The organism is Streptomyces sp. NBC_01622 (assembly GCF_045209635.1).
Lineage (GTDB): Bacteria > Actinomycetota > Actinomycetes > Streptomycetales > Streptomycetaceae > Streptomyces.
Window position 1 is genome coordinate 6,168,846 of record NZ_CP109293.1, and the last position, 112,039, is coordinate 6,280,884.

At 69.6% G+C, this 112,039-nt stretch carries 110 protein-coding genes, 1 tRNA gene and 3 pseudogenes (2 of these 114 only partly in view); 64 read left to right on the forward strand and 50 right to left on the reverse strand.

The genetic code is table 11. The features are described 5' to 3' along the window. Positions 1–92, forward strand: the 3' end of a protein-coding gene (locus OH768_RS28365) for a hypothetical protein (RefSeq protein ID WP_406458212.1). Its footprint begins 406 nt before the window's first position; only the last 92 of its 498 coding nucleotides appear in the window; its start codon lies off the left edge, out of view; the stop codon is at positions 90–92. A gap of 247 nt (positions 93–339) precedes the next feature. Here the strand turns inward: OH768_RS28365 and OH768_RS28370 are convergent, their stop codons facing one another. The 4 genes from OH768_RS28370 to OH768_RS28385 form a co-directional block, all read right to left on the reverse strand. Further along, positions 340–1,056: a TIGR02391 family protein gene (locus OH768_RS28370; protein WP_406458214.1), complete on the reverse strand. Its 717-nt coding sequence runs from the start codon at positions 1,054–1,056 to the stop codon at positions 340–342. A gap of 185 nt (positions 1,057–1,241) precedes the next feature. Continuing rightward, on the reverse strand, positions 1,242–1,394 hold the full coding sequence (locus OH768_RS28375) for a hypothetical protein (protein ID WP_406458216.1): 153 nt from the start codon (positions 1,392–1,394) through the stop codon (positions 1,242–1,244). 158 nt (positions 1,395–1,552) lie between these two features. Next, complete coding sequence (locus OH768_RS28380; RefSeq protein ID WP_406458217.1) at positions 1,553–1,843, reverse strand: hypothetical protein; 291 nt, start codon at positions 1,841–1,843, stop codon at positions 1,553–1,555. 62 nt (positions 1,844–1,905) lie between these two features. Beyond that, positions 1,906–2,313 carry an ATP-binding protein gene (locus OH768_RS28385; protein ID WP_406458219.1) on the reverse strand — a complete coding sequence of 136 codons (408 nt, stop codon included), beginning with the start codon at positions 2,311–2,313 and terminating at the stop codon, positions 1,906–1,908. A 224-nt stretch (positions 2,314–2,537) separates the two neighbouring features. On the opposite strand from OH768_RS28385, the gene OH768_RS28390 reads away from it, so the two are divergent. Then, positions 2,538–3,392 (forward strand): helix-turn-helix domain-containing protein, encoded by an 855-nt coding sequence (locus tag OH768_RS28390; RefSeq protein WP_406458221.1) that lies wholly within the window; start codon positions 2,538–2,540, stop codon positions 3,390–3,392. Then, the gene (locus OH768_RS28395) at positions 3,389–3,607 is read left to right on the forward strand and encodes a DUF397 domain-containing protein (RefSeq protein ID WP_406458223.1); all 219 of its coding nucleotides are present in this window, start codon (positions 3,389–3,391) and stop codon (positions 3,605–3,607) included. The genes OH768_RS28390 and OH768_RS28395 overlap by 4 nt, the downstream gene beginning before the upstream one ends. A gap of 166 nt (positions 3,608–3,773) precedes the next feature. Here the strand turns inward: OH768_RS28395 and OH768_RS28400 are convergent. Then, a pseudogene (locus tag OH768_RS28400) lies at positions 3,774–4,066 on the reverse strand (IS481 family transposase); the annotation flags it as partial. Positions 4,067–4,137: 71 nt separating this feature from the next. Further along, positions 4,138–4,506, reverse strand: coding sequence for a VOC family protein (locus OH768_RS28405; protein WP_406458225.1), 369 nt, complete (start codon positions 4,504–4,506; stop codon positions 4,138–4,140). 100 nt (positions 4,507–4,606) lie between these two features. Between OH768_RS28405 and OH768_RS28410 the strand changes: the two genes are divergently transcribed. Together OH768_RS28410 and OH768_RS28415 are read left to right on the forward strand one after the other, a co-directional pair. After that, positions 4,607–5,584 carry a helix-turn-helix transcriptional regulator gene (locus OH768_RS28410; RefSeq protein ID WP_406458227.1) on the forward strand — a complete coding sequence of 326 codons (978 nt, stop codon included), beginning with the start codon at positions 4,607–4,609 and terminating at the stop codon, positions 5,582–5,584. 214 nt (positions 5,585–5,798) lie between these two features. Then, entirely contained in the window at positions 5,799–7,001 is a 1,203-nt protein-coding gene (locus OH768_RS28415; RefSeq protein WP_406458229.1) for a cytochrome P450, read from the forward strand. Positions 7,002–7,013: 12 nt separating this feature from the next. On the opposite strand, the gene OH768_RS28420 is transcribed toward OH768_RS28415, so the two are convergent. Beyond that, the gene (locus OH768_RS28420; protein ID WP_406458231.1) at positions 7,014–7,568 is read right to left on the reverse strand and encodes a MarR family winged helix-turn-helix transcriptional regulator; all 555 of its coding nucleotides are present in this window, start codon (positions 7,566–7,568) and stop codon (positions 7,014–7,016) included. 86 nt (positions 7,569–7,654) lie between these two features. Between OH768_RS28420 and OH768_RS28425 the strand changes: the two genes are divergently transcribed. Together OH768_RS28425 and OH768_RS28430 are read left to right on the forward strand one after the other, a co-directional pair. Next, a complete protein-coding gene (locus OH768_RS28425; protein WP_406458233.1) occupies positions 7,655–9,127 on the forward strand; it encodes an MFS transporter in 1,473 nt (490 codons plus the stop codon). A 72-nt stretch (positions 9,128–9,199) separates the two neighbouring features. Further along, positions 9,200–9,628, forward strand: coding sequence for a hypothetical protein (locus tag OH768_RS28430; RefSeq protein ID WP_406458235.1), 429 nt, complete (start codon positions 9,200–9,202; stop codon positions 9,626–9,628). Between the two features lie 32 nt (positions 9,629–9,660). Here the strand turns inward: OH768_RS28430 and OH768_RS28435 are convergent, their stop codons facing one another. From OH768_RS28435 to OH768_RS28445, 3 genes are read right to left on the reverse strand one after another with little or no spacing between them, the layout of a single operon-like run. Then, the gene (locus OH768_RS28435) at positions 9,661–9,876 is read right to left on the reverse strand and encodes a hypothetical protein (RefSeq protein WP_406458237.1); all 216 of its coding nucleotides are present in this window, start codon (positions 9,874–9,876) and stop codon (positions 9,661–9,663) included. A gap of 50 nt (positions 9,877–9,926) precedes the next feature. Beyond that, positions 9,927–11,543, reverse strand: coding sequence for an ABC transporter permease (locus OH768_RS28440; RefSeq protein WP_406458239.1), 1,617 nt, complete (start codon positions 11,541–11,543; stop codon positions 9,927–9,929). After that, positions 11,540–12,427 carry an ATP-binding cassette domain-containing protein gene (locus OH768_RS28445; protein ID WP_406458241.1) on the reverse strand — a complete coding sequence of 296 codons (888 nt, stop codon included), beginning with the start codon at positions 12,425–12,427 and terminating at the stop codon, positions 11,540–11,542. Before OH768_RS28445 ends, OH768_RS28440 begins: the two co-directional genes overlap by 4 nt. Before the next feature lie 73 nt (positions 12,428–12,500). Between OH768_RS28445 and OH768_RS28450 the strand changes: the two genes are divergently transcribed. Then, positions 12,501–12,998, forward strand: a complete 498-nt coding sequence (locus tag OH768_RS28450) for a GbsR/MarR family transcriptional regulator (protein WP_406458243.1) — start codon at positions 12,501–12,503, stop codon at positions 12,996–12,998. 131 nt (positions 12,999–13,129) lie between these two features. On the opposite strand, the gene OH768_RS28455 is transcribed toward OH768_RS28450, so the two are convergent. Then, a complete protein-coding gene (locus OH768_RS28455; RefSeq protein ID WP_406458245.1) occupies positions 13,130–14,641 on the reverse strand; it encodes an APC family permease in 1,512 nt (503 codons plus the stop codon). Positions 14,642–14,801: 160 nt separating this feature from the next. Here OH768_RS28455 and OH768_RS28460 point away from each other — a divergent pair, with 160 nt between their 5' ends. Genes OH768_RS28460 through OH768_RS28470 form a run of 3 tightly spaced genes read left to right on the forward strand, consistent with a single transcriptional unit; the run spans position 14,802 to position 17,616 of the window. Further along, complete coding sequence (locus OH768_RS28460) at positions 14,802–16,190, forward strand: ethanolamine ammonia-lyase subunit EutB (RefSeq protein WP_406458247.1); 1,389 nt, start codon at positions 14,802–14,804, stop codon at positions 16,188–16,190. Next, positions 16,187–16,954 carry an ethanolamine ammonia-lyase subunit EutC gene (eutC, locus tag OH768_RS28465; protein WP_406458249.1) on the forward strand — a complete coding sequence of 256 codons (768 nt, stop codon included), beginning with the start codon at positions 16,187–16,189 and terminating at the stop codon, positions 16,952–16,954. The genes OH768_RS28460 and eutC overlap by 4 nt, the downstream gene beginning before the upstream one ends. Before the next feature lie 35 nt (positions 16,955–16,989). Next, positions 16,990–17,616 (forward strand): Uma2 family endonuclease, encoded by a 627-nt coding sequence (locus OH768_RS28470; RefSeq protein ID WP_406458251.1) that lies wholly within the window; start codon positions 16,990–16,992, stop codon positions 17,614–17,616. Here OH768_RS28470 and OH768_RS28475 read toward each other — a convergent pair. Beyond that, entirely contained in the window at positions 17,594–18,463 is an 870-nt protein-coding gene (locus tag OH768_RS28475; protein WP_406458253.1) for a diacylglycerol kinase, read from the reverse strand. The two genes, OH768_RS28470 and OH768_RS28475, sit on opposite strands and share 23 nt — an antisense overlap. A gap of 187 nt (positions 18,464–18,650) precedes the next feature. Between OH768_RS28475 and OH768_RS28480 the strand changes: the two genes are divergently transcribed. The 3 genes from OH768_RS28480 (at position 18,651) to OH768_RS28490 (ending at position 22,254) form a co-directional block, all read left to right on the forward strand. Next, complete coding sequence (locus OH768_RS28480) at positions 18,651–19,934, forward strand: adenylosuccinate synthase (RefSeq protein WP_406458255.1); 1,284 nt, start codon at positions 18,651–18,653, stop codon at positions 19,932–19,934. 163 nt (positions 19,935–20,097) lie between these two features. After that, positions 20,098–21,918, forward strand: coding sequence for a bifunctional metallophosphatase/5'-nucleotidase (locus OH768_RS28485; RefSeq protein ID WP_406458257.1), 1,821 nt, complete (start codon positions 20,098–20,100; stop codon positions 21,916–21,918). 45 nt (positions 21,919–21,963) lie between these two features. Beyond that, positions 21,964–22,254 carry a hypothetical protein gene (locus tag OH768_RS28490; RefSeq protein WP_406458259.1) on the forward strand — a complete coding sequence of 97 codons (291 nt, stop codon included), beginning with the start codon at positions 21,964–21,966 and terminating at the stop codon, positions 22,252–22,254. 1 nt (position 22,255) lies between these two features. Here OH768_RS28490 and OH768_RS28495 read toward each other — a convergent pair whose 3' ends face one another. From OH768_RS28495 to OH768_RS28505, 3 genes are all read right to left on the reverse strand, one after another. Beyond that, entirely contained in the window at positions 22,256–22,858 is a 603-nt protein-coding gene (locus OH768_RS28495; protein WP_406458261.1) for a hypothetical protein, read from the reverse strand. A gap of 66 nt (positions 22,859–22,924) precedes the next feature. Then, on the reverse strand, positions 22,925–23,182 hold the full coding sequence (locus OH768_RS28500; protein ID WP_406458263.1) for a DUF397 domain-containing protein: 258 nt from the start codon (positions 23,180–23,182) through the stop codon (positions 22,925–22,927). Further along, the gene (locus OH768_RS28505; RefSeq protein ID WP_406465478.1) at positions 23,179–24,015 is read right to left on the reverse strand and encodes a helix-turn-helix transcriptional regulator; all 837 of its coding nucleotides are present in this window, start codon (positions 24,013–24,015) and stop codon (positions 23,179–23,181) included. The genes OH768_RS28500 and OH768_RS28505 overlap by 4 nt, the downstream gene beginning before the upstream one ends. 125 nt (positions 24,016–24,140) lie before the next feature. Here OH768_RS28505 and OH768_RS28510 point away from each other — a divergent pair, with 125 nt between their 5' ends. The 6 genes from OH768_RS28510 to OH768_RS28535 all read left to right on the forward strand — a co-directional run bounded on the left by OH768_RS28510 (position 24,141) and on the right by OH768_RS28535 (position 26,619). Next, positions 24,141–24,536 (forward strand): hypothetical protein, encoded by a 396-nt coding sequence (locus OH768_RS28510; RefSeq protein ID WP_406458265.1) that lies wholly within the window; start codon positions 24,141–24,143, stop codon positions 24,534–24,536. A 139-nt stretch (positions 24,537–24,675) separates the two neighbouring features. Next, positions 24,676–24,960 (forward strand): hypothetical protein, encoded by a 285-nt coding sequence (locus OH768_RS28515; protein WP_406458267.1) that lies wholly within the window; start codon positions 24,676–24,678, stop codon positions 24,958–24,960. A 94-nt stretch (positions 24,961–25,054) separates the two neighbouring features. Next, positions 25,055–25,393: a hypothetical protein gene (locus tag OH768_RS28520; RefSeq protein WP_406458269.1), complete on the forward strand. Its 339-nt coding sequence runs from the start codon at positions 25,055–25,057 to the stop codon at positions 25,391–25,393. Positions 25,394–25,513: 120 nt separating this feature from the next. Further along, positions 25,514–25,780, forward strand: a complete 267-nt coding sequence (locus OH768_RS28525) for a hypothetical protein (RefSeq protein WP_399118558.1) — start codon at positions 25,514–25,516, stop codon at positions 25,778–25,780. Then, entirely contained in the window at positions 25,777–26,229 is a 453-nt protein-coding gene (locus tag OH768_RS28530) for a hypothetical protein (RefSeq protein WP_406458271.1), read from the forward strand. Before OH768_RS28525 ends, OH768_RS28530 begins: the two co-directional genes overlap by 4 nt. A 99-nt stretch (positions 26,230–26,328) precedes the next feature. Further along, on the forward strand, positions 26,329–26,619 hold the full coding sequence (locus OH768_RS28535; protein ID WP_406458273.1) for a hypothetical protein: 291 nt from the start codon (positions 26,329–26,331) through the stop codon (positions 26,617–26,619). A gap of 4 nt (positions 26,620–26,623) precedes the next feature. Here the strand turns inward: OH768_RS28535 and OH768_RS28540 are convergent, their stop codons facing one another. Beyond that, positions 26,624–26,839, reverse strand: a complete 216-nt coding sequence (locus OH768_RS28540; RefSeq protein WP_019070350.1) for a 4-oxalocrotonate tautomerase family protein — start codon at positions 26,837–26,839, stop codon at positions 26,624–26,626. Positions 26,840–26,982: 143 nt separating this feature from the next. Here OH768_RS28540 and OH768_RS28545 point away from each other — a divergent pair, with 143 nt between their 5' ends. Further along, positions 26,983–27,855, forward strand: a complete 873-nt coding sequence (locus tag OH768_RS28545; RefSeq protein WP_406458275.1) for a helix-turn-helix transcriptional regulator — start codon at positions 26,983–26,985, stop codon at positions 27,853–27,855. Here OH768_RS28545 and OH768_RS28550 read toward each other — a convergent pair. The 4 genes from OH768_RS28550 to OH768_RS28565 all read right to left on the reverse strand — a co-directional run bounded on the left by OH768_RS28550 (position 27,852) and on the right by OH768_RS28565 (position 33,257). Beyond that, positions 27,852–28,502, reverse strand: coding sequence for a hypothetical protein (locus tag OH768_RS28550; RefSeq protein WP_406458277.1), 651 nt, complete (start codon positions 28,500–28,502; stop codon positions 27,852–27,854). The genes OH768_RS28545 and OH768_RS28550 overlap by 4 nt on opposite strands. An 89-nt stretch (positions 28,503–28,591) precedes the next feature. Beyond that, positions 28,592–31,018: a dolichyl-phosphate beta-glucosyltransferase gene (locus OH768_RS28555; RefSeq protein ID WP_406458279.1), complete on the reverse strand. Its 2,427-nt coding sequence runs from the start codon at positions 31,016–31,018 to the stop codon at positions 28,592–28,594. A 26-nt stretch (positions 31,019–31,044) separates the two neighbouring features. Further along, positions 31,045–31,746: a GntR family transcriptional regulator gene (locus OH768_RS28560; RefSeq protein WP_406465479.1), complete on the reverse strand. Its 702-nt coding sequence runs from the start codon at positions 31,744–31,746 to the stop codon at positions 31,045–31,047. A 155-nt stretch (positions 31,747–31,901) separates the two neighbouring features. Then, positions 31,902–33,257 (reverse strand): aspartate aminotransferase family protein, encoded by a 1,356-nt coding sequence (locus OH768_RS28565; RefSeq protein ID WP_406458281.1) that lies wholly within the window; start codon positions 33,255–33,257, stop codon positions 31,902–31,904. 240 nt (positions 33,258–33,497) lie between these two features. Here OH768_RS28565 and OH768_RS28570 point away from each other — a divergent pair, with 240 nt between their 5' ends. Together OH768_RS28570 and OH768_RS28575 are read left to right on the forward strand one after the other, a co-directional pair. Further along, positions 33,498–35,654, forward strand: a complete 2,157-nt coding sequence (locus OH768_RS28570) for a serine/threonine-protein kinase (RefSeq protein ID WP_406465481.1) — start codon at positions 33,498–33,500, stop codon at positions 35,652–35,654. 119 nt (positions 35,655–35,773) lie between these two features. Further along, positions 35,774–37,300, forward strand: a complete 1,527-nt coding sequence (locus OH768_RS28575) for a substrate-binding domain-containing protein (protein WP_406458283.1) — start codon at positions 35,774–35,776, stop codon at positions 37,298–37,300. A 6-nt stretch (positions 37,301–37,306) separates the two neighbouring features. On the opposite strand, the gene OH768_RS28580 is transcribed toward OH768_RS28575, so the two are convergent. Beyond that, entirely contained in the window at positions 37,307–38,026 is a 720-nt protein-coding gene (locus tag OH768_RS28580; protein WP_406458285.1) for an SLATT domain-containing protein, read from the reverse strand. A gap of 275 nt (positions 38,027–38,301) precedes the next feature. On the opposite strand from OH768_RS28580, the gene OH768_RS28585 reads away from it, so the two are divergent. The 5 genes from OH768_RS28585 to OH768_RS28605 all read left to right on the forward strand — a co-directional run bounded on the left by OH768_RS28585 (position 38,302) and on the right by OH768_RS28605 (position 43,324). Beyond that, positions 38,302–38,646, forward strand: coding sequence for a YbaB/EbfC family nucleoid-associated protein (locus OH768_RS28585; RefSeq protein ID WP_026178802.1), 345 nt, complete (start codon positions 38,302–38,304; stop codon positions 38,644–38,646). Positions 38,647–38,714: 68 nt separating this feature from the next. After that, positions 38,715–39,314, forward strand: a complete 600-nt coding sequence (recR, locus tag OH768_RS28590) for a recombination mediator RecR (RefSeq protein WP_019070339.1) — start codon at positions 38,715–38,717, stop codon at positions 39,312–39,314. Beyond that, positions 39,307–39,969, forward strand: a complete 663-nt coding sequence (locus OH768_RS28595; RefSeq protein WP_406458288.1) for a DUF5063 domain-containing protein — start codon at positions 39,307–39,309, stop codon at positions 39,967–39,969. The genes recR and OH768_RS28595 overlap by 8 nt, the downstream gene beginning before the upstream one ends. An 88-nt stretch (positions 39,970–40,057) precedes the next feature. Beyond that, entirely contained in the window at positions 40,058–40,369 is a 312-nt protein-coding gene (locus OH768_RS28600; protein ID WP_236584930.1) for a trypco2 family protein, read from the forward strand. Between the two features lie 24 nt (positions 40,370–40,393). Beyond that, on the forward strand, positions 40,394–43,324 hold the full coding sequence (locus OH768_RS28605) for a tetratricopeptide repeat protein (RefSeq protein ID WP_406458290.1): 2,931 nt from the start codon (positions 40,394–40,396) through the stop codon (positions 43,322–43,324). A 1-nt stretch (position 43,325) separates the two neighbouring features. On the opposite strand, the gene OH768_RS28610 is transcribed toward OH768_RS28605, so the two are convergent. Next, a complete protein-coding gene (locus tag OH768_RS28610; RefSeq protein WP_406458292.1) occupies positions 43,326–43,733 on the reverse strand; it encodes a hypothetical protein in 408 nt (135 codons plus the stop codon). A 78-nt stretch (positions 43,734–43,811) separates the two neighbouring features. Here OH768_RS28610 and OH768_RS28615 point away from each other — a divergent pair, with 78 nt between their 5' ends. The 4 genes from OH768_RS28615 to OH768_RS28630 all read left to right on the forward strand — a co-directional run bounded on the left by OH768_RS28615 (position 43,812) and on the right by OH768_RS28630 (position 46,811). Further along, positions 43,812–44,627: a helix-turn-helix domain-containing protein gene (locus tag OH768_RS28615; protein ID WP_406458294.1), complete on the forward strand. Its 816-nt coding sequence runs from the start codon at positions 43,812–43,814 to the stop codon at positions 44,625–44,627. Beyond that, a complete protein-coding gene (locus OH768_RS28620) occupies positions 44,624–44,815 on the forward strand; it encodes a DUF397 domain-containing protein (RefSeq protein ID WP_406458296.1) in 192 nt (63 codons plus the stop codon). The genes OH768_RS28615 and OH768_RS28620 overlap by 4 nt, the downstream gene beginning before the upstream one ends. 285 nt (positions 44,816–45,100) lie before the next feature. Further along, positions 45,101–46,141: a hypothetical protein gene (locus OH768_RS28625; protein WP_406465482.1), complete on the forward strand. Its 1,041-nt coding sequence runs from the start codon at positions 45,101–45,103 to the stop codon at positions 46,139–46,141. A 91-nt stretch (positions 46,142–46,232) separates the two neighbouring features. After that, positions 46,233–46,811 (forward strand): Uma2 family endonuclease, encoded by a 579-nt coding sequence (locus OH768_RS28630; RefSeq protein ID WP_406465483.1) that lies wholly within the window; start codon positions 46,233–46,235, stop codon positions 46,809–46,811. Between the two features lie 26 nt (positions 46,812–46,837). Here OH768_RS28630 and OH768_RS28635 read toward each other — a convergent pair whose 3' ends face one another. Then, a complete protein-coding gene (locus OH768_RS28635) occupies positions 46,838–47,557 on the reverse strand; it encodes a TSUP family transporter (protein WP_406458298.1) in 720 nt (239 codons plus the stop codon). A 99-nt stretch (positions 47,558–47,656) separates the two neighbouring features. On the opposite strand from OH768_RS28635, the gene OH768_RS28640 reads away from it, so the two are divergent. Beyond that, a complete protein-coding gene (locus OH768_RS28640) occupies positions 47,657–47,848 on the forward strand; it encodes a hypothetical protein (RefSeq protein WP_043667796.1) in 192 nt (63 codons plus the stop codon). A 105-nt stretch (positions 47,849–47,953) separates the two neighbouring features. After that, entirely contained in the window at positions 47,954–48,454 is a 501-nt protein-coding gene (locus tag OH768_RS28645; RefSeq protein ID WP_406458301.1) for an SgcJ/EcaC family oxidoreductase, read from the forward strand. Here OH768_RS28645 and OH768_RS28650 read toward each other — a convergent pair. Both OH768_RS28650 and OH768_RS28655 read right to left on the reverse strand, forming a co-directional pair. Beyond that, the gene (locus OH768_RS28650) at positions 48,420–49,709 is read right to left on the reverse strand and encodes an ATP-binding protein (protein ID WP_406458303.1); all 1,290 of its coding nucleotides are present in this window, start codon (positions 49,707–49,709) and stop codon (positions 48,420–48,422) included. The genes OH768_RS28645 and OH768_RS28650 overlap by 35 nt on opposite strands. Continuing rightward, on the reverse strand, positions 49,706–50,392 hold the full coding sequence (locus tag OH768_RS28655; protein ID WP_406458305.1) for a response regulator transcription factor: 687 nt from the start codon (positions 50,390–50,392) through the stop codon (positions 49,706–49,708). Before OH768_RS28655 ends, OH768_RS28650 begins: the two co-directional genes overlap by 4 nt. Positions 50,393–50,579: 187 nt before the next feature. Between OH768_RS28655 and OH768_RS28660 the strand changes: the two genes are divergently transcribed. The 4 genes from OH768_RS28660 (at position 50,580) to OH768_RS28675 (ending at position 55,303) form a co-directional block, all read left to right on the forward strand. Next, complete coding sequence (locus OH768_RS28660) at positions 50,580–51,851, forward strand: aspartate kinase (RefSeq protein WP_328680818.1); 1,272 nt, start codon at positions 50,580–50,582, stop codon at positions 51,849–51,851. Continuing rightward, complete coding sequence (locus OH768_RS28665; protein ID WP_406458307.1) at positions 51,851–52,918, forward strand: aspartate-semialdehyde dehydrogenase; 1,068 nt, start codon at positions 51,851–51,853, stop codon at positions 52,916–52,918. Before OH768_RS28660 ends, OH768_RS28665 begins: the two co-directional genes overlap by 1 nt. A gap of 478 nt (positions 52,919–53,396) precedes the next feature. Next, on the forward strand, positions 53,397–53,972 hold the full coding sequence (locus OH768_RS28670) for a SigE family RNA polymerase sigma factor (protein ID WP_359611819.1): 576 nt from the start codon (positions 53,397–53,399) through the stop codon (positions 53,970–53,972). Next, positions 53,969–55,303 (forward strand): hypothetical protein, encoded by a 1,335-nt coding sequence (locus tag OH768_RS28675; protein WP_406458309.1) that lies wholly within the window; start codon positions 53,969–53,971, stop codon positions 55,301–55,303. The genes OH768_RS28670 and OH768_RS28675 overlap by 4 nt, the downstream gene beginning before the upstream one ends. A 54-nt stretch (positions 55,304–55,357) precedes the next feature. On the opposite strand, the gene OH768_RS28680 is transcribed toward OH768_RS28675, so the two are convergent. After that, positions 55,358–56,152, reverse strand: a complete 795-nt coding sequence (locus OH768_RS28680; RefSeq protein WP_406458311.1) for an SURF1 family protein — start codon at positions 56,150–56,152, stop codon at positions 55,358–55,360. Between the two features lie 159 nt (positions 56,153–56,311). Here OH768_RS28680 and OH768_RS28685 point away from each other — a divergent pair, with 159 nt between their 5' ends. Further along, entirely contained in the window at positions 56,312–58,129 is a 1,818-nt protein-coding gene (locus tag OH768_RS28685; RefSeq protein WP_406458313.1) for a prolyl oligopeptidase family serine peptidase, read from the forward strand. Positions 58,130–58,233: 104 nt separating this feature from the next. Here the strand turns inward: OH768_RS28685 and OH768_RS28690 are convergent, their stop codons facing one another. Beyond that, positions 58,234–60,129 carry an NAD-binding protein gene (locus tag OH768_RS28690; RefSeq protein WP_406465485.1) on the reverse strand — a complete coding sequence of 632 codons (1,896 nt, stop codon included), beginning with the start codon at positions 60,127–60,129 and terminating at the stop codon, positions 58,234–58,236. 180 nt (positions 60,130–60,309) lie between these two features. Here OH768_RS28690 and OH768_RS28695 point away from each other — a divergent pair, with 180 nt between their 5' ends. From OH768_RS28695 to OH768_RS28720, 6 genes are all read left to right on the forward strand, one after another. Continuing rightward, a complete protein-coding gene (locus tag OH768_RS28695) occupies positions 60,310–61,374 on the forward strand; it encodes a permease (RefSeq protein ID WP_406458315.1) in 1,065 nt (354 codons plus the stop codon). Continuing rightward, the gene (locus tag OH768_RS28700; RefSeq protein WP_406458317.1) at positions 61,371–62,135 is read left to right on the forward strand and encodes a TIGR03943 family putative permease subunit; all 765 of its coding nucleotides are present in this window, start codon (positions 61,371–61,373) and stop codon (positions 62,133–62,135) included. Before OH768_RS28695 ends, OH768_RS28700 begins: the two co-directional genes overlap by 4 nt. Before the next feature lie 189 nt (positions 62,136–62,324). Then, positions 62,325–63,020 (forward strand): hypothetical protein, encoded by a 696-nt coding sequence (locus tag OH768_RS28705; protein ID WP_406458319.1) that lies wholly within the window; start codon positions 62,325–62,327, stop codon positions 63,018–63,020. 145 nt (positions 63,021–63,165) lie between these two features. After that, positions 63,166–63,492, forward strand: a complete 327-nt coding sequence (locus tag OH768_RS28710) for a MerR family transcriptional regulator (protein WP_406458321.1) — start codon at positions 63,166–63,168, stop codon at positions 63,490–63,492. Between the two features lie 211 nt (positions 63,493–63,703). After that, a complete protein-coding gene (locus tag OH768_RS28715; protein ID WP_019063123.1) occupies positions 63,704–63,907 on the forward strand; it encodes a cold-shock protein in 204 nt (67 codons plus the stop codon). 189 nt (positions 63,908–64,096) lie between these two features. Beyond that, positions 64,097–64,426: an SCO5918 family protein gene (locus OH768_RS28720; RefSeq protein WP_262061246.1), complete on the forward strand. Its 330-nt coding sequence runs from the start codon at positions 64,097–64,099 to the stop codon at positions 64,424–64,426. A gap of 112 nt (positions 64,427–64,538) precedes the next feature. Here OH768_RS28720 and OH768_RS28725 read toward each other — a convergent pair whose 3' ends face one another. Then, the gene (locus OH768_RS28725) at positions 64,539–65,597 is read right to left on the reverse strand and encodes a PucR family transcriptional regulator (protein ID WP_406458324.1); all 1,059 of its coding nucleotides are present in this window, start codon (positions 65,595–65,597) and stop codon (positions 64,539–64,541) included. 242 nt (positions 65,598–65,839) lie between these two features. On the opposite strand from OH768_RS28725, the gene OH768_RS28730 reads away from it, so the two are divergent. The 3 genes from OH768_RS28730 (at position 65,840) to OH768_RS28740 (ending at position 73,834) form a co-directional block, all read left to right on the forward strand. After that, the gene (locus tag OH768_RS28730) at positions 65,840–66,502 is read left to right on the forward strand and encodes a hypothetical protein (protein WP_406458326.1); all 663 of its coding nucleotides are present in this window, start codon (positions 65,840–65,842) and stop codon (positions 66,500–66,502) included. A 310-nt stretch (positions 66,503–66,812) separates the two neighbouring features. Further along, on the forward strand, positions 66,813–68,960 hold the full coding sequence (locus OH768_RS28735) for a flotillin family protein (protein ID WP_406458328.1): 2,148 nt from the start codon (positions 66,813–66,815) through the stop codon (positions 68,958–68,960). A 167-nt stretch (positions 68,961–69,127) separates the two neighbouring features. After that, positions 69,128–73,834, forward strand: coding sequence for a DNA repair ATPase (locus OH768_RS28740; protein WP_406458330.1), 4,707 nt, complete (start codon positions 69,128–69,130; stop codon positions 73,832–73,834). Here OH768_RS28740 and OH768_RS28745 read toward each other — a convergent pair. Next, positions 73,831–74,211 (reverse strand): hypothetical protein, encoded by a 381-nt coding sequence (locus OH768_RS28745; RefSeq protein WP_406458332.1) that lies wholly within the window; start codon positions 74,209–74,211, stop codon positions 73,831–73,833. The two genes, OH768_RS28740 and OH768_RS28745, sit on opposite strands and share 4 nt — an antisense overlap. A 196-nt stretch (positions 74,212–74,407) precedes the next feature. Beyond that, positions 74,408–75,748, reverse strand: coding sequence for a helix-turn-helix domain-containing protein (locus tag OH768_RS28750; protein ID WP_406458334.1), 1,341 nt, complete (start codon positions 75,746–75,748; stop codon positions 74,408–74,410). Between the two features lie 203 nt (positions 75,749–75,951). Between OH768_RS28750 and OH768_RS28755 the strand changes: the two genes are divergently transcribed. Beyond that, positions 75,952–76,698, forward strand: a complete 747-nt coding sequence (locus tag OH768_RS28755) for a DUF4232 domain-containing protein (protein WP_406458336.1) — start codon at positions 75,952–75,954, stop codon at positions 76,696–76,698. An 892-nt stretch (positions 76,699–77,590) separates the two neighbouring features. On the opposite strand, the gene OH768_RS28760 is transcribed toward OH768_RS28755, so the two are convergent. The 3 genes and pseudogenes from OH768_RS28760 to OH768_RS28770 all read right to left on the reverse strand — a co-directional run. Then, complete coding sequence (locus tag OH768_RS28760) at positions 77,591–77,878, reverse strand: hypothetical protein (protein WP_406458338.1); 288 nt, start codon at positions 77,876–77,878, stop codon at positions 77,591–77,593. Between the two features lie 686 nt (positions 77,879–78,564). After that, complete coding sequence (locus OH768_RS28765) at positions 78,565–78,795, reverse strand: hypothetical protein (RefSeq protein WP_406458340.1); 231 nt, start codon at positions 78,793–78,795, stop codon at positions 78,565–78,567. Continuing rightward, positions 78,792–79,535: pseudogene (locus OH768_RS28770) on the reverse strand (DUF1152 domain-containing protein); the annotation flags it as partial. The gene OH768_RS28765 and the pseudogene OH768_RS28770, both read right to left, overlap by 4 nt. On the opposite strand from OH768_RS28770, the gene OH768_RS28775 reads away from it, so the two are divergent. The 3 genes from OH768_RS28775 to xerC are packed head-to-tail and all read left to right on the forward strand — an operon-like array spanning position 79,457 to position 82,143. After that, the gene (locus OH768_RS28775) at positions 79,457–80,800 is read left to right on the forward strand and encodes a replication initiator (protein WP_406458342.1); all 1,344 of its coding nucleotides are present in this window, start codon (positions 79,457–79,459) and stop codon (positions 80,798–80,800) included. The pseudogene OH768_RS28770 and the gene OH768_RS28775 overlap by 79 nt on opposite strands. 27 nt (positions 80,801–80,827) lie before the next feature. After that, positions 80,828–80,974, forward strand: a complete 147-nt coding sequence (locus OH768_RS28780; RefSeq protein ID WP_406458344.1) for a helix-turn-helix domain-containing protein — start codon at positions 80,828–80,830, stop codon at positions 80,972–80,974. After that, positions 80,974–82,143 carry a tyrosine recombinase XerC gene (gene xerC, locus OH768_RS28785; protein WP_406458346.1) on the forward strand — a complete coding sequence of 390 codons (1,170 nt, stop codon included), beginning with the start codon at positions 80,974–80,976 and terminating at the stop codon, positions 82,141–82,143. Before OH768_RS28780 ends, xerC begins: the two co-directional genes overlap by 1 nt. A gap of 103 nt (positions 82,144–82,246) precedes the next feature. On the opposite strand, the gene OH768_RS28790 is transcribed toward xerC, so the two are convergent. From OH768_RS28790 to OH768_RS28800, 3 genes are all read right to left on the reverse strand, one after another. Then, positions 82,247–82,320: transfer RNA gene (locus OH768_RS28790), tRNA-Pro, on the reverse strand. A 54-nt stretch (positions 82,321–82,374) separates the two neighbouring features. Beyond that, the gene (locus OH768_RS28795) at positions 82,375–83,154 is read right to left on the reverse strand and encodes a Pr6Pr family membrane protein (protein WP_406458348.1); all 780 of its coding nucleotides are present in this window, start codon (positions 83,152–83,154) and stop codon (positions 82,375–82,377) included. A gap of 90 nt (positions 83,155–83,244) precedes the next feature. Continuing rightward, positions 83,245–84,171: a metallophosphoesterase gene (locus tag OH768_RS28800; protein ID WP_406458350.1), complete on the reverse strand. Its 927-nt coding sequence runs from the start codon at positions 84,169–84,171 to the stop codon at positions 83,245–83,247. Between the two features lie 103 nt (positions 84,172–84,274). On the opposite strand from OH768_RS28800, the gene OH768_RS28805 reads away from it, so the two are divergent. Further along, on the forward strand, positions 84,275–84,742 hold the full coding sequence (locus OH768_RS28805) for a GatB/YqeY domain-containing protein (protein ID WP_019070304.1): 468 nt from the start codon (positions 84,275–84,277) through the stop codon (positions 84,740–84,742). Between the two features lie 100 nt (positions 84,743–84,842). On the opposite strand, the gene OH768_RS28810 is transcribed toward OH768_RS28805, so the two are convergent. After that, complete coding sequence (locus tag OH768_RS28810) at positions 84,843–87,092, reverse strand: transglycosylase domain-containing protein (protein WP_406458352.1); 2,250 nt, start codon at positions 87,090–87,092, stop codon at positions 84,843–84,845. A gap of 584 nt (positions 87,093–87,676) precedes the next feature. On the opposite strand from OH768_RS28810, the gene wblA reads away from it, so the two are divergent. Then, positions 87,677–88,015, forward strand: a complete 339-nt coding sequence (gene wblA / locus OH768_RS28815; protein WP_019063745.1) for a transcriptional regulator WblA — start codon at positions 87,677–87,679, stop codon at positions 88,013–88,015. 70 nt (positions 88,016–88,085) lie between these two features. On the opposite strand, the gene OH768_RS28820 is transcribed toward wblA, so the two are convergent. Beyond that, complete coding sequence (locus OH768_RS28820; RefSeq protein WP_406458354.1) at positions 88,086–89,459, reverse strand: ArsA family ATPase; 1,374 nt, start codon at positions 89,457–89,459, stop codon at positions 88,086–88,088. After that, positions 89,456–90,433, reverse strand: coding sequence for an ArsA family ATPase (locus OH768_RS28825; protein WP_406458356.1), 978 nt, complete (start codon positions 90,431–90,433; stop codon positions 89,456–89,458). The genes OH768_RS28820 and OH768_RS28825 overlap by 4 nt, the downstream gene beginning before the upstream one ends. 95 nt (positions 90,434–90,528) lie before the next feature. Between OH768_RS28825 and OH768_RS28830 the strand changes: the two genes are divergently transcribed. The 4 genes from OH768_RS28830 to OH768_RS28845 all read left to right on the forward strand — a co-directional run bounded on the left by OH768_RS28830 (position 90,529) and on the right by OH768_RS28845 (position 92,931). Further along, positions 90,529–90,684 carry a DUF4177 domain-containing protein gene (locus tag OH768_RS28830; RefSeq protein WP_345038500.1) on the forward strand — a complete coding sequence of 52 codons (156 nt, stop codon included), beginning with the start codon at positions 90,529–90,531 and terminating at the stop codon, positions 90,682–90,684. Continuing rightward, complete coding sequence (locus tag OH768_RS28835; RefSeq protein WP_406458358.1) at positions 90,681–91,148, forward strand: RidA family protein; 468 nt, start codon at positions 90,681–90,683, stop codon at positions 91,146–91,148. Before OH768_RS28830 ends, OH768_RS28835 begins: the two co-directional genes overlap by 4 nt. 74 nt (positions 91,149–91,222) lie before the next feature. Continuing rightward, positions 91,223–92,104, forward strand: a complete 882-nt coding sequence (locus OH768_RS28840; protein ID WP_406458360.1) for an NUDIX hydrolase — start codon at positions 91,223–91,225, stop codon at positions 92,102–92,104. Further along, positions 92,101–92,931 carry an MBL fold metallo-hydrolase gene (locus OH768_RS28845; RefSeq protein WP_406458362.1) on the forward strand — a complete coding sequence of 277 codons (831 nt, stop codon included), beginning with the start codon at positions 92,101–92,103 and terminating at the stop codon, positions 92,929–92,931. The genes OH768_RS28840 and OH768_RS28845 overlap by 4 nt, the downstream gene beginning before the upstream one ends. Here the strand turns inward: OH768_RS28845 and OH768_RS28850 are convergent. The 3 genes and pseudogenes from OH768_RS28850 to OH768_RS28860 all read right to left on the reverse strand — a co-directional run. Then, a pseudogene (locus OH768_RS28850) lies at positions 92,928–93,083 on the reverse strand (nucleotidyltransferase); the annotation flags it as partial. The gene OH768_RS28845 and the pseudogene OH768_RS28850 sit on opposite strands and share 4 nt — an antisense overlap. Before the next feature lie 238 nt (positions 93,084–93,321). Next, entirely contained in the window at positions 93,322–94,092 is a 771-nt protein-coding gene (locus OH768_RS28855; RefSeq protein ID WP_406458364.1) for a transposase, read from the reverse strand. 115 nt (positions 94,093–94,207) lie between these two features. Continuing rightward, the gene (locus OH768_RS28860; RefSeq protein ID WP_019063754.1) at positions 94,208–94,882 is read right to left on the reverse strand and encodes a Crp/Fnr family transcriptional regulator; all 675 of its coding nucleotides are present in this window, start codon (positions 94,880–94,882) and stop codon (positions 94,208–94,210) included. A 252-nt stretch (positions 94,883–95,134) separates the two neighbouring features. On the opposite strand from OH768_RS28860, the gene nth reads away from it, so the two are divergent. The 3 genes from nth (at position 95,135) to OH768_RS28875 (ending at position 97,988) form a co-directional block, all read left to right on the forward strand. Then, complete coding sequence (nth, locus tag OH768_RS28865) at positions 95,135–96,010, forward strand: endonuclease III (protein ID WP_406458367.1); 876 nt, start codon at positions 95,135–95,137, stop codon at positions 96,008–96,010. 75 nt (positions 96,011–96,085) lie between these two features. Then, positions 96,086–96,775 carry an NUDIX hydrolase gene (locus tag OH768_RS28870; RefSeq protein ID WP_406458369.1) on the forward strand — a complete coding sequence of 230 codons (690 nt, stop codon included), beginning with the start codon at positions 96,086–96,088 and terminating at the stop codon, positions 96,773–96,775. Between the two features lie 13 nt (positions 96,776–96,788). After that, positions 96,789–97,988: a MarP family serine protease gene (locus OH768_RS28875; protein ID WP_406458371.1), complete on the forward strand. Its 1,200-nt coding sequence runs from the start codon at positions 96,789–96,791 to the stop codon at positions 97,986–97,988. A gap of 24 nt (positions 97,989–98,012) precedes the next feature. Here OH768_RS28875 and OH768_RS28880 read toward each other — a convergent pair whose 3' ends face one another. The 6 genes from OH768_RS28880 to OH768_RS28905 all read right to left on the reverse strand — a co-directional run bounded on the left by OH768_RS28880 (position 98,013) and on the right by OH768_RS28905 (position 105,836). Beyond that, positions 98,013–98,192, reverse strand: a complete 180-nt coding sequence (locus OH768_RS28880) for a hypothetical protein (protein ID WP_078623198.1) — start codon at positions 98,190–98,192, stop codon at positions 98,013–98,015. A gap of 127 nt (positions 98,193–98,319) precedes the next feature. Further along, positions 98,320–99,270 (reverse strand): alpha/beta fold hydrolase, encoded by a 951-nt coding sequence (locus OH768_RS28885; protein WP_406458373.1) that lies wholly within the window; start codon positions 99,268–99,270, stop codon positions 98,320–98,322. Next, the gene (locus OH768_RS28890; protein WP_406458375.1) at positions 99,267–99,752 is read right to left on the reverse strand and encodes a phage holin family protein; all 486 of its coding nucleotides are present in this window, start codon (positions 99,750–99,752) and stop codon (positions 99,267–99,269) included. Before OH768_RS28890 ends, OH768_RS28885 begins: the two co-directional genes overlap by 4 nt. Positions 99,753–99,795: 43 nt before the next feature. Next, entirely contained in the window at positions 99,796–101,235 is a 1,440-nt protein-coding gene (gene nhaA / locus OH768_RS28895; protein ID WP_406458377.1) for a Na+/H+ antiporter NhaA, read from the reverse strand. Positions 101,236–101,394: 159 nt separating this feature from the next. Further along, positions 101,395–103,353 carry an acetate--CoA ligase gene (gene acs, locus OH768_RS28900; RefSeq protein ID WP_406458379.1) on the reverse strand — a complete coding sequence of 653 codons (1,959 nt, stop codon included), beginning with the start codon at positions 103,351–103,353 and terminating at the stop codon, positions 101,395–101,397. A gap of 167 nt (positions 103,354–103,520) precedes the next feature. After that, complete coding sequence (locus OH768_RS28905; protein ID WP_406458381.1) at positions 103,521–105,836, reverse strand: bifunctional SulP family inorganic anion transporter/carbonic anhydrase; 2,316 nt, start codon at positions 105,834–105,836, stop codon at positions 103,521–103,523. A 335-nt stretch (positions 105,837–106,171) separates the two neighbouring features. Between OH768_RS28905 and OH768_RS28910 the strand changes: the two genes are divergently transcribed. Beyond that, positions 106,172–107,443, forward strand: a complete 1,272-nt coding sequence (locus OH768_RS28910; protein WP_406458383.1) for a hypothetical protein — start codon at positions 106,172–106,174, stop codon at positions 107,441–107,443. Between the two features lie 21 nt (positions 107,444–107,464). Here the strand turns inward: OH768_RS28910 and OH768_RS28915 are convergent, their stop codons facing one another. Continuing rightward, entirely contained in the window at positions 107,465–108,445 is a 981-nt protein-coding gene (locus OH768_RS28915; protein WP_406458385.1) for an ATP-binding protein, read from the reverse strand. A 101-nt stretch (positions 108,446–108,546) separates the two neighbouring features. Between OH768_RS28915 and OH768_RS28920 the strand changes: the two genes are divergently transcribed. Then, entirely contained in the window at positions 108,547–109,371 is an 825-nt protein-coding gene (locus tag OH768_RS28920; RefSeq protein ID WP_406458387.1) for an oxidoreductase, read from the forward strand. Between the two features lie 340 nt (positions 109,372–109,711). Here the strand turns inward: OH768_RS28920 and OH768_RS28925 are convergent, their stop codons facing one another. After that, positions 109,712–110,554 (reverse strand): HAD family hydrolase, encoded by an 843-nt coding sequence (locus OH768_RS28925; RefSeq protein ID WP_406458389.1) that lies wholly within the window; start codon positions 110,552–110,554, stop codon positions 109,712–109,714. Positions 110,555–111,138: 584 nt separating this feature from the next. Between OH768_RS28925 and ssd the strand changes: the two genes are divergently transcribed. Further along, a protein-coding gene (gene ssd, locus OH768_RS28930; RefSeq protein WP_406458391.1) for a septum site-determining protein Ssd crosses the window boundary here: on the forward strand, positions 111,139–112,039 show its 5' portion. Its footprint extends 203 nt past the window's final position; 901 of the gene's 1,104 nt are visible here — the first part of the coding sequence; its start codon is at positions 111,139–111,141; the stop codon falls past the right edge of the window.

Below are 112,039 nucleotides of genomic sequence, written 5' to 3' on the forward strand. Positions count from 1 at the left end.
ACGTGCATGGGACGGTGCTGGTGCGGGTGTCGCACTACCTGACACCGACTCAAGCCGCCGGGTACAAGGACGCACTTGACAAGCTTAACTAGCGATCGACGCGCGGGACGGCTGTCGCCCGCGCATGCCCAGCGCCGCCACGACCAAGCGGCAAGAGCCACGCCCGAGGGCGCTCTCCCGGACGCCGGCTCGACTGCGATGGGAATGGACCCGTCCCCACGATCTCTTCCGCGTGGATTCAGGCCATGGAAGCAGAGCGCGAGGCACAGACTGTCTACGAAGCGGCCCGGGATGCCTACTACGAGGCCGCGAAGGCCGAGTAACGCCAAGATGCCCGGGTCAGCTCCGGCTTGCCTCGATCTTGTCGAGCAGCCGCATCAGCAGGTCGGCAAGGAGCACGGCCTCGGCCGCCTCGGTGGGGTCGGTGTAGTCAACTCGTCGGTGGCTGGCCGGGTTCTTGAAGAGCCCGATGGCGCCCTTGAAGAGCTCCATTAGAGCGACAGCTTCGCCGCTCTCTGCCTCTGGGTCTGAGAGCGGACCGCCCTCCTGTCCTTCCTTTCCCGGCCGGAATGCTTCTTGCATCAGCGGCCTCCCCACCAATCCGGTGGACAGGCCCGAGATCTCGCGGACCCGGACCTCGACCTCCTTCATCGCCATGAGGGCGGCAGCCTCGAAGTCGCCGCGCAGGTACTGAGGGCGAGCCGCACCTTCAAGAACCGGGACCATTTGAACGTCGAGTCGTTGGACGGCGCGGATCCACGGAAGCCCACGGGTAAGAGCTTCGTGTCCCTGCCGACTGATGAAGAAGGCGCCGATGCTGTTCTGATCGACGTCTGGGACAACGAGCCCGCGGTTCACGAGCCAGGCCCATGCCTCGCCGAGTGCTGCTACCGCGTCCTTGCGAGTGACGTAGCCGTGGTGAGAGGCGGCGAGCAGCCAGTTTCGGTAGTTCCACTCATTGCTCTGCAGGGCGTCTCTCAGTACCCGTAGTGCGAGATCGTCGATGGGAAGAGCAACGACGTCGTCGGCCTCAAGGGTCCAGCCAGCGGTGGGCATGTCTCTCCAGTCGGATGAGCGTGAGCGGCAGAATACGTGTAGCGATCCGTAGCGGATCCCTGCCCGCTGCCCCTGAAGCGCGCGGAACGGCGGCGACCGCTAGGTGCGCGCCAACCTCGCAACCCCGCCGAGGATCGCGATGTTCTTGGTGCCGTTGGCGATGATGAGCGCGAGTCGCCGCTCGTTCAGAACTCGTTGCCCCCACCGGCGAAACGTACGGGTGACACCAGGGCGATGCGGATCAGGCCGGGTTCGGGAGGAGGGGCGTCGTAGACGTAGGTGACGGTGAGTGTGGGGCGGAGGCCCGTGCCTTCGATGCGCGTCGTGTAGATCTTCATGCCACCGACGGCGCTTTGTGCTCTCCGACCGAGTGCCGGGTTCTTCTCCAGCTCGGCTCGCAAGGTCTCGACAGCCTCAAGTGCTCCGTCGCCGATGGCGAGGCAGCGAGCGTGGGCCTCACGGGTGATCTCGGCGACGGTCGGCTACTGGTCGTCGTTCACCGATCGTTTTCCCGAGCCGAGCGGATTTCGGCGACGGCCGCGGCGACGGCTGAGTCGAAGGAGGGGTCCTGGCGCGCGATGACTCGGCCGCGGAACTCCTCGACGAGGCGGACGACGCCGGAGAGGTCGGCCGGGTCGGCATGGTTGATCTCGCGGGCCAGCTCGGCCTCGAAGTCGTCTGCGTCGCCGGGGAAGCCGTAGCCCATGGTGAGGGCGGCACGGAGCTCCCCAATGGTGCGCATGGAGGGGAGGTGGGGCTGGCCGGTCTCTGCCGGTCGGGTGGTCATGGCGACGGCTCCCTTTCGCGGTGTCGCTTTCACGGTACCCGGGCGATTCCGTACGGTGCCTCTCACGCTGCGCCCAGTTCGCACCAGACGTACTTGCCGCGGTTGCCGTTCCTGGACTGCGGTTGCCAGCCACATTGGTCGGCGCAGGCCCGGACCAGTGCGAGGCCGCGGCCGTCCTCGGCGGTGGTGAGCTGGTCCCACGCCTGGGGTGGCTCGGGTGGTTCGGGGTTCGCGTCCCATGCGCCGATGCGTAGTACGCCGGCGGAACAGCGGACGCGTAGGGCGGCGGGGCCGTCGGTGTGCCGTACGGCGTTGGCGATCAGCTCCGTGGCGAGGAGCTCGGCGGTGTCGACGAGGGTGATCAGGCCGTGCATCGTGAGGATCAGACGGAGGGTGCGGCGACTGATCGTGACGGCGCGGGGGTCGTTGGGGATCTGGAGTGTGTACTCCCAGGCGGCACTTTCGGGCATGGGTGAACTCCGTTTGTGGGGTGGGGAGTTGGCGTTCGGGGCCGGTGGCAGTGCCGCAGCCGTCGTGGCAGGGCGGAGCGGTGCGCTTCCGGTGCCCCGGGGTTTCGCAGGGTGTGCGTCGCGTCACTGACGGTACGGCAGAAATTTATTACGGTGCAACCCGTTGCCGTAATCTGGCACCCGAACGTGGTACGCCGACAAGGGCGTTGGGGACAGGGGAACGTATGCCGCCGAGGAGTAATCCCACCGCTCGACAAGTGCGGCTGGGGGTCGAGCTGCGCAAACTGCGCGAGGCGTCAGGACTGAAGGCGCGCGAGGTGGCCGCCTTCCTGAACTCGACCTCGGGGCAGATGAGCCAGATGGAGGCGGGCATCGCCGGGGTGAGCGCGGAGCGCGTCCGTCGGCTTGCGGCTCATTACGCTTGTGCGGACGGGGAGTTCATCGACGCCTTGGCGGCTATGGCAACTGAGCGCGCACATGGTTGGTGGGACGATTACCGAGGAGTCCTGCCCCAGGTGAACCTGGACGTGGCCGAGGCGGAACATCACGCGACGTTCCTCCGTGAAGTCGTGATCACTTACGTACCCGGGCTTCTTCAGACACCGGACTACGCGCGCGCGGTCTTCGGATTCATGCGTCCGGAGTTGCCCGTGAGTGAAGTGGTGCCTCGCGTGGAGCATCGGATGAGGCGGCGCGCCATTTTCGAGGGCGACACGCCAACCCCCTACGAGACGGTCATTCATGAGACGGCCCTCCGTGTCCACGTGGCCGATCTCGGGACCTCGCGGGCTCAACTCCGCTTCATCCTGGACAGAATCGAAGAGGGCTGTGCCAGCGTTCGGGTCGTCCCCTTCGGCAGGGAAGGTTTCGCCGGTGCCGGAGCTTCGCTGATGTACCTGGGGGGTTCGGTGCTCCAGTTGGACACGGGGCTGCGTGACTCGCCAACCGGAGTTGAGTTCTGCGATGCGGAGGCACAGTTGAGGCACCTCCGGACGTTGTTCCATAAGGTTGAGGAAGCGTCGCTGGACACCTCGGCGTCTCGGGACTTCATCCACCAACTGGCTAAGGAACTGCAATGAACTGGCGTAAGTCGACGTACTCCAGCGGCGGAGAGGGCGACACCTGCGTCGAGATAGCCACGCTCCCCACCCGCACAGCCGTCCGCGACTCCAAGTTGCCCAACCGCGCCACCCTCTCCTTCCCCACCCCCGCCTTCACTGCCCTCGTAGAGCACATCAAGGGTGGCCGGCACAGTGATCGTCTCTGCGGTGAATCGACCCCGCCGGTCGGGTGAACGACCGTCCCCGCGGCTGTCGTTGAGGTATGCGGTCCCGCAGTACTTCCAGATCGCCACACTTGAGCGGTGCGGCTCTTTGCCAGTGCCCCCAGAGGGAAACCTCCCCGCAGAAGTGTGACACTTCAGCCCCGGGTGTCACACTTCCGCGCCTCCTCCCCCATTGCCCGGGCCGGCGGGCGATGATCTTCCCCGGACTTCGGTTGTTCTCACCGCCTGGGTCGATGAAGCGGCGTTCGCCGAGGCCGAGCAGCCGGGGCAGGTGTCGGCTGACGGTTCGCCGGTTGATCACAGAACCGATACTCACAAGTTCGTCGGTGATCCGTTGCGCGGACACTTGCCGGCGCATGCGCGGGAGATGCCCGTCTCAGCGGCGACGTGGGCGAGGGGACGTGTCCGGCACCGCTTCACGAGCCGCCTGCGGCCCTCGACGCTCAGGGGCGTATTCGCGTGGGGCACTCGTCGTCCTCTCGAAGTTGGACGACGGCAGGCGCGACACCTGTCGTGCGCGCCTGCCGCATTGCGGCCTTTCAGTCCTTTGGTGCGACGCGGATACGGTTCCCGTCAGGATCGGCTGCGAGGAAGGTCAGCCCGAACCCCGCGTCATGAGGCTCGCGCAGGATTGTGACCCCCTTGGAATTCCACTGCTCAAAGGTCGCGTTGAGCTCGTCGGGTCCACCGTCGATGGCCAGGCACACCTCACTGGTGCGCGGGACGTCCGGTGACAGATCTTCGAACTGGCCGGACCACAGACCGAGGTCAGCGCCTGGCCCGAGGCCGAAGGTGATGTATCCCGACGTCTCGAACGAGGGGCTCATGCCGAGGAGGTCGCCGTAGAAACGAGCTGCGGCGGGAGCGTCGTTCACGTAGACGATGGACACGACGGATGTGGTGGTCATGGTTGTTCCTTCTCGCAGGCTCGCAGGTGGTGGGTACGCATCCGCCAGCCTGACCGGGATATGCGCCGCATCCTGTCGCAATTCCTGAAAAAATCGGTGGGTGACCCCGGACCGCTTCTTCTCCCTGATGCTGCTCCTCGAATCGAGGGCTGCCGTGACCACACAGGAACTCGCCTCGGCGCTCGGGGTATCCCTTCGCACCATCACCCGAGACCTGAACTGGCTCCGCGAGGCCGGTCTGCCGGTGACCGCCCACCGGGGGCGCCTAGGAGGCGTGACCATGCTGCCCGGGTCCGGTCTCGACCTCACGCGACTCACACCGGGCGAGCGTGATCATCTGTCGCTCACCGGGCTGGACGAGAAGCAGCGTGCGGAGCTCGACGCATCGGTCGAGAGCCGGCGCGCGCTCTCCAAGATCGCCGCCGCCCAGCCACGTCGGGTTCATGAGCTCCTGCCGCTCACCGACGTCGTGCACGTGGACAGCCGTCCCTGGCGTCAGGCACGAGCTTCCGGCACGACTCCGGCCTCGCTGATCGGCGCGGTGCGGCGAGGCCGCCGGCTACGGATCGAGTACGACAGCCCACGCGAGTCAGGCCCACGCGACCTGGTCGTGGATCCCTACGGGCTGTTCGCCAAGGCCGGCATCTGGTACCTCGTCGCCGACCGTGCCCGAGTGCCACGGATGTACCGACTCGAACGGATCACGACGTGGAAAGAAGTCGACCGGCCACGACGGATCCGCGAGAACCAGACCCTGGCCACCGTCGCTGCAGCGCTCGTCGATCAGTGGGAGCACAACCACGCGATAGAGGTCAGCGCCACCATCGACCAGACCCAGATCGAGCGAGCGCAACGGATCTTCGGCCGACGACTCGTCCCGGACGACCATGACCATGACCACGAAGAATCCGCCGCCGACCGCAAGGTGACGATCCGCTTCCTGCATCTGGAGGACGTGCGAGCACTCCTGCCGTTCGGGAGCGCCATCACTGTGCACGGCCCCACCGAGGCCAGGGCTCACCTCCGCGACCTCGCCACCGATCTTGCCCACCACTATGCGCCGTCACCAACACCCTGACCCGCAACAACTAGTCGTCACCGAGAGTAGGCAACGACGCATAGGCATGGAACCCGCCGCGGATCAGGTCAAGAAAGTGAGCGCAGGCGCCTTCGAGGAAGCCGATCAAGTACACCGCGAGAACCCATCTCGCCCACAACGGTTGCCCGACCCACCGTAGGATCACTTAGGTCGCCCCTGGTCAGACCGGGTGCTGTCGGGCTAGCTTCCGTGCATGGCAGCCTTTGACCCCTGGGACCCCGCGTTCGTCGACGACCCGTACCCCGCCTACGCCGAACTGCGCGACCGGGGCCGGGTCACCTACTACGAGCCCACCGACCAGTGGCTGGTCCCGCGCCACGCGGACGTCTCGGCGCTGCTCCGCGACCGCCGCCTCGGCCGCACCTACCAACACCGCTTCACCCACGAGAACTTCGGCCGTACGGCACCCCCGCCCGAGCACGAGCCCTTCCACACCCTCAACGATCACGGGATGCTCGACCTGGAGCCCCCGGACCACACCCGCATCCGGCGCCTGGTCTCGAAGGCGTTCACTCCGCGCACGGTCGAGCAACTCAAGCCGTACGTCGGTCAGTTGGCCGGTGAGCTGGTGGACCGCCTGGTGGCCGCAGGCGGCGGCGACCTCCTCACCGACGTGGCCGAACCCCTCCCCGTCGCCGTGATCGCCGAGATGCTGGGCATCCCCGAGTCGGACCGCGCCCCGCTCCGCCCCTGGTCGGCGGACATCTGCGGGATGTACGAACTGAGCCCGTCGCAGGACACGGCGGCGAAGGCGGTCCGCGCGTCGGTCGAATTCGCCGAGTATCTACGCGAGTTGATCGCCGCCCGCCGCAAGGAACCCGGCGACGACCTCATCTCCGGCCTCATCGCGGCCCACGACGAGGAGGACCGGCTCACCGAGCAGGAGATGATCTCCACCGCCGTACTCCTGCTGAACGCGGGCCACGAGGCGACGGTGAACGCCACGGTCAACGGCTGGTGGGCGCTGTTCCGGAACCCCGACCAGCTGGCGGTCCTGCGCGCGGACCACTCCCTGATCCCGTCCGCCGTCGAGGAGTTGATGCGCTACGACACCCCGCTCCAGCTCTTCGAACGGTGGGTGCTGGACGAGATCGAGATCGACGGCACGGTGATCCCGAGGGGCGCGGAGATCGCGATGCTCTTCGGCTCCGCCAACCACGACCCGGACGTCTTCGCCGACCCGGAGCGCCTCGACCTCACCCGCGCCGACAACCCGCACATCAGCTTCAGCGCGGGCATCCACTACTGCATCGGCGCGCCCCTGGCCCGTATCGAACTGGCCGCCTCCATGCGGGCGTTGCTGGAACGGGCCCCGACGCTCACCCTGGCGGCGGACCCGGTCCGCAAGCCGAACTTCGTGATCCGGGGGCTGGAGGGGCTGAGCGTCGCGCTCTGACGACCCGCGCCGCTATCCGGCCCCGCCGCCCCGCGGTCCCTGCGGCTGGCGTCCGCCGGTCCGGGGCGGGCGCGGGGGCGGCAGTTCCCTCAGGCGTTCGACGTGGCGGTGCTGGAGGTCGCGGGCGAAGGTCAGATAGTCGATGAACAGTTCCAGCTGGTCGGGGGTGTAGCGCTCGCGCACCGCCCGGCCGGCCTCGTCGAGGAACGGCCCCATCAGGCCGAAGGCGCGCTGCGCGGCCTCGGGGGTGACCCGGATCAGGGTCTTGCGCCGGTCACCGGGGTGCGGGGTGCGGGTGAGGTAGGCGAGTTTCTCCAGCCGGTCGAGCATCGTGGTGACGCTCCCGGTGGTCAGCCCCAGCTGTCGGCTCAGCTCGCGCGGGGTGGCTTCCTCCACCGACAGCAGGATCTCCAGGCAGCGCAGATCGGTCTCGTTGACACCCATCAGGCGGGCCAGCTCGCGGTCGAAGTCGTCGACGGCGGCCTGATAGCGCTGCACCACGGCGCCGAGCCGCGCCTCGACCGAGCCCGAGTCCCCGCCCACACCCGGCTCCGTTCCGCTTGACATTCGAGATATCTCCCAGCATCGTAACTATCGGCTATTAACTTGAAAGCCAAGATGTATGAAAGTCAAGCGAGACTGGAGTCCAAGCCATGTCGTCCCGCACGTCCCACACGACCAACACCACGAACGTAGCCGCTGACGGCGGCGGGGCACCGGTGCCCTATCCCAAACGATGGGCCGCGGCGTTCGTGATGATCCTCGCGGCGCTGCTCGACATGATCGACGGATCGATCGTGAACACCGCGCTGCCGTCCATCGGCAAGGGGCTGAAGGCCACCCCCGCCGACCTCCAATGGACCGTGTCCGCCTACATGTTGGGCTTCGCCGCCACACTGATCATCGCCGGGCACCTGGGCGACCGCTACGGCCGCAAGAAGCTGTTCCTGCTCGGCGTCACCGCGTTCGCGCTGACGAGCCTGGCCAGCGCGCTGGCCGCCTCGGCCGGTGTGCTCGTCGCCTCACGCGGCCTCCAGGGCGTGGCCGCGGCCGTGATCATGCCGCAGATCCTCGCCTCGTTCCGCACCATGTTCGACGGCGAGGAGCGCGGCAAGGCGTTCGCCCTGTACGGCGCGATCGCCGGCATCTCCACGGCCGTGGGCGTGCTGCTCGGCGGCGTGCTGACCGACTGGGACCTGTTCGGCTGGGGCTGGCGCACGATCTTCGTGATCAACCTCCCGCTGGCCGTCCTCGTCCTGGTCCTGGGCGCCAAGTGGATCCCCGCCTCGAAGGACCACGCCTTCAGCGGCCGTATCGACGTCCTCGGCAACCTCGTGCTCGCCGCCGGCCTCGTCGCGATCGTGCTGCCGCTGGTCCAGGGCCGTTCCAACGGCTGGCCGCTGTGGGGCTGGATCTGCCTGGCCGCCGGTGTCCTCGCCATAGCCACCCTGACCGTCTGGGAGAAGCGGCGCGGCATCGAACACCCACTCCTCCCCACGGGCCTGTTCCACAAGCCCGCCTTCAGCGCCGGCCTGCTGGTCCAACTCCTCTTCTACGGCGGCATGTCCGGCTTCTTCCTGGTCTTCACCGTCTGGCTGCAGTCCGGGCAGGGCTACACCCCGACCGGGGCCGGTCTGCTGATGGTCGCCTTCAGCGCGGGCTCGATCCTGTCCGCCCCCGCGGTCGACCCGCTCGTCGCGAAGTTCGGCCGCGGTGTGCTGATCCTGGGCGCGCTGGTGATGGCGGGCGGTCTGTTCTGGGTCCGGCACGAGGCCCAGGACTCGGCCCAAGTGCACACCGGTGCCTGGCCGTTGGTCCCGGGACTGTTCCTGGCCGGGGTCGGCCTGATCTTCCTGATCATCCCGCTGGTGAACACCATCCTGAGCACCGTCCCGGGCGAGTTGGCGGGCGGCGCGTCCGGAATCCTGTCCACGGCCCAGCAGTTCGGCGGGGCGCTCGGGGTCGCTGTCATCGGCAACGCGTTCTTCTCCCGCGCCGACAAGGGCCTCACCGACGCGATCGTCCACGCGGGGCCGTGGGCCATCGGCGCGTATCTGCTGTGCGCGGCGCTGTGCCTGGCCCTGCCCCGCAAGGCGGTCGGCAACCAGGCCGAGCCCGCTCTCTGACCTCCCACCACCAACAGGCCACTGCCCTACGGCAGTTCAGGCCCCCGCCCGGAATCGAAAGAGAGCACGCCCATGCCCGAGAAGACCACCCCCGCCGAGATCCTGACCCCCGACGACAAGCTCACCCTCCAGACCGCCGCCCACGGTGTCGTCTCCCTGATGGCGGTGGCCGACCCCGGTCCGATCTCCTCCACCCGCTCCGGGATGGCCGGCGGCAAGGCGCTGTCCTCCGCGACCGGTCTGGTCGGCCGGGTCCTGGCCGAGAAGGCCAAGGGCCTTGATCTGGGCGGCGGTTCGACCGCCGACCTCGCCGACCGGGTCTTCGCCGCGCTGACCGACTCGGTGACCCTCCTCAAGGCGAAGGCACCGGACGAGGTGGCGAACTTCCGCGGCACGATCGCCACGATCACGGACACCGCGTCCCGCGCCCACAAGGGCGCCGCCGGACCGGCCGAGACGGCCATGATCCAGAAGATCACCGCGGCACTTGAAGCGGCCTGACCACCGAAGCCGTCGTACCGGCCCGGTTCGCCCTATCCGCCGCGTCGGACCAGCGCCCAGACGCCAAGTGACGCGAGGATCCCGCCGAACACCGCCAGCGGCAACTCGGCGTAGAGGACGCTCCAGTCGGGGCCGGCCTCGAAGCGCTGGAAGCGGTTCTGGACGTCGTACGACCACACCGCCAGTCCCAGGCCGGCGCCGAGTGCGGCGGTCAGACATCCTCCGGCGGCCTGCGCACGTTGTCCCATGCCAGGGACGGACGCGTGCGCCACGCCGGAGGTTCCCGTACCCGGCGCGATCAGGTCGTGAGGTCGCGTCGCCGTAGAGCCGCCAGTCCTACGGCGACCAGGGCAGCGGCGATCCCCGTGAGGGCCACCACCGGTCCCCACGCCATGTCGCCCCCCGGCAGCTTCGGCAGGTGGCCGAAGGGGGAGATGTCCAGGACTGCCTGGGGGAGGTTCAGCGCCGGGCCGATCCAGCCGAGGAGAAGGGCCAGTCCGGCCGCTCCCCAGGACAGTGGGGACAGGCGGGGGGAGAGTCCGTGGAGCAGGACCGCCAAGGCGCCCAACGTCCAGATCGCCGGGAGTTGGACCAGGGTGGCGGCGAGAATGGGGCCGGGCTCGGCGCCGTAGCCGAGCGTCAGGCCCAGGCCGCTCAGGAGCATGATCAGGGCCGCGCCCGCGAAGGCGATCGTCAAGTGGCCGGCCGCCCAGCGCAGGCGGCCCACCGCGTTCGCCAGGATGGGTTCGGCGCGCTGTGAAGTCTCCTCGCCGTGCAGCCGTAGGACCGACGAGACGGCGTACAGCGCGGCCAGCATGCCGAACATGCCGACCATCGTGGCCAGGAACGCGTCCTCGATGCCGGACTGGCCGCCCATCCGCTCGATGATCTCGCGGGTCTTGGCGTTGTCCCCGACCAGGTCCGCCGCGCCCTTGGTGATGCCGCCGAAGGCGACCCCGGCCGCGAAGAAGCCGAGGCTCCAGCCCAGTACGGCACCCCGTTGCAGTCGCCAGGCCAGTGCGCCCGCCGTGCCGAGGCGGCCGTTCGCCGGTCCCGGGCGGGCGGGCAGGAAGCTCATGCCGACGTCCCGGCGGCCAGCCAACTCGTAGGCCGCGAAGCCCTGCAGGAGTGCCGCAGCCGCGAACAGGGCCAGTACCCACCAGCGTTCGGACGCGAACGGGCGCAGGTTCTCCAGCCAGCCGATCGGGGAGATCCAAGTGGCGGGCGAGGAGGCGTCGTTGGTGGTCGAGTCGCCCACCGCGCGGAGTACGAACGCCGTTCCCAGCAGTCCGCCCGTCAGGCCCTTCGCCAGTCGGCCGCTGTCCGTGAACTGCGCGACGATCGCCGCGAGCGTCGCGAACACCATGCCCACTCCGCCGATGCCGAGGCCGAGCGCCAGGGCTCCCGCCGTGCCCTGCCCGGCCAGCCCGGCCGTGATCAGCAGCGCCAGCGCGGAGTTGGCGACGAACGCCGTCAGCAGGGCCGCCGTCAGCGGAGCGCTGCGGCCTACCATCGCCGACGAGACCAGTTCCTGCCGACCGCTCTCCTCCTCGTCCCGTGTGTGCCGTACGACGACCACCAGGCTCATGATTCCGGCGAGGATCGCGGCGTAGCCGCCGATGCGCCACGCGGTGAGGCCGCCCAGGGAGTCGCTGAACACCGGCCCGTAGGTGGCGCGCAGCGAGCTGTTGGTGAGCATCTGGCGGGCGATGTCGGCGCGTTCGGCAGGGGTGGAGTAGACGCTCTTCAGGGAGCTGGGCAGCGACAGCACCAGCAGGGCCGTCACCGCGACCCAGGCCGGGATCACCACCCGGTCGCGGCGCAGGTTGAAGCGCAAGAGGGCGCCCGTGCCCGCGAGTTGGCGGGAGGTGCCGGTACGGGTGCTGGTGCGTGCGGGGAGCGCGGTGGCGGTCATTCCGCCTCCTGGTAGTGGCGCAGGAAGAGTTCCTCCAGCGTCGGCGGCTTCGAGGTGAGCGACCGCACGCCCGAGTCGCTCAACGACCGCAGTACGGCGTTGAGTTGGTCGGCTTCGACCTGGAGGCGGACGCGATGGCCTTGTACATCGAGGTCGTGGACGCCGGGCAGGGACGCCAACCCGTTGGGCTCACCGGTGAGTTCGGCGGTCACGCTGGTGCGGGTCAGGTGGCGCAGGTCGGCCAGCGAACCGCTCTCCACCGTGCGGCCCTTGCGGATGATGCTCACCCGGTCGCACAACTCCTCGACCTCGCTGAGGATGTGGGAGGAGAGCAGGATCGTCCGGCCCCGGTCGCGTTCCTCCTCCACGCAGCGCTGGAAAACCTCCTCCATGAGCGGGTCGAGGCCCGAGGTCGGTTCGTCCAGGATCAGCAGGTCGACGTCCGAGGCGAACGCGGCGACGAGCGCGACCTTCTGGCGGTTGCCCTTGGAGTACGTGCGGCCCTTCTTGGTGGGGTCGAGTTCGAAGCGGTCGATCAGGCCGGCGCGGCGGGACCTGTCGAGGCCGCCGCGCAACTTGCCGTAGAGATCGATGACTTCACCGCCGGACAGGTTGCGCCAGAGCGTCACGTCGCCGGGGACGTAGGCGACCCGGCGGTGCAGTTCGACGGCATCGGCCCAGGGGTCCCGGCCCAGGAGCTGGGCGGCGCCCGAGTCGGCGCGCAGCAGGCCGAGCAGGACGCGGATCGTCGTGGACTTGCCGGAGCCGTTGGGGCCGAGGAAGCCGTGCACCTCGCCGGACTCGACGTCCAGGTCGAGGCCGGTGAGGGCGGGTGTCCTGCCGAACGACTTGTGCAGCCCGGAGACGGTGATTGCCTTCGTCATGGAGCCGAACGTACGCTACGTTCAGAAATTTGTGAAGTTAAGGAAGTGTATGAAGCGCGGGTAGGGTGGGTCCATGACGGATACAACCGGTGGGCGGGACGCGGAGTCCGTGTCGAAGTTCGTCGAGTCCTTCGCGGCGCAGCTCGTCGAGGCCGGGATGCAGCGCATGCCCGCCCGGATTTTCGCCGCGCTGCTCTCCTCGGACGAGGGCGCGATGACCTCCGTCGAGTTGGGGGAGCAGCTGCGGATCAGCCCGGCGGCGGTCTCCGGCGGGGTGCGTTATCTCGCGCAGCAGCACATGGTTTCGCGGGAGCGGGAGCCCGGTTCGCGCCGGGAGCGCTACCGGGTGCAGGGCAACCAGTGGTACGAGGCCCTCACCAACCGCGAGGCTGTTCTCAAGCGGTGGGAGGCTGCCCTGAGCGAGGGCGTCACCAGCCTCGGCGCGGAGACGCCGGCGGGGCGTCGTATGGCCGAGACGCTTGCGTTCTTCGAGTTCGTCGACGGGGAGATCGCGGCCATGATGGAGCGGTGGCGGGTGTATCGCGAGGAACGGTTCGGCAGCGCGCCCTGAAGGGGCGCGGGGCGGTGTCAATATGCGGCTCCGCCGCGTGGGCGCGACCAGCCACGACGCTCCCGCAGATTCGTACTCGTCTGCGGCCCGGTGGTGGGCTGGTCGCGCAGTTCCCCGCGCCCCTGGTGGGTTCAGCGCTCCTTCGTTTCCTCAAGCACCGTCCGGCCCAGCAGCGCGTAACGCTCAGGCGCCCTGCGCTTCAGGTACTGGGCGTAGCCGATGCCCGTTGCCGCGACCAGGGTTACCAGCCAGGGGGTTGCCTTCAGGAGGAGTGAGTCGGACTCCGAGCCTGCTGCCACGCTCATGTTGGAGACCAGGAGCAGCACCACCGCGAGCATCGCGATGCCGCCGAGGAGCGGGGCGGTGAAGGTCTTGAACCAGTGGCGGCTCTCGGGGTGGTGGGTGCGGAAGTACGCCAGCACCGCGAACGAGCACACCGCCTGTACGACCAGGATCGCCATCGTGCCGAGGATGGCGAGCAGGACGTAGAGGGCGTTGGCCGGGTCCTTGCTCGTGGCCCAGAACGCGATGATCAGGACGGCGCTGATCACGGTCTGCACGAAGCCCGCGATGTGCGGGGAGCCGTGCTTGGCGTGGGTGCGGCCGATGGTGTTCTTGAGGGAGGGGAGGACACCTTCGCGGCCCAGCGCGTACATGTAGCGGCTGGCGCAGTTGTGGAAGGCCATGCCGCAGGCGAGCGAGCCGGTGATCATCAGCCACTGCATGAGGTCGACCGCCCAGTGGCCGACGTAGTGCTCGGTGGGGTTGAAGAAGAGGGCGAGCGGGTTCGCCGACGAGGCGACCTTGACGGCCGCCGTCTCGCCGTTGCCGATGATGGCCATCCAGGAGACGAAGACGTAGAAGACGCCGACACCGAGGACCGAGATCATCGTCGCCTTGGGGATGATCTTCTTCGGGTCGCGGGACTCCTCGCCGTACATGGCCGTGGACTCGAAGCCGACCCAGGACCAGAAGGCGAAGAAGAGACCGAGACCGGCGGACGTCCCCTTGAACGCGTTGACCGGGTTGACCGGGCCGAAGGTGAAGCCGTGCGGGCCGCCGCCGTGCAGGGCGACCGAGATCGCCATCGCGGCGAGGACGGTCACCTCCGTGCCGAGGAGGACGACGAGCAGCTTCTCCGCGACCGAGACGCCGAACCAGGTTCCCGTCGCGTTGACGGCCAGCATCACCATCGCGAAGACCCACCACGGGATGTCAAGTCCCGTCTGGTCCTTGAAGGTTCCGGTGGCGAAGGTCGAGAAGATGCCGATCAGCGCCGGCTCGAACACGACGTACGCGAAGGTCGCCAGGAGGCCGGAGGCGAGGCCGACGGTGCGGCCGAGGCCGTAGGAGATGAAGCCGTAGAAGGCGCCCGTCGAGGTGATGTGCTTGGCCATCGAGGTGAAGCCGACGGAAAAGATTGCCAGGACGACCATTGCGACGAGGTAGCTCGCCGGGGCGCCTATGCCGTTGCCGGACGAGACCATGAAGGGCACGTTGCCGGTCATCGCGGTGATCGGGGCGGCGGTCGCGACGGCCATGAAGACCACGCCCAGGAGGCCGATGGCGTTGGGCTTGAGCCGGTGAACGGCGCCGTCCTCGCTTGTGTTCGCCGCGGGGGCGATTCCTTCGTCCACTGCCATCGGGATGGCTCCTCTCCTGCTGCTCGGGTGGTCCTACGGTGCGGAACTCTGTCGGCCGAATGAGTCCGGCAAGGGTTTCGGCGCGTTAAATGTTTGTCAACCAGACCTTTAGAAATCTGGCGAAATCTGGGGGCAACACGCGCCTCGTACGGTCGCCGCCATGAGTACGTACACCTCGACCCTCGGCGGCCACGGCTACCGCTTCGGCTCCCTCGCGCGTCTGCTCGCCGCCGCGAGCCCCGAGCGCTCCGGTGACCGGCTGGCGGGGCTGGCGGCGGAGAGCGCCCAGGAGCGGGTGGCGGCGCGCTGGGCGCTGGCGGACGTACCGCTGGCCGCCTTTCTCGCCGAACCGGTGATCCCGTACGAGACCGACGACGTGACCCGGCTGATCGTCGACACGCATGATGCGGCGGCTTTCGCGCCGGTGGCCGGGCTGTCGGTCGGCGGGTTCCGGGAGTGGCTGCTGACGGCCGACACCGCTCAACTGGCCGCCGTCGCACCCGGGTTGACGCCGGAGATGGTGGCGGCCGTGTCCAAGCTGATGGGCAACGCGGATCTCGTCGCGGTCGCGCGGAAGGTGAGCGTGGTGACCGCCTTCCGCTCGACGATCGGGCTGCCGGGCCGCCTCGCCACCCGGCTCCAGCCCAACCACCCCACCGACGACCCGGCGGGCGTGGCCGCGGCCCTGCTCGACGGGCTGCTGCTCGGCTCCGGCGACGCGGTGATCGGCATCAACCCGGCGACCGACAGCCCGAAGGCGGTGCGGGACCTGCTGGAGCTGCTGGACGGAGTCATCCAGCGGTACGCGATTCCCACCCAGTCCTGCGTCCTGTCCCACGTCACGACGAGCATGGACCTGATGGCCCGCGGGGCGCCGGTCGACCTCGTCTTCCAGTCCATCGCCGGCACCCAGGCGGCCAACGCATCCTTCGGCGTGACGCTGGGCCTCCTCGACGAGGCGTACGAGGCGGCGCGGGCGCTCGGCCGGGGCACGGTCGGCTCGAACGTCATGTACTTCGAGACCGGCCAGGGCAGCGCACTGTCGGCCGACGCGCATCACGGGGTGGACCAGCAGACGGTGGAGGCGCGGGCGTACGCGGTCGCCCGCCGCTACGACCCGCTCCTGGTGAACACGGTGGTCGGCTTCATCGGCCCGGAGTACTTGTACGACGGCCGGCAGATCCTCCGCGCCGCCCTGGAGGACCACTTCTGCGGCAAGGTCCTCGGCCTGCCGATGGGCCTGGACATCTGCTACACCAACCACGCCGACGCGGACGACGACGACATCGCCACCATGCTCACCATGCTCGGCGTGGCCGGCGCGTCCTTCGTGATCTGCACACCGGGCGGCGACGACATCATGCTCAACTACCAATCCGCCTCGTACCACGACGCGTTGTACCTCCGTGAGGTCCTCGGCCTGCGCCCGGCACCGGAGTTCGAAGCCTGGCTCGACTCGATCGGCCTGCTGGGCGAGGGCGGCGAGATCAACGACGTGTCCGCCACGGCCCACCCGTTGACGGCGATCGGAAGGGAACTGGTGGCATGACGACCGGTCAAGTGGAGCTGCTGGGCGGTGAGTTGTGGCCGACCCTGCGCCGTCACACCCAGGCGAGGATCGGCCTCGGGAGGGCGGGCTCGGGTCTGCCCACGCATCACCGGCTGGAGTTGCAGGCCGCGCACGCGGCGGCGCGGGACGCGGTGCACTCGCCGTTCGCGCCGGACGTGGTGGCGGCGGCGCTGGGCGGCGAGCCGACGGTACGGGTGCGCAGCGCGGCGCCCGACCGGCTCACCTATCTCCAACGCCCGGACCTGGGGCGACGGTTGGAGCCGGCCGACCGGGCGCACCTCCCTGCCGGTGACTGGGATGTGGTGTTCGTGGTCGCCGACGGTCTGTCCAGCCGCGCGGTGCACGAGCACGCGGCGGCGATGGTGCGGGCGACGACGGCACTGCTGCCGACGTCCTGGCAGGTGGCCCCGGTTGTCCTCGCGGAACAGGCCCGCGTGGCCCTCGGTGACGACATCGCCTCGGCGATGGGCGCGACGATGGTCGTGGTCTTGGTCGGAGAACGCCCCGGGATGTCGGCGGCGGACTCCCTGGGCGCGTACCTGACGTACCGCCCGAAGCCGGGGGTGACGACGGACGCCGACCGCAACTGCCTGTCCAACATCCGGCCGCCGCTGGGGCTGACGTATGAGCTGGCGGCGGGGAAGCTGGCGGGGTTGATGGGGCGGGCGCGGGAGTTGGAGAGCACGGGGGTGGGCTTGAAGGATGAATCCGATCACATGGAAGTAAGTGAGCGACTACTCTGAGTTGCGGCTGGTCCGCATCAAGGGGAGGGCGCATCATGACACTCATGGCAGAGCGACCGGTGATGAGCGGCACTGAGCCTCGTGGCGGCTTCGAGGAGATGTTGGACGTCCTCGACAAGCTGGGCGTGCCCGACGGCTATCGGGCCGAGATCATCAGGGGGAACATCGTCGTGTCGCCGTGGCAGAAGGCTTACTACCTCAGGGTCATGGACCTGATCTGTGATCGGCTGCGCCCGTACCTGCCCGAAGGCCACCAGATCAGTGGGCTCCCGGCACTGTACGTGTTCCCGGGAGCCGAGCGGGCGTACGGCCCGGATGTTCACGCGGCCCATGAGTCGACGCGTGAGAGCACCAGTCACCATCTGGACGGTGAGGCCCTCTCCTTCGTAGCGGAACTGACCTCGACATCGACTCGTAGCGCAGATCTGAACGAGAAGGTGAGTGTTTACGGGAAGGCGGGTGTACCCGTCTACCTCATCCTCAACATGCAGGACGAGGAGGCCACCGTCTATTGGTCCCCGTCGACCCAGGTCGGATACGAGGAGAGCCTCACCAAGCCGTTCGGCGAGAAGCTCTACATCCCCGACCCGTTCGGCTTCGCTCTCGACACCAGCGGTTTCCAGGCCCCCCAAGGCCCCGCTAAGAAGAACCCGGCAAAGTAAGCCCCCAAGCCCCCTCCCGCACCACCCACGTCCGAGTCCGCACCGGCCCCGCCACCACCGCGTCCGCCCGGTACCGGAAATCCGCCCCGGACACAGTCACCGACCGCCCCCGGGCACACAGCGGTGACGCCTCCGCGCCCACCGACACCGGCCGTACCTCTACCTCCGCCAGCCCCGACGCCCCCGGTCTCACGGAGACCGCCTCCACCGGCTGGTCGAGGTCGACGAGGGTGACGCCGTCGACCTCGACCCGGAGCCGTGCCGGCGCGAACCGGGGCACACCGTCGAGCGACTCCCGCTCCCGTGCCGGGCGGGCCGGCACCAGGGTCCGTACCAGCGACTGACAGGTCCGCAGCCACGACGCGTGCCCGGAGCCGGCGGGCGAGGGCACCGCGGGCGAGGGGAGCGAAGGGATCCGCAGCGCGCCCAGCACCACCCCGTCGCTGTCGTCCACCAGCAGATCCATCCGCCGTACGACCCCGTCGAGCACCGCCCGCGCCGCCGCCACCGCCCCCGTGGGCACCCCCAGCGCCCCCGCCAGGGACAGCGCGCCGCCCACCGGCACCATCGACAGGGCGCATCCGGCCAGCTCCCGCTGGCGGTGCAGCAGGGACACGGTCCGCATCAGGGCACGGTCGTCGCCCACCAGCACCGGTCGCCGTGAGCCCCGCCGGGCGAGGACCCGGGCGAATTCCTCGGGCCCCTCCGGCATGCACACCTTGGTCGCGGCACCCGCGCTGAGCACGTCTTTCGCGATGCGGACGGACTCTCCGTCGGTGCGCCGGGCGACCGGATCGATGACGACCAGGAGCTGATCGGAAGTCGCGAAAGTCGCCACCTCGGCCATGCCTCGCTTCCTCGGGTAGCATCTTTGTGCAAGAGCCCCTTGCGCTATTGCGCCAGGGGCTTCGTCTATTCCGGGGCATCCGGTCCGACGGGTTGCGGCCGACGAGGGTCGCTGACGTACGAGGCACACGCTGTGCGGCGTACGTCTCTGACCTTGGACATGCCCCGCCCGGAAGGGGTGTACGCGCGTGCCCGCACTTGTGCTGCTCGGTGCTCAGTGGGGTGACGAAGGCAAGGGAAAGGCGACGGACCTGCTAGGTGGGTCCGTCGACTATGTGGTGCGCTACCAGGGCGGCAACAACGCCGGCCACACGGTAGTCGTGGGCGATCAGAAGTACGCCCTTCACCTGCTCCCTTCCGGGATCCTCACACCGGAGTGCATTCCGGTCATCGGCAACGGTGTCGTCGTCGACCCGTCGGTCCTGTTCTCCGAGCTGAACGGGCTGAACGAGCGCGGCGTCGACACGTCCAAGCTCCTGATCAGCGGTAACGCTCACATCATCACGCCCTACAACGTGACGGTGGACAAGGTGACCGAGCGCTTCCTCGGGAAGCGGAAGATCGGCACCACCGGCCGCGGCATCGGCCCGACCTACGCGGACAAGATCAACCGCGTCGGCATCCGGGTCCAGGACCTCTACGACGAGTCGATCCTGACGCAGAAGGTCGAGGCGTCCCTCGACATCAAGAACCAGATGCTCACCAAGCTCTACAACCGGCGCGCGATCGCCATCGAGCAGGTCGTCGAGGAGCTGCTGTCCTACGCGGACCGCCTCAAGCCCTACGTCGCCGACACTGTCCTCGTCCTCAACCAGGCGCTGGACCAGGACAAGGTCGTCCTCTTCGAGGGCGGGCAGGGCACCCTCCTCGACATCGACCACGGGACCTATCCCTTCGTCACGTCCTCGAACCCCACCGCCGGTGGCGCGTGCACGGGCGCGGGTGTCGGCCCCACCAAGATCAGCCGGGTCATCGGCATCCTGAAGGCCTACACGACCCGGGTCGGCTCGGGCCCGTTCCCGACCGAACTGTTCGACGCGGACGGCGACGCGCTGCGCCGCATCGGCGGCGAGCGGGGTGTCACCACCGGCCGTGACCGGCGCTGCGGCTGGTTCGACGCGGTCATCGCCCGCTACGCGACCCGCGTGAACGGCCTGACCGACTTCTTCCTCACCAAGCTCGACGTCCTCACCGGCTGGGAGCAGATCCCGGTCTGTGTGGCCTACGAGATCGACGGCAAGCGCGTCGAGGAACTCCCGTACTCGCAGACCGACTTCCACCACGCGAAGCCGATCTACGAGAACCTGCCCGGCTGGAGCGAGGACATCACGAAGGCCAAGACCTTCGCGGACCTCCCGAAGAACGCGCAGGCCTACGTGAAGGCGCTGGAGGAGATGTCGGGCGCGCCGATCTCCGCGATCGGTGTGGGCCCCGGCCGCACGGAGACGATCGAGATCAACTCGTTCATCTAGAGCGTCGGTTGGTGGCTGTACTTGGGCCGGTCTTGGGAAACCTTGACCGGCCCTTGGGCTGTCCGTGGTTACGCCGGTAACAGGTGGAGGCCAGCATCTACGCGGGTAGCCCGCCGCGCCCCGCACGCAACACCCGCCCTCTGTGCCCTTCCAGGAGCCCTGAATGCCCGTCAATCCCATGAACCGCCGTGAGTTCGTGCAGAAGTCCGCCGTCACCGGCGCTGTCGTGGCCGTCGCGGGGACGGCGGCGGCGACCCCGGCCGAGGCCGCCGACCGGCACAAGCCGAAGCCCAAGCCCAAGACCTGGACGTTCTCCATCCTGGGCACGACCGACCTGCACAGCCACGTCTTCAACTGGGACTACTACACCAACGCCGCCCCGGTGGACTCCAAGGGCAACACCTACGGCATCGCCCGCATCGCCACCCTGGTCAAGAACCTGCGCGCCGAGAAGGGCGAGGACCGGGTGCTGCTCGTCGACGCGGGCGACATCATCCAGGGCACGTCTCTCGCGTACTACTACGCGAACGTCGACCCCATCACGGGCAAGGACGGCAAGCGCGGCCCCAAGCACCCCATGGCCATCGCCATGAACGAGATGCGCTACGACGCCGCCGCCCTCGGCAACCACGAGTTCAACTACGGCGTGGACGTGCTGCGCACCTTCGAGAAGCAGTGTCATTTCCCGCTGCTCGGCGCCAACGCCCTGGACGCGAAGACCCTCAAGCCCGCCTTCGAGCCCTACACGGTCAAGCACATCAAGGTGCCCGGCGCGCCGGACATCAAGGTCGGCATCCTCGGCCTCACCAACCCGGGCATCGCGCTGTGGGACAAGGACAACGTCAGCGGCAAGCTGGTCTTCCCGGGGCTCGTCGAGCAGGCGAAGAAGTACGTGCCGCGGCTGCGCGCGCTCGGCTGTGACGTCGTCTTCCTCACCGACCACTCCGGTCTGGACGGCTCGACGTCGTGGGGCGACGAACTCCCGTACGTGGAGAACGCGTCGAACCTGGTCGCCCAGCAGGTCCCCGGCATCGACGCGATCCTCGTCGGCCACACCCACGTCGACGTCCCCACCTACACGGTGAAGAACGAGGAGACCGGCAAGGACGTCCTCCTGTCCGAGCCGTACTGCTACGGCTATCGCCTGTCCGTCTTCGACTTCGAGCTGGAACTCGTGCGCGGCTGCTGGGAGATCACCGGCAAGACGGCGACCACGCTCAACAGCAACACGGTCGTGGAGGACAAGAAGATCACCGAACTCCTCACCGCCGACCACGACTTGGTCGTCAAGTACGTCAACACGGCGATCGGCACGAGCGCCGAGGACATGTCGACCGCGGAGGCCTGCTGGAAGGACGTCCCCGCCATCGACTTCATCCACGAGGTCCAGATGGAGACGGTGAAGGCGGGCCTGTCGGCGGCGGACGCCGCGCTCCCGCTGATTTCGGTGGCGGCCTGCTTCAGCCGCACCGCCGACATCCCCAAGGGCGACGTGACCATCCGCGATGTCGCCGGCCTCTACATCTACGAGAACACCCTCTACGGCAAGAAGCTCACCGGCGCCCAGCTCAAGGACTACCTGGAGTTCGCGGCGAAGTACTACCACCAGGTCCCGGCCGGCACCGCGGTCGACACCTCGACCCTCACCAACGCCAACAGCTTCTGGGACTACATGTACGACACGGCGGCCGGTGTCTCCTACGAGATCGACATCGCGGCGGCCGAGGGCTCCCGCATCAAGAACCTCACCTACAACGGCGCCGCGATCCCCGACGACCAGGTCTTCGTCGTCGCGGTCAACAACTACCGCGCCAACGGCGGCAGCGGCTACCCGCACATCGCCGCCGCGGAGTCCGCCTACAGCTCCACCAACCAGGTCCGCGACCTGATGATCGCCTACGCCACGGCGAAGGGCACGATCGACCCGACGACGTTCGCGGCGACCAACTGGAAGCTGACGCAGGCCGGCACGCCGGTCTTCTAGACTCGACTCCGCACCTACCTTCTGCGCCGAGCGTGAGGAGCACGGATGTCCATGGCAGTCCTGGGGCGGGGCGAGGCCCGCACCGCTCTGATCCTGGAGTCCGTGCTCAGCGCGGCGGCCGTGGTGTGGTGGTCGACCCTCCTGTGGGCGCACCGCGACGCCCTGTACGCGGTGCCCGACGCCGTGGCTCTGATCCTCACGGTCGTGCTGTCGCTGCTGGTGACATGGACCGTGTGGCTGCGGGCGGGCCGGCTGCGGAGCGCGAATCTGGCGCTGGTCGCGGTACGCGGTGTCGCGGTGCTGACGTTGTCCCTCTGGCTCCTTCAGGACCTGTAGGTCAGTCGGGGCAGGCGAGCGGCAGGCCGAGACAGGCGTGCAGGGCTTGGCTCAACCGGCTGTCGACGGCCGCCCGTTCGGCCTCGGAGGGCGGCTCCTCCGGCGGGATCAGTGCGTACGGCAGTGCCGTGGTGAGCACGGCGAGCGTGACCATGTCCCGCTCGGCGCTGCCGCGCAGGTGCGGGGTCACATGCTCGGACAGCCACTGCCAGGCGATCCCGTGCCACTCGGTGTCCGTGCGGAGGACGGCGGCGTACGTCATCGCCGGTTCGGTCCGTGCCATCGCCGCGACGACCGGATGCTCCCGGAGCAGCCGGGCCGCCCGCACTACGAAGCGCACCCCCAGGCACTCCGGCGGCGGCAACGGGCCGGGGACTTGCAGGGCCACGTGCAGCACGCGCTTCAGTTCCTGCAAGGTGGCCTCGCGCAGCAGTACCTGGGGATTGGCCCAATTCCGGTAGAAGTACTGGCGGTTGGAGTCGGCCAGTCTCGCGATGTGGGTGACACCCACGCGCCGGGGCCCTCGCATGGCCATCGCGTCCAGCGTCGCGCGGTACACGGTGCCCATTCCTGGCGGAGCCTGGACATGCTGTGAGCTGCTCATGTGAGCAGTTTGGGGTGGGGGTGGGGTGGGTGTGTTGAAAAAGTGTGTCGGTTTCGCCTGAAAGTGTCACACTTTTTTGGGGAGGGGGTGGGGGGTGAGGAAGGCAGACCAGGCCACATCGGACACGGTGATCATCCCAAGCCCCGGGTTCTTGGAGTCCCGGACGTGCACGGTGTGGGGGCAGGCCGCGATCTCGACGCAGTTTCCGCCGCCACCGTCGCTGTACGAGGACTTACGCCAGTCGAAGGCGACTTCGACGCAATTCCCGCCCCCGCTGTCGCTGTAGCTCGACTTGAACCAACGCAACGTGCCGGTGCCGCTCATCGTTCTTCTCCTGCCAACCGCTCGATGAGGCTCAGTGAATCGTCGGGGCTCAGAGCCTGTGCGCGGATCTTCGCATAGCGGTGCGCCAGTTGGGAGACTTCCGGCGGATCGCTGATCAGGATGCCCTGGTCCTCGACTTCCATGTAGACGACGTGCTCGTGCTCCTTGGTCACCACCAACTTCATCGAGCCACGGTCACCCGCGTACGTTCCGCGCAGCCCGCGATCCATCGGCAGCACCTGCACACAGACATTGTCCCGCCGCGCATCCTCGGCGAGCGAACGCAGTTGCTCCCGCTGCACCTCCCAACTCCCGAACGGCCGCCTCAGCACGCTCTCTTCGAGGATCAGCTCGATCATCGGAGCTGGGTCCCGGTCGAAGAGCTTCCTGCGGGCAAGTCGTGCCTCGACCAGTTCCTCGCGCTTCTGCTCCGACACCGGCGGATATCCGCCACCGATCAACGCCCGCGCATAGGCCTCGGTCTGGAACAGGCCGTCGACAACGAGCGTCTCGTACGACGACAACGTGACGGCCTCCGCCTCCATCTCGGCGAACCCGCGGAACCGGGTCGGGTACTTCTCCAACAGCATCCACTTGCGCGCCTCGTCGAAGACCCCGAGCCCACCCCCGACCGCTTCCTCCAGCTTGACGAGCATGTCGTCGCTGGCGGGCTGCGCACAGGTCTCCATCGCGCTGACCGCAGAGCCGGTATAGCCCATCAACTTGCCCAACTCGCTCTGCGTCAGCTGCTGTTGCTCACGCAGTGCTTTCGCGAGGGTGGCGACGAGATGCGCCGTTCCGCTCGCTTCTTCCTTGTTCTTGGCCCGCGCCATTGCGGTCACCCCCGGACTCAACCGAACTCAACCGGTCACCAATAGCCGACTCCTGTGCCCAACCGTCGCGGATGGTCGACGCAGAGTTATGGAAGACGCTAGCCGGACCTGCCGAAACTATCCGCATGGATACGCAAAGTGACCTGAAATGGATCCCCGCCACCGGCATCCAACTCCGCAAGGCAGGGGTCCAGTTCGACGCGGTACGGGTGGACGGCGACGAGGGCAGAGACCTCGCGGACAGGCTCGCCCGCATGACAGGAGGGGCGCCCGGTCCCGTCGTAGAGGAAGCGACGGGCAACCGCCCGGTCTACTTCCTGGTCCCCGCCGGCAGTACGTCCCACCGCGCGTGGCCACCGGGAGTAACCCGCCTCACCGCCGGCCCGAACCACATCTCGTACATCCCGGTCCCGGCCCTCAACGGCCAGACCTGGCCGCTGACTTGGCGCTACCGGCCGACGACCCCGGACCGCTTCGTCCACACCCTGCTCCTGCGCACCGCCCTTCACCCAAAAGAGTGAAGAACGCCAACTCCCGCCCAGGAAACGCCGGTTCCAGCTTGCTTTCGTCGCTTTGCGTGCCCATAGAGTCACGCCAACAAAGAACGCCCCCGCGGTGCGCCAACACCCGGGGGCTCGACAACAGGAGAACGACCTCCCGATGCCTTTGCACCGTACCGCGCCTGCGGATACCCACACTACTTTCGCCACCGACCTGCTCCACGACCAGGACATCTCGTGGTGTGCGGCAGGTGTGTTGGCGTACCTTCTCAGTTTTCCGGGCGGGATCGATGTCTCGGTCGCCACGCTGACCGCGCAGCGCAAGGAGGGGCGTGCCGAAGTCGCGGCGGCCCTGCGTGAACTTGAGGCGGCGGGATACCTGCGTCGCGTGCCGGGTGAGGGCGATGCGCTGTACGAGGTGTCCGACGTGCGAACCGATGAGTAGGGCCAGGGCAACCGGCCGCGCGCGCCTCTGAGTTCAGGGCTGCAGGTCGGGAGCCCAGCGCCACCCGGCGGAAAGCGCCGCGCTTGCCGCGAAGTTGCTCGGGTCACTCGGGCGAACTGAACCTCGGCTCACGCTCGGCGCCGCCGAGGCGCTGAAGCTCGCGCCGCTGGTCGAGGAGTGGTGGGAGCGGGGCGCGACGAGCGTTCAGGTGCGCGCGGCGTTGACGGACGGTCTGCCGCGACGGATGTACTCGGCCGCCGCCATCGTCGAAAACCGCCTGCGTCGAAAGTGCCCGGCAAGTCAGGCGACGGCACCGGTCACCACCGTCCGGGTCGAGCCGCGCAAGCCCGGCGCCTCCGGCTACCGCGAGGCCGCGCAGCGCGGAGGCGCACTCGCCCGCGCCCTGTTGCAGGGGCGCCCCGCGCTCGCGTAAACGCACCTCAGACTCCCGGCCGCACGCCCGTGCAGAGCCGGGTCCCTCGAAAGAAATGGAGCGTTGATGACCGTCACACTCGTACGCCCGGAGGCGGTATACCACCGGTATACTCCGCTTATGGCTGACACCACGATCAAGGTCGACCCCGCCGTCCGAGACCGTCTTCTGGAGCTGGCCAGGGAACGGGGGATGACCATGCGAGACCTCGTCGCGGAGCTGGCCGGGGCCACGCCCACCAAGGAAGAGCTGCGCAAGCGGTACGAGGAGACCAGGGCGTACGTCGAGGAGCATTTCCTCGGCAGGCCCTACACGGAAGAGGACGAGAAGGCCGGCGAGAAGCTGTGGGCCGACCTCGAAGCCGGGCGGATCGGTGAGGTTCAGTGACGGGGGAGGAGCAGCGGTATCCGCTGCCGCGTGCCGTCATCTTCGACGACACCGCCGCACTGGCACTCGGCGCGGGCAACATCATGGCCTCCCGACTCGTCGTCGAGGCCGAGAAGGATCCCGCCCTGCATGTCTACATCCCGGCGCTCAGTCTCGCCGCCGCCGAGCGGGAGCGCGCCGGGGTCGCCGAACACGTCGGCGCGTTGCCGTCCGTGGCCATCGAGGGGCTCGACTTCGCTGCGGCGGCCGCCGTGGGCAAGCGACTGCGGGTCGCCGGTGACGCCGACGCGGACGGCGACAAGGACGAGACCGACTGGAGCGGCGCCCATGTGCTGCATCTCGCCCTGCCCACCGTCGAGTGGCCGCGCGGCCGACCCGTCCTGACCAGGACGCCGACCCGGTATCGCGGTACCGGCATCCGCACGATCCGTATCGTCGAGCAGAACTGACCAAAAAAGGGGGACGTCCTGGCCGGGGCGTCCCCCTTTGTCCGGGCATATCCTGAAGTGGTCCGCCCCGCGCACGCCGATCAGAAGAAGGTGACTGCGATGCGCATGATGCTGAAAGCGTCCATGGACACGGAGAAGGGTAACGAGGCCATCCGCAACGGGACTCTCGGGAAGCTCATGGAGGAGTCCATGGAGCAGATCAAGCCCGAGGCTGCCTACTTCACCGCCGATGGCGGCAAGCGCACCGCGTTCCTGTTCTTCGATCTGAAGGACCCCTCCGACATTCCGTCGATCAGTGAGCCGTTCTTCCTCAACCTGGGTGCCGAGCTGACCTACACCCCGGTGATGAACGCGGAGGACGTCCAGACGGGTCTCGGCAGGATCCGCTAGGCCCTCACTCCTGCGGTGTTCCCTGGATCTTGGCAAGGGTCAGGACACCGCCGCCGATGCCCCATCCGGCGTCGGCGACCTCTTCCACCAGGACGAGCGTGGTGGCGCGGGCGCCGTCGCCGAAGATCTCGGCGTACAGGTCCGTGGTGCGCGTGATGATCTGCTCCTTCTGCTCCGCGGTGAGGGCGCCGGCAGGGACCTTGAAGTTCGCGAAAGGCATGGTGTTCTCTTTCTTCGTGTTCCTCGTGCTGCTGTGGGGATGTGGCAACCATCCCTCCCGGTTGCCGCATCCCGCCAGGGCTGAGCCCACCCAGGGGTTGCCGGCCCCTGGCTCGGACCCGCCGGAGAGGCGACGATGAGCGAGTGAACCTTCCCGAGCTCGCGGCGTTCCTCAGGTCCCGGCGTGACCGGGTCCGGCCGGCCGACGTCGGCCTGCCCGTCGGGCCCCGGCGCCGGGTGCCCGGTCTGCGGCGCGAGGAGGTCGCGCAACTGGCGGGCCTGTCGGCCGACTACTACACCGAGCTGGAGCGCGGACGCGGCGCCCAGCCCTCGGCGCAGACACTGACCGCCCTGGCCCGGGCGCTGCGGCTGGGCGGCGACCAGCGCGACCACCTGTTCCACCTCGCCGACCGGCCGCTGCCCGAGTCGGCGCGCGGCGCGGGCGCGCGGCACGTACAGCCTGCCCTGCTCGGGCTGCTGGACCGGCTGGCCACCACCCCGGCCCAGGTCATCACCGACCTGCACGAGACCCTCGTCCAGAACGAGTTGGCCGCGGCACTGCTCGGGCGGGCGCCGGAACCGCGGGGCCCCGTCACCGGGTTCGCGTACCGCTGGTTCACCGATCCGGCCGCCCGCGCCGTCTACCCGCCCGAGGACCATCCGCACCACTCACGGGTCTTCGTCGCCGACCTCCAGGCAGTTGCCGCCCGCCGGAGCCGCGACAGCGAGGTATCCGGCATGACGGCCGCACTGCGGCGGCGCAGCGCGGAGTTCGCCGCCCTGTGGGACACCCACGACGTGGGCCTGCGCCGCACCGATCACAAACGCATCGTGCACCCCACGCTGGGGATCATCGAGTTGGACTGCCACAGTCTGTTCAGCGAGGACGGCCGCCAGCGCCTCCTGTGGTTCACGGCCCCGCCCGGCACCGAGGGCGCCGCCCAGCTCGAACTGCTCGGCGTCATCGGCACACAGGACATGGCCGCGACCGAGGACACCCCTCGCACGCACCGTTAGCTGAACACGATCATCGAGCCCTGGGCCAGGCTGCGCGTCGCCGCCGCGTGCAGCCCGAGCCAGACGTGCCGCTCGCGCGCGAAGGGGCTGGCGTCGTACGGCGCGGGGACCGCCGGCTCCTCCAACTCCGTGGGTGCGGCGGGGGGCTGGGGTGGCGTGGGCGGGTTCGCGGGGTCGATGCCGATCGTGGGGGCCACGAACTCCAGCTCCCGGAGGAGGGTTTGGGAGGAGCCCAACGGGCCGCCGCCGGCGAGGAGTTCGTCGTTCGAGAGCGGGTGCGGGAAGTCGACGGGGACGTAGGCGCCCGCGTGGTCGTAGTGCCAGACCAGATGGGACTGCTGGGCCGTGGTCTCGAACATCTCCAGGAGCTGTTCGTAGTCGCCGCCCAGGTCGTCCACCGGAGTCACCGGGAGCCCGCAGACCTGGAGGAGGTAGGCCCGGCGCAGGAAGTGCAGCGCGTCGTAGTCGAAGCCCGCGACCGGGGCGACCTCCCCGGACAGTCCCGGCATGTACTGGTACACCGGCACCGGTGGGAGCCCGGCCTCGTCCAGCAGCGAGTTGTAGAGCGCGAGTTCGTCGGCGAACGGATTGTCGGGGGTGTGGCACAACACGTCGACGAGCGGGACCAGCCACAGGTCACAGGCCAAAAGGGGCTCCTCGGTTACTCGCTGCGCAGCGTGGTGTTCGCATGGTGGTCAGGCAAGAGTAGGGGGAAGAGTAGTCGGTGCGGCCCGGGTCAGCTCCCCTCGTGCAGGTCCCATACCCACACGCCGTCCACCCACTTACCGGGTTTGCCGACCAGCTTCTCCACGGCCGTGCGGAGCTTGTCGTCGTTGGGCTGCGGCGCGATCACCAGGGCGCCCGCGTGCCAGTACGCGAAGTCGGCCTTGGCCTGGGCCTGCCAGTTCTTGCCGATGGTGGGGATGACGCCGGTGTAGCGGACGTCCCGCAGCATGTTGGAGGTGTAGCGGGGCGAGGCGCCGTAGATGCCGATGCGGTCGGCGCCGTAGGGGCCGTTGAAGTAGCCGCCCGGCATCTTGAAGCCGAGGCCGGAGGCCGTCTGCCAGTGCAGCGCCTCCGCCGCGCCGGGGTCGGCGAGCGGGATCGGGACCAGGGATTCGCCGGCGCGGACGTACGACTTGTAGGTGCCGTCGGTGAAGAAGGCCGGTACCGCGGCCCGGTCGACCGCCTTCAGCGGCGCGGGTACGAGCGGGAGCAGGCCCAGGCATACGGCGAGCAGGCCCACGTACTGCGTGCCCAACTCCCGTGTCGCCGCCAGCCGTTCGACCGCGAGCGCGACCAGCATGCCCAGCGCGGGTGCGCAGATCATCGCCACCCGGCCCTCGATCACCGACTCGAAGAGCGGCTTGTGGGCGAGCAGGGCCCAGGGGCCGGGGTAGATCGTGTCCGTGAGCGGGATGCGGATCTTGGGGCCCATGGAGAGGATCGCCGCCGCGATCGCCGTGAACGCGAGGGCCTTGACCAGGGCGTGTTCCCACAGTCGTACGACGATGGCGAAGGCCAGGGCGACCAGCGGCCAGCCGTAGAAGGCGTTCTGTTCGGTGGGGTTGAGGGAGAGGGAGTTGGCGCGGATCTCGTCGCCCGCCATCAGGGAGCGTTCGGCGAAGGAGAGGAGAGCGAGGGGGCTGTTGCCGGCGTTGTCGCCGTGCAGGACGCTCTTGTAGCTCTGTGGACCGACGAACTGATACCAGAGGGGGATCAGGATGATCGGGGCGCAGACCAGCGCCGCGATGCCCAGACCCTTGAGCAGGGGGCGCCAGGACGCCCGGACGACATCCCTGTTGAGGACGCCGTAGGACGCGGCGAACAGGGCCATGCCGATCGACGCCAGGAGCAGGGGCTCCTCGCCGAGGAAGATCTGGTAGGCCGCCATCAGGCCGAGCACGATGCCGTCGCGGACGACCCGGGTGCCCGCGCACAGGCGCAGGGCGCGGTCGATGATCAGCGGGATCATGAAGAGGATGACGAAGTTGGGGTGCGCGTTGGCGTGGCTGACCATCGGCGGGGCGAAGGCCGCGAGCGAGGCGCCGACGAAGGCCGCGGCCCGTTGCCGTACGACACGCTTCACGATCAGCCAGTACCAGGCGGCGGCCGTGGCCGCGAGGCCGAGCGCCATGCAGACGCTGAGGGAGACCGCGGGTCCTGCCAGCAGGGTGAGGGGCGCGAAGGGGACCGACAGGCCGAGCATGACCGTGTTGGCCATGAGGTTCACGCCGTCGGGGAAGCCCTGGAGGTTCGAGAGGAACGGGTTGTGGAGGTGGGCCACGTTGTCGGCGGTGACCGCGAAGAACCACTCCCACTGGTTCTGGTCCTGGAGGGAGTCCTCCAGGTAGCGGTGGTTCGGGTCGAAGAAGCGGCCCGAGTAGAGGGCGACCGACATGAGGAGGAAGAGGACGGGGACCAGGATGTCGACCGGACGCAGGGAGCGGGCGCGCAGGCGGGCGAGTTCGGTGAGGACCCGGGCGTAGTCCAGGGGCCGTACCTTCGAACCGGACTGGTGGGCCCAGCGCACCGGGACCTCGGCGACGTCCCAGTCGGCGCGGCGGAAGTGCTGGAGGACTTCTACGTCGATGCCCCAGCCGTTGATGCGGGAGGCGGCGAAGGCCTCGCGGGCGCGGTCGCCCTCGAAGAGCTTGAAGCCGCACTGGGTGTCGCGTATGCCGGGGACCGCGGCCTGCCGTATGAGGAAGTTGCCGGCGCGGCCCAGGAGTTCGCGGACCGGGTGCTGGTGGCTCTCGATGGTCGCGCCGGGCGCGGCCCGGGAGCCGATCGCCGCCGCACGGCCCTCGCTCAGCTCCTTGTCGAGTTTCTCCAACTCCTCGATGGGCGCGGCCAGATCGGCGTCGGTGACCAGGACCCGGCCCCCGCGTGAGGCGGCGACCCCGAGGCGCAGGGCGTGGCCCTTGCCGCGGTTGCGGGGGCTGGTGACCAACTGCACACGCGGGTCGGCGCGGGAGGTGACGACCTCGCGGGTGCCGTCGTCGGAGCCGTCGTCGGCGACGACGATCTCCCAGTCGCCGAAGCGGCCCTCGTTGTCGCTCAGATACGTGGTGATCGCTTCGAGCGTCGGCCCGAGCCGCTGTTCCTCGTTGTAGGCGGGCACGACGACACTGAGGTCCACGACGACGACACTGGGGTCCACGGCCGGAGCGGCCCTTTCCGGTCCGGTCACCGGGCGGCCAGCCGCTCGATGAGGTCGAGGGAGTGCGTGTTGTACGCCAGGACGATCGCGCGCGCGGCCGGGGTGTCGCGGCGCGCCAGGGCGTCGACCAGCTCGGTGTGCTCGGACCACAACTGCCCGCGCAGATCGGTCAGTCGGCGCAGATGCTGCACCGTGCACACCCAGGACTGGACGCGCAGCCGGTGCAGGAAGTCGCCGAGGTAGGGGTTGCCGAACATGGTGCTCAGCTCGCGCCAGTACCGCAGGTCGTAGCCGATCAGCACGGTGAGATCACCGGCCTCGGCGGCGCGCTGCGCCTCCTCGCCGCGGCGGCGGACCCCGGCGAGCGCGGCGACCGTACGCGGGTCGTCGGTGCGGTCGAAGACGGGGTGGCCGCCGGCGAGGGCCAGGAACATGCCCTCGGTGACCAGGGCGCGGGCCTCGATCATGCCGCGGTGGTCGGCCACCGAGTACTCGTGGACGCGGAAGCCGCGGTGCTGGTCGGCCTCCAGGAGTCCCTGCGCGGAGAGATCGACGAGGGCTTCCCGGACCGGGGTCGCGGAGACGCCGTACTGCTCGGCGATCTCCTTCACCGTGAATTCCTGGCCGGGCTGGAGCCGTCCGGCCAGGACCTCGTCGCGAAGCGCGCCGGCGATCTGCTGCCGCAGGGTGCTGCGGGTCACGGCGCCGTTGCCGCTGCTTCCGGGCATCGTCGGAGCGTCTCCCTCGTCGCGTTCGATGGCGTACTCGTATATGTCTACGAGCACGTCACCTTACGCGTTCGGGTTCCCGCCCTGCCCGTATCCGGGCACCGGCGGAAGGGACCCGCCCATTCCGGGTACTACGAGGTGAATTCGACGGCGTACTACGACGTGAATTCGTCCGCCACGGACAGCGCCGTGTCCAGGGCGGCGAGGCCCTCCTTCAGCTCGGCCTCGGTCACGTTGAGCGGCGGGACGACGTGCGTGCGGTTCATGTTGACGAACGGCCACAGCCCCTGCTGCTTCGCGGCGGCCCCGAACGCGGCCATCGCCGCGTTGGCCTCACCCGCCGCGTTGTACGGCACCAGCGGCTCGCGCGTCTCCCGGTCCTTCACCAGGTCCAGCGCCCAGAACATGCCGACCCCGCGCACCTCCCCGACACTCGGGTGCCGCTCCGCCAGCGCCCGGAGCGCGGGCTCCACGACGGTCGTACCGAGGTGCTTCGCGTTCTCCACGACACCCTCCTCGGCCATGACGTCGATCGTCGCGACGGCCGCGGCACAGGCCAGCGGGTGCCCGGAGTACGTCAGGCCGCCCGGGTAGGCCCGCTTGCCGAAGGTGTCCGCGATGGCGCTGGAGATGGCCACCCCGCCGAGCGGCACGTATCCGCTGTTCACGCCCTTGGCGAAGGTCATCAGGTCCGGTACGACGTCGAACAGGTCGGCCGCGAACCACTCGCCGGTCCGCCCGAACCCGGCCATCACCTCGTCCAGGACGAAGACGATCCCGTACTTGTCGCAGATCTCACGCACCCCGGCGAGATAGCCCGGCGGCGGCACCATGATCCCGGCCGTCCCCGGCACGGTCTCCAGCACGATCGCGGCGATCGTGGCGGGCCCCTCGAAGGCGATCGTCGTCTCCAGGTGCTCGAGCGCCCGCGCGCACTCCTGCTCCTCGGTCTCCGCGTAGAAACGGGACCGGTACAGGAAGGGCGCCCAGAAGTGCACGACCCCGGCGGCGGCGCCGTCGCTGGCCCAACGCCGCGGATCCCCGGTGAGGTTGATCGCCTGCTGAGTACCACCGTGGTAGGAGCGGTACGCCGACAGCACCTTCGGCCGCCCGGTGTGCAGCCGCGCCATGCGCACGGCGTGCTCGACGGCATCGGCGCCACCGTTGGTGAAGAAGATCTTGTCCAGGTCCCCGGGCGTCCGCTCGGCGATCAGCCGGGCCGCCTCCGACCGGGCCTCGATCGCGAACGCGGGCGCGAAGGTGGTGAGGGTCGCGGCCTGTTCCTGGATCGCGGCGACGACCTTCGGGTGCTGGTAGCCGATGTTCGTGTAGACGAGCCCACTGGTGAAGTCCAGGTAGCGCCTGCCGTCGTAGTCCCAGAAGTACGACCCCTCCGCGCCGGCCACGGCGAGCGGGTCGATGAGCTCCTGCGCGGACCAGGAGTGGAACACATGCGCACGGTCCGCGGCCTTCACGGCGGCGCCGGCCTGGGGGTTGGGCTGAGGGGTCATGGCGGCGAGCGTAAATGTCCGCGATGCGGAAACGGAATCGGCGTCCTGTCTGCGGTAGCGGGGTTTCCGCGACAGGTTGTCCAGGGTCGGCCGGTGCACGGCTGGGCCCGGTCTCCCGTTACGGAACCGTAGACACCGCTCCGGCCGTCTCGTCGATTCCCCGCACTATTCTCGGTCTGTCGCGGAGCGCAGGGGTGTGACCGGGGCGTGACCGGGGATTTCAGGGGAGGCGGCGCGGTCGTGGAGAAACTGGGGGCGGCCGATCCGCAGCGGATCGGGGCATACCGGCTGCTGGCCCGGCTCGGGGCCGGCGGCATGGGGCAGGTGTATCTGGCCCGGTCGGACCGCGGGCGCACGGTCGCCGTCAAGCTGGTGCGGGAGGACCTGGCCGCGCAGGAGGAGTTCCGCGCCCGCTTCCGGCAGGAGGTGCAGGCCGCACGGCAGGTCGGCGGGCACTGGACCGCGCCCGTCCTGGACGCCGACACCGAGGCCGCGGTGCCGTGGGTGGCCACCGGATACGTCGCCGGGCCCACCCTGCAACAGGTCGTCGGCCGCGACCACGGGGCACTGCCCGAGCGTTCGGTACGCATCCTCGCGGCCGGGCTCGCGCACGCGCTCCAGGACATCCACGCCGCCGGCATCGTCCACCGCGACCTCAAACCGTCCAACGTGCTGGTCACCATCGACGGCCCCCGCGTCATCGACTTCGGCATAGCCCGGGCCCTGGAGACCCAGGCCGGGGACGGGCTCACCCGCACCGGTTCGCTCGTCGGCTCGCCCGGATTCATGGCACCGGAACAGGTGCGGGGCGACCGCATCACCCCCGCGTGCGACGTCTTCTGCCTCGGCTCCGTCCTGGCCTACGCCGCGACCGGCACCCTCCCCTTCGGCAGCGCGAGCAGCGGTGTCCACGCGCTGATGTTCCGCATCGCCCAGGAGGAACCCGACCTGACGGGCGTCCCCGAGGGCATCGCCGAACTGGTCCGCGACTGCCTGCGCAAGGACCCGGCCACCCGGCCCACCCTGGACCGCATCCTCGACCGTACGGGCGCGGAGGACACGGTCTCCGGGGGCCGCTCCCGCGACCCCTGGCTGCCGAGCGGCCTGGTCGCCCAACTCGGGCGCCACGCGGTGCGGTTGCTCGACACGGAGGATCCGCAGACGGCGGAGCTGGAGAGCGCCGACACCGGGAAAACCGATAACGAGAAGGCCGACACGGAGAAGGCCGATACCGAGAAGGCCTCCACCGAGCGGGTCCAGCTGGAGAAGGGCGCTCCGGTGGTGCGGGCCCTTCAGGCTCGGGCTTCCGAGCCCTTGGCCCTGGAGGCGGCTCAGGGGGCCACGCCTGCCGCACTTCCCGCACCCGCACCCGTCACACCTGCACCCGCCGCACCCGCACCCGCTTCCGCGCAGGCCGCCCCCGTCGCCGTAAATCACCCGGCCGTCCCCGAAGCCTCCCCCGAACACGCCCCGGCCTCCGACGACTCCTCCCTGCCGCCCCCCGCGCCGGCGGACAGTGGCGCGCCGACCACCCACCTCCCGACGGTGGTCGAGAGCCGGCCCGGAACCACGGGGACACCACCCCCACCCACCCCGCACCCGGCCTACGGTCACCCGCAGCAGCACCCCCAGCCCGCCCCCGGCTACCCGCAACAGCCGGCCCAGCCCGCCCCGCCCGCCCCCGACTACGGCTACCCCCAACTCCCCGCCCGGCAACTCGTCGGCTGGGGCGGTCAGGTGCCGTACAACCCCTACCCCCACAACCCCGGCCCCGGCTCCACCCCGCCCTACGGCCCGGGCCCCTACCTGGAGCCCCAGGAGCCGCGCCGCAGCAAGCGGTCGACCGCGCTGCTCGTCGTGGTCGCGCTGGTCGTCGCGCTGGGGGCGGGCGGTTCGGTGTACGCGCTGGTGAAGGGCGGTGGCAAGGGCAGCCGTACGGCGGCCGGTTCGGGCGGCCGGGCCACCAGCGCCGCGCCCACCACGCCGGGCCCGACCACCGGGGGACCGTCGCCGACGAACTCGCCGTCCTCCTCCGCCACACCGAGCGGCGGCGACGCCGTACCGAGCGGCTATCTCGGCACCTGGAACGCCTCCATCGACAACTCCACGGGCCACAACACCCGCCAACTCACCATCAGACAGGGGAAGGTGGGGGACCCCGTACTGGAACTGGTCGCGGACGGCCCCGGCTACCACTGCGTGTTCAGCGCCGACCTCGCCCAACGGCCCGGCGGCGACAGCCCGTTGAGGCTCGGCGCCTCCACCGTCACCTCGGGACAGCCGCTGTCGTCCTGCAGCCCGGGCGCGGCCAGCGAGATCACCCTGCTGTCGCACGGCACGCTCCAGCGGGTGAACACCGGCAACGGCGAGAAGCTGACGTACACGAAGTCGGGCTGAAGTCCCTTTACTGCGGGGCCAGTTGAACGTCACCCGAACTTCGGCCGACAGCCCCTGCGGGTTTTCCGGGGCCGCCCGTACCGTGACCCCACGATCCGGCTGGGGAGCGGGGGCCCGCAGTGGAGTGGCTGAGCGCGGAGAACGTCGTCGCCGTGGGTACCGCGGTGCTCGGTATCGTCGCGTCCGGTGTGATGGTCTGGTACGAACGCCGGACGCCGCGCCGCAAGCGGATCGGCTACCGCGTCCAGATGGACAACCCCATTGGCGACGACGTGCGTTCGGGCCGCGCCAACAGACGCCTCGGCCTCTTCGACGAGGTGCCGGGCATGTCCGACGCCACGCTCGTCCTGCTGCGCATCGAGAACGACGGTTCGCAGAGCATCGCCGACAACGACTACACCGGGCGCGAACTCCACGGCCTCACCGCGGTGTTCACCGACCGCACGATCCGCGGGGTCTCGGTCACCCAGCCGGTCGGCACCGACCATCTGATGGACCACTTCACCCCGGCGGCCGGCCTTGGCTTCGACGGCAACACCCTGCGCATCCCGCGCGTCCCGCTCAACCCGCGCGACCACTTCAAGCTGCTGGTGCTGCTGTCCGGCGGTGACGTCGGCTGCGACATACGGCTCATAGGGGGTATCCGCGACGGCGAGGTGCACCCCAACCGCAGCGCGACCCCGGACGACAAGGCGCCCCTGTTCAGCCGCGCCTCCCGGCTGATCACCATCATGCTCACGGTGTGCGTGGTGACGCTGGCGACGATCGTGGTGGCCCGCGACGACACCCCGCCGCCGATCGGCTGCGCGCACGGCACCCTCACCGTCACCGGTTCGACCGCCTTCGCGCCGGTGATGGAGGAGGCCGCGCAGAAGTACGAGAAGGACTGCGAGGGCTCGAAGGTCGTGGTGGATCCGCACGGATCGACGGCGGGCGTACGGGAGTTGGAGGCCGGCGGGCTCGCGTCGAAGAAGGGCTCACCGGCGATCGTGGCCATGTCGGACGGACCCAAGCCGAGCGACATGCCCCAACTGTTGGCGCGCCGGGTCGCGATGTCGGTCTTCGTGATCGTCGTCAACGACGGCATCCACCTCAAGAACCTGTCCACCGCGGACGTACGACGCCTGTACCGGGGCGACATCAAGAACTGGCGGGAGCTCGGCGGGCCCGACGTGGCGGTGCACATGGTCAGCCGGGACGCCAACTCCGGTACGAGACAGGTGTTCCAGCGCCGGGTGCTGAAACGGGGCGAGATCGCCAACTCCTCCGTCGACTGCGTCCACAAGGACGATCCGACGGCACCCGTCATCCGCTGCGAACTCGACTCCACGGACCAGGTGCTGTCCGAGGTCGCCGAGGTCCCCGGCGCGATCGGCTACAGCGAACTCACCCTCGCCTCGCACGCCAAGGGTCTGCACGTACTCACCCTCGACGGCCACACCGCGTCCGTGGACGCCATCGAACAGGGCACGAGCAGCTACCCGTACCGCGAGATCGAGTACGCCTACACATATGGCCTGCCCCCGTCCGACTCCCTCACGTCGAGCTTCCTGAACTATCTGACACAGGGCGTCGGCCAGGACGTGATCCGCGTCCACGGCCACATCCCGTGCGGGACCGTGGAGGGCATGAAACTGTGCACGTAGCCCACGTCAGCGGGGCTCGGGCGGTCGCTGCCGCGGCATGTTCGGCCGGCTGCCGCCTCCCGGTCCGCCGGGTCCCGGCGGCATCGGGAACCTGCCGTGTACGACCGCCCCCTCCTGCCGCCCCCCGCCGGCCACCGTCGACTGGATGCCCAGCGGTGCCGAGCCCGTCCGGAACTCCACCATCCAGTCGGCCGTCTCCATCCGCACCAGCTCCGTCACGTCCTCCGAGAACCGCCGCAGCACCCCCAGACACCGTTCCGCGGCCTCGCTCGCCGTCCCCTCGGCCGGCCCCAGCACCTCCCGCACGCCCTCCGACGCCCAGTCGAACTGGAGCACCTGAAGCCGCCGCTGCACCGCCTGCGCCGTAGCCACGTCCCTCATCCACCCGGACGTCATCCCGAAGAGCCGGTCCCCGGCCACGCACGCCGCCCCGAGCAGCAGCGCCAGATAGCCCCAGGCGGCCAGCCCGGCCACCACCCCGGTGAGGTCGAGCAGCGGCAGCGCCGCCCCGACGACCGCGCCCAGCGCCCCACCCGTGCGCAGCACCCGCGCCCCGCGCCGTTTCCACACCCGGTCCGCGAGGTACCAGGCCGCCGTCTCCAGCGCCCCGCGCTCGACCCACCGGTACAGCTCGTCCAGCCGGGCCGCGGGCTCGCCCCAGTCCCCGAGCGGAAACGCCCGCCCGGCCAGATCGCCACCCTCGGGCTGAATCTCCGGCTGACCCACCCGGCACTCCCTTACGTTGTGTGACACCTGATGCTGATGTGCCGGATCCTTCCTACCGCCCAATGGGTGGCGAAGGCTCCGGTTTCACCGCTTTTCCGCCTGGAAGTGGGTCTTGATCAGGTATAGGACGCGGTAAGGACTCACTCGAAAGAGTGCTGAAGCGATGACTGCTCGGACCACGTAGGCTCGTGCCGAGCGGGGAGAAAACCTCGCCCGGACAGCCGTACCCCTGCCCGAACCCCTGACTGACAGCCGTACGAAACCAGGAGCTGATCGTGATTCCCGGTGGTGGCCAGCCCAATATGCAGCAGCTGCTGCAGCAGGCCCAGAAGATGCAGCAGGACCTGGCGAACGCGCAGGAGGAGCTGGCGCGGACCGAGGTCGACGGACAGGCCGGCGGCGGCCTGGTCAAGGCCACCGTCACCGGCGCCGGTGAGCTGCGCGCGCTGAAGATCGACCCGAAGGCGGTCGACCCGGACGACACGGAGACCCTCGCGGACCTGATCGTCGCGGCCGTCCAGGCGGCCAACGAGAACGCGCAGACCCTCCAGCAGCAGAAGCTCGGCCCGCTCGCGCAGGGACTGGGCGGCGGCAGCGGTATCCCCGGTCTGCCTTTCTAAGACAGGCCGCGGCCAACTACGGTACGTACGTACCTCCCGCACGATCCCGAGGAAGGGCAGGCAGTCCGTTGTACGAGGGCGTGGTCCAGGACCTCATCGACGAGTTGGGGCGGCTCCCCGGCGTCGGTCCCAAGAGCGCGCAGCGGATCGCCTTCCACATCCTGCAGGCGGAGCCGACGGACGTCCGCCGGCTCGCGCAGTGCCTGATGGAGGTCAAGGCGAAAGTCCGCTTCTGCGCGACCTGCGGCAACGTCGCGCAGGAGGAGCTGTGCGGCATCTGCCGCGACCCGCGTCGCGACCTCTCGGTGATCTGCGTGGTCGAGGAACCGAAGGACGTAGTGGCGGTCGAACGCACCCGCGAGTTCCGGGGCAAGTACCACGTCCTGGGCGGCGCGATCAGCCCGATCGAAGGTGTCGGTCCTGACGACCTGCGTATACGAGAACTTCTCGCGCGGTTGGCCGACGGTACGGTCACGGAGCTGATCCTTGCCACGGACCCGAATCTGGAAGGCGAGGCCACGGCCACGTACCTCGCCCGCATGATCAAGCCCATGGGCCTCAAGGTCACCCGCCTGGCCAGCGGCCTCCCGGTGGGCGGAGACCTGGAATACGCGGACGAGGTGACCCTCGGCCGCGCCTTCGAGGGGAGACGACTCCTAGATGTCTGACGCCACACTGCATGCCACCGCGCAGGACCCGGACGACTTCGCGGTCCAGATCGCGGATCAGGTCGAGAGCTTCCTGGTGGCCGTGCCGGAGGTAGCGAGGGGCGAGGACCCCGACTCCGCGGTCCCCTTCCTCCTCCTGGAGGTCTCCCAACTCCTCCTGGCGGGCGGCCGGTTGGGCGCGCACGAGGACATCGTCCCCGACGAGCGCTACGAGCCCGACCTGGGCCCGGAGCCGGATGTGGACGAACTCCGCGAGCGCTTCGCGGTGATGCTGGAGCCGATCGACGTCTACTCGGAGGTCTTCGACCCCTACGAGCCGCGCAAGGCCCCGGTCCCGGCCCGCATCTCCGACGACCTCGCCGACCTCATCACCGACCTCCGCCACGGCATGGCCCACTACCGCGCGGGCCGCACCACGGAGGCCCTGTGGTGGTGGCAGTTCTCCTACTTCTCCAACTGGGGCTCCACGGCGTCGGCGACGCTGCGTGCGTTGCAGTCGGTGGTGGCTCATGTCCGCCTCAACCAGCCCCTCGCGGAACTGGACGGCCTGGACACGGACCAGAGCGTCATGGGCGACGAGACGCTGGAGTTCGAGGCGGGGCGGGTCATGGCGGAGGAGATCGGCGAGCCGTTGGGGATCAGGCCGGTGAAGTAGTCAATTACCGGTCTTTTTCCACATGTTGTGGGGCGCGGCGAGTACGCTGCGCCCCACAGTGCGTGTACGGGGACCAGGGGGACGCCCGATGGCGGATGAGGTATGGATGGGGTTGGCCGAGGCGATCGGGGCGATCCGCGCGGAGCTTCAGCAGGCGGCGCGGGACGGAGCGGGGCAGGAGATCCAGTTCCGGACGGGGCCGGTGGAGATCGAGTTCGCCGTGGACATGAAGAAGGACGGGGAGGCACGGGCGAAGGTCTTGGTGCTCCCGTTCGGCGCGGAGGCGAAGGCCTCGCGATCAAAAGGCACGACGAGTCGAGTCAAGCTCACACTCCAGCCGGTCGACGCCGATGGAGCCGATCGGCGTATCGCGGACGACTCGGGGGAACGCCCCAAGTAACGGGGAACACGGGGGTGTTGGCCTGTGGCTGTGGACGTGCGGCGGGTCGTGGAGATCTGGAATCCGGTCGGGAAGTGCTCAGGGACCGGTTACCTGGTCGCGGACGACATCGTCCTGACGGCACTTCACAATGTGCTGGGCTGTGGGGTCTTGGAGGTCAGGGGTCTCGGTAGCGACTCCAAATGGCTTGCGGCGGAAGTGTTGTGGCCACTGACGGAGCCATCCGATCTGGAGCGGGAGCCGCAGGCGGACGGGGCGTTGGTCAGGATCACGGATGCCGGATGGCTCCCGCCGGCGGGAGCTGCCCCCGTCCGCTGGGGCCGGATCGACGGTGGCCCGGTCGTAGCGGACGAGGGGCGGCTGGCGTGCGTCGCGGTCGGCTTCCCCAGGTCCGAGGTGCGGGACGGCATCCGGGACACGAAGGAGATCCGCGGCCACATCGAGAGGCTGACGGGGCTCAAGTCCAGTGGGCTGATCACGGCGTACGTCGACCAGGTCGCCGTGCCCGGTGTCTGGGCGGGCGCGTCCGGGGCGGCGCTCTTCGCGCGGGGGCGGCTCATCGGGGTCGTGACGACCGACAGGCGGCGGGATTACGACGGGGATCAGCTGACGGCGGTGTCGGTGGTGGGATTGGCGGCGCGGCCCGGGTTTGTGGCGGCGGTGGGGGAGTTGGTTCCGGAGGACGTCACGGCTGCGGACCGGGAGGAACCGCCGCGTACGACAACGGCGTACGACGTCGAAGTCCTGCCGGGTGTGAACAACTTGCCGGAACTGCCGTCCCCGATCTTTGTCGGTAGGGCGGAGGTGATGGCGGAACTGGAGCGGGCGCTTTCGGCGGAGTCGCAGACGATCACGCAGACGGTGCACGGACTCGGTGGGGTCGGCAAGACGACGCTGGCCCTGCACTACGCGCACAACCATGGGAAGGCCTACCGGCTGGTGTGGTGGATCCGCTCGGACACCCCCGAACTGATCGAGGGGGGCTTCGCTGCCCTCACGATTCGCCTCCAAGGCGGCGCGGTTTCCGGGCTCACCACCACACAGGCCGCAGAGTGGGCCGTCGGGTGGCTGCAGACCCATCCGGGCTGGCTCTTGGTCTTCGACAATGCCGAGAAGCCAGAGCAGGTGCATGCCTGGACCGGCCAACTCCGGGCAGCTGGACGCCACTTGATCACCAGCAGGTATCAGCGGGGCTGGGTCGGTGCCCCGATCGCGCTGCCTGTGCTGGACGACGAAGCCTCGCTCGACCTGCTGTCGCGTCTCGTCGGAGACGGCGAAGAAGAAGACGAGGCGCGCGCTTTGGCCGACGACCTCGGACACCTACCACTGGCACTGGAACAAGCGGGTGCCTTCATCGGGCAGAGAGGGATCACGGCAGCCGAGTACCGGGCTCATCTGCGTCGGTATCCCGAGCGGGCCACGGATACGGCACCCGGCGGCTCGGATCCCGCCCGGACGGTGGCCCGGATCTGGCGCATCACACTGGACGCACTCCAGGAGCAGGACGCACGCGCCGTGGACATTTTGCGAATCGCCGCGTGGTACGCCCCGACGGGCATCCCACGCGACCTCTTCGCGCCGCTGGCCGAGGACCCCATGGACCTCGCCCAACTCCTGGGGCTGTTGGCCGACTACAACATGATCACGCTCGACCGGGCGGAGTTCGGCGTCCACCGGCTGGTGCAGACTGTGGCCCGGACTCCTGCGGTGGGCGATCCCCATCGAGACGGGGGAAGCATCCGTACTGCGCGTGACCTGGCTGTGGAATTGATGCTCGCTGAACTTCCGCCGAGTCCTGCCCTGAACGTGGCGGGTTGGCCCACTTGGAGAGCCTTACTGCCGCATGTCGAAGCGCTTCTCGACGTGAGCGATCCAGCCGAGGACTCTGCGGAGATGCTCCTGATGTTGAAGCAGGCAGGGGGATTCCTCAAACAGCAAGGTCCATTGAGTCAAACCATCCACTACTTCGGACGCTCCTTGGCCGCGGCCATCCGGTTGTTCGGTGAGGATCATCCCGACACGTTGACCTCGCAGGGCAGCCTTGCTGTCGCGTACCAGGAAGCGGGGGATCTGGGGCGGGCGATCCCGTTGTTGGAACGGACGTTGGAGACTCGTGTGCGGAAGTTGGGGGAGGAACACCCGGACACGTTGACTTCGAAGAACAATCTGGCCAGCGCGTACCAGGAAGCGGGGGATCTGGGGCGGGCGATCCTGTTGTATGAGGGGACACTGGAGGGTCGCGTACGGGAATTGGGTGAGGATCACCCGCTCACCCTTGTCCTCAGGGGAAACCTTGCTGGCGCGTATGCGGTCGCTGGGGATGTGGGAAAGGCGCTCCCGTTGTTCGAGCAGAATTTGGAAGGCCATGTGCGGGTCATGGGTGATGATCACCCGCACACGCTGGTCTCTCGGGGCAACCTGGCCTATGCATACATGGCAGCGGGTGACCTGTCGCGCGCGATTCCTCTGATGGAACGGGTGATGGCCGATTGCCTCCGGGTGTTGGGCAAGGACCACCCGGATACGCTCGCCTCGCAGAACAATCTTGCCAACGCGTATCAGACGGTGGGGGCTCTCGGAAATGCGATTCCGCTGTTCGAGCGGACGTTGGAGGCCAGACTGGGGATGGGAGTGGGACAGGACCACTCTGACGTGCTGGTCCTGCGGGGAAACCTTGGTATGGCGTACAAGGAAGCAGGGGATTTGGGCCGTGCGATCCCGTTGATGGAACAGACGCTGAGCAGTTGCCTTCGGGTATTGGGTGAGAGGCACCGGAACACGCTCATTCTGCGAGGAAACCTCGCCGCCGCATATATGTCGGCAGGGGATACCGTGCGAGGGATCGAGACGTTCGGGCAGGCACTCGCCGAATGCAGCCGGGTACTGGGCGATAATCACGAGTTGACGGAAAGCATGCGACGGCAACTGTCCATCGCTTGCAAAGCGCAGGCCTGACCTACATCCCGGCCAGCCCCAACACCGTCTGCAATCGTTCCGCATTCACATACGGGGCGCTCGGAGTCGGCTCGCTGTACCACCGCAACGGCCACGTGTTCCCGTCCAGCGCCGGGACCCCGATGTACGTGACGGTACGAGCACCCCGGCCACCGAACTGCTGCACACCCAAGGGCCAGTTGTGCCGACGGACCTCCCCGGGCGCCAGCAGGAAGTACATCCACCGGAACCCGGCGGCCTCGCAGACGATGGGTCCGGCATCCCCGGTGGCCTCGATGAGACGCGTGGCGACCCGTTCTCCCCGTACGCCTTCGATGCGTAGGGCGTCGAAGTGGACGCCGGTGAGGCGGAGTTGGTGACCGGATGCGGGAATCCAGTCCGGTAGGTGAATTGAGTCGGTCATGGTCACACGGTGGCGTTCGCGAAGCTACGCTCGGTAGTGACTGAGGTGATACACGCCGGGGTGTATCGGTCGGAGGTGGGTGCTGTGTCGGGCCAGTCCAACGCCAACTCCCTGCCGCCGCCTGTGGCCTGGCGGTACAGCGGGAACCAACTGAAGCGATGGCGCACCAAGGCCAACGTGAGCCGGGAGGAACTGGCCGCCGCCTCCAACTACTCGCCGGACACCATCAAGTCGATGGAGCAGGGCGTACGGATGCCGACGCCGCGCGTGCTCGACGTGGCCGATGGGATGTGCCGGGCCGAGGGGTTGCTGAGTGCGGCGAAGGACTACTTGAAGAGGGAGAAGTTTCCGGCGCGGGCACAGGACTTCATGGAGAGGGAGAAGGAGGCGATCAGCCACTGGTCGTACGAGACGACCCTGATCCCGGGGCTGTTGCAGACGGAGGGATACGCACGAGCCTTGATCGGCGGACGCTATCCACCCGTGGGCCAGGAGTTGGTGGAGGAGCGAGTGGCGGCTCGCCTGGAGCGTCAGTTCCTGCTCACGCGCACGCCTCCGGCGGCCTTCGTGTTCCTGATCTATGAGGCGGCGCTGCGCACCCCGGTGGTGGACGGGGAACAACTGGGGCACATCCTGGACATGGCGCGGCTCGGCAACGTTCTGGTCCAGGTGCTGCCCTTCGAGCGGTTCGTCTCCACCGCGCTCGTTGGCCCGATGGTGCTGCTGGAGACTCACGAACACGAGCGGCACGCCTATTCGTCGGGCCAGGCGATGAGCCAACTCACCACGGACCCCGCAGTGGTGAGTGTGCACCTGGAGCGCCTTAGCCTGATTCGAACGATGGCTCTCAGCCCCGCTGAGACGGCCCGGTTCATCGAACGGATGGCGGCACAGAGGTGACAGAGCAACCCGTGTGGTTCAAGTCCAGCCACAGCGACGACGAGGGCGACAACTGCGTCGAGGTCGCCCTCCCCGCACCGCAGTTGACCGTCCACATACGCGACTCCAAGAACGCCACGGGCCCCGAACTGGCCCTCCCCGCCCCCGCCTGGGCAGCCTTCATTTCCGCAGTTCAGCCCGGAGCTTGAGCCCCGGGCTTCGAGCTCTTTTCTTGGTTTCTGGGCTGGGTGAAAACAACCCAACCAACCAGGCCTGTAAGTGAGTTGAGGGGGGTTTAATCCGAACGGGTGACATTTCGTGATCGGCTTGCACCGCAAGGTAAAGCCGCTCTAGGTTCACGGCAAACAAGCAAATAGATCGGCCCCGGTCGGTGCTACCAACACCGGCTCCGGGGCCTAGACCTACAGATCGAAGGAACCTCGATCGTGGCTTACGCCCAGCCTAGCCCTGCCCTGCCGTCCCCGTCGCACCCCCTGGCCAAAACGGGCTACGGAAAACGCGCCACGGGTGACGAAGAACCGCACGCGGACCCGGACTTCGCACATCTGCTCCCCCGAGACGCCGAGATCGCCGTCTTCATCGACCACCTCGACGACGGCCACGCAATGGGCCACAAGGTGATCGCGGCCGAGCATCCCCGTTACGGCCAGCAGGCCTGCCGTACGTCTCTCAAGAGCCTCACCGAGGCCGGCCACCTGCGCTGGATCAAGGAACACATCACCGTCGAGGACAACTCGATGCGGTGGGTGACGCGGACGTACTGGTCGCGTACGCCCAGGTCGGCGCAGTGGTGGGCCGAGTTCGCGCGTGGGCGCCACGGCAGGGACGTCACGCATGACTACCAGCCGGGCCTGGCGAGGACGGAAGACCCGGCCCCCGTGCCGGAGAGCGAGAACGAGAGTGACGGGACGCCGGCGACGGACCCGACCCCCGAGCCCAGCGCCGCGTACCGCGCACTCGCCCAACTCCGCGCCACAGACTCCCGCATGTCCCTCTCCGAAGCCGAGTGTCGCGCCCTCGAACCCCTTGCCGTCGAGTGGCTGACACGAGGCGCCACCCCGGCCGACATGGCCCGCGCTCTGACCGACGGACTGCCACCCACCATCACGAACCCGGGCGGACTCGCCCGCACCCGACTGGAGACCAAGATGCCCCCGAAGAAGAACGACACCCCCGAGATCCGCCCCCTCCGCGCCCGTGTGACCCGCGTGCTCATGGCCTGCGCCACCTGCGACGCCGACGAGCGGACGGCGAAGATCGTCAACGGTGTGTGCGAGGAGTGCCGTGCGGAGCCGGAGATGAGCGAGGAGGAGATCAAGAAGGGATTCGAGGAGATCGCCTACCTGGGAACCACGACGGCCCGCTTCCTGAAGCAGAAGCTGGAACGCCGTACGGGCGGGCCCGTGCCCGACACGTTCCGCCCCGTGCCGATCGAGGACCGCGTCCACTACCACTACCGCGACAACCGCGACCGCATCGCGAACGGCCTCCCGCCGAGGCGGTGGAAGCCGTGACGGTCGAGAAGCGGCACGGAGGAGAGGGCGGCGGCGTATGAGCGTGCAGGAGGTGCCGGTCGGGGCACTATGGAGTCGAGGAGGCGACGCCATGACCCCCAGGACCGAGCAGCAGCCCCAGATGTCCGTCGAGGAGTTCGAAGAGCTGGAACGCCATGCCCCGGAGACGGTGCGGCTGGAGTTCATCAGGGGAAAGGTCCAGGTCAAGCGCGTGACCGATGGCAACCACGATCAGATCATCGCCTGGTTGCAGAGGCTGTGCATGCACCACCGTCCTGAGCTCTGGCTCTATGGGGAGCGGGGCATGAAGGTCGAACGTTATCGCAAGGGAAGGGCCCGGCCAGACGGTGTCCTCGCACCGTTTGGATTCCCGACGGGGCATGGGGACTGGTCCGAGGCATCAGGCGTGCTCATGGCGGTGGAAGTCACGTCGCACGACTCCGATACCCACCAACGCGACCGAGTCGAGAAGCCCGACGGCTACGCGGCAGCCGGCATCCCCGTGTACCTCCTCATCGACCGGGACGACGGTTCGGTCACCGTGTTCACCGAGCCCGAGGACGGTCGCTATCGCCAGCAGGTGAACAGGCCTTTCGGTGCCACGGTCAAGCTCCCGGACCCCGTGAACATCGCCTTGGACACCGAGCTCCTGAAAGAGCTCGCGGACTGAACGGTTCGGCGTGAGGGAGCCGAGGGTCACAGCCCCCACAACCCCTTCCCCACAGCCGTAACCCCACCCCCCAACGCCAACGACAAAACCAGCACCCGTGCCCCCCGCTCAGGTATCCGCCCCGCCAACCCCCGCCCGATCACCCCGCCCACCACCATCGCGACGACCACGGCGCCCCACCGCGCCCCACTCAGCGACGGCACCCCGTTCGCCGCCACCGAGAACGCGTTGACGACGACGCCGTAGAACTGCGCGTTGGGCACGAACTCCCGTACCGTCCAACCCGCGTTGACCGCGTAGAGGGAGATCGGCGGGCCGCCGACGCCCGCCGCCGCGTTCATGAAACCGCCCGCCGCTCCCGCCGCGACCGCCCCCTTCGTACCCCGGAGTGCCGGGACGCGGGCGCCCCGCATCACCACCAGGACGGCGACCGTCACCAGGCCGCCCATCACCAACAGGAGCACGGGCGGCGGCAGTTGGCGGGTCATCCAGGCGCCCGCCGGCACCGTGCAGACCGCCGCCGCGCACAGCGGCACCATCGCGCGCGCCCGTACCTGCCGCCAACCGCCCGCCAGACCTACGACGCTGATCGCGCCGGCCACGCAGTTGGCGAGGACGACGCCCTGCGTCGGGCCCAGGAGGAGTACGAGGGCCGGTACGGCGACCAGGGCGAAGCCCATGCCCGTCAGCCACTGGACGGAGGAGCCGAGCAGGACGATCGCGGCCAGCAGTATGTCCCCCGTCATGGGGCGACATCATTCCGGGGCAAGGTGTAGCCCGCTACACCTTTACTTCGGGACTGGGCTCCCTCGTTGCGGCACCCCGGAAACGGGATCGTTGGACGCATGAAGAACTTCCTCTCCTCCAAGCCCGTCCTCTGGTTCCTCTTCCTCTTCAACCTGGCCGTCGCCGCGGTCGCACCCTTCGTGGTCGACGGAACGCAGGGCGTGATGACCGCGGTCGGCATGGGTGTCGTGTCGCTGGGCGCCGGGGTCAGTCTGGTCCGGGACCGTGGTCAGGCGGCCACGGCGCGTTAATTGGGTCGGTCCTGGCCGAGCCCTGTACGTCCGCTGCACGGGCGCTAACCGACCGAAAGCCAGTCTGGAGTCATCCCAAAAGGCACCAGTACAACTGGAGTTGAGATGACCCGCCGGTCCATCAGCAAGCGTGCAGCCGTCGTCACCGTCACCACCGCCCTGGCCCTCGGCACCCTCGGCACCGTCGCCGCGACCGCCGGTCCCCAGCACGACGCCAAGCCCTCCAAGAAGCAGATAGCCGCCCTCTTCGACGGCTGGAACGCCGCGCTGCAGACCGGTGACCCGAAGAAGGTCGCCAACCGGTACGCGTCGGACGCCGTGCTCCTGCCGACCGTGTCCAACGAGATCCGCACCGACCGCCCCGAGATCGTCGACTACTTCGAGCACTTCCTGCCGAACAAGCCGGTCGGGAAGAAGATCGAAACGATCGTCAATGTGCTGGACAGCAACTCCGCGATAGACACCGGGATTTACGAGTTCACGCTCACCGACCCGGACACCGGCGCCAAGCGTGTCGTCGAGGCCCGTTACACCTACGAGTACGAGAAGCGCGGCGGCAAGTGGCTGATCGTCAACCACCACTCCTCGGTGATGCCCGAAGGGTGATGACCACCGACAGGCCGTTCCCCGGCGCGTCCCGCAGGGTCACCGTGCCGCCGTCGTCCGTCACCAACTGGCGTACGACGGCCAGGCCCAGGCCCGAACCGGAGCGCCCGGTGAGGCCCTGACCGCGCCAGAAGCGGTCGAAGGCGCGGGACTTGTCCGCGTCGGACATGCCGGGGCCCTCGTCCACCACCGTCAACTCGACTTCGTCGCCCCGGGACTGGGCCCGTACGGTGATCGTCGCGCCGTCCGGTGACACCTCCAGGGCGTTGGAGAGCACGTTGTCCAGGACCTGTTCGAGATGACCGGGACTGGCCAGCACCAGCGGCCGGCCGTCGGCGACTTCCCCCCTGAGCGCGATGTGGACCCCGCGCTCGTCGGCGGCCGGTCTCCACACCGAGAGGCGTTCGGCCACGATCTCCCGCAGCGGCAGCGGTTCCGCCGCCGTCACCTTCGCCTCGGCCCGCGCCAGCACCAGCAGGCCGTTGACGAGACGGCTCATCCGGACCACCTCGGCGGTCGCCTGGTCCACGTCCTCGCGCACGAACTCGTCGTCCACGCCGTCCGCGATGTTGTCCAACGAGAGTCTCAACGCCGTGAGCGGGGTGCGGAGTTGGTGCGAGGCGTCGGCCACGAAGATGCGCTGCGAGGCGATGAGGGTGTCGAGGCGTTCGGCGCCCTGGTTCAGGGTGCGGGCGAGTGTCTGTGTCTCGTGCGGGCCCGTCACGGGGGAGCGGGCCGTCAGGTCGCCGTCGCTGAACTTGCTCGCCATGTCGTTGAGTTGGCGTAGAGGGCGGGTGAGGCGGCGGGCGACGAGCGCACCCAAGCCGGCCGCCACCGCCAGGACCGCGAGAGCGAGGATCGCCCGGAAACCCCAGATCTGCCAGAGCCGCCTGGTCAGGTCGGAGGTCGGGTACGTGATGCGGACGGCGCCGACCGTCCGGCCGTCGCGCTGCGCCGGTGCCGTCACCTCCAGCTTTCCGTCGCCCCAGTGCGTCGCGGTCTTGGCGCGTGACGCGGGCAGTACCTCGGCCGTGCCGGGGGTCTCCTGCGCGTACGCCACCACCATGCGGTCCAGGGCCGCGCGCGAGGCGGCGTCGCCGCTCAGCAGCAACGCCATCGTCTTCGCCTCGCGCCGCACCGACTGCTCGGTGTCGCCCCGGAGTTGGGCGGTCAGCGTGAAGGCGACCGGCACGGTGAACGCCGTCAGCGCCACGGCCACGAGCAGGACGTAGCTGACGATGAGCTGCCGGATCATGAGGGAGACGCGCCGTCTGTGATCTCCAGGCGGAAACCGACCCCCCGTACCGCCTCGATCGTGATCGCGCCCGTCAACTTCCGCCGCAGCGCGGCCACATGGACGTCGAGCGTCTTCGTCGGACCGAACCAGTTCGCGTCCCAGACCGCTTCCATGATCTGCTCGCGCGACATCAGCGCCCCGGGCTCCTCGGTGAGGAACGACAGCAGGTCGTACTCCTTGGGCGCGAGCGGGACCTCCTCGCCGTCGAGGCGGACGCGGGCGGCCTTGCGGTCGATGGTGAGGCGGGTGCCGTAGGCGTCGGGGCCCGCGGCCTCCGAGGCCGCCTTGGGCTGTGCGCGGCGCATCACCGCCCTTATGCGGGCGATGACCTCGCGGACACCGAAGGGTTTCGAGACGTAGTCGTCGGCGCCGAGTTCCAGGCCGACCACCCGGTCCGTCTCGTCGCTGCGCGCGCTGATCACGATGATCGGGATGTCGCCGCGGGCGCGCAGGGCCTTGCACACGTCGAGGCCGTCGGTGTCGGGCAGGCCCAGGTCGAGGAGGACGACGTCGTAGGGGTCCTGGTGGCTCAGCGCCGCCCCGCCCGTGGTGACCCAGTCGACCTCGAAGCCGTAGCGCAGCAGTCCGCGCCGTAGCGACTCGGCCACGGGTTCATCGTCTTCCACCAGAAGTACGCGCACATCGCGCACCTTAGTGCTTGAAACTTAATTCACAGGCGTCACCTGTGACGCTCGGCACTTTTCCCGCACCTCCTGAGTGGGCATGCGCTGACCTGGGCGTCCGAATCTCACCATGCGATACCTGGGAGGGGAATTTCGGGCGCTCGTTAAACTGAGCCGACACACCAGGACTGAGCGAGGAGCGCACGTGGGCCTTGTCGTGCAGAAGTACGGAGGCTCCTCCGTAGCCGATGCCGAGGGCATCAAGCGCGTCGCCAAGCGAATCGTGGAAGCGAAGAAGAACGGCCACCAAGTGGTCGTCGTCGTTTCCGCGATGGGCGACACGACGGACGAGCTGATCGATCTCGCCGAGCAGGTATCTCCGATGCCCGCCGGACGTGAGTTCGACATGCTGCTGACCGCCGGAGAGCGGATCTCCATGGCACTGCTGGCCATGGCGATCAAAAACCTGGGGCACGAAGCCCAGTCGTTCACCGGCAGCCAGGCAGGCGTCATCACCGACTCGGTCCACAACAAAGCCCGGATCATCGACGTCACGCCCGGTCGGATCCGTACGGCGTTGGACGAGGGCAACATCGCCATCGTCGCCGGGTTCCAGGGTGTGAGCCAGGACAAGAAGGACATCACCACGCTGGGGCGCGGTGGCAGTGACACCACCGCCGTGGCGCTGGCCGCCGCCCTCGACGCCGAGGTGTGCGAGATCTACACCGACGTCGACGGCGTGTTCACCGCCGACCCGCGCGTGGTGCCGAAGGCGAAGAAGATCGACTGGATCGTCTTCGAGGACATGCTGGAGCTCGCCGCCTCCGGCTCCAAGGTGCTGCTCCACCGCTGTGTGGAGTACGCCCGCCGATACAACATCCCGATCCATGTGCGGTCCAGCTTCAGCGGACTTCAGGGCACCTGGGTCAGCAGTGAGCCGATTGGGGACCAGCAGGTGGAGCAGGCCATCATCTCCGGTGTCGCGCACGACACCTCCGAGGCCAAGATCACGGTCGTCGGCGTGCCCGACAAGCCGGGCGAGGCCGCGGTGATCTTCCGGACGATCTCCGACGCCCAGGTCAACATCGACATGATCGTGCAGAACGTGTCGGCGGCCTCCACGGGCCTCACCGACATCTCCTTCACCCTCCCCAAGGCGGAGGGCCGCAAGGCCATCGACGCCCTGGAGAAGAACAAGGGCGGCATCGGCTTCGAGTCGCTGCGCTACGACGACCAGATCGGGAAGATCTCGCTGGTGGGCGCCGGGATGAAGACGAACCCGGGCGTCACCGCCGACTTCTTCACCGCCCTGTCCGACGCGGGCGTCAACATCGAGCTGATCTCGACCTCCGAGATCCGTATCTCGGTCGTCACCCGCGCCGACGACGTCAACGAGGCCGTCCGCGCCGTGCACACGGCGTTCGGCCTCGACTCCGACAGCGACGAAGCCGTCGTCTACGGAGGCACCGGCCGCTGATGGCCACCACCGGAGCGACCGTGCGTCCGACGCTCGCCGTTGTCGGAGCGACCGGGGCCGTCGGCACGGTCATGCTCCAGATCCTGTCCCAGCATGCGGACATCTGGGGCGAGATCCGCCTGATCGCCTCTCCGCGCTCGGCCGGCCGCAAGCTGGCCGTGCGCGGGGAGCAGGTCGAGGTGGTGGCCCTGACGGAGGAGGCCTTCGACGGGGTCGACGTCGCGATGTTCGACGTCCCCGACGAGGTCTCCGCCCAGTGGGCGCCGGTCGCCGCCGCTAAGGGCGTGGTCGTCGTCGACAACTCGGGCGCCTTCCGGATGGACCCCGAGGTGCCCCTGGTGGTCCCCGAGGTCAACCCGCACAAGGTGCGGTGGCGCCCGCGCGGGATCATCGCCAACCCGAACTGCACGACCCTGTCGATGATCGTCGCCGTGGGCGCGCTGCACGCCGAGTTCGGGCTGCGCGAGCTGGTGGTGTCGTCGTACCAGGCGGTGAGCGGGGCCGGCCGGGCCGGCGTGGACACCCTGCGCCAGCAGCTCGCCCTCGTCGCCAACACCGAACTGGGCACCAAGCCCGGAGACGTACGGCGGGCCGTCGGGGACAACACCGGGCCCTTCCCGGAGCCGGTCGCGCTGAACGTCGTACCGTGGGCCGGGTCCTTGCGTGAGGACGGCTGGTCCTCGGAGGAGATGAAGGTGCGGGACGAGACCCGCAAGATCCTCGGCCAGCCGACGCTGCCGGTCGCGGTGACGTGTGTGCGCGTCCCGGTGGTCACCACGCACTCCCTCACCGTCCACGCCCGCTTCCAGGGCGAGGTCACCGTCGACGGGGCACGCGAGATCCTCGCTACGGCCCCGGGTGTCGTCCTCTTCGACAATCCGGCCGCCGGGGAGTTCCCCACCCCCGCCGACGTGGTGGGCACCGACCCGACCTGGGTGGGGCGGCTGCGGCGGGCGCTGGACGACCCGACGGCGCTCGAACTGTTCGTCTGCGGGGACAATTTGCGCAAGGGAGCGGCCCTCAATACGGCACAGATCGCCGAGCTGGTGGCGCGCGACCTCGGGTGAGAACCGGACCCACCCGCTCCGCCCGGCCGTAAATCCGCTGGCCAGTGGCGCGCGGGTTTGTAGGATCACTGTGCGCGATGTGGCCGGATTAATGGTTGGGACCACTTGAATCCAGCCACCTCCGCATCCGAAGATTTCACTCCCCGCTTCCCGCAACCGCGCGGCGAGCGGGGAGCGTCTTTGCGGACGCCCTTCAGCGGGCGCGGGGATGCGATGAGGGGCGTGGGGACGCCCCCGACATTCGTGACACAGGGGAAGAGCGGGTAGGCATGAGGGTGTTCGACGCACTGTCGGTTGTGCTGCCTGACACCAGACGGGTGGGTGGACTGTTTGTTTCGTCTGACATAAATGGGACGGTCGACGCGTACAACCCCCAAGGGGGGAAGCGCGTCCAACTTGCGTGGCTCAGGTACTCGACTTCACCGCGGCACGCGGCACGGCCCTACGGCCTCCGCGTGGCTCCCGTGCGCCCGGCGGCATGCCGGTGATCGCGCCGATGCCCGCAGCGCGGCCCGCCCGCATCCCGAACCAGCGCGACGGTGTCGACGACACCGTCGCGGCCGGAACGACCGTCGACCACCTCACCGAGACCTATCGGGCGCACTACCGCTCGCTGCTCGGCCTGGCCGCGCTCCTCCTCGACGACACCGCCTCCTGCGAGGACGTCGTCCAGGAGGCGTTCATCCGGGTCCACTCGGCGCGCAAACGTGTCCGTGACCCCGAGAAGACCCTGGCGTATCTGCGCCAGACCGTCGTCAACCTCTCCCGCTCGGCCCTGCGCCGCCGCATCCTCGGCCTCAAGCTCCTCTCGAAGCCGATGCCCGACATGGCCAGCGCGGAGGAGGGCGCCTACGACCAGTTGGAGCGCGACTCCCTCATCAAGGCGATGAAGGGCCTGCAGCGCCGCCAGCGCGAGGTCCTGGTCCTGCGCTACTTCGCGGACATGACCGAGGCGCAGGTCGCCGAGTCGCTCGGCATCTCGCTGGGTTCGGTGAAGGCGTACGGCTCGCGCGGCATCGCCGCCCTCCGGATCGCGATGGAGGCCACGGCATGAGCGACAACGTCGACGGAAACGGCTCACGCGCGCGGCGCGAGCCGGAAGTCCGGCGCGGTCCGACCTGGGCGCGCAGGGAAGAACCGAACGAATCGCACGCTGGGAACGGAATTGTGAACCACGGCCCCGACGAACAGAGCCCCACCGGGCCGAGCCTCGACGGGAACTCCGGAGGAGCCTCCGGAGGGGAGAACCCCGAGAACCCGGACGGCACCGAGGGCGCTGAGAACCCCGAGACCGTTCAGGGGCGCGACCCGGAAGGACTCGGGGGGCTCGCCGGGCTCGCCGCGCAACTCGACGGACTCGGCGGACTCGGCGACCACGACACCGAAGGATTCGCCCAGGACGAGCTGGCGCTGCGCCGGCTGCTGCACCAGGCGGTCCAGGAGGTCGAGCCGCGCGACGGCACGCTGGAGCACCTGCGCAAGGCGGTGCCCGCCCGCCGGGCCCGCAAGCGCCAGGCCGTCGTCGGCATGGCCGCCGCCGCCCTCTTCTTCGGCACCGCCATCCCGGCCCTCGTGCACGTCTCGAACTCGACAGGTTCCGTCGACCCGTCCATGGCGGGCAACAGCTCACAGGCCCAGGGCGGCACCAGCCAGGGCAAGAACCCGGACGGAGGTTCCAGCACCTCCGGCGGCTCCTCCGGGCAGGCGTCGGGACAGAATCCGGGCGGCCACAAGAACGAGGGCGGGAGCAAGAGCCCGGGCGCCGGCACCGTGAGCGCCAACCCCACGTCCAGCACCGGGACGGCCGCGCCCATCTGCGCCGCCGACCAGCTCGGCTCGGCCACCTCGTCCGTGGCCGCCGCCGACACGGGGGGCATTGTCTACGGCACGTTCACCGTCACCAACACCTCCGGCACCAGCTGTACCGTCGGCGGCGCCGGCACCGTGGGATTCTCCGCGCTGGGGGCCGCGGACAGCACCAAGATCCTTGTGACGCGGCACGCGGCGGGGGACGTGGCGGCCGGCCTGCCCGATCCGTCGACGGAGCCCGCCGAACTGGTGCTGCTGCCCGGCTCCGCCTACCAGGTCAAGTTCGCCTGGGTGCCCTCGGAGACCTGCCCCACCAGCAGTGGCGGCAACAGTGGCGGCACCACCACCGGCGGCACCACGGCCAGCCCCTCGCCCTCGGAGGACACCAGCACGAGCAGCGGCTCCACGGCCGGTGACACCGGCACGTCCGCCCAGCTGCTCCCCGAGGACGGCACGCTCGACGGCAGCGTCCAGGTCTCCCACACGGCGCAGGCGGGCTCACCGACGACCTCGGTCGTCGTACCGAACGCGTGCGCGGGGACGATCTACCGGACGGGCGTGCTGCCGGCGTCGTAGGACGGCCGTCGGTTGCGAGGTTCCAGTTGCCGGTCCACGGGGGACCCGGCGGCGTCAGACGGTGACGCCGGCCGCCTGCTCGCTCTCGTCCTCGGGCAGCAGTCCGAGTTCCGCGTCCCGCGCGAACTCCACCTCGCGGCGCAGCAGCCGGAACCACATGAAGACGACGAAGCCCGCGAAGACGAACCACTCGCCGGTGTAACCCAGGTTCTGGAACGCCTTCAGGTCGAGGCCGGTGTTCGCGGGCGCGGTCGCCGGTACGGCCGTCATCCCGGAGTCGGCCTTGTCGAGCGTGATCCACGCGTCGTACACGGGGTAGGGCACCAGGTTCACCAGCGAGGCCGCGCTGATCGCCGCGGTCTGGCCGGACGGCAGCCCGCCCTGGGCGCTGACGCCGTTGTCGCCGGGCGTCTCGGAGGCCTGGAGTGAGCCGGAGACGGTGACCTCGCCGGTCGGCGCGGCCGGTGCCTTCGCCGCGTCGGGCGTGCCGGGCAGCCAGCCGCGGACCACGGGCAGCGCCTTGCCGTCGTCGGTGCGCAGCAGGGTGAGGACGTAGAAGCCGTTCTTCCCGTCCAACTGGCGGTCGGGGACGAGGAGTTGCTTGCCGTACCGGCCGGTCGCGGTGGTCTGCCGGCCCGAAGTGGCCTGGTCGACCGGCAGCAGTTCGGCGAGCGGGCGGGCGGACTCGGCGCGGTCCGTCTCGACCTGCCTGGTGGCCTGGTGGCTGCTGTCCACGCGCGCCTGGAACCGGCTCAGCTGCCACGACCCCATGAAGATGCAGAAGGGGATGGCGAGCAGTACGAAGACGTTGATGCCCCACCAGCGCGATGTCAGCAGAAACCGGTACACGCCTTCCACGGTACGGGGCTGCCGCTGGGGCCTCGGCCCGGGGGTCGGCCCGAAGGTTCACCCGTCGTTGGCAATGCTCCGACCGGGTCTTGGTCGAAGTTATCCACAGGCTGAGGATCCAGTCAGTGCAATGTCTGTGAGGGCGGGCAGTATGGGGCCATGACTGAGAGCAACGGGTCCGCGTACACACCGGACTGGGAGAAGCGCTTCAGGGCGCCCCGAGTGTCCCTGCCCGACTGGGCGGAGGACGCACCCGACCGTTCCCTGTTCGTGTCGAACGCGACAGGGACGTATGAGCTGTACGCCTGGGACCGGGCGACGGGCGAGCAACGCCAGGTCACGGACCGGCCGAACGGCACGACGGACGGTGTGCTCTCCCCGGACGGGGAGTGGATCTGGTGGTTCGACGACAAGGACGGCGACGAGTTCGGCGTCTGGCGCCGCCAGCCCTTCAAGGGCGGCCCCGACGAACCGGCCGTGCCGGGTCTCGAACCGTCCTACCCGGCCGGGCTCGCCCTCGCGCGGGACGGCAGGACCGCCGTCGTCGGCCGCTCCACGGACGAGGACGGTACGACGATCCACCTCGCCCGCACGGGCGACGAGACCACCCTGCTCTACCGCCACCGCGAGTCCGCGGGCGTCGGCGACCTCTCGCACGACGGCTCGCTGATTGCGATCGAGCACACCGAGCACGGCGACGCGATGCACTCGGCGCTGCGCGTCCTGCGCCCGGACGGCACGGCGGTCGCCGACCTGGACGACACCAAGGGCGGCACCGAGGAACTGGGCCTTGAGGTGCTCGGCTTCGCACCCGTGGAGGGCGACACCCGGCTCCTCATCGGCCATCAGCGGCGCGGCCGTTGGGAGCCCCTGGTGTGGGACGTGGTGAAGGGCGGCGAGACCGACCTGGCCCTCGATCTGCCGGGTGACGTGAGCGCCGAGTGGTACCCCGACGGCTCGGCCCTCCTCGTCGCGCACAGCTTCGAGGCCCGCAGCGAGGTGTTCCGCTACGACCTCGCCTCGGGCGCCCTGGAGAAGGTGCCGACCCCGCCCGGCTCCGTCTCGGGTGCGACGGCCCGCCCCGACGGCAGCGTCGAATACCTGTGGTCGTCGGCCGCCGAGCCGTCCGCCGTGCGCTCGACGACGGGCGAGGTGGTCCTGGACCCGCCCGGCCTGAAGTCACCGGGCTCGGTCCCGGTGGAGGACGTGTGGGTGGAGGGCCCAGGCGGTCGTATCCACGCGTTGGTCCAGAAGCCGGTAGGCACCACGGGCCCCCTCCCCACGGTCTTCGACATCCACGGCGGCCCGACCTGGCACGACAGCGACTCCTTCGCGGCGGGCCCGGCGGCCTGGGTCGACCACGGGTACGCGGTCGTACGGGTCAACTACCGCGGCTCCACCGGGTACGGGCGGGCCTGGACGGACGCGCTGAAGTACCGGGTCGGCCTGATCGAGCTGGAGGACATCGCGGCGGTCCGGGAGTGGGCGATCACCTCCGGCCTCGCCGACCCCGCCAAGCTGATCCTCACCGGCGGCTCCTGGGGCGGCTACCTCACCCTCCTCGGCATCGGCACCCAGCCCGACGCGTGGACCCTGGGCATCGCGGCCGTCCCGGTCGCCGACTACGTCACGGCGTACCACGACGAGATGGAAGCCCTGAAGGCCATGGACCGCACCCTGCTCGGCGGCACCCCCGAAGAGGTCCCCGACCGCTTCGAGGCGTCCTCCCCGCTGACCTACGTCGACAAGGTCACGGCCCCCGTCTACATCTCGGCCGGCGTCAACGACCCGCGCTGCCCGATCCAGCAGATCGACAACTACGTCGAACGACTGGAGAAGCGAGGCGCCGTCCACGAGGTGTACCGGTACGACGCGGGCCACGGGTCACTGGTGGTGGACGAACGGATCAAGCAGGTGAGACTGGAACTGGACTTCGCGGCAAGGCACTTGGGGGGAGTGGCTGCGGTGTCCGGCTAGCCGCGGGCAGTCGTGCCGCCGGGACGGCACGGGTGGGCGCGGACGGCACCCCGCAGCACCGGGTTGCGGTCCCACCCCGGCCGACCCCGGCGCAGGGCACCTGATCAGGTTCCGGCCCGCTCCCGCGGCCTGCGCCCCAGCAGTTCCGCCAGCCCCCGCCGGGTCGCGGCCAGCACCACCCGGTCCGAGCCCCGCAGGACATACGTGTCGGGCAGGTCCCACACCAGCCCCGACCGCCGTACGTCCTCCGACGCGTCCCGGTTCGCCGTGTCCAGCGCCAGCACCCGCCACGACCCGGCCCGGAACGCCTCGGCGACCGTCTTTCCCTCCAGCTGGGGATGCCCGCCCACGGTCATCGCCGCGAACAGCAGCACCCGCCGCTCGACGGGGATCGCGCCCAGGATCTGCCGCCCCATCATCGCACCGGCGAACGCGGGCGCGGCCAGATGCGAGACGCTCCGGCTCCGGGTGAGGGCGCCGGGGTGGGCGGCGCGCAGGGTGCGGTACACGGCGGTCGCGAAGTCGTCGTCGTAGAGCCGGAGCACGACGCGCAGATCGGACCGTACGGAGCGGGCGTAGAGCACGGCTTCGAGGTTGGTGGTGTCGGAGCTGGTGACCGCGAGCAGGGCGTGCGCGCGGTGGATCTTGGCGGACTCCAGGACGCCTTCCTGGGTGACGTCCCCGAGGATCACCGGCACCCGCAGCCTGCGCGCGACCGCGAGACCGCGCGCCTCGGGGTCGGCCTCGACGCACACCACGGGGATGTTGAGTTCGCGCAGCCGGGTCAGCACCCGGGTGCCGATCTTGCCGAGCCCGAGCAGCACCACATGCCCGCCGAGCCCGCGCGGCGGCTTGCGCAGCGCGGACGCCGTACGGAACGTGCCGAGGGCCTCAAGAACCGCGGCCAGCAGCACCGGCAGCATCAGCAACCCGACGAGTCCGGAGAGGAGTTGAAGGATCTGCCGGCCCAGCGGCGCCCCGATCGCGGGGTCGTCGATTGCGAAGAGATCGAGCAACGTCAGATAGAAGGCCCGCACGGGATGGATACCGGTCACCAGCCACAGCGACAGGGCGAGCGCGATCACGCACGCCACCATGCCCGCCAGCGACCAGCGCAGCCGCCGCGAGAAGAGGGAGGAGAAGGCCGGTACGACACCGCCCCCGCGTCCGCCCGGCAACTGCGGCCCGGCGTACGACACTTGTTCAAGGACAACGGTCCCGCGCCCGGTGGCCGAGGCGACGGCCGCCGCGTCGGGCAGCAGGCGCGGTCCCTGTTCGCCCATGCCCTCGGAGCCGTCCGCGCCGGCTGGGTCGCTGCTGGTGGCCGAGAGCAGGGCGAGGGTGGCCAGCCCCGGGTCGGCGACCTCCCCGGGTGCGGGCGGCGGCCGTTCCACCGCGCGCAGCAGCAGCCCGTCGGTCTGGACGACCTTGCTGGTGCCGGCGAGGGCGGTGGCGGCGAGCGCGGGCGCTGCGGTGTCGGCGTCGGAGAGGACGGTGGTGGAGGCGTCGAGCCCGAGGCCGGCCCCGAACGTCGAACCGTCGCCGGTCGCCAACGCGGCCGCCTGGTCGAGGAGTTCCTCGATGTGCTGGCCAAGGCGCCGGTTGTAGAGGCGGAGCACGAGCCGGATACGGGGGTTGAGGCGGCGGGCGGTGAGGGCGGCGCGGATGTTGGTCTCGTCGTCGTCGTGCACGAGCGCCAGCGCGGTCGCCCGCTCCACGCCCGCCTCCGCGAACACCGCCTCGGTCAGCTCGGGGACCTCCAGCACCCGCTCCCCGCGCGGGGTTTCGGGGGCGGTCGGTACGCCGTTGCCGTTCGCCCTGGCCACCGCCGCGTTGACCCGGTCGCGCAGCGCCACCGAGGCCGCACGTGCACGCCCCACGACCGGCGGCCGGGAGGTGGCCTCGGAGAGCGGCACGACGAGGGTGATCTGTTCGCCGTAGACCGTGCGCAGTTCGGCCGCGAGCCGGTGCGCGAGCGCGTCGTCGCCGCACACCACCATGTGTGCCCGGGCGGTGCCCGGCGGGGTCTGATGAGGAACGCTGCTCGCCACGAGGGGAAAGACTGCCCCAAGGAGGCGGGTGGTTCCAGTATTCCGCTGAACACCCGCGCCCCGACTGCCGTATGCAGAGACAGGGAGCAAAACTCGCGAAACCCCGCACTTGCCGGAGGTAGCACACCCGTGGCCATCACCACCGAACCAGCCGCGCCGACCACGGAGACTCCGCCGACCGCGGAAACGCCCCAACAGCCGCCCGCGTCCGAGCCCTCGAAGGACGGCAAGGCCTCCAAGGACGGCTGGCAGCTCAACTCGCCGCTCGTGCTGACCATGGTGCTGCTTCTGGTGGTGCTGGCGCAGGGACCGATCCGTACGGCCCTGTCCGCGCCCGTGATGCAGAGCTGGATGACGGTGTTCGTGGCCGTGGTGGTGCAGGCGCTGCCCTTCCTGGTGCTGGGCGTGCTGCTGTCGGCGGCCATCGCGGTGTTCGTGCCGGCCACGTGGTTCACCCGCGCCCTGCCCGACAACCCCGTGCTGGCCGTACCGGTGGCCGGGATGGCGGGCGCGATCCTGCCGGGCTGCGAGTGCGCGTCCGTGCCGGTGGCCGGGGCGCTGGTGCGCCGGGGCGTCACTCCGGCGGCGGCGATCGCGTTCCTGCTCTCCGCCCCGGCGATCAACCCGATCGTGCTGACCGCGACGGCGGTGGCGTTTCCGCGCAACCCGGAGATGGTCCTCGCCCGGTTCGCGGGCAGCCTGCTCGTGGCCTGTCTGATGGGCTGGCTGTGGACGCGGCTCGGCCGCACCGACTGGCTGAAGCTGCCCGCCCACGAGCCGCACGCGGGAGAGACCAAGGGGGCCGCGTTCTGGGGCTCGGTGCGGCACGACGTGATGCAGGCGGGCGGGTTCCTGGTGCTCGGCGCGATGTCCGCGGCGACGCTCAAGGCGGTGGCGCCCGCGAGTTGGCTGCGTACGGCGGCCGACAACCCGGTGGTGGCGATCCTCGCCCTCTCGATCCTGGCCGTACTGCTGTCGATCTGCTCGGAGGCGGACGCGTTCGTGGCCGCCTCGCTCACCCAGTTCTCGCTCACGGCAAAACTCGCGTTCCTGGTGGTGGGCCCGATGATCGACCTGAAACTCTTCGCCATGCAGGCGGGCACGTTCGGGCGCGGCTTCGCCCTGCGCTTCGCGCCCGCCACCTTCGTCCTCGCCATCGCGGGCGCGGTCGTCACCTCGGCGGTGCTCCTGTGAGCCGGCAGGCACAGGCGGCGGTCCTGTTCCTGATCGGCACGGCCCTGCTGCACGCGGGCCTCACCAACCTCTACCTCCGCTACGTCAAGGCCGGCCTCCAGCCGCTGCTGCTGCTCTCCGGCGCGGTACTCATCGTGGCGGCACTGGCGACGGCCTGGTACGAGTGGCGCCGGGCACGGGCGGAGAAGGCGCACGCGGACATTCCGGTGACGGACGACAGCCACGAGCCCGAGCCCGGTCATGGCCATGTGCACCGCGAACCCCGCATCTCCTGGCTCCTGTTGCTCCCCCTCTTCGCCCTCATCCTGGTCGCCCCGCCCGCCCTCGGCTCCTACAGCGCGGTCCGCACCGGCACGGCCATCCAGCAGCCCTACGGCCTCTCCAAGCTCCCCGCCGACAACCCGCTCACCCTCGGCCTGGTCGACTACGCGACCCGCGCGGTCTACGACCACGGGCACTCCCTCGGCGACCGTCAGCTCAAGGTCACCGGCTTCGTGGCCCTCGACAAGTCCGGCGCCCCCTACCTCGTCCGCATGGCCCTCAACTGCTGCGCCGCAGACGCCCAGCCGGTGAAGATCGCCCTGACCGGCAAGATCCCGCCGGTCCTGCAGCCCGACACCTGGCTACTGGTCACCGGCACCTACTCCGCCAAGCAGACCAAGGACCCCGTCAACAACCGCCCCATCCCCTACTTCCAGGTCACCCGGGCCAAGCCGGTCCCGACCCCGAAGGACCCGTACGACGAGAGCTGGAACCAGTGACGCGGTAGCGCGCGCGGCAGGGGCCGTAGGACGCAGGGCTGCCGGACCCGCGGCCCAGGCCGTGCCGCACCTCGCGGGCGTACCGTGAAGGGACCGAGGATTTCTCGTGTACCGGATCGCGCCGGTGCCGTCCTCGGCGAAGGACGACGCCGGGGCGGACGTGTCCGCACCCGGGGCAGGGCTCGCCCCATGACCGTGAATGTGCCCGGTCGGCCGATGACCGCGGACCTCGTCAGGCACGGCGGTGCGGACGCACACGGCCGTGCCGACGCGGTCAAGGGGGAGAAGCCATGGTCGCCCGGCAGGGAGCGCGGCCCCTCCCCCCGGCAGGGGGACCGTCTCCGCCCGCTCAGCCGACGCCAGGTCGAGGACCGGTTCGACGACCTGGGCGATCTGTACGAGGAGACCTCCGGCGGCGGCACCCGCGCCGGGACCCGCTCGCGCGCCGACTTCCTGCGCCGGCTCGCGGGCGATGTCCGGCGCCCCGGTTTCACCCTGCTGATCGCCGAGAACACCACCCTGACGGCCTTCGCCTACGGCTTCCCCGTGCGCGGCGCCGATCCGTGGTGGCAGGGGTGCGACACCCGCCTTCCCCGGACCGTGCGCGGTCTCGCGGTCACCGGTGGGCTCTTCGCGGTCTCCGGGATCGTCGTCCCGGCCCGGGTGCGTACCCACTACCAGGACCGGGACTGGAACCTCGCCCGGCGCCTGCAGCGCAGGCTTCTCGCCGATCACGCGCCGGCCCTCGGCGTCGCCCTGCTGCCCGCCACCGACACCGAGACGCTGGCCGCGTACCGGGCCTGGGGCTGGCGGGACGTCGTAGCGGAAGCGCGCGATCCGCGGCCGCCCGCCGGGGCCTGCCGGGTGCTGCTCCTCGGCCGCTGAGCGCGTCAACCGGCGTCTACGGGCGTCAGGACATCTGTGCTCGCCGCGACAGAGATTCCCCGGGTGCGACTAGAGTTCCCGTAGGGGGGAACACGCTCCCCGGAGGCGGGCCGTCCCTCTCCGGTGGTCCGCAGGAAAGGTGTACATGCCCGCAGAAAGCCAGCAGCCCGCGGCCGACCGGCTCGACGACGACGACTACCCTGCCTACACCATGGGCCGGGCCGCCGAGCTGATCGCCTCCACCCCCGGTTTCCTCCGGTCGCTGGGTGAGGCCGGGCTGATCACGCCGACGCGGTCGGACGGCGGTCACCGTCGCTACTCGCGCCATCAGCTCCGTACGGCCTCCCGCGCCCGCGAGCTGGTCGACCAGGGGACGCCCATCGAGGCCGCCTGCCGCATCATCAGCCTGGAGGACCGGCTGGACGAGGTGCTGCGCGTGAACGAGGAGCTGCGCAGGTCGTCCCATCGCTAGAAAATCTGATGTCGACGAAACAGAAATTCACCGTTTCGGGCGGCGCTTTTCTCACCCAATTCCGCCGCCGCGGAAATGGGTTCCGTGCTAGGCTGACTTCAGTTGCAGTTGTGGTTGCCAATTTTGAACCGGTTCTCCGGGCAGGTGATCATCACGGCGATGGAGGAGATTCGTAAAGTGCGGATCTCGTGCACTGCCTAGGAGTTAAGACATGGCCACCGGTACCGTGAAGTGGTTCAACGCGGAAAAGGGCTTCGGCTTCATCGAGCAGGACGGCGGCGGCGCTGACGTCTTCGCCCACTACTCGAACATCGCCACCCAGGGCTTCCGCGAGCTGCAGGAAGGTCAGAAGGTGACCTTCGACATCACGCAGGGCCAGAAGGGCCCGCAGGCGGAGAACATCGTTCCCGCCTAAGCACGCGAAGCTGCGAAACAGGGGCCCGCACCTTGGGTGCGGGTCCCTTTTCGTATCTGCTCATTTACCCGCCGTTCCACCTGCCGTTCTTCGGCCACCCGCTGTTCTTCGGCCGTTCTCCGGCTTCCCCGTTTTCCCCGAGGAGAAATCCTCCCCTCTCCTCCCGCTCGAACCCCTTGGTGAGGCACCATGCGCTGCGTGATCGCCCGTTACCCCTTCGATCTGACGAAGAGCGAGGTGGAGGAGATGCTCAAGGGCATCCGCCCGGAGCAGCCCGTCAGCGGCCCCTGCGCCGTCATCAGCCGCAAGCTGTACCCGGTCAAGCAGGTCGGCGAGGTGATCACCAAGCAGGACCGCCGTGACTTCACCGCCTTCGAGGTGACCCGGGCCCTGACCCGCCTCGGCTTCACCTGCCACGAGACGCCGCCCGCGCCGGCCACCCCCGCGCCCGCCGCACCCTCCGCCGAGTCCGACTCCGGCCCCGAATCGACCTCGTACATCGGCACCACCCTGGGCTGACGCCTCCGCCCCCGCACACCTCCGCATCACCCAAGCGACCACGCCGCCGACGCATCATCCGGGCGCGGGGTCGCTTTTTTCTGCGCCCGCACACAGGGGCCCGCGCCCCGTCTCACAGCTCCTTGTCGGGCCAGTCCAGCAGGCGTGCCCCGATCACCGCCGTCTGGAGCATGTAGCGCTGGCCGGGGTCCGCCGGGTCCGCGCCGGTCAGCTGGTGGATGCGTTCCAGGCGGTACGTCAGTGCGCGCACGCTCAGTGAGAGCCGGCGGGCGGCCTCCGCGGCCACGCAGCCGCAGTCGAAGTAGGTCGAAAGTGTGTCCAGCAGGGGGCGCGGGCCGCCTCGCGCCTTGGTGAGCGGGCCCAGCGCGTCGAGGACCAGGTCGGCCATCGCCTGCCGGTCACGGGTGAGCACCGGGTAGACCAGCAGGTCGGCGGCGCGCAGCAGCGGGCCCTCCAGGGTGAGCCGCTCGGCCAGTTCGAGGGTGTTCAGGGCCTCCTCGTACGACTGGACGATCCCGCCCGCGCCCGGCTGCGGCCGGCCGATCGCCACCCGGGCGCCCTCCGCCGCCGCGTACGACTGCTTGGCGAAGTGGGTGAGAACGTCGTCCTGGTCGCCGGGCGCGACGCACAGCATCCGGCCGGCCTTCGTGGTGAGCAGGATGTTGCGGTCACCGAAACGGCTGATCATCGCGCGCTCCACCTGACGCGGCACCGGCGCGCTCTCGTCGTAGAGCGTCGGGCCCTGGACGACGGCCACGGCGTGCGTGTGGGACAGCCGCAGACCGAAGCGCTCGGCGCGTTCGGCGAGCCGGCCCAGGTCGCTGCGGCCGTAGAGCAGATCGTCGATGAACTCCCGTCGCGCCGCCTCCTCCTGCCGTACGGCGAGCCGCTGGGCGCGTTCGTAGCCCTCGGTGAAGGCGTCGACGACCTGCTGCACCGCGGCGAGCGTGCAGTCGGCGGCGCCGGGAGCCTCCGGCCAGGCGGTACGGGTCGCGGCGAGATGGGCGTTGACCAGGGCGCGCAGTCCGTGTCCGGCCTCGGCCGCGTGTTCGCCCAGGGCGCGGCGGGCCTCCAACTCGGCCCGGGTCAGGCGCCGTCCGGTGACGGCGATCTCCGCCAGGAGCTGCGTGTACCCCGTCAGATACTGCTCAGGTATTCCGCGCTCCGGCAACGCCGCCCCCTGTTTTCTTGACGCCCTGGTGACGCTTTCTTAGCGCGTCACCGGCATCAAGACCCTAATGAACACTGCCGGGTTCCGGCAATGCGCGGGCGCGCACCCCGCGTGCACCATGGCGCCAGGGGAGCACCACGGATGGTTCGGGTGCCGGACACCGGCAGGTTTCCGGCACCAGAACCGCGATCCGCGCATCCCCGTCGACAGTCGGGCGAGTAGGAGAACGGGGGGCCGGGATCATGGGGGCGTTCATCGCTGCCGCGACCGGTTTTCCCGCCGTCGTCTTCACCGCGGCGCTCGCCGTGGTCGTCCTCTACTGGCTGCTGGTCGCCCTCGGCGCGGCCGACGCGCACGGTCACGGTCATGCCCATGTGCAGGTCCACGCCCGTGGGCACGCGCACGTCAACGCCCGTGGGCACGGCTACGGCCGGTGGCTCGGCGGGGTCCCGGTGACCCTCGCCTTCTCGCTGTTCGTCGCCGTCGGCTGGCTGATCAGCTTCTGCGCGAGCGTGCTGCTCGTCCCTTCGGGCCCGGCCGGCGTCCTGGTCGGGGTGGTCGTGCTGATCGGCACGGGGTATGTCACCTGGCAGGCGACCAAGCTGCTCGTACGGCCGCTGCACCGCCTGTTTCCCGACGAACACGGGCCGTCCCGGCTGGACTTCGTCGGCCTGACCTGCACCATTCGCACCGGGCGGGTGGACGCCGGGTTCGGACAGGCCGAGGTCAGGGCGGCGGACGGCTCGGCCGCGACGGTCCAGGTCCGGCAGACGGGCAACGACGCCCTCGCCAGCGGCAGCACCGGACTGCTCTACGCCTATGACGAACCCGGCGAGTTCTTCTGGGTCGCGCCCTACGACAGCGCGCTGGACCCGAGGACCGGACCCGGCGGCAACCCGGGGTAGACCGCCAACACTTGTTGGCCTACGGCCGTTGCCCACGCGTGTTGGCGGACGACCGCCGGCCGCCCGCCGCGCCCGGTGGCCTACGCGCGGTGGCCTACGCCCGTTGGTCCACGCTTGTTGGCCCACGACCGTTGGCCCGCGACTGCCTCGGCTGTCGGAGCCCGCACTTGTTGGCCAACACCCGTTGGCCGACGCCCTGTCGGTCAACGCCTGTTGGCCAACGCGCCGTAGGTCAACACCCGTTGGCCCACATCTGTTGGCCCGCGCCACGCCCGTTCACCACCCTTCTCATCCCATGAGGACCCATGTCATGAACGCCATCACCGTGGGCATCGGTGTGTTCGTCGCCGTTGTCCTGCTCATCGCGCTCGCCCTGCTCCTGCTGGTCGGGCGGCTGTTCCGGAAGGTGGAGCAGGGGCGGGCGCTGATCGTCTCCAAGACGAAGAAGGTCGACGTCACCTTCACCGGGGCGGTCGTCCTGCCGGTGCTGCACAAGGCCGAGTTCATGGACATCTCGGTGAAGACGATCGAGATCCGCCGCACCGGGCGCGAGGGTCTGATCTGCCAGGACAACATCCGGGCCGACATCCACATCAGCTTCTTCGTGCGGGTCAACAAGACCGTCGAGGACGTCATCAAGGTCGCGCAGGCCATCGGCACCCAGACCGCGAGCGACCCGGTGGCGATCCAGGACTTCTTCGCCGCGAAGTTCTCCGAGGCGCTGAAGACCGTGGGCAAGCAGCTGGACTTCGTCGATCTCTACACCAAGCGCGAGGAGTTCCGGGACCGGATCATCCAGGTCATCGGCACCGACCTCAACGGCTACCACCTCGACGACGCGGCCATCGACTTCCTCGAGCAGACACCGATGACTCAGCTCGACAACCAGAACATCCTGGACGCGCAGGGCATCCGCAAGATCACCGAGCTGACGACCATCGAGCACGTCCGCACCAACGAGTTCCAGCGCACCGAGCAGAAGGAGATCACCCGGCAGAACGTCGACGCCCGGGAGACCATCCTGGAGCTGGAGCGCCGGCAGGCCGAGGCGGAGATCAAGCAGCGCCGTGAGGTGGAGGTCCTGCGGGCGCGCGAGGAGTCCGCCACCGCGAAGGTGCAGGAGGAGGAACGGCTCGGCGCGCAGACCGCGTTCCTCAGGACCGAGGAGCAACTCGGCGTCCAGCGCGAGAACCAGGCCCGCGAGATCGCCGTGGCGCAGAAGAACCGCGAGCGGGTCATCGCCGTCGAGAACGAGCGCATCGAGAAGGACCGGCTCCTCGAAGTCATCGCCCGCGAACGGGAGACCTCGCTGTCCGGGATCGCCCGGGACAAGGAGGTCGAGGTCGAGCGGCGCGAGGTCGCGGACGTGGTCCGGGAACGGATCGCCGTGGACCGCACGGTGGCCGAGCAGGAGGAGGCCATCAAGAAGCTGCGGGTGGTCGAGGAGGCGGAGCGCACCCGGCAGGCGGTCATCATCGCCGCGGAGGCCGAGGCGCAGGAGAAGCTGGTCAAGGACATCAAGGCGGCCGAGGCCGCGGAGGCCGCCGCCAAGCACCGCGCCGGTGAGCAACTCACCCTCGCCGACGCCCGGTTGAAGTCCGCCGACCTCGACGCCCGCGCCAAGCTCCGGCTCGCCGAGGGCATCCAGGCGGAGGCCGCCGCGGCCGGACTCGCCGAGGTCCAGGTCCGCGACAAGGAGGCCGAGGTCACCGTGAAGGCGGGCCGCGCCGAGGCCGAGGCCACGGGAGCGCGGCTGCGGGCGGAGGCGGAAGGCACCGAGGCCCGGCTGCGTGCGGAGGCCGAGGGCACCCGGGCCATGGCGCTCGCGGAGGCCGAGGGTGCGCAGGCGAAGGTGCTCGCGCAGGCCGAAGGGGTACGGGCGAACGCGCTCGCGGAGGCCACCGGCATCGGCGAGAAGCTCAAGGCCGAGGCGGAGGGCCTCACCGAGAAGGCCGCCGCGATGGCCGCCCTCGACGACGCCTCGCGCGGCCACGAGGAGTACCGGCTGCGGTTGCAGGCCGAGAAGGAGATCCGGCTCGCGGGTCTCGATGTGCAGCGGCAGGTTGCCGAGGCGCAGGCCACGGTCCTCGCGACCGGGCTGGAGAACGCCGACATCGACATCGTCGGGGGCGACACGGTCTTCTTCGACCGGCTGATGTCGTCGATCTCGCTCGGCCGCAGCGTCGACGGCTTCGTCCAGAACTCCGAGACGGCACAGGCTCTGGCGCGTCCGTGGCTGGACGGTACGTCGAACATCGCCGCCGACCTCGGGCGCGTGCTCGGCTCGGTCTCCACGGCCGACGTGCAGAACCTCACCGTGTCCGCGCTGCTGATGAAGCTGATGCGGACGGACACGGCGAACGCCGGTCAGCTACGGCAACTACTGGACAGGGCTGGTGAGTTGGGCCTCGCGGACACCCCGCTGACCGCGCTCAACGGCCACCCGGCGAAGGCCTGACACCCGGCTGAGGCCCGACGCCCGGCTGAGGCCCGACGCCCGGCGAGGGCTCGACGCCTGGCCGAGGCCGAGGCCCGGCCCCACAGACGGTCCGGAACTGCCGCACAGGGGACGGCAGTTCCGGACCCACCCACCCCCCGATCACCCCGAGATCCTGAGAGGGACCCATGACCACCGGCCTGGACACCGGCACCTACGAGGTCCTGCGCGACCGCCTCGCCGTACAGGCCGCCGAACTCGCCCGCCGCGCGGAGGCACTCAACGCCCGCCGCACCGAGGAGTTCGGCTCGACCCGGCTGGAACTCACCGGCACCGGACGCCTCACCACCGGGCACCCGGCCGCACCGAGCGATATCGTCGCCGTAGGAGACGCGCTGCTCTTCGGCCACCAGACCTCCCGCGGCGTCACCGGAGAGACAGCGGTGGCCGACGTCCTCGCCCTGTACGACCGCCAGGACCTGCGCAGGCTGCCCGAGAATGCCGTACCCGGACTCCTCGACGACCCGGAGTTCGTACGGGAGTTCGCCGCCCTGCACCGCTACTACCGGCAGGCGCGGCTCGTCCAACTCCGGCGGGTCGACGGCAAGTTGCTGGCCGTCTTCCGCACGGGCGAGAAGGCCGACGACATCCGGGTGCTGCGCTGGGCGCTCACGGACGACGGCCGGGCGGCGACCTTCCTGGACGCGCACGGCGAACGCGACCACGTCTTCCCGCCGCCGTACGACTTCGACTGGACGGCGACGGGCCGCGAGGACCTCGTCCCCGGCCGGCACCCGCATGTGCGGATCCAGGACGGGCTGTACGTCGACACGCTGGGCGGCACCCTCACCGTGAAGGTGGAGGACAACACCGAGACGGGGGAGGGGATTTACGCCGAACCGGTGGACGAGCCGCTGCAGTCGCCGGCCGACGCGGAGATCGCGCATGCGCGGGTGGGGGCGCTGGTGCTGCTGCGAGTGCTCCCCTACAAGGAGGAGGCCCACCGCTACCTGGTCTTCAACACGCTGACCAAGGGCGTCCTACGACTCGACGGGATCGGGCGGTCGTGTCAGCGGCTGCCGGAGGAGCAGGGGATCGTGTTCCCGGGCGGGTACTGCCTGGCCACGGGGGAGTGCAAGACCTTCGAAACGGCCACCGACGGGCTGGAGTCGGAGCGGATCGTGCGCTCGCCCAACGGGGAGGACGTGCTGTTCGGGTACCGGGCGCGGGGGTCGGGGCGGAGCCTGCTGCTGCCGTACAACATGATCCGCAAGGAGGTCGCGGCGCCGCTGTCCGGGCAGGGGTGGGGGCTCTTCGACGACGGCACGCTGATGGTGCTCGGCGCGGGGGAGGGGGAGGCGGCCCGGGTTCATCCGGTGCGGATCTGGCGTACCCCGTTCGTCTCCGACACGCATGCCGCCGCCCAACTGACCGGCTCCGGGCCGCTGTTCCGGGTCGGGAACGCCGATCTCGTGCGCGGGATCTCTGACTGTCTGTCGCTGACGGGTGCGGTCGTCGGGATGGAGCCGACGGCGGAGGTGTACGAGGCGCTGGTCGCCGCGTGTGTCCGGGCGGCCGACACGCATCACTGGCTGGGAGACGCCGAACTCGGGGATCTGCGCGGTCCGTTGGAGGAGGTGCGGGGTACGGCGGAGCAGGTCCTGACCGAGTTCGAGACGGTCCGGACTCTGACCGGGCGGGCCGCCGACGCTCTCGCCGACGCGACGGACCGTCTCGCCTCCCTCGTCCGGCGGTTGCGGGGTGAGGCGCCCCGGGACGCGGCGGGCTGGGTCGCCGGGCTCACCGAACTCCGGCGGGCGCAGGGGCACTTGCTGACGTTGAAGGAGATGCGGTACGCGGACACCGCGCGGATCGAGGAGGCGGCGGCCGAAGTCGAGGCGGATCTGAGGGTGTTCGGGCAGCGGGCGATGTCGTTCCTGGCGCGCGAGGACGCGTTCGCCGGGCACCACGAGCTGATCGACGCCCTGGTCGCGGAGGCCGGGGCGCTGGGCAAGGTCGCCGAGGCGGCCCCGGTCGCGGCCCGCCTGGACGAACTGACCGAAGGGCTGCGGACGGTGACCGAGGTGGCCGCCGGACTCGACATCGGTGACACCACGGTCCGTACGTCGATCCTGGAGCGGATCGCCGAGGTGCTGGGCGGCGTCAACCGGGCCCGCGCCACGTTGGACGCCCGGCGGACGGAACTCCGGGACCGGGAGGGCCGGGCGGAGTTCGCGGCCGAGTTCGCGCTGCTGGCCCAGTCGGTGACGGGAGCCCTCGCGGACGCGGCGACCCCGGAGGCCTGCGACACCCAACTCGCCCTGCTGCTGGTGCGGTTGGAGAACCTGGAGGCCCTCTTCGCGGACTTCGACGACTTCCTCGCCGAACTGGCCGGCAAACGCACCGAGATCCACGAGACCCTCTCGGCCCGCAAGCAGACCCTGGTCGACGAACGCGCAGGCAGGGCCGAGCAGTTGGCGAGGGCGGCGATCCAAGTGCTGGAGGCCGTGGGGCGGCGGGCGGTCGCGCTCGCCGACGCCGACGCGGTGAACACCTACTTCGCCTCCGACCCGATGGTGACGAGGATCCGCCGTACCGCCGACCGACTCCGCGAACTCGGCGACCCGACAAGGGCGGAGGAGCTGACGGGCCGGCTCACGGCCGCCCACGCGGAGGCGGTTCGCGCCCTGCGCGACCGCGCCGACCTCTCCACGGACGGCGGCCGGACCCTCCGACTCGGCCGCCACCGCTTCGCCGTGCACACCGAGCCCCTCGACCTCACCCTGGTCCCCTCCGGCGACGGCCTGGCCTTCGCCCTCACCGGCACGGACTACCGATCCCCGGTCAGGGACCCGGAGTTCGCGGCCACCCGCCCGTACTGGGACCGCCCGCTGCCCTCCGAGTCACCACGGGTCTACCGCGCCGAACACCTCGCCGCCCGCCTCCTCGACGAACACGGCGCGCAGGCCCTCGCTCAGGAACCCGACCTCGCGGCCCTGGTCCGCCGGGCCGCGCAGGAGTCGTACGACGAAGGCTACGAACGCGGTGTGCACGACCACGACGCGACCGCGATCCTCACGGCCCTGCTCCGCCGGTACGAGGACGCGGGCCTGCTGCGCCACGAACCGGCCGCCCGCGCAAGCGCGTTGCTCTTCTGGACGCACGGCACGAACCCGCGGGCGCGCGAGAACTGGACCCGGCGCGCGAGGTCCCTGGCCCGGGCCCGCGACCTGTTCGGACCCACCCCCGCCGACGCCGAACTCCGCGCGGAACTCGCGAAGGAACTGGACGGCGAGCCCGCCTCGGCCTACCTCCTCGACGAACTCACCACCGCCCCCGAGGGCTTCGTGATCAGCGCGGGCGCCCGCACCCTGCTGGACAAGTTCCGCCGGGCGGTGGGCAGTTCGGCCTACGACGACGATCTGACCGCTCTCGACGACGACCTGCCCGCGCGCCGCCAGCTGGTGGAGGCCTGGCTGACGGCGTACACGACGGCGTCCGGGACGCGGGTCGAACCGGGGGACCTGGCGGAGGCGGTGGCGGCCGAACTCTGCCCCGGCACACCGCGCTACGAGTCGGACGCGCGGCTGACCGAGACGGTAGGCGGACTGCTGGGCAGCCATCCCCGGGTCGTGGGTGGTGAGTTGTGTGTGAGAGTCGATGAACTCCTCGCCCGCACCCATGAGTTCCGCACCCGGGACGTCCCCGGTCACCGCGCGTACCAGCGCCGTCGTACCGCCCTCGTGGCGGCGGAGCGCGCCCGGCTGCGGCTCGACGAGTACCGGCCGCGCGTCCTGTCGTCCTTCGTCCGGGGTCGGCTCGTCGACGAGGTCTACCTCCCGCTGATCGGCGACAACCTGGCCCGGCAGCTCGGCACGGCGGGGGATGGCGCACCCGTCGGCACCGGCGGGCTGCTCCTGCTGATCTCCCCGCCGGGCTACGGCAAGACAACCCTTATGGAGTACGTCGCCGACCGGCTCGGGCTGGTCCTGGTCAAGGTCAGCGGCCCGGCCCTCGGGCATGGTGTCACCTCTCTCGACCCGGCGGAGGCGCCGAACGCGACCGCCCGCCAGGAGGTGGAGAAGGTCAACTTCGCGCTCGCGGCGGGCAGCAACGTGCTGCTCCACCTGGACGACATCCAGCACACGTCACCCGAACTCCTGCAGAAATTCATCACGTTGTGTGACGCGACCCGGCGGATGGAGGGCGTGTGGGAGGGCGTGCCGCGCACCTACGACCTGCGGGGCAAGCGGTTCGCCGTCTGTATGACCGGCAACCCGTACACCGAGTCGGGCAGCCGGTTCCGGGTGCCCGACATGCTGGCCAACCGTGCCGACGTCTGGAACCTCGGCGACGTACTGACCGGCAAGGAGGCGCTGTTCGCCCTGAGTTTCATCGAGAACGCGCTGACCTCGAACCCGGTACTGGCCCCGCTCACCGGCCGCGACCGCGACGACCTGGACCTGCTGATCCGGCTGGCCCGGAGCGACGCGACGGCCCGCGCGGACCGCCTCTCCTACGCCTGCGACCCCGCCGAACTGGCCCGGATCGTCGCCGTGTTGAGGCAGCTGCTCGCCGCCCGGGACACCGTCCTCGCGGTCAACGCCGCGTACATGGCGTCGGCGGCGACCACGGAAGCGGCCCGCACCGAACCGCCGTTCCGGCTCCAGGGGTCGTACCGCACCATGAACCGGATCGCCCGGCGCATCGAGCCGGTGACGAACTCCCGTGAGTTGTCCGCCGTGTTGGACGACCACTACACGGCCGAGGCACAGACCCTGGGGACGGAGGCGGAGGCGAACCTGCTGAAGCTGGCGGAGCTGCGGGGCACGCTTGCCGATGAACAGGCCGTGCGCTGGGGCGAGTTGAAGGCGGCGTACGCGCGAAAGAGTTAGAGCTGCAGAAGCCGTTGGGTGATCTCGCGGTACTGGCGGAGCGCGTGGCGGAGTTCGTCGGACTGGGACGTGAGGTCCGCGGGTTCCGCGGCATCGGTGGGGGCCGCGATGTCCTGTTCGGCCCACGCGGCGCGCAGGAGTTCCCGCCGGGCCGCGAGGGCGCTCACCAGCTGGGCGGTGGCCTCGTCGTAGGCGCTCTCCGCCTCCGCCAGGGCATCGCGCGGGGTGTCGGCGAAGGTGTTGAGGGCGTGCCGCAGCCGCTGGAGGACCTGCTCACGCTCGGCCGGCGGGAGCAGTGGCTCCGGGCCCGGCGTGCGGCGTTCGGTGGGGGTCCGGTTCTGCCCGGCGGGCTGCTGGGCGCGTGTCTGGTCGTACATCAGGATGCCGCTTCCGTTCCGCCTGAAGGCGTTCGTGCCTCGTCGGTCTTCTCGACGGCCTGTTCCAGGCTCCCGGAGACCCGGTCGGTCGTACCCTTCAACGACTGCGCAGTGCTGCCAGTCAACGTCCGGCGCGGGTCGGTGTCAACGCGGGGCCGGGCGGGGTGTTCGGGGCCGCCCGTGGTTCGGTCGGCGTTCAGCCGGCCTGGTGGGGCACCCACTCGCTGTCGTCCAGGGAGTAGCCGTACTGCGGGCGTCCGCTCATGCCGCTGGTGCGGAACGGCTTCCCCTGGTCGTCGATGCGCAGCACGCCGTTGCGGGTGCCGCTGGACCACGCCAGCTCCAGATACCAGCGCACATCGTGGGAGGCCGCGGCGGCCGTGATGTACAGGACCTCGGGCTCGCTCTCGCTCACCTTGTACGGCAGACCCGTCTGCCCGGACTTCGGCGTGGCCACCGGGCGGACCGAGTCCAGCCCGATGCCGAAGGAGTGCGTGGGCACCCCGCCGCCGCAGCCGACGCCGATGTACCCCATCTCGTACACGTTCCAGGCCGGTGGCGCACCGCTGTCGACGACCCGGACGTTCAGCGACTGCAGCACGACGGTGTCCTGGCCGGTGCCCTGCACGGTGAGTTCGAGGTACTGGCTGCCTGCGGAGACGGCACCCAGCGCGCTCACCCAGCTCGGCGCGTCCTGCTCGGTCGGCGGCGGCGGCACCTTGGCCGCGGCCCGGTCGACCAGATAGGTCTGGCCGCACGGACTCTCCCAGGCATACGGCCGGGTCGTCACCGTCAGCGGAACGGCCGCCGCCACATCCGCGGCCCCGCCGGACTTCGCGCTCGGGGAGGCGGACTCCTCGCTCTTCGCCGTAGCGGACCCGGAAGGACTCGCGGAGCCGGAGGGCGAGGCCGACGCGGACGGCGACGAGGTCGACTTCGCGGACGTGGACGAGGACGGAGTGCCGCGCCCGGTGGACGTCACGGATCCGGCCTCCTGCTTCCGGTCACCGCCGCCGTCGCCGGACACCAGCCGGGGGACGAGCGCGGTGGCCGCGAGCACGACGGCCACCGCGGCGGCGGCGAAGAGGGCGGTACGGCGGCGGTTGCGCGGGGCGGTCGCCGGTACGGCGGGTTCGGGTGCGGGGGAGGGGGTGGTACCGGGCGTGGGCTCCGGTGCGGCGGAGGGGAGGTCTGCTTCGGGGGTGGCGGCGGTGGCCGCCTCTGTGACCCCAGTGATCGCTTCCGTGGCCGTGGCCGCGGCCGTCGCGGCGGACTTCCGCTCGCGCTGGCGGGCCCCGTCGGCCAGGATCCAGCGGCGGTGGGCCTCGACGAGTTCGTCGGGGGTCGCCTTGCAGAGGCGGGCGAACCGCTCCACGGGGGCGTACTCGGTGGGTACGGCGTCGCCGTTGCAGTAGCGGTGCAGCGTCGACGTGCTCATGTGCAGCCGCTTCGCGAGCACGCCGTAGCTCAGCCCCGAACGGTCCTTGAGCTCCCGTATCAGCGCCGCGAAATCGGCCGTCTCGTCCACCACTGCCACCCAGCCTCCATTCCAGTCCAGCGTTCCAGGGAAGCCCTGTTCCCCCAGGTAAGAGCCGGTGCGAACGTTCCAGGTTCCCGTAAGTCCCGGCTGCCGTGGCGGGTGGGACGGAAGGCGGCACAAGCTGCGGTCATCAAAGCACGCCGCCCGCCGACCGGTTGGACGGCGGGCGACTTCCCGCCTCTCCGAAAGGGAGCACAGTCATGTCCGCGTTCACCGCCCGTCCCCGTACCCGCCTCTTCGCCGCCGCCACCGTCGCGCTCGCCGCGCTCTCGCTCACCGCCTGCAACGACAAGCTGGGAGTACAGGACGCCGGCGCGGTCTCCCCGAACTCCTCCCCGGTGACGACCCCGGCACCGGCCGGGACGCAGACCGGCCGGAGCGGCGGTAGCACGTCGGGCGGCTCCTCGACGGGGGGCTCCTCCACGAGCGGTTCCTCTACCAGCGGCGGCACGGGGTCCGGTGGCAGCAAGACGAGCGGCGGCTCGGGCTCGGCGTCCGGTTCGGGTTCGGGCTCGAACAGCTCTGTCACCTGCAGCGGCGCCAACACCAAGGTGACCGCGCAGCCGGTCAGCCGCCCCATCAACCACATGCTGCTCACCGTCACCAACACCGGCTCCAAGGCCTGCGACCTCTACTACTACCCGGCGGCCAACTTCGACGACGCCCAGTCCGTACCGCCGGTGATCAAGGACTCCGAGCCGCAGGCCGTGACCACGCTCGCCCCCGGCCAGTCGGGCTACGCCGGCGTCGCCCTCTCCGGGGGCGACAACGGCAGCGGCACCAACGGCCGCACCGCCAAGTCCCTCTCCGTCTACTTCTTCGACCGCAACAACAACAGCATCAGCCCGGCGGCCACCCCTGCCCTCCCCAGCAAGGGCGTCTACATCGACGACTCGCTGCGGGTGACGTACTGGCTGACCAGCGCGCAGGATGCGCTGACTTACTGAGGGCGGGGGCGTAGGGCAGTGGCGGGCCGGTACTGAATTTGCATCCAGTGCCGGCCCTCCGGATACACGGCATGGCCCTAAGCGCTGACATGGGCACACGGCCGGGTTTCGTCGACGGCCAAGCGATGACCTGCTAATTGGCTGTCGGGGTGGCGGGATTTGAACCCACGACCTCTTCGTCCCGAAGCAACTTGGGTGGGGGTGATGCCTTGGGCTGCGGCACCTCTTACCTGCGCTGATGGTCCGTAGACGTTCGCGCCCGTCCGCCGTTGTTCGTGGGCGTTGTCACGCAATTGGACACTCACTCACCCACACTCGCTTAGCTAGACAGGGTCGCCGCTATGTCCGAAGGCCATAGCTGCGCGGCAGGCGTCGAGGTGCTCAGGGCAACCGAAGTACTGCTTGGGCCGTTTGAACAGCCCTGCTGGCGGCAGTAAGTTCGGCATCACTGCCGTATAGGAGCTGCTGGGTACGGATCCACTGGCCGTTGATGAGTTCGCGAAACACCCCATCTTGCCTGACGGCTACCCCTCGAAGGAAACCCGTTCGGCCGGGGGCCCGTGACCTGGGCGTTCACCGGTCGCGCTGGCCCCTGACCTGTCACTGGCTGTCGCCGTCGGTCACTGCCGAGCGCCCTCGTACGGCCCAGGGACGGCCCAGAAGACTGCCCACCCGTCGCCGACGTGACGTAGGTCGCGCCCGCCCCCGGCTGTCACTCAAGCGGCTGGGAAGCGACCTGGAGCTGATTCCGGTGTTCCCCGTGGCCCCCTGGCGTGCCTCTCGAACAGGCACGCCAGGGGCACCGTGTCGCCTGGCCGTCGGATGTTGCCCCGGTAGTGATCGGACCGCCGCATGCTTCCGACAGGCCACACGATCGCCGCGAGCAGGTTCGTTACGTGTTCGGTGGCGTGGGCATCTGCGTGAAGGTGCACGGCACCGTGAGCGGCAGCGTTGAGGTGCACGCCCCCTGCCACACCTCTCCTGTTGACGTCAGCTCGGTGACCAGGAGGCGATCATCGAATACCGCCAGCGTGGCGTCGAATACGTTGGTCGGGCCTCCCACCAGCTGCCAGAAGACGTTGCTTCCGTTAGCAACAGGGGTCGGCGGATTCGGACCAGCCTCATTGACGGACAGGACCCGCACCTGCCCGCTGCAAACCACCGAGACGTACTTGGTCATCCCTTGAACTGCTGAGTCGATGTCGTTGCAGCCCGTTGGCGGCGGGGGCGGGGTCGGGGTCGGCTTCGGCTTCGGCGGCCTCGGCCCCCTGCACTTGTCCAGCCCCGCCATGCCAGGTTTGTCGCACCTACCGTCGGCGGCGGACGCGTGGCCAGTCATGCTGTGTGCGATGGCCGCAGCGGGGGTGACCAGTCCGATCGCCACCAGCAGCGCGGTTGTGGCGAGCCCGCCAATCTTCCTGCGCTTGCCTCGCAGTAGGGGCCCGGACGGCGTAGGTGTCCTGTGGTCAGGACTCATGTGTGCTCCTTGTTTCAAGCGTCTCGGATGTCTCCTACATCCGATGCGAGCTTGAACTGCACACACTGGATCACTTGGCACGTTCGGGGGTAACACGCCCATATATCAACGAGTCGGACTAGTGACCTACGGGCTCAGTGTTCACGCGCGGCGTACCGGGTCTTCTCGCCTTGGGCCACCATCTTCCCCGGAGCACCCCACGCACGCCACTCGCGGCCGGCACCCGCGAACGGCGCCCCCGCCATCCTGGAGCCTGAGCGCCCCCGCCGGAGGCATGTCCCTGACCTGCGGGTGACTTCCACGCTTCTGCCCGCAGCACATAGCGCGCCGCAGAGGCGGCGCGCCCCCGCGCTGTGCGCGGGCCTTGAACCAGTAGAGAAGGTTGTTATTCAGTCGGCGCTTGGGGCGGCTGTGATGCTGCGGGACTGTGCTGCGGCTCGTCGAAGAGCGTCGGCTACCTGGTCGGCGGCGTCGGCGGACAAGAGGATCTCTTGGGTCCACAGAATCGAGAGCCTGATGTCACCGTTGAGCAGGTTGGTGGCGACGTCGACTTCCGTGCCGTTGCCGTTGCCGGTGACGTCGTGCACGTTGAGGTCCCGATCGCTGCTGTAGGCGCTCATGATGTCCGGCTCGGCTCCTGGGGGCCATCGGCCGTAATGCTCCACAACGGGGCTACGTACCGCTCCGGGTGGCTGTTGAGGAGTAGTTGGCGCATGTCATCGCGCTGTGAGCCGTCGAGGTTCAAGACCTCTGTGAGGTGGCGGAACGTCGTGTGGGTGACTCCGCGGCTTCGTGCTTCGGCCTCGAACTGGGCGAGCTGTGGCAGTACTGAGCCGGCGTCGAGCTTCGCCGGCTGTCGCTCCTTGAGCCAAAGAGCCTTGTTGCGCTCGTAGTCGATTTCCGAGAAGCCGCAGATCTCGCGGCTCAGGGCTTCTGCCTCGTCCAGGGTGGTTGTCGCCATGATGGCGCGGGCCAACTCGTTGCGGCTCAGGGCCTCGTCCAGGTCGACTTCGTGGACGGTCGGGCTCTCGTCGGTGAGGGGGATGGGAAGTCCCGCGTCCCGGACCTCGCACGTGCCCCGTACACCTCGGGCTGTTGCAGCGAGCATCCCGGTCGCTTCGGAGGGGTGCCACTCCAGGACCGAGCCGATCGGTTTCACGTCCTTCGCCGTGAACGTGTGGACCACTGGGCCGAGCAAGCCGCGCAAATCCTCGTGTGACAGCTCGCCGTCCAGGCCGGGGCCTGCGACCAACAGCCGTACCGGCGCGTTTACTTGGGCGCATGCTGCCAGCGTCAAGGAGTCGGCGAGAGGGCTCTTCAGCGTCGGCTCGCCGCCTCGGGCCAGCACGTCGCGCCCGACAACTCGCGGGCCTGGGCGGCTGTACCCACCCCGTACGCCTCGACGGTCACCGCACCGAATACGACGTCGACACGGCGACCGGCGAGATCGGCAACCTCCTCCGCCGGCTGGACTCGGCCACCCTCCCGGCCGGTCATCTCCTGGTCCGCTGCAACAACCGCCGAGCAACCCGCTGCCCGGCCTGCGCCGAGACCTACCGTCGTGACACCTTCCACCTGATCACGGCCGGACTTCGCGGCGGCAAGGGCACAACTGCCCGGGTAGCCACGCACCCCCGCGTCTTCGCGACCTTCACCGCCCCGGGCTTCGGCCCGGTCCACAACCGCCGCGCCGATGGCCGCCCTTGCCGCTGCGGCGTCTCCCACGACCAGGACGACACCGAACTCGGCACCCCGCTCAACCCCGACACCTACGACTACGAAGCTGCCGTCCTCTGGAACGCGCACGCCGGTGCCCTTTGGCGGCGCTTCTCGATCTACCTCCGCCGTGAGGTCGCCAAGCTCGTCGGCCTCACCCAACGCACGTTCCGCAATCACGCCCGGATTTCCTTCGCCAAGGTCGCCGAGTACCAGAAGCGCGGCGCCGTCCACTTCCATGCGGTCATCCGCCTCGACGGCCCGGAAGGCGGCGACACTCCGCCTCCGGCCTGGGCCACGGCCGAACTGCTGGCGGACGCCATCCGTTCCGCCGCCTCCGCCGCCCGCGTAGAGGGCCCAGTGATCGAGGCCCGCCCGCACACCTTCGCGTTCGGCTCTCAGCTCGACGTCCGTCCGATCCGTTCCGCCGACTTCGACGGTGGCCAGGAACTCACCGATCGGGCCGTAGCCGCGTACATCGCGAAGTACGCCACCAAGGGCGCCGAAACGGCAACGGGCGCCCTGGACCGACCGATTCGGTTCCTCGCCGAACTGGCCCACGCCCGTACCAGCGACCACGCCCGCCACCTGATCCGAACCGCCTGGACCCTCGGCGCCCGCAAGGACCTCGAACACCTCCGCCTGCGCGCCTGGGCCCACATGCTCGGCTTCCGCGGCCACTTCTCCACCAAGTCCCGCCGCTACTCCACCACCCTCGGCGCACTGCGCACCGCCCGAGCCGACTGGCGTCGCGCCCAAGCCGCAACGCTCAACGGGCGAGAGAACGACACGACATACGTCCTCGCCCACTGGGTCTTCGCCGGAACTGGCCTCTCCTCCACCGAAGCCTGGCTCGCCGCATCCCTCGAACCCGCCCCCGGCACGGAAGGAGAACCAACACATGCGTGACGACAGCTGTTGACCGTGGTCGACGTCATGGCTCGCCTCAAGGTTGGGCGGTCCACGGTCTACGACCTGATCCGCACCCGGTGCCTACGATCCGTCGCCATCGGTCGGTGCCGACGTATCCCCGCTTCCGCTCTCCGCGACTTCATCTCCGGGCAGTCGGAGCGTGCTGCCTGATGACCAAGCGTCGTAGTCGCGGTGACGGCGGTCTCCACTGGGACGAGAAGAGACAGCGTTGGATCGCCACGGCGAACCTCGGCTTTGACCCGAGCGGGAAACGGATCGTCAAGCGGGGGAGTGGCAAGACCAAGACGGAGGCCAAGAACAAGCTCAAAGAGGTGCTGCGGGACCATGAGGACGGCCTCGCCATTGCGCCCACCAACTACACGGTCAAGGACGCGGTCACGGACTGGCTCGCCTACGGCCTGGCCGGCCTCGACCCCAGCACCGTCGAAACGACCACGCTCCTGAGCGAGAAGCACGCCATCCCCTCCCTCGGCGCCCGCAAGCTCCGCGACCTCAGCGCGGAGGACGTAGACCGTTGGCTGGCCGCCAAGGCGAAGACACTCAGCACCCGCACACTCCAGGGCCTCCACTCCTGCCTGAACCGCGCGGTCAAGCGGGCCATGGCGCGGGACAAGGTGAAGCGCAACGTCGTCGAGCTGTGCTCGGTGCCGCAGGGACAGGCGGGGCGCCCGTCAAAGGCACTCACCTTCGTCCAGGCCGAGGCGGTGTTGAAAGGGGCCGCTGGAACCTCCATGCACGCGTACATCGTCGTCGCCTTGCTGACCGGGGCCCGGACCGCGGAACTGCGGGCGCTCACCTGGGACCACGTCTTTCTGAAGGGGCGGCCGGACTTCGACCCGCCGCAGCCTCCGCACATCGCCGTCTGGCGGTCGGTCCGGCGGAGTGGGGACACCAAGACGCGGAAGTCCCGACGCACGCTCGCCCTGCCGGCGCGCTGCGTGGAAGCGCTGTGGCAGCAGTTCGAGGAGCAGGGGTGGGACCGGCTCGCCGCTGACGAGGAGTGGGAGGAACACGGGCTCGTCTTCTCCTCGGCCGTGGGCAAGCCGCTCGACGCAGCCAACGTCCGCCGCGCCTTCCGCCAGGCGCTCAAGGATGTCGACGGGGTGGACGCTGCCGAGTGGACACCCCGCGAGCTCCGGCGCAGCTTCGTGTCGCTGCTCTCCGACCGGGGCGTCCCTTTGGAGGAGATCTCCCGGCTAGTGGCGCACTCGGGTACCGCCGTGACCGAAGAGGTCTACCGGAAGCAGATCCGGCCCGTGATCCAGACCGGCGCCGTCGTCATGGACGGCATCTTCGGAGCCGATCCGCGGAAGCCGTAGACGCTAAGGCACTCAGGAAGCGATAGTCACGCAGTTAGACACGCAGCAACGCCAGAGGGCCCTCACCGATTCGGTAAGGGCCCTCTGAACTGCTATTTGGCTGTCGGGGTGGCGGGATTTGAACCCACGACCTCTTCGTCCCGAACGAAGCGCGCTGCCAAGCTGCGCTACACCCCGATGTCGCCGCTCATCTTGCCGGTGTTGCTGCCCATCGCGGCGACGTCGTTTACTTTAGCCCACCGGTGGCTGGAGACGAAATCCGGTTTTGGCGCGGTGGCGGATCGGGTTGGGGCGGGCGTGGTCGAGGGCCACGAGGAGGACGGAGAGGGCGTAGAAGGCGAGGCCGAGGAGGAGGGCGTTGCCGAGGACGCTCTTGTAGCCGTGGTGCTCGACGTCCAGGAACGTGTAGAGGTAGCGGCCCGGTGTGCCGGGGAGGATCAGTTCGCCCCGGGCCAGATACACCGCCAGGTACGTCAGTGGGTACAGCAGCCACGTCGTCGCCATCCGCAGGTGCAGTCGGCCGGGTGCGGTCAGCAGCAGCCAGTCGAGTACCGCCGCGATCGGTGTCACCGTGTGCAGGACCTGGTTCGTCACCGCCTGCCACCCCGTGAGAGCCCCGCCCGTCATCGCGAACGGGCTCGGCGCGTGCGCCAGGATCAGGTGGTAGACCAGGCCGGTGATCGTGAGGTAGAGGAGTGCCGCGCCCGTCACCAGGGGGGAGAGGGGGCGGCGGGCCGTCCATGCCCGGCGGGCGGTGGCGATCATCACCAGGGCCAGCAGGATGTTGCTCTGGATCGTGAAGTAGGTCAGGACCCTGATCGGGCTGCCGAGGTAGAGGTCGGCGGTCACCGCCGCTGCCGCCGCCAGCGCGACCAGCAGTCGGTACACGGCCGTCGCCGGGCGGCGGAACGGAGCCACCACCGCGGTGGCGGGAACGGGTGAGGCGAGCAGCGCGGGCATGCCGGGTACCGCGGGGAGGTCCGGGATGTCCCTGGGTATCGGAGCGGTCATGCCCTCACGCTAGGCAGAGGGGACGAACCGGGCGATACGGGTGGGCCGCACGAGCTACGAGGCCCGCGAGTCCCCACGCGCATCGCCTGCCTACTCCCGCCCCACCAACGTCATCAACGTAGCCTCCGGCGGACAGGCGAACCGTACCGGCGCGTACCGGCTCGTCCCGCACCCTGCCGACACATGCAGGTACGACGTCCGGCCGTCGGCCGTATGCGTGGAGAGGCCCTTCACGCGGTCCGTGTCGAGGTCGCAGTTGGTCACCAGGGCGCCGTAGAACGGGATGCAGAGCTGGCCGCCGTGGGTGTGGCCGCCGAGGACCAGGGGGTAGCCGTCGGCGGCGAACGCGTCCAGGGCCCGGAGGTACGGCGCGTGCACGACGGCCATCGAGAAGTCGGCGTCGTCCGACGGGCCGCCCGCCACGCGCGCGTACCGGTCGCGCTTGATGTGCGGGTCGTCGAGGCCGGTCAGTTCCACCGACGCGCCCTCGATCTTCAGCGTGCCGCGCGTGTTCGTGAGGTTGAGCCAGCCCGCCGCGTCGAAGCCGTCCCGCAGGTCCTCCCACGGGTTGTGGACGGCTCCCACGATGGGCGGGTTGCCGTTCAGACCGTGGCGGCCCGCGGTCTTTTCGAACAAGTACCGGGCGGGGTTGCGGAGGGTGGGGCCGTAGTAGTCGTTCGAGCCGAAGACGTACGCGCCCGGGAACTCCATCAGCGGGCCGAGCGCGTCCAGGACCTCGGGGACGCCCTCGGGGTCGGAGAGGTTGTCGCCGGTGTTGATCACGAAGTCGGGGCGCAGGCCCGCGAGCGAGCGCAGCCAGCGCTGCTTCTTGCGCTGGCCGCCGACCATGTGGATGTCGGAGACCTGGAGGACTCTGAGCGGGCGCATTCCGGCGGGCAGCACCGGGACCGTCACCCGGCGCAGGCGGAAGGAACGGACCTCGAAGCCCGCCGCGTAGACCAGACCGGCGGCGCCGGCCGCCGCAATTCCCAGGGGTACTCCGTATCGCGCGCGCATGCCTCCATCGTGTCAGACCCCACTGACACGCCTGACACCCAGTCGGCCGGGGCCCGGTAAATCGGCGGGCGGAGCCGGTCGCGCACCTGCGAGAATCAGACCCATGACCACCACGCTCAAGTCGAAGCTGCAGGAAGACCTCAACACCGCGATCAAGGCGCACGACAAGCTGCGTTCCTCCACGCTCCGGCTGACGCTCGCCGCGATCACCAAGGAGGAGGTCGCGGGCAAGGAGAAGCGCGAGCTCTCCGACGACGAGGTCCTCAAGGTGATCACCAAGGAGGCGAAGAAGCGCCGTGAGGCCGCGGACGCCTTCGCGCAGGGTGGTCGCCCGGAGCAGGCCGCGCAGGAGAAGGCGGAGGGCGAGGTCCTCGCCGAGTACCTGCCCAAGCAGCTCGGCGACGAGGAGCTGACCGCGATCGTCTCTCAGGCCGTCGAGGAGGCGAAGGCGGCCGGTGCCGAGGGGCCGCGCGCCATGGGTGCCGTGATGAAGATCGTGAACCCGAAGGTGGCAGGACTGGCCGAGGGCGGTCGCGTCGCCGCAGTGGTGAAGAAGCTGCTCGCCGGCTGACCCACGAACATGTTTCTACGACGACGGGGGCGCCCCTTCCACAAGGGGCGCCCCCGTCGTCGTAGACGAAGAGCCTGAACGGCGGACGGCCGCAGGGGAGTTACCCCCTGTTGCCGCCGTTCCCGTTGCCGTTGGTGCCGCCGTTCGTCGTGCCCTGGATGAAGCCGTCCGGGAAGGAGAACGTCGGGGTGGGGGTGGTGCCTCCGTCGGTGGTGCCGCCGTTGCCGGTCCCGGCGTTGTCGCCGTTCTTGCCGCCGTCGTTGTTCCCCTTGTCCTTGACGGGGTCGGGGATGTTGACGAGGGTGAACGACTCGGCCTGCTTGCCCTCCAGGGCGCCGGTCATGGCGTCCTTCCAGATCGGGCCGGGAGTGTCGGCGCCGTAGACCTGGTCGTGGTAGACACCGCCGATCCGGATGTTGGTCATCTCGACGTTCTGCTTGGCGCTGCCGACCCAGACCGCGCCCGCGAGCTGGGGCGTGTAGCCGACGAACCAGGCGTTCTTGCGGGAGTCCGTCGTACCCGTCTTGCCGGCGCTCTCGCGGTCGGTGAGGCCGGCCTCCTGGCCGGTGCCGGAGTCGACCACGCCGCGCAGCACGGTGTTGATGGTGTCGGCGGTCTTCTTGCTCATCGCGCGCGTGCAGGTGGACTTGGGGACGGCGAGCGACTTCTGCTCGTTGCCCACCTTCTGGGTGATGGACTCGATGGCGATGGGCGTGCAGTACGTGCCCTCGTTGGCGAAGGTCGCGTACGCGGAGGCCATCGTCAGCGGCGAGAGGCCCTTGGAGCCGAGCGCGATGGCCGGGACCTCGGGGATCTTGTCGCCGTTGCCCTGCACGACGCCGAGCTTGTTGGTCATGCTCACCACGGGGCACAGACCGACGTCGGAGATCATCTGCACGAAGTAGGTGTTGACCGACTTGGCCATCGCCTCCTTCAGCGCGTACGGACCCTTCTCCGACTTGCTCTCGTTCTCCACCGTCGCGCCGTCCGTGTTGACCCAGTTCTTGCCGCTGCAGGTCGAGACGGGGCTCGGGTAGTCCATCGAGTACGGCGCCGGGTACTGCTGGGTGGCCGGCAGGCCCTGCTCCAGTGCGGCGGCGGCGACGAAGGGCTTGAACGTCGAACCGGTCGGGAAGCCGAAGTTCGAGCCGCCCATGTCGGCGTTGACCGAGTAGTTGTACTCCGTCTCGTTCTTGCCGTAGCCGTACGGCTTCGACTGGCCCATCCCGAGGATCTTGCCGGTGCCGGGCTCGACCAGGGTCGCCGCCGCGGCGACCGAGTCCGACTTGTAGATGTGGTCCTTGAGGGAGGCCTGGACCGAGTTCTGCGCCTGCGGGTCCAGGGTCGTACGGATCGTCAGGCCGCCCTGGTTCCAGATCTTCGCCCGGGCCTCCTTGGTCTTGCCGAAGACCGGGTCGCTCAGGAAGACCTTCTCGACGTACTTGCAGAAGAAGCTGGCGCCCTTGACGGCGGTGATGCAGCCGTTCTTCGCCTGGCTGACCTTGAGACCGAGGTCGGTCTTCTCGGCGGCCAGGGCCTCCGCCTTGGAGATGTCGCCGACCTCGGCCATGCGGGCCAGCACGGTGTTGCGGCGCTTCTTGGCCTCGGCCTCGTCGTTGATCGGGTCGTAGCGCGTGGGCGACTGCACGATGCCCGCGAGGAGTGCCGACTGCGGAAGTGTCAGGTCCTTGGCGTGCTTGGAGAAGTAGCGCTCGGACGCGGCCTCGACGCCGTAGGCCTGCTCTCCGAAGAAGGTGATGTTCAGGTAGTTCTCGAGGATCTTCTTCTTGCCGAGCTTCTCCTCGATCTGGATCGCGTACTTCAGCTCGCGGACCTTGCGGCCCAGCGTCTGCTGGGTGGCCTCGGCGACCTTCGTCGGGTCGTCGCCGGCCTCCTCCACGAAGTAGTTCTTCACCAGCTGCTGCGTGAGCGTGGAGGCGCCCTGGGAGACGCCACCGCTCTGCGCGTTCTTGTTCAGGGCGCGCAGGACGCCCTTGAGGTCGATCGCGCCGTGCTGGTAGAAGCGCGAGTCCTCGATCGCGACGATCGACTTCTGCATGTACGGCGAGATGTCCTTGAGCTCCACCACCGTGCGGTCACGGGAGTAGACCGAGGCGAGCTGGTTCCCCTTGCTGTCCAGGATCGTGGTGCGCTGGCTCAGCTGAGGGCTCTTCAGGTTGTCCGGGATGTCGTCGAACCCCTGGACCGAGCCCTTGGCCGCGAGCCCCAGCGCTCCGGCCGCGGGCAACGCGATTCCGGCCATGACGGCACCGGCGAGCACACTGACACCGAGGAACTTGGTGGCCTGCTGCAGAGGGGACAGACCACCACCCGAGCGCTTTTTTGGCATGGGGGCAGCCTAATCCCTCACCTGGGGCGTCCCGAGGGAGCGGGTGAGTCTCGGGATGTTCGGGTGCGGGATCGTGACATGCATGGGCGGGCGCCTTGTCGTAGGCAGTGGCATCAACGGCTCTACGACCGCGCCGTGAACGGCGGACCCGTCCCGGGAACATGACGGCGCGGCAATAGGAGCCGTCTACGTTCTCATTCGCCGGACAGGTGTATAGGCGTTGGCCTAAGCTGCTCTCAACTGTCACAGCAGAGCGGTCACGTATCAATACGTCCGGCGACCCCGAATCGTTCCGGTCGTTCCCTGTTTTTTTGTGGGAGGCGTGTCCGAATCCGCCTCCCGTGTCACCTGGCGTCCGTTGCGACGCAAGACAACTGTCCCGGTCTGCCGGGAAAGTCACGTATGTCGCGGGCTCACTCCCCCGGGTGATCTGCCGCTTACGCATAGTCCGTTCGGGCCATTCAAGATTGGGCCCGAAGGGGGTGTTGCGCTGTGCCCACCTTCCGTAACGTCCTCAACTGGCGGCGGTGCATATGCCGCTGCCGCCGTGGGGGAGCCTCGATTCGGGAGAGGACGGCGCCGGTATGGGCTGGGTAACCGACTGGAGTGCGCAGGCGGCCTGCCGCACTACCGATCCGGATGAACTGTTCGTTCAAGGAGCAGCGCAGAACAGGGCGAAGGCAGTGTGCACCGGATGTCCGGTACGCACGGAGTGCCTCGCCGATGCGCTCGACAACCGCGTCGAATTCGGCGTGTGGGGAGGCATGACGGAGCGGGAGCGCCGCGCACTGTTGCGCAGGCGGCCCACTGTCACTTCATGGCGCCGGCTACTGGAGACCGCGCGCATCGAGTACGAGCGAGGGGTCGGCATCATCCCCCTCGACGACGACGAGATCTACGAGAACTACGCGGCGGTGGGCTGACGCCGGTCCCGTAGGGGCCGATCGACCCCGGGCGATCCCCGGGGCACGCGTCAGACCTTTGTCCCGGGCGTCAGACCGTCGTCTCGGGCAGCTCCGGCCGACCGGCCGCGAGCCGGTTCCCGATGTCCCGCAGCCCCGCGAGGTCGTGCACATCGCCGGGCAGCGCGGCCACTTCGGCGACGGCCACCTCGGGGTGGCGCGCGGTGAAGCGGTCACGTGTGCGCTGCTCGCGGGAGAGCAGCCGCATCCGGTCGGCGTGCAGTCTCAGCAGGCCTGCGGTGAGTCGGTCGACGGATGGCTCGTCGTCGGGTCGCTTGTCGGCGGGGCGCTCGTCGTCCGTGGCGGCGGGGGAGCCTTCGTCACGAGCTGCTGCCCGGGAACCGGGAGATCTGGGACCGGAAGATTCTGAACTGCCGTACGTGTCGGGAGAGTTACGAAGTCCAGCTTTCCCGCCCACCTGATCGACAATGCGGGACTCCTCAAGATTTTCCGCGGCGGCGAGTGCCCGCTCGGCCGAGAGCCGGGCGGCCCCGCTGCCGTGCACCCGGTTGAGCACCAGACCGGCCAGCGGCATGTCCTCGGCCGCCAGCCGCTCCACGAAGTACGCGGCCTCGCGCAGCGCGTCCCGCTCTGGCGCCGCGACCACCAGGAACGCCGTCCCGGGCGCCTGCAGCAGCTTGTACGTCGCGTCCGCGCGGGTGCGGAAGCCGCCGAAGGTGGTGTCCATCGCGGCGATGAACGTCTGGATGTCCTTGAGCAGTTGACCGCCGAGCAGCTTGCCGAGCGTGCCGGTCATCATCGACATGCCGACGTTGAGGAACTTCATGCCGGCCCGCCCACCCAGCTTCGCCGGCGCGGTCAGCAGCCGGATCAGCTTGCCGTCCAGGAACGAGCCGAGACGTTTCGGCGCGTCCAGGAAGTCCAGGGCCGAGCGGGACGGCGGGGTGTCCACCACGATCAGGTCCCAGTCGTGCTGGGCGCGCAACTGGCCCAGCTTCTCCATCGCCATGTACTCCTGGGTGCCCGCGAAGCCCGCCGAGAGCGACTGGTAGAAGGGGTTGTTCAGGATCGCGGCAGCCCGCTCGCGGTCCGCGTGCGCCTCGACGATCTCGTCGAAAGTGCGCTTCATGTCGAGCATCATGGCGTGCAGTTCGCCGTCCCCGTCGACGTCCTTCACCCGCCTCGGGGTGTTGTCCAGCGAGTCGATGCCCATGGACTGGGCGAGCCGCCGGGCCGGGTCGATGGTCAGGACGACGACCCTGCGGCCCCGCTCGGCGGCCCGCAGCCCGAGCGCCGCCGCGGTGGTCGTCTTGCCGACCCCGCCCGAGCCGCAGCACACCACGATGCGGGTCTCCGGGTCGTCGAGCAGCGGATCGACGTCGAGCACGCGCGCGGGGGACAGCCGACGGGCGCCGTCGCGCCCCTGCTCCTGGACCGGGCTCATGACATCCCCTGCTTCCGCAGCTCGGTGGCGAGTTCGTACAGGCCCGCCAGGTCCATGCCCTCGGCGAGCAACGGCAGTTCGTGCAGCGGCAGGTCCAGCGCGCCGAGCACGGCCCGCTGGTCGTGCTCCAGGGCGTACCGCGCGGCGTACTCCTCCGCCTGCGCGAGCAGCGGATCCACCAGCTTCTCGGCATTGCCGCCGCGCCGCGCCCCGCCGAGCCCGGCGGCCGACAGCGACTGCGCGACGGCTGTGCGCGGCACGGCCCGTACGAGATCCAGCTCGGCCGCGTCCAGCACCTCGGGCCGCACCATGTTCACGATGATCCGGCCCACCGGCAGCCGCGCAGCCCGGAGTTCGGCGATGCCGTCGGCGGTCTCCTGGACGGGCATCTCCTCCAGGAGCGTCACCAGGTGCACGGCCGTCTCCGGGGACTTCAGGACCCGCATCACGGCCTGCGCCTGATTGTGTATCGGGCCGATCTTGGCGAGCCCGGCCACCTCGTCGTTGACGTTCAGGAAGCGGGTGATGCGGCCGGTCGGCGGGGCGTCCATCACGACGTAGTCGTAGGCGAACCGCCCGCTCTTGTCCTTGCGCCGTACGGCCTCGCACGCCTTGCCGGTCAGGAGTACGTCCCTGAGGCCGGGCGCGACCGTGGTGGCGAAGTCGATCGCGCCGAGTTTCTTCAGGGCGCGGCCCGCGCCGCCCAGTTTGTAGAACATCTGGAGGTAGTCCAGAAGGGCCAGTTCGGGGTCGATGGCCAGCGCGTACACCTCCCCGCCCCCGGGAGCGACGGCGATCTTCCGCTCCTCATAGGGCAGCGTCTCCGTCTCGAAGAGCTGCGCGATGCCCTGGCGACCCTCGACCTCGACGAGAAGCGTCCGCTTCCCCTCGGTGGCCAGGGCCAGCGCGAGGGCCGCGGCCACCGTGGTCTTGCCGGTACCGCCCTTGCCACTGACGACCTGGAGCCTGCTCACGTCTTCGAGCCTAACCAGTCCGCGCCCGAACCAAGCGGGAGGCTGTGGACAACGCGACCGCGGGCGACCGGTTCGCAGCCGCTAAAGTCGGCCGCATGACCAAGTGGGAATACTCGACTGTGCCGCTGCTCGTCCACGCCACGAAGCAGATTCTGGACACCTGGGGCGAGGACGGCTGGGAGCTCGTCCAGGTCGTGCCCGGGCCGAACCCCGAGCAACTGGTGGCCTACCTCAAGCGGGAGAAGGCATGAGCGCCGTCGAGGCCCGGCTGGCCGAACTCGGCCTGACCCTGCCGGCGGTCGTCCCGCCGCTCGCCGCGTACCAGCCCGCCGTGCAGAGCGGGGTCTACGTGTACACCTCCGGCCAACTGCCCATGGTGGACGGCAAGTTGCCGGTCACCGGCAAGGTAGGCGGTGAGGTCACCGCGGAGGAGGCCAAGGAACTGGCCCGCACCTGCGCGCTGAACGCCCTCGCCGCCGTCAAGTCCGTCACCGGTGACCTGGACCGCGTCGCGCGCGTGGTGAAGGTCGTCGGCTTCGTCGCCTCGGCCCCCGACTTCACCGGCCAGCCCGCCGTGATCAACGGCGCCAGCGAACTCCTCGGCGAGGTCCTCGGCGACAAGGGCGTGCACGCGCGGAGCGCGGTCGGAGTGGCGGTGCTGCCGCTGGACTCGCCGGTCGAGGTCGAGATCCAGGTGGAGCTGACGCAGGCGTAACCACGGTGTTCGCCGTCCTGGAGGGCGCGTTGTCGCCTCTCGAACATCCGCGCGCTACGGGATAGCCTCCGCCCATGGCGAATGGGCAGTGGTACCCGGCGGAGTGGCCCGAGCGCATCCGCGCGCTCGCGGAGGGCGCGCTCACCCCGGTCGTGCCCAGGCGGGCGGCCACCGTGATGCTCCTGAAGGACACGGATACCGGCCCCGCCGTCCACATACTGCGCAGGCGGGCCTCCATGGCCTTTGCCGGGGGCGCGTACGCGTACCCGGGCGGCGGTGTCGACCCGCGTGACGACGACCGTCACGTCCGCTGGGCGGGCCCCACGCGCGCGTGGTGGGCGAACCGGCTCGTCGTCGACGAGACGGCCGCCCAGGCGATCGTGTGCGCGGCCGTACGGGAGACGTACGAGGAGGCCGGCGTCCTGCTCGCCGGACCCACCCCCGACTCCGTGGTCGGCGACACCACGGGCGAGACCTGGGAGGCGGACCGCGCCGCCCTGGTCGCCCGTGACTTGTCCTTCGCCGAGTTCCTCGACCGCCGAGGCCTGGTCCTGCGCTCCGACCTGCTGGGCGCCTGGGCCCGCTGGATCACCCCGGCGTTCGAAACCCGCCGCTACGACACCTGGTTCTTCGTGGCGGTCCTCCCTGAGGGGCAGCGCACGCGGAACGCCTCCACGGAGGCCGACCACACGGTGTGGATCGCCCCGGGCGAGGCGGCCACCGGGTACGACAAGGGCGACCTGACGATGATGCCGCCGACCATCGCGACCCTGCGCGGACTGATCCCGTACGGCAGCGCGGCCGAGGCCCTGTCGTCGGCCCCGGAGCGCGATCTGACGCCCGTCCTCGCACAGGCCCGCTTGCAGGACGGCGAGATCGTCCTGTCCTGGCCGGGCCACGAGGAGTTCACCAAGCACATCCCGACCGACCTCTCGACCGGTGGAGCCCCCGCATGACCGACGCAGCCGCCCTCCCCGGCCAGCCACGCGGCGGGGTGTCCACCGGCCCCGCCACCGCGCGTGCCGTGAACGTCCTCGCGCCCAACGCGTCCGCGATGACCCTGGACGGGACGAACACCTGGATCGTCGCGGAGCCCGACTCCGAGCTGGCCGTGGTGATCGACCCGGGGCCCCTGGACGAGGGGCATCTGCGCAACGTCGTCGACACCGCCGAGAAGGCGGGCAGGCGGATCGCCCTGACCCTGCTCACGCACGGACACCCCGACCACGCGGAAGGCGCCGTCCGCTTCGCCGAGCTGACGGACACGAAGGTCCGCGCCCTGGACCCGGCGCTGCGCCTCGGGGACGAGGGCCTCGCCGCCGGGAACGTCATCCGGGTCGGCGGCCTGGAACTGGTCGTCGTGTCGACGCCCGGGCACACCGGGGACTCCCTGTGCTTCCATCTCCCGGCCGATCAGGCAGTCCTGACGGGAGACACCGTCCTGGGGCGCGGTACGACCGTGGTGGCGCATCCTGACGGCCGCCTGGGCGACTATCTGGACTCGCTGCGGCGGCTGCGCTCGCTCACGGTCGACGACGGCGTCCACACGGTCCTGCCGGGCCACGGACCGGTCCTGGAGGACGCCCAGGGCGCCGTCGAGTTCTATCTCGCCCACCGTGCCCACCGGCTCGCCCAGATCGAGACAGCCGTGGAGAACGGCCACCGGAGCCCGGCCGAGGTCGTCGCCCACGTGTACGCGGACGTCGACCGCTCACTGTGGCCGGCGGCGGAACTGTCGGTGCGCGCCCAGCTGGACTACCTGCGCGAACACGGCCTCATCTAGGCGATGCCGTCCGGGCGCGGCGCCTTCACGCCGTGCACGCGCGCGTACTCCTCGGCCAGCCACGGGCCGAGATCGCCGACGTACGACGGCAGCACGCGCGCGTCGCCGGTCGGTTCGCAACCCGACGCCGCCGCCCTGCGCAGTTCCTCGGCCCCCAGGGCGAGCGTCCGTCCACCGCCCAGATGCCCAGCGGTGCCCCCGGGCTCCCGCTCTCCCGCCCACTCCGCCACAGCAGCCGCGCCGACACCGGTCTCCGCGACCACCGGCGTCGCCCCGACCGCCCCGCCCAGACCGAATCCGGCGCCTTGTCCTCGTACATTCCCGCCCCCTGTTCCTAAGCGTTGTCCCGTAAATGATCTTTGATGTGCTGGATGACCTGCCGTTTCTCCGTCACCCGGCGAGTGCGAGGTTGTGCAGGCGGGCGATGCCGAGCATGGCGTGGTGGACACCGGCCCCTTTGAGGCGGCAGTCGCGGAGGATTTTCCAGGTCTTCATGCGGGCGAAGGCGTGCTCGACGCGTGCACGTACTTTGCGATGGGAGGTGTTGTGTTCCTCTTTCCACGCCGGGAGTTCGGCCTGGCCGGGTTCGCGGCGGTGTGGGATGACCAGGCCGGTGCCGCGGTAGCCGCCGTCCGCGATGACCGTGGTCTTGCCGACGGCGTCCTTCGCGCCGGACAGTTCCCACGCCTTGCAGTCGTTGCGGTTGCCGGGCAACGGGCGGCCGACGGCGACGACGAGCCTGGTGTCGGCGTCGATGACGACCTGGTGGTTGGTCGAGTAGCGGTAGTTCTTCGACTGCTCGGCGACCTGGTGATCGCGGGTGGGAACCAGGGTGCCGTCCACAATCAGCACGGCGTCCTTGCGGAACCGCCTGCGTTGCTGGAGGGCGAGCGCGGGTCCGAGGTGGTCGATGATGCGGTCGGCGGCCGACTTCGACACCCCGAACAGCGGCGCCAGTTGGCGCAGCGTCAGGTTCGTCCGCCAGTACGCGGCGACCAGCAGCACCCGGTCTTCCAGCGGCAGGCTCCACGGCCGGCCCTTGCGCACCGGATCTGCCCCCTCGCGTCGCAACGCGGTGATCAGCTTCCCGAACTGACGCGGACTCAGCCCGGTGAACGGGGCTATCCAGGACGGCTCCGACGCCGTGATCACACCAGCCACGACAAGATCATCTCATCCCTGACCAGCAGTTACGGGACAAGTCTTAGGCCCCCACCTGGCGATGCGAGAAGGGCCCCACCGTGCGGCAGGGCCCTTCAGTAAGAAGACGTGCGTTTCAGCGCGAGCGCTTCGCCAGCCGCTCGACGTCCAGCAGGATCACCGCGCGGGCCTCCAGGCGCAGCCAGCCGCGGCCCGCGAAGTCGGCGAGGGCCTTGTTGACCGTCTCGCGGGAGGCGCCGACCAGCTGGGCCAGCTCCTCCTGCGTGAGGTCGTGCACCACGTGGATGCCTTCCTCGGACTGCACGCCGAAGCGGCGGGAGAGGTCCAGCAGGGCACGGGCCACGCGGCCGGGGACGTCCGAGAAGACCAGGTCGGACATCGCGTCGTTGGTCTTGCGCAGCCGGCGGGCGACCGCGCGCAGCAGCGCGGAGGCCACCTCGGGGCGGGCGCTCAGCCAGGGCTGGAGGTCGCCGTGGCCCAGGCCCAGCAGCTTGACCTCGGTCAGCGCGCTGGCGGTGGCCGTGCGCGGGCCCGGGTCGAACAGTGACAGCTCGCCGATCAGCTCGCCGGGGCCGAGGACGGCCAGCATGTTCTCGCGGCCGTCGGGGGAGGTGCGGTGGAGCTTCACCTTGCCCTCGGTGACCACGTAGAGCCGGTCGCCCGGGTCGCCCTCGTGAAAGAGCGAGTCCCCGCGCGCGAGGGTCACCTCACTCATGGAGGCGCGCAGCTCCGCGGCCTGATCGTCATCGAGCGCCGCGAAGAGCGGGGCGCGCCGCAGAACGTCGTCCACGAGTTCTCTCCTTGTCGACCTGCTCAGGGGATGGTGCTCCCCCTTGGTACCAGGGGACCGTGCTCCCCATTTTGCCGGACCGTCCAAACAGTGTGATCTGTCACAAGGATGCCGTACAGGTGTCCCGAGGTAAGCGGCAGGGGTCCAATTGGGGGCTGATCTTCGGGGTCCGGGGTGGATGTCAGTGGCGGGCTCTAGGCTGGCCGGGTGTCCAAATCGCCGGTGAGAGCACAGGCCAAGGGGGCTGGGCGGATGGTTGTACCTCGTGATTCCGCCGTGGGCGAACAGAGCCCTGACGGCGGCAGGAAAGCGGCAAAGGGGGTAAAAAGGGTGGCTGTCGTAGAGAGCGACAAGAGCGAGTCGCACACCGCCCTCGTCCGCCGCGCCCGCCGGATCAACCGCGAGCTGGCCGAGATCTATCCGTACGCCCACCCGGAGCTCGACTTCGAGAACCCCTTCCAGCTCGTGGTCGCCACGGTCCTGTCCGCCCAGACCACCGACCTCAGGGTCAACCAGACGACACCGGCCCTGTTCGCCAAGTACCCGACCCCCGAGGACCTGGCCACCGCCGATCCGGAGCAGGTCGAGGAGATCCTCCGCCCGACCGGGTTCTTCCGGGCCAAGACGAAGTCGGTGATAGGCCTCTCCAAGGCCCTGGTCGAGGACTTCGGCGGCGAGGTCCCGGGGCGGCTCGAAGACCTCGTCAAGCTGCCCGGTGTCGGCCGCAAGACCGCCTTCGTGGTGCTGGGCAACGCGTTCGGGCGCCCCGGCATCACTGTGGACACGCACTTCCAAAGGCTCGTACGGCGCTGGAAGTGGACGGAGGTGACCGAGCCCGACAAGATCGAGGCCGCCGTGGGAGCGCTCTTCCCTAAGAGCGACTGGACGATGCTCTCGCACCACGTGATCTTCCACGGCCGCCGCATCTGCCACGCCCGCAAGCCCGCCTGCGGCGCCTGCCCCATCGCCCCGCTCTGCCCGGCGTACGGCGAGGGCGAGACGGACCCGGAGAAGGCGAAGAAGCTGCTCAAGTACGAGAAGGGCGGCTATCCGGGCCAGCGCCTGAACCCGCCGCAGGCCTATCTGGACGCGGGCGGCAAACCGGCGCCGCCGCTGGGATCGGCATGACGACGGCATCGGGGACCGGATGACGGAACGATCTCGGAGGTATCGGGCGTTGATCGGTGTGAACGGGGGTGGGGGATGACGCGCGCGAGCAATGCCCAGGGTGTGGGGCTCAGCAAGGAGGGCCTGCCGGGCTGGCTGGACCCGGTGGTGCACGCGGTGGAGACGGTCGAGCCGCTCCAGCTGAGCCGGTTCCTGCCGCCGGAGGACGGGGCGGGCCGGCAGTCCGCGGTGCTGATCCTCTTCGGGGAGGGCGATCAGGGGCCCGAGCTGCTGCTCATGGAGCGGTCGAGCTCGCTGCGCTCCCACGCGGGGCAGCCGTCCTTCCCCGGCGGTGCCCTCGACCCCGGGGACGGCGACCCGACGGGCGACGGCCCGCTGCGGGCCGCTCTCCGCGAGGCCGAGGAGGAGACCGGACTCGACCCCGCCGGAGTGCAGCTCTTCGGGGTGCTGCCCAAGCTGTACATCCCGGTGAGCGGCTTCGTGGTGACCCCGGTGCTGGGCTGGTGGCGGGAGCCGACACCGGTGGGCGTGGTCGATCCGAACGAGACGGCACGCGTGTTCACGGTCCCCGTGGCGGATCTCACGGATCCGGCCAACAGAGTCACGGTCACGCACCCCAGCGGCTTCCTGGGTCCGGCATTTCTGGTCGAATCGGCCCTCGTGTGGGGCTTCACGGCCGGGGTGATCGACCGCCTGCTGCACTACTCGGGCTGGGAGCGCCCCTGGGACCGCGAGAAGCAGGTCCCCCTCGACTGGCGGTCATGACAGGGTGTCGCTCGTGAATGTGCTGGACATCCTGTTGCTGGTCGCCGCCGTGTGGTTCGCGATCGTGGGCTATCGCCAGGGGTTCGTCGTCGGCATCCTGTCGGTGATCGGCTTCCTGGGCGGCGGTCTCGTCGCCGTCTACACGCTGCCCGTCATCTGGGACGCGCTGACCGACAACGCGGAGGTCTCCACCACCGCGGCCGTCGTCGCGGTCGTCGTCGTCATCGTCTGCGCCTCCGTGGGCCAGGCCCTGACCACCCACCTCGGCAACAAGCTGCGCCGCTACATCACCTGGTCCCCGGCCCGCGCCCTGGACGCGACCGGCGGTGCCCTCGTCAACGTCCTCGCGATGCTCCTGGTGGCCTGGCTGATCGGCTCGGCCCTGGCCGGCACCACCCTGCCGACGCTCGGCAAGGAGGTCCGCAGCTCCAAGGTGCTGCTGGGGGTGTCCCGGGCGCTGCCCGCGCAGGCCGACACCTGGTTCGCGGACTTCTCCTCCGTCCTCGCGCAGAACGGCTTCCCGCAGGTCTTCAGCCCGTTCGCCAACGAGCCGATCAACGACGTCCAGCCGCCCGACCCGGCCCTCGCCTCCAGCGCGGTCGCCACCCGCGCCCAGCAGTCCATCGTCAAGGTCATGGGCACCGCCCAGAGCTGCGGCAAGGTCCTGGAGGGCACCGGCTTCGTCTTCGGCGACCGCCGCGTCATGACCAACGCGCACGTCGTGGGCGGCGTCGACGAACCCACCGTCCAGATAGGCGGCGTGGGCCGCAAGTACGACGCCAAGGTCGTCCTCTACGACTGGCACCGCGACATCGCCGTACTCGACGTACCGGACCTGAAGGCGCGCTCCCTGCAGTTCGCCGCCAAGGACGCGGACAGCGGCAACAGCGCGATCGTCGCCGGCTTCCCGGAGAACGGGTCGTACGACGTCCGGGCGGCACGCGTGCGTGGCCGCATCACGGCCAGCGGTCCGGACATCTACCACCGCGGCACGGTCCGCCGCGATGTGTACTCGCTCTACGCGACCGTCCGCCAGGGCAACTCAGGCGGCCCGCTGCTCACGCCCGAGGGCAAGGTGTACGGCGTGGTCTTCGCGAAGTCCCTCGACGACCCCGACACCGGGTACGCGCTCACCGCCGACGAGATCCAGCCGGACATCGTCAAGGGGCGCAGTGCCAACGAGCAGGTGGACAGCGACAGTTGCGCGCTGTGAGACCGGCTTTTGGAAGGGGCTGCGTCAGCCGCGTGGGTGACGCAGCCGTACCGAGACCCAGCGGGCCCGGCGGCGCAGAATGCGCGGGATCCCCACCCTGAGGTCTGTGCCCTGGAGTTGCGGGGCGCCCCGTTGGTGGGAGCTCAGACCGTGGTCCGAGCGGCGATTGCGTGCTGCGTCACTGTAGTCGTGCGTCCAGCCCATACCCCGACCTCTGCCCCTGCCCCAAGGTCCATAACCACCCCTTGGGGCCCCAATTGGCGTATGCGCGGGGCAAGTGGCCGTTCGTAGTACAGGTGTTCAAGTCCGGATACCGGGCGCGACGGCTCGGTCACCGATCGGGTTCGGGATCCTTGAGCCAGTTGACCAGTTCGGTCGAGAAGACCGCCGGCTCCTCCTCGTGCGGGAAGTGCCCGAGACCGTCGAACAGCCGCCAGCGGTACGGGGCTTCGACGTACTCCCCGGAGCCCGCCGCGCTGCGGGTGCGCAGCACCGGGTCGAGCGAGCCGTGCAGATGCAGCGTCGGCACCCGCACCGGCCGCTTCATGCGCCGGTTGAACTGGATGCCGTCCGGGCGCGCCATCGACCGCACCATCCAGCGGTACGGCTCGATCGAGCAGTGCGCGGTCGACGGGATCAGCATCGCCCGCCGGTACGCCTCGACCGCGCCGTCGTCCGGCGGCTGCGGGCCGGACCAGTCGCGGATCAGCTTGCCCACCAACTCGGCGTCCTCGGCGAGGAGTTGCCGCTCGGGGAGCCAGGGGCGCTGGAACCCCCAGATGTAGGAACTCGCCGCGGACTGTCTGACGTCGGACAACATCGCGTTGCGCCAGCGCCGGGGGTGCGGCATCGAGGAGACCGCGAGCCGGCGCACCAGCTTGGGGCGCATCGCGGCGGCCGTCCATGCCAGATAGCCGCCGAGGTCGTGGCCGACCAGCGCGGCGTCCGGCTCGCCGAGGGAGCGGATCACGCCGGTGATGTCGAGGGCGAGGTTGGCGGGGTCGTAGCCGCGCGGGGTGCGGTCGCTGCCGCCGACGCCCCGGAGGTCCATGGCGACGGCCCGGAACCCGGCGTCGGCCAGCGCGCCGAGCTGGTGCCGCCAGGTCCACCAGAACTGCGGGAAGCCGTGCAGCAGCAGGACCAGCGGCCCGTCGCCCACCTCCGCGATGTGGAAGCGGGCGCCGTTGGCCGCGACATCCCGGTGAGTCACCTGGTGCCCGCCGGGAATGGCGAGCCGTACGACCGAAGCAGGTTGTGCCCAAGGATGGGCGGGGTCCGTCATGAGGACGAGCGTGCCACAGCCTCGATGGCTTCGGGGACACGGTCCTCGATCGCCGCGCGGGGATGCGGCTTCGCGTTGCCCAGGACGCCCGCGGTCTCCTTGACCGAAGCGGTCACCTTCTGCGGGCCCTTGCTCTTCGCGGCCTTCTTGAAGAAGAGCACTCCGACCAGCCCGAGGACGATCGCGACGAGCACGTTCGCGGCGAAGGAGAGCAGGAAGCAGAGCGCCATGTTCCAGCCGGTCCAGGTCCGAATGCCGTACGCCAGCGCGAAGTTGAGCATCGGCAGGGAGAACACCAGGACCACCGCGGCGACCGTGAACGCGCCGCCGCCCACCGCCCCGCGCTTGACGTCCTGCTTGAGCTGTGCCTTGGCCAGCGCGATCTCGTCGTGCACCAGCGCGGACATCTCGGTCGTCGCCGAGGCGAACAACTGGCCGATGCTGCGTTCGGCGCCGACCGGGCTGCCGTCGGGTGCGCTCATCGCGTACTCCCTCTTCCCCATGTGTTTGTACCGTCTGGTCAGATCATGCCGGACCGTCGTTGTCCTCGCCTGCCCCGCCCGCTACTTCGGCAGGTCCGCGCCGCTGTTCGGCGGCCTTCTCCGCGGCGATCCTGCGGTGCTCGGCGGCCTTGCGGTCGTGGAGTCCAGCCATGCGCAGGTGGTACGCCGGGTCGTCCTGCTCGTAGATGTCGGGGATGCCGTCGAGATCCTCGTCGCGCTCCTCGTCCTCGTACATCCTGCGGTACCGGGCGTTGCGCAGCTTGAGCAACACGGTCGCGCACAGGGCCGCGATGAGGGAGCCCACGAGGACGGCCGCCTTGACCTCGTTGGTGAGCACCTGGTCGCCGCCGAACGCGAGTTCCCCGATGAGCAGCGACACGGTGAAGCCGATGCCGGCCAGCGAGGCGACCGCGAACACGTCCGCCCAGGCGAGGTCGTCGCTGAGCGAGGCCCGGGTGAAACGGGCCGTCAGCCAGGTTCCGCCGAAGATCCCGACAGCCTTGCCGACGACCAGCCCGAGGACCACGCCCAGGGTCTCCGGTTTGGTGAATACGTCGCCCGGCGCGCCGCCCGAGATGGCGACCCCGGCGCTGAACAGCGCGAACAGCGGAACCGCGAGGCCCGCCGACAGGGGCCGTACGAGATGTTCGACGTGCTCGCCCGGGGAGTGCTTCTCGTCCTCGCGGGTGGTGCAGCGCAGCATCAGGCCCATCGCCACCCCGGCGATGGTGGCGTGGACGCCGCTGTTGTACATCAGCGCCCAGATCACCAGCGCGAGCGGGACGTACACGTACCACCCACGCACGCCCCGGCGCAGCAGTAGCCAGAAGACCGCCAGGCCGATGGCCGCCCCGGCGAGCGCGGCGAAGTCGATGCGGGCGGTGAAGAAGATCGCGATGATCAGGATCGCGAACAGGTCGTCGACCACGGCGAGGGTGAGCAGAAAGGCGCGCAGGGCGCTCGGCAGGGAGGTGCCGATCACCGCGAGGACGGCGAGCGCGAAGGCGATGTCGGTGGCGGTCGGCACCGCCCAGCCCTGGAGGGAGCCGCCACCGGTGAGGCTGGTGAGCGTGTAGACGAGTGCCGGTACGGCCATTCCGCACAGGGCGGCGACGACGGGCAGGGCGGCGGCCTTGGGGTCGCGCAGGTCGCCGGCGACGAGTTCGCGTTTCAGTTCGATGCCGGCGACGAAGAAGAAGACGGCGAGGAGGCCGTCGGCGGCCCAGTGGGCGATCGAGAGGTGCAGGCCGAGGGCGCTGGGGCCGAGGTGGAAGTGGCTGACGCTCTCGTAGCTGTCGTGCAGGGCGGGGACGTTCGCCCAGATCAGCGCGGTGACCGCGGCGATCAGGAGGAGGACACCGCCGACGGTCTCGGTGCGCAGCGCCTCCGCGACGAAGTTCCGCTCGGGCAGGGACAGACGTCCGAGAACCTTGCGGGCGGGGGTGGGGCGGGGCGCGGCCATCGGGGGAACCTCCGGTCGGTGGGCAGGACGGAACTACTCGCCGACCAGACTTCCCGGCACACCATGAGGGTCACGTTTTGCTTAGTTTACCTAAAAGGGGTGCCCGGCGCGCGCTGCGCCGGGCACCCCTCACGGGCGTACCGCTGAGTGACGTACTGCTCAGTCCTCGCTGGGCGCCGCCGGGAGCTTCTCCTGGATCAAGGTCATGACTGTCGAGTCGGTCAGCGTCGTGACGTCACCGAGCTGGCGGTTCTCCGCCACGTCCCGCAGCAGACGGCGCATGATCTTGCCGGAGCGGGTCTTCGGCAGCTCGGCCACCGGGAGGACCCGCTTGGGCTTGGCGATCGGGCCGAGGACGGCGCCGACGTGGTTGCGCAGGTCGTTGACGAGGTTCTCGTCCTCCGCGTTCGCCGTGCCGCGCAGGATGACGAACGCGACGATCGCCTGCCCGGTCGTCTCGTCGGCCGCGCCGACCACGGCCGCCTCGGCCACGGACGGGTGGGAGACGAGCGCCGACTCGACCTCGGTGGTGGAGATGTTGTGCCCGGACACGAGCATCACGTCGTCCACCCGGCCGAGCAGCCAGATGTCGCCGTCGTCGTCCTTCTTCGCGCCGTCACCGGCGAAGTACTTGCCCTCGAAACGCGACCAGTACGTGTCCAGGAACCGCTGGTCGTCGCCCCAGATCGTGCGCAGCATCGACGGCCACGGCTCGGTCAGGACCAGGTAACCGCCGCCGCCGTTCGGGACCTCGCCCGCCTCGTCGTCGACCACGGTCGCGGAGATGCCGGGCAGCGGCGTCTGCGCGGAACCGGGCTTGGTGTGGGTCACGCCCGGCAGCGGCGAGATCATCATCGCGCCGGTCTCGGTCTGCCACCAGGTGTCCACGATCGGCGTCTTGTCGCCGCCGATGTGCTTGCGGTACCAGATCCACGCCTCGGGGTTGATCGGCTCGCCCACCGAGCCCAGCACCCGCAGGGAGCTGAGGTCGAACTTCGCGGGGATGTCGTCGCCCCACTTCATGAACGTACGGATCGCGGTCGGCGCCGTGTACAGGATCGTCACCCCGTACTTCTGGACGATCTCCCAGAAGCGGCCCTGGTGCGGGGTGTCCGGGGTGCCCTCGTACATGACCTGCGTCGCGCCGTTCGCGAGCGGGCCGTAGACGATGTACGAGTGCCCGGTGACCCAGCCGACGTCGGCCGTGCACCAGTAGACGTCGGTCTCCGGCTTGAGGTCGAAGACCGCGTGGTGGGTGTACGCGGCCTGGGTGAGATAGCCGCCGGAGGTGTGCAGGATGCCCTTCGGCTTACCCGTCGTACCGGACGTGTAGAGGATGAACAGCGGCTGCTCCGCCTCGAACGCCTCCGGCGTGTGCTCCGTCGACTGCCGGTCGACGATCTCGTGCCACCAGACGTCGTGGCCGTCGTCCCAGGCGACCTCCTGCCCGGTACGCCGTACGACGAGCACGTGCTCGACGTTGTCCACCTTGGTCAGGGCCTCGTCCACGGCCGGCTTGAGCGCGGACGGCTTGCCGCGCCGCCAGCCGCCGTCAGAGGTGATGACGACCTTGGCGTCCGCGTCCTGGATACGGGTCGCGAGCGCGTCCGCCGAGAAGCCGCCGAACACCACCGAGTGCGCGGCGCCGATGCGCGCGCAGGCCAGCATCGCGACCGCTGTCTCCGGGATCATCGGCATGTAGACGGCGACCCGGTCGCCCTTCTGGACTCCCAGCTCCAGCAGGGCGTTCGCGGCCTTGGAGACCTCGTCCTTCAGCTCGGCGTAGGTGATCGCGCGGCTGTCGCCGGGCTCGCCCTCGAAGTGGATGGCGACCCGGTCGCCGTTGCCCGCCTCGACGTGCCGGTCCACGCAGTTGTACGCCACGTTGAGCGATCCGTCCTTGAACCACTTGGCGAACGGCGGGTTCGACCAGTCCAGCGTCTCGCTCGGCTCCTTGGCCCAGCTCAGGCGGCGGGCCTGCGCGGCCCAGAAGCCGAGCCGGTCAGCCTTGGCCTGCTCATACGCCTCCGCCGTGACATTGGCGTGCGCCGCCAGGCCCGCGGGGGGTGCGAACCTGCGCTCTTCCTTGAGCAGGTTGGCCAGGCTTTCGTTGCTCACGGCATCTGCCTTTCCCAGGGTGTCCGTTGTGTCCCGGGCCAGCTCATCAGACCCGGGGGTCCGATGACAAGGGTCGCCGAAATATTGGTTTAGACCTGTCATCGGACCCGTGGGCGGATCTGCGTGGCGGGGGTCTTTCGTGCCCACGGACACCGGGTGAACGACGTTCAGGCCGACACGTCCATCACCCCCACCCGATCGAACAACTCGTCCTCCCCGCTCAGCAGATACGCCTGCGCCTCACCCACGTGGAAGTACATCCCGTTGAGCTCCAACTCCCCGTCCCGCAGGGCCCGCGCCACCGACTCGTGCCCCCGCAGATGCTCCAACTGCTGCACCACATTGGTCAGACACAGCTGCTCTACGGCATCGGCGGGCGCCCTGGTGGCCAACCGCGCCCAGGGCCGGTTGTCGTCGGCCATCCGCTCCAGGCTCGGCCGCCCATGCCGCAGCCACCGCTTGAGCGGCGAACGGGGCTCCCCAGGCCGGGAGTTGAGCAGCGCCTGCATGGCCCCGCACCCCGAGTGCCCGCACACCGTGATCGATCTCACGCGGAGCACGTCGACCGCGTACTCGATCGCAGCCGCCACCGAGTCGTCGCCGCTCTTCTCGCCGGGCGGCGGCACGAGGTTGCCCACGTTCCGCACGACGAACAGGTCGCCGGGACCACTGGAGGTGATCATCGACGTGACCAGCCGCGAGTCGGCGCAGGTCAGGAAGAGCTGCGAAGGCTGCTGCCCCTCCCTGGCCAGCCGGGCCAGCTCATCCCGCACGAGGGGTGCGGTGTTGCGCTGGAACGCGCTGATGCCACGGGCGAGTTGATGGTCGGAGGCAGGACGGCCGCCGCGGGGCGCCGACTGCGGGCGCTCGCACCGGTGCTCGCGCCACGGCGTCCAGGGGTGACAGCGGCAGGCTTCGGCGCTCGTCGCGTCGGCACGAACTCCCGTACGGCGGCCCGTCAGTTCGGCGGAGCCTCCCCGGGCGGTGTGCGCGTTCTGCCAGTCCTGCAGTGACTCGTACGCCGCGTGGTCCATGAACGAACCGTCCAACTCCACGACGGCGTGGGCGCCCTGGGGCACGAGATGCAGGACGCGGCTGAGCCGCGGTACCGCGAGGAACGTCAACTGCCCCCGGACGTGTACGTGATGGACTCCTTCCTGCTCGTCGTGCGTGATGCGGGTGTGGGCAAGGCGGTTGAGGGCGACGGTGACGGCCACGGTGACTCCGAGGAGCACGCCCTCCAGGACACCGAGGAAGACCACGCCGACGGTGGTGACGGCGTAGACCAGCACTTCTCGGTGGCGGGTCACCGTGCGGATGTGGTGCAGGGACACCATCTGGATGCCGACGGCCATCACGAGTGCGGCGAGCGAAGCGAGGGGGATCAGCTCGAGCACCGGGACCATCAGCAGCGCGGCTACCACTACGAGAACGCCGTGCATCATCGTGGAGTTCCGGCTCACGGCACCGGCTTGCACATTCGCCGAACTCCGGACGGCCACGCCCGCGACCGGCAGTCCGCCGAGCGCGCCGGAGACGATGTTGGCGGCGCCCTGGCCCAGCAGTTCGCGGTTGAGGTCGGAGCGGCCGACGCGGGCGGAGAGCCCGGGCCGCCCGGCGACCAGCTTGTCCACGGCGACCGCGCCGAGCAGCGACTGCACGCTGCACACCAGGGTGGTGGTGAGGACGGCGGCGGCGATGCCGAGCACCGGGCCCTCGGGCAGTCCGGCCAGCGCGTGGCTGCTCCAGGACGGCAGATCGACCTTGGCCAGGCCCAGCCCGGCGAGGGAGGCGGTGAGCGTGGCTCCGGCGACGGCGACGAGCGCGGCCGGGATCTTGCGCATCAGATGTCCCAGCCGGCCCGGGACGCGCGGCCACAGCAGCAGAAGGGCCAGCGTCAGCACACTGATTGCCACATCGGCCGGGTGCAGGTCCGCCAACTGGGCGGGCAAGGCGCGGAGGTTGGCGAGGACCGAGCTCTGCGGGGTGCCGCCGAGCACGATGTGCAGCTGCGCGACGGCGATGGTGACGCCGATGCCGGCGAGCATGCCGTGCACGATCGCGGGGCTGACGGCGAGCGCGGTGCGGGCCACGCGTACGCAGCCCAGGGCGAGTTGGGCAAGGCCCGCGAGGACGGTGACCGCGCAGGTCGTCCGCCAGCCGTAACGGTGGATCAGGTCGGCGGTGACCACGGTGAGTCCGGCGGCCGGGCCGCTGACCTGGAGCGGGCAGCCGCCGAGCAGCCCGGCGACGAGCCCGCCTGCGGCGGCGGCGACCAGGCCGGCCTGGAGGGGCGCGCCGGTGGCGAGGGCGATGCCGAGTGACAGGGGCAGGGCGATCAGGAAGACCGCGATGGAGGCCGACACATCGGCGCCCGTGACACGGAAGCGGCGGTGCGGGGGCGGCGGGCTGTGGGGCGGGTGGACGCGCTTCGTTCGATTCGCGTTCGAGTCGGTGGTGCGGGTGCGTACGCAGGCTGACATGTCTTCCCGTCTCCTCCGGGGCAGCGCGGTCGCGGAACTGGTGGTCCCCGTCGATGGCGGGGGTCGGTCGCGGCCGTGGGTCACGGCGTGCAGCGGCGGGATATCTCAACGCTCGGTAAATGAATAGTAATGCAGAGTAAAGGTCAAGCAAGGATTTTGCGAGCAAATGGGGTAATAAGTCACCTCGAAGAGTGAAGTGAGAATTTCATCGGCTTGTCGTACGAATCCCACCTTCGGCCCCATGCGACCTTGGCGGCGCTGCCGGGAATCCCGGCACATCGCCAGAAAACGCCCTGATCGGCGTCGGTCCGAACGAAGGAAGAAGGTGGGCGGACATGGCCGCCACCCAGAGGATCACCGCGGGCGCCGTGATCGCCGCGGCCTGTGCCGCGTCGCTCGCCGGTTGCGCGATCGGTGACAACGGTTCCCCGCACGGAGCGCACGGTCCGCACAAGACGGCGCCCGCCCCGGCACCCAAGAGCGGAGTCCGCCTGATCGGGGACGGGTCCACGTCCTACACCGGGGCGCAGCCGCATCTGCCCAGACCCGAGCGGCTCAAGCCCGGTCAGAAGCCCCCGCAGTTCGTGGTCTTCTCCTTCGACGGAGCCGGCGAGGACAGCCAGAAGCTGTTCTCCCACTTCCGCAAGGTCTCCAAGGCCAACCACGCGAACATGACGTACTTCCTCAGCGGCGTGTACATGCTGCCGGAGGACAAGCGCGACCTCTACAAGCCCCCGGAGCACTCGCCGGGCAGCTCCGACATCGGCTTCAACGACGAGCAGGGCATCTCCGACACCGTGAAGCAGCTGCGCCTGGCGTGGCTGGAGGGCAACGAGATCGGCACCCACTTCAACGGTCACTTCTGCGGCAAGAACGGCGGGGTCGGCGAGTGGTCGGTCGCCGAGTGGAAGAGCGAGATCGCCCAGGCGAAGCAGTTCGTGAAGGGCTGGAAGACCAACTCCGGGATGAAGAAGGCCTCCCCGCTGCCCTTCGACTACGACAAGGAACTCGTCGGCGCCCGCACGCCCTGCCTGGAGGGCCAGGCCAACTTCATGAAGGCGGCGAGCCAGCTGGGCTTCCGCTACGACACCAGCGGGGTCAACGACCAGATCTGGCCCAAGAAGAAGGAGGGGCTGTGGGACCTGTCCATGCAGCTCGTCCCCTTCCCCGGCCACTCCTACGAGCAGCTGACCATGGACTACAACTTCATGGTCAACCAGTCCGGCACCCAGACCCAGGGCGACCCCGACAAGTACGAGCAGTGGGGCGACGAGATGCGTGACGGCCTGCTCAAGGGCTTCGACCGGGCCTACGACGGCAACCGCGCGCCCCTGGTCATCGGCAACCACTTCGAGTCCTGGAACGGCGGCACCTACATGCGTGCCCTCGACGAGGTCATCGAGAAGGTCTGCAACAAGCCCGAGACGCGCTGTGTCTCCTTCCGGCAGCTGGCCGACTGGCTGGACGCCCAGGACCCGGGGACCCTGGCGAAACTGCGCAACCTGAACGTCGGCGAGGCGCCGAAGCCCGGCTGGGCGTCCTTCCTGACCGGCCGCCCCGCGCCGGCCCCTAAGGGTGTGCCCGGGGCGCCGGCGGTCAAGCAGTAGAAGGTCGGGAGGGGGCACGCCTCACACCGGGGCGGTGACGCTCTCGTCGAGCACGAACCCGGGGTCGACCTGCGCCGCCAGGTCGGCCCCGGTGCGTTCGTTGCCCCAACTCCGGGCGTTCTTCAGGTGGAAGTGCACCATCTGCTGCGTGTAGCGCTCCCAGTCACGCAGTTCGTACGTCGCGTCTGCGGCGATCTCCAGCATGCGCAGGGCCCGGCGGTTGACGTCCTCCAGGAGCTCGAACCGGGGCGGGCGGCCCTTCTCCATGGCGCGCACCCAGTCCGAGTGCCCCACCGTCACCAGCAGGTCGTCCCCGACTTCGGCGCGGAGGAAGTCGAGGTCGTCCTGGCCCTGCACCTTGTTGCCGACGACCTTCAGGACGACTCCGAAGTCGCGGGCGTACTCCTTGTACTGGCGATAGACGGAGACCCCCTTCCGGGTCGGTTCGGCCACCAGGAACGTGATGTCGAAGCGGGTGAACATGCCGGAGGCGAAGGAGTCCGAACCCGCCGTCATGTCCACGACGACGAACTCGTCGCGCCCGTCCACCAGGTGGTTCAGGCACAGCTCCACCGCTCCCGTCTTGGAGTGGTAGCAGGAGATCCCCAGGTCGGCGTCCGTGAAGGGGCCCGTGACCATCAAACGGGCGGCGCCGCCGTCGAGTTCCACCGAGCGCGCGCAGATGTCGTAGACCGGATTGTTCTCGCGCACCCGCAGCAGTCGGGAGCCCGTGCCGGGCGGGGTGGTCTTGATCATCGTGTCGGCGGAGGCGATGCGCGGGTTGCTGCCACGCAGGTAGTCCTTGATCAGGGGGAGGTGCTCGCCCAGTGCGGGCAGTGCGGCGGCCTCCGCCTCGTCCAGGCCGAGCGCGGGGCCCAGGTGCTGGTTGATGTCCGCGTCGATGGCGACGACTGGTTGGGCGGTGGCCGCGAGGTGGCGGACGAACAGGGAGGACAGGGTGGTCTTTCCGCTGCCGCCCTTTCCGACGAAAGCAATTTTCATGTTCACGAAGAGTAGTCGGCTCATAGCTGTATGTGGCGGGTGTGCGTGAAGAAGACCACTCCATCGTGGGGTGCGCCGCCGGGATGGCTACTGTCGTACTCATGAGTACGACAGGTGCGACCGCCGATCCGCTCGCGGCCCTGGGCACGCTGCCCGGAGTGGCCGAGTCCGTCGAGTCCATGCGCAAGGCCGTGGACCGGGTCTACGGGCACCGGGTCATGCGGCGCCGCAGCAACGAGATCACCGCCGAGGCGGCACTGCGCGGGGCGCGTGGCTCCGCCGCGCTGTCCGGGGCCGACTGGGCACTCGAAGAGGTGCGCCGGCGCACCGACTTCAGCGGTGACGAGGAGGCCCGCACGATGGGTGCGGCCCTGCGGCTGTCCGCCGAGGCGGGCCAACTCCTGTCCATCTGGCGGCAGTCGCCCCTGCGGGTGCTCGCCCGGCTGCACCTGGTGGCCGCCGCGAGCAAGGAGGGCGAGGTCGGACGGCCGCGCCAGGAAGGCGAGCCGGTCGACGAGCCGCTCGTCGAACTGCCGCTGCCCGGTGCGGCCGAGGTCTCGGGACGCCTGGACGGGCTCTTGGAGCTGATCATCGCGGGCGGTTCGGCGCCGGCGCTGGTGACGGCCGCCGTCGTGCACGGCGAACTGCTCGCGCTGCGCCCCTTCACCTCCCGTAACGGGCTCGTCGCGCGCACGGCCGAGCGGATCGTCCTCATCGGCAGCGGTCTCGACCCGAAGTCCGTGTGCCCGGCGGAGGTCGGCCACGCCGAACTCGGGCGCGCGGCCTATCTGGCGGCGCTGGACGGCTATGTCTCCGGCACTCCGGAGGGCATGGCCGCGTGGATCAAGCACTGCGGGCGGGCCGTCGAGCTGGGGGCACGCGAGTCGACGGCGGTGTGCGAGGCGCTGCAGCGCGGAGCCGCCTGACACAGGAAAACGGCCCCCTACGGAGGGGGCCGTTACGGGTTGCGGCGGCACGAGGATTCGTACCGCCGCTGGCATGTTCCACCGGGTTACCAAGCGTCCTCGAAATATTGCCCATCAGGTCGGGAACATTGCCCGTCACCTGGTGCGGCTGGCCCGTAATCGACGGGTCGACGTCGCGTGGGTGCTCGGTGTTCATGCGCGGTCCGTGGGGCCAAATGCGTTATTAAGGTGATCCTTTCGGATGTCCTTGGTCTCGCGGGCCGTTAAGTCCTTTGTACTCCCGCGCCGGGGGAAGCGGAACCCCTTGCCGCGCTTCTTTGCTTTTGCGTTCAAAGGGTCACTAACCGGCGTAAACGGTCGCCGCCTTGCGTCGGCTCGCGTACCAGACGAGCCCCGCGGTGGCCGCCGCAGCGCCCACTGCCGCGGCCACGACCAGTGCCGGACGGGGTGGCACGGAGAGTGCGGGCAGCCGCTGCTTGAGCCTGACCGGGCGGTTGAAGTCCAGAATCGGCCACCCGCGCGCGAGTGCCTCGCGGCGCAGTGCGCGGTCCGGGTTCACGGCGTAGGGGTGGCCCACGGACTGGAGCATCGGCACATCGGTCGCCGAGTCGCTGTAGGCGTAGCAGCGGTCGAGGTCGTAGCCCTCGGACTGGGCCAGCTCCTTGACGGCTTCGGCCTTCGTCGGGCCGTATGCGTAGTACTCCACCTCACCGGTGAAGCAGCCGTCGTCGCCCACCACCATGCGGGTCGCCACCACCCGGTCAGCGCCCAGGAGTTCACCGATCGGCTCGACCACCTCGGCGCCCGACGTGGACACGATCACGACGTCGCGGCCGGCGCGGTGGTGCTCCTCGATGAGGGAGGCCGCCTCGTCGTAGATGATCGGGTCGATCAGGTCGTGCAGGGTCTCGGCGACGATCTCCTTGACCTGCTGGACGTTCCAGCCGCGGCAGAGTGCGGACAGGTACTTGCGCATCCGCTCCATCTGGTCGTGGTCGGCGCCGCCGGCGAGGAAGACGAACTGCGCATAGGCGGTCCGCAGCGCGGCCCTGCGGTTGATCAGCCCGCCCTGGTAGAAGGACTTGCCGAAGGTGAGCGTGCTCGACTTCGCAATGACCGTCTTGTCCAGGTCGAAGAAGGCTGCTGTGCGGGGCAAGGAGTGGTTTTCCACAACCCAGAGCATAGGCGCAGCCCATTCGGCGTAAGGTGTGGCGCGTGGGTTTGCCTGAGAGGGCTCTCGGGTACACCATGGAAGTCACGGATCGTTCGCGACCGTGCTAACGCGGCCCGGCTCCTCCCCCCCCGAGTCGGCCGTGAAGGCGACCCCCACTCTCCCCCCCGGTGGGGGTCGTCGCATGTCCGGACCCGTTTTCCCTTCCTGTGCGTGGTCGTGAGGCCAACCCGAGGCGGCTGCGGCCGCCTCTTTTTCATGCCCAGAGCTCGTCACTGTGTGTAGCCGTGAGGCTGCGCTGCGGAACTCGCACAGAGGTCAGTACCAGGGTCAGCGGTATGGGTGACGGCGATATTCACAGGCCCTGTGTTGTCCACAGTTTTCGACCAAGATCCACACGATTTCCGTGATGCCCGCACCGTGATTCCAACGCGTCCTCGATCGCGGCGAGTTCATGGCCGGTTCCGTTTGTCGGACGCGTTCGGCCGGTTTCTGTCGGCCGTGCATATGGAGGCCGATCGCCGGTTCTTCACACGTTTGGGAATCGCGGGACCGCAGGGGCCACGCGAGAGACACATCGATGGGGGATGGAAAGAATGGCCGGAACTGTCACACACGATCCGCCACCCGCCGCCGACGGACGGCAGGACGGACCACTGATCGTCACTGAGGACGCCGAACTCCTCGACGACCTGCTGCGCCTGTGCGCGGCCGCCGGCGCGACACCAGAGGTCCATCCAGGGGTCCCGGAGCGTCGGGGCGGCTGGGAGACGGCGCCGCTCGTCCTGGTCGGCGACGACGCGGCGCGACGGGTGCGCGGGGCCGCCCGTCGGCACGGGGTGGTGTTGGTCGGCCGGGACCAGGACGACTCCGGGGTCTGGCGGCGGGCCGTCGAGATCGGCGCCGACCACGTCCTGATGCTGCCCGACGGCGAACAGTGGCTCGTCGACCGCATCGCCGACGTGGCCGAGGGCGTCGGCCGCCCCGCGCTCACCGTCGGCGTCATCGGGGGCCGCGGCGGGGCCGGAGCGTCCACGCTCGCGTGCGCCCTCGCCGTCACCTCCGCGCGGGAGGGACTGCGCACCCTCCTGGTGGACGCGGATCCACTCGGCGGCGGACTCGACGTACTCCTCGGCGGAGAGAGCGCGGAAGGCCTGCGCTGGCCCGCGTTCGCCGCCTCGCGCGGCCGGGTCGGCGGCGGCGCCCTGGAGGAGTCCCTCCCCGAACTCCACTCGCTCCGGGTGCTCAGCTGGGACCGCGGCGACTGCGTCGCCATCCCGCCGCAGGCCGTCCGCGCGGTGCTCGCCGCGGCCAGAAGGCGCGGCGGCACGGTCGTCGTCGACCTGCCGCGCCGCATCGACGACGGCGTCGCCGAGACCCTCGCCCAACTCGACATGGGCCTCCTGGTGGTCCCAGCCGAGCTGCGCGCCGTCGCGGCGGCCGGCCGGGTGGCTTCCGCCGTCGGCATGGTACTGCGCGATCTGCGCGTGGCCGTCC

Coding starts and splice junctions, on each gene's coding strand:
- OH768_RS28650 (WP_406458303.1), bottom strand. CDS start 49,709: ATGATCCGGCAGCTCATCGTCAGCTACGTCCTGCTCGTGGCCGTGGCG.
- OH768_RS28925 (WP_406458389.1), bottom strand. CDS start 110,554: ATGCTCTGGGTTGTGGAAAACCACTCCTTGCCCCGCACAGCAGCCTTC.
- OH768_RS28720 (WP_262061246.1), top strand. CDS start 64,097: ATGCGCTGCGTGATCGCCCGTTACCCCTTCGATCTGACGAAGAGCGAG.
- OH768_RS28780 (WP_406458344.1), top strand. CDS start 80,828: ATGGCTCGCCTCAAGGTTGGGCGGTCCACGGTCTACGACCTGATCCGC.
- OH768_RS28525 (WP_399118558.1), top strand. CDS start 25,514: ATGGCTGACACCACGATCAAGGTCGACCCCGCCGTCCGAGACCGTCTT.
- OH768_RS28795 (WP_406458348.1), bottom strand. CDS start 83,154: ATGACCGCTCCGATACCCAGGGACATCCCGGACCTCCCCGCGGTACCC.
- OH768_RS28740 (WP_406458330.1), top strand. CDS start 69,128: ATGACCACCGGCCTGGACACCGGCACCTACGAGGTCCTGCGCGACCGC.
- nhaA (WP_406458377.1), bottom strand. CDS start 101,235: ATGGCCGCGCCCCGCCCCACCCCCGCCCGCAAGGTTCTCGGACGTCTG.
- OH768_RS28830 (WP_345038500.1), top strand. CDS start 90,529: ATGACCAAGTGGGAATACTCGACTGTGCCGCTGCTCGTCCACGCCACG.
- OH768_RS28515 (WP_406458267.1), top strand. CDS start 24,676: ATGCCTTTGCACCGTACCGCGCCTGCGGATACCCACACTACTTTCGCC.
- OH768_RS28440 (WP_406458239.1), bottom strand. CDS start 11,543: ATGACCGCCACCGCGCTCCCCGCACGCACCAGCACCCGTACCGGCACC.
- OH768_RS28670 (WP_359611819.1), top strand. CDS start 53,397: ATGCCGGTGATCGCGCCGATGCCCGCAGCGCGGCCCGCCCGCATCCCG.
- OH768_RS28390 (WP_406458221.1), top strand. CDS start 2,538: ATGCCGCCGAGGAGTAATCCCACCGCTCGACAAGTGCGGCTGGGGGTC.
- OH768_RS28760 (WP_406458338.1), bottom strand. CDS start 77,878: ATGACCAAGTACGTCTCGGTGGTTTGCAGCGGGCAGGTGCGGGTCCTG.
- OH768_RS28455 (WP_406458245.1), bottom strand. CDS start 14,641: ATGGCAGTGGACGAAGGAATCGCCCCCGCGGCGAACACAAGCGAGGAC.
- OH768_RS28630 (WP_406465483.1), top strand. CDS start 46,233: ATGACCCCCAGGACCGAGCAGCAGCCCCAGATGTCCGTCGAGGAGTTC.
- nth (WP_406458367.1), top strand. CDS start 95,135: ATGGTTGTACCTCGTGATTCCGCCGTGGGCGAACAGAGCCCTGACGGC.
- OH768_RS28560 (WP_406465479.1), bottom strand. CDS start 31,746: ATGCCCGGAAGCAGCGGCAACGGCGCCGTGACCCGCAGCACCCTGCGG.
- OH768_RS28415 (WP_406458229.1), top strand. CDS start 5,799: ATGGCAGCCTTTGACCCCTGGGACCCCGCGTTCGTCGACGACCCGTAC.
- OH768_RS28715 (WP_019063123.1), top strand. CDS start 63,704: ATGGCCACCGGTACCGTGAAGTGGTTCAACGCGGAAAAGGGCTTCGGC.
- wblA (WP_019063745.1), top strand. CDS start 87,677: ATGGGCTGGGTAACCGACTGGAGTGCGCAGGCGGCCTGCCGCACTACC.
- OH768_RS28690 (WP_406465485.1), bottom strand. CDS start 60,129: ATGGTGGTGTGCGGCGACGACGCGCTCGCGCACCGGCTCGCGGCCGAA.
- OH768_RS28640 (WP_043667796.1), top strand. CDS start 47,657: ATGAAGAACTTCCTCTCCTCCAAGCCCGTCCTCTGGTTCCTCTTCCTC.
- OH768_RS28450 (WP_406458243.1), top strand. CDS start 12,501: ATGACGGATACAACCGGTGGGCGGGACGCGGAGTCCGTGTCGAAGTTC.
- OH768_RS28495 (WP_406458261.1), bottom strand. CDS start 22,858: ATGAGCAGCTCACAGCATGTCCAGGCTCCGCCAGGAATGGGCACCGTG.
- OH768_RS28755 (WP_406458336.1), top strand. CDS start 75,952: ATGTCCGCGTTCACCGCCCGTCCCCGTACCCGCCTCTTCGCCGCCGCC.
- OH768_RS28870 (WP_406458369.1), top strand. CDS start 96,086: ATGACGCGCGCGAGCAATGCCCAGGGTGTGGGGCTCAGCAAGGAGGGC.
- OH768_RS28435 (WP_406458237.1), bottom strand. CDS start 9,876: ATGGGACAACGTGCGCAGGCCGCCGGAGGATGTCTGACCGCCGCACTC.
- OH768_RS28840 (WP_406458360.1), top strand. CDS start 91,223: ATGGCGAATGGGCAGTGGTACCCGGCGGAGTGGCCCGAGCGCATCCGC.
- OH768_RS28500 (WP_406458263.1), bottom strand. CDS start 23,182: ATGAGCGGCACCGGCACGTTGCGTTGGTTCAAGTCGAGCTACAGCGAC.
- OH768_RS28685 (WP_406458313.1), top strand. CDS start 56,312: ATGACTGAGAGCAACGGGTCCGCGTACACACCGGACTGGGAGAAGCGC.
- xerC (WP_406458346.1), top strand. CDS start 80,974: ATGACCAAGCGTCGTAGTCGCGGTGACGGCGGTCTCCACTGGGACGAG.
- OH768_RS28425 (WP_406458233.1), top strand. CDS start 7,655: ATGTCGTCCCGCACGTCCCACACGACCAACACCACGAACGTAGCCGCT.
- OH768_RS28665 (WP_406458307.1), top strand. CDS start 51,851: ATGGCCACCACCGGAGCGACCGTGCGTCCGACGCTCGCCGTTGTCGGA.
- OH768_RS28535 (WP_406458273.1), top strand. CDS start 26,329: ATGCGCATGATGCTGAAAGCGTCCATGGACACGGAGAAGGGTAACGAG.
- OH768_RS28820 (WP_406458354.1), bottom strand. CDS start 89,459: ATGAGCCCGGTCCAGGAGCAGGGGCGCGACGGCGCCCGTCGGCTGTCC.
- OH768_RS28445 (WP_406458241.1), bottom strand. CDS start 12,427: ATGACGAAGGCAATCACCGTCTCCGGGCTGCACAAGTCGTTCGGCAGG.
- OH768_RS28730 (WP_406458326.1), top strand. CDS start 65,840: ATGGGGGCGTTCATCGCTGCCGCGACCGGTTTTCCCGCCGTCGTCTTC.
- OH768_RS28460 (WP_406458247.1), top strand. CDS start 14,802: ATGAGTACGTACACCTCGACCCTCGGCGGCCACGGCTACCGCTTCGGC.
- OH768_RS28475 (WP_406458253.1), bottom strand. CDS start 18,463: ATGGCCGAGGTGGCGACTTTCGCGACTTCCGATCAGCTCCTGGTCGTC.
- OH768_RS28370 (WP_406458214.1), bottom strand. CDS start 1,056: ATGCCCACCGCTGGCTGGACCCTTGAGGCCGACGACGTCGTTGCTCTT.
- OH768_RS28470 (WP_406458251.1), top strand. CDS start 16,990: ATGACACTCATGGCAGAGCGACCGGTGATGAGCGGCACTGAGCCTCGT.
- OH768_RS28385 (WP_406458219.1), bottom strand. CDS start 2,313: ATGCCCGAAAGTGCCGCCTGGGAGTACACACTCCAGATCCCCAACGAC.
- OH768_RS28540 (WP_019070350.1), bottom strand. CDS start 26,839: ATGCCTTTCGCGAACTTCAAGGTCCCTGCCGGCGCCCTCACCGCGGAG.
- OH768_RS28430 (WP_406458235.1), top strand. CDS start 9,200: ATGCCCGAGAAGACCACCCCCGCCGAGATCCTGACCCCCGACGACAAG.
- OH768_RS28710 (WP_406458321.1), top strand. CDS start 63,166: ATGCCCGCAGAAAGCCAGCAGCCCGCGGCCGACCGGCTCGACGACGAC.
- OH768_RS28645 (WP_406458301.1), top strand. CDS start 47,954: ATGACCCGCCGGTCCATCAGCAAGCGTGCAGCCGTCGTCACCGTCACC.
- OH768_RS28890 (WP_406458375.1), bottom strand. CDS start 99,752: ATGAGCGCACCCGACGGCAGCCCGGTCGGCGCCGAACGCAGCATCGGC.
- OH768_RS28380 (WP_406458217.1), bottom strand. CDS start 1,843: ATGACCACCCGACCGGCAGAGACCGGCCAGCCCCACCTCCCCTCCATG.
- OH768_RS28595 (WP_406458288.1), top strand. CDS start 39,307: ATGTCTGACGCCACACTGCATGCCACCGCGCAGGACCCGGACGACTTC.
- OH768_RS28705 (WP_406458319.1), top strand. CDS start 62,325: ATGACCGTGAATGTGCCCGGTCGGCCGATGACCGCGGACCTCGTCAGG.
- OH768_RS28880 (WP_078623198.1), bottom strand. CDS start 98,192: ATGGGCTGGACGCACGACTACAGTGACGCAGCACGCAATCGCCGCTCG.
- OH768_RS28405 (WP_406458225.1), bottom strand. CDS start 4,506: ATGACCACCACATCCGTCGTGTCCATCGTCTACGTGAACGACGCTCCC.
- OH768_RS28565 (WP_406458281.1), bottom strand. CDS start 33,257: ATGACCCCTCAGCCCAACCCCCAGGCCGGCGCCGCCGTGAAGGCCGCG.
- OH768_RS28810 (WP_406458352.1), bottom strand. CDS start 87,092: ATGCCAAAAAAGCGCTCGGGTGGTGGTCTGTCCCCTCTGCAGCAGGCC.
- OH768_RS28735 (WP_406458328.1), top strand. CDS start 66,813: ATGAACGCCATCACCGTGGGCATCGGTGTGTTCGTCGCCGTTGTCCTG.
- OH768_RS28910 (WP_406458383.1), top strand. CDS start 106,172: ATGGCCGCCACCCAGAGGATCACCGCGGGCGCCGTGATCGCCGCGGCC.
- OH768_RS28745 (WP_406458332.1), bottom strand. CDS start 74,211: ATGTACGACCAGACACGCGCCCAGCAGCCCGCCGGGCAGAACCGGACC.
- OH768_RS28885 (WP_406458373.1), bottom strand. CDS start 99,270: ATGACGGACCCCGCCCATCCTTGGGCACAACCTGCTTCGGTCGTACGG.
- OH768_RS28635 (WP_406458298.1), bottom strand. CDS start 47,557: ATGACGGGGGACATACTGCTGGCCGCGATCGTCCTGCTCGGCTCCTCC.
- OH768_RS28845 (WP_406458362.1), top strand. CDS start 92,101: ATGACCGACGCAGCCGCCCTCCCCGGCCAGCCACGCGGCGGGGTGTCC.
- OH768_RS28775 (WP_406458342.1), top strand. CDS start 79,457: ATGCTGCCAGCGTCAAGGAGTCGGCGAGAGGGCTCTTCAGCGTCGGCT.
- OH768_RS28510 (WP_406458265.1), top strand. CDS start 24,141: ATGGATACGCAAAGTGACCTGAAATGGATCCCCGCCACCGGCATCCAA.
- OH768_RS28600 (WP_236584930.1), top strand. CDS start 40,058: ATGGCGGATGAGGTATGGATGGGGTTGGCCGAGGCGATCGGGGCGATC.
- OH768_RS28505 (WP_406465478.1), bottom strand. CDS start 24,015: ATGGCGCGGGCCAAGAACAAGGAAGAAGCGAGCGGAACGGCGCATCTC.
- OH768_RS28765 (WP_406458340.1), bottom strand. CDS start 78,795: ATGAGCGCCTACAGCAGCGATCGGGACCTCAACGTGCACGACGTCACC.
- OH768_RS28675 (WP_406458309.1), top strand. CDS start 53,969: ATGAGCGACAACGTCGACGGAAACGGCTCACGCGCGCGGCGCGAGCCG.
- OH768_RS28395 (WP_406458223.1), top strand. CDS start 3,389: ATGAACTGGCGTAAGTCGACGTACTCCAGCGGCGGAGAGGGCGACACC.
- OH768_RS28800 (WP_406458350.1), bottom strand. CDS start 84,171: ATGCGCGCGCGATACGGAGTACCCCTGGGAATTGCGGCGGCCGGCGCC.
- OH768_RS28485 (WP_406458257.1), top strand. CDS start 20,098: ATGCCCGTCAATCCCATGAACCGCCGTGAGTTCGTGCAGAAGTCCGCC.
- OH768_RS28490 (WP_406458259.1), top strand. CDS start 21,964: ATGTCCATGGCAGTCCTGGGGCGGGGCGAGGCCCGCACCGCTCTGATC.
- OH768_RS28915 (WP_406458385.1), bottom strand. CDS start 108,445: ATGAAAATTGCTTTCGTCGGAAAGGGCGGCAGCGGAAAGACCACCCTG.
- OH768_RS28920 (WP_406458387.1), top strand. CDS start 108,547: ATGAGTACGACAGGTGCGACCGCCGATCCGCTCGCGGCCCTGGGCACG.
- OH768_RS28375 (WP_406458216.1), bottom strand. CDS start 1,394: ATGAAGATCTACACGACGCGCATCGAAGGCACGGGCCTCCGCCCCACA.
- eutC (WP_406458249.1), top strand. CDS start 16,187: ATGACGACCGGTCAAGTGGAGCTGCTGGGCGGTGAGTTGTGGCCGACC.
- OH768_RS28835 (WP_406458358.1), top strand. CDS start 90,681: ATGAGCGCCGTCGAGGCCCGGCTGGCCGAACTCGGCCTGACCCTGCCG.
- OH768_RS28805 (WP_019070304.1), top strand. CDS start 84,275: ATGACCACCACGCTCAAGTCGAAGCTGCAGGAAGACCTCAACACCGCG.
- OH768_RS28905 (WP_406458381.1), bottom strand. CDS start 105,836: ATGTCAGCCTGCGTACGCACCCGCACCACCGACTCGAACGCGAATCGA.
- OH768_RS28420 (WP_406458231.1), bottom strand. CDS start 7,568: ATGTCAAGCGGAACGGAGCCGGGTGTGGGCGGGGACTCGGGCTCGGTC.